We start from the raw sequence: 115,343 nt of genomic DNA, 5'->3' as shown, positions 1-115,343 counted from the left end.
GCACGAAACACCGCCGGTGCGTTCACGATGACGGCGACTCCGTGCGGTACGAGCTGCGCGCCTTCGGGATACCCCGGCATGCGGAACGAATGACGAAGCCCCGCGACCGCATAAGACATCGCATGCGGCATGTGCACGCCCGCATTGCCGAACGCGATGCCTGCAAGCGTCGCAGCCCACGCCATCGCTTCGCGCGCTTCATCGTCGGACGCATCTTTCACCGCACGCAAAAAGTACTTCCCCGCAAGCTCGAGCGCCTTCACGCATCCAATGTCGCTCCACGGATTGGCCCCTTGGCTCATGGGTCTTGCCAATGGGCTCTGCGGACGATCGCGCGATCCGAACGAGCGCGCCGTGTACGATTCGAGCGCGTGACAAATCACGTCGAAACCGCTTGCTGCAACGACTGAGCTCGGCAGCGTGCGCGTCGCGTTTGGATCGACAATCGCTCGCGTTGGCCTTAGTTGGCGCGATGCAACCGCGGTCTTCGCATGGCGCTGCGTGTCGTCGAAGACCGCAATTCCCGTGCATTCGCTGCCCGTACCGGTCGTCGTTGGACACGCAACGTGCACGGGCAGCGGCCCCGGTATGGCGAGTCCTTGCCCCATCGGCGGCGTCACGTACGCGCTGATCTCTGCGGGATACGTCGCGTACAGCAGCGCGGCTTTGCACGTGTCCATGACCGATCCGCCGCCCACCGAAACGTACCCATCGAACTTGCCGTCACATGCAAACGCCGCGGCTTCACGAAACGATGCGTCCGTCGGCTCGACGAGAACGCGATCGTAGACGACGACATCGCATCCCGCGCGCTCGAGCGACGCACGTGCTTCTGATACCGGCGACAAAACCGCGAGGCGAGCATCCGTGAAGAGCGCGATCCGTCGAGCTCCGAGCGCTCGCACTTCACTGCCGACTTCGCCGATGGCTCCTCTGCCGAACGTGACTGCGGAGGCGTCGACGGAGAACGCTGCGTCCCCCGATTCGCCTATGGAAACGCCCAAGCAACAGTGCATGGGGCGCATGGTACGCGCATCTGCGGAAGTTGCGGAGTTCGGCTTGACGCACGCGCCGATTTCGCAGCGTTACGAGGTGCTTGTAGGCACGCCGAGAAGCGCTACACTCGCGCGCCGTCGACCGACGTCGTCTGCAAAAACCAAGGGCTCGGAGATGGCATGAGCGAGGAGAGCACGCCGAAAGAACGCGCGCTGATCGTCGATGACGACATGGACATGCGGCGCATGCTGGCGTTCACGATGCGACGCGCGGGCTACGAAGTCGACGTTGCAGAAAACGGCGAGGAGGGGCTCGAAAAGGCGCGCGCTTTTCAGCCGTCCATCGTGATCACGGATCTGCACATGCCGGGCGTCGACGGTATGACGATGCTCATGGAGATTCGTCGATGGGCGCCGCACATGCCCATCGTGATGCTCACGGCGAGCGATGGAATCGGACCGGCGGTCGATGCGATGCGCGCAGGTGCCGACGACTACTTGACCAAGCCCGTGGATCCGCATGCGCTACGTTTCGCGGTCGAACGCGCGATCAGTAGGCAGAAGCAACGTGCCGAGACGGACATCATGCGGCGTACGTTGAACGAGCTTCGTGAAGCTCACGTTGCGCTGGAGGCCGAACGAGACTTCGTGTCGACCGTGCTTGGAACGATCGAGTCGCTCGTCGTGGTGATGGATCTCGAAGGGCGCATCGTGAAGTTCAACCGCGCATGCGAGAACGCGACGGGCTACATTGAGGCCGAAATGCTCGGCACAAATGCGATCGAGCTGCTCGTGGGTGCCGACGAGCTACCCGAAGTTAGGCGCGTGTTCGAGGAGCTTGCGTCGGGACGCACTCGTAGGAACACATACGAAAATCATTGGCGTACAAAGAATGGCGAGCTGCGCCGCATCACATGGACGAACACCGTGCTGCTCGACGAATCGGGGCAGGTGAAGCACGTCGTTGCTTCGGGGATGGACGTGACCGACGTTCGCAACATGGAGGCGAGGGTTCGTCGAAGCGAACACTTGGCGTCGATTGCGACATTTTCGGCGGGCGTCGCGCATGAAATCAAGAACCCTCTCAATGCGGCCACGCTGCATTTGACGCTTTTGGGCAGGCTCCTCGGCAAAGCATCACCGGATCTCGAAGGGGCGCGAGAAGCGGCGGGCATTGCGACGGGGGAAATTCGCCGCGTCGGGGGGCTGCTCGAGGAATTTTTGCAATTTGCGCGGCCAGAAACGCCTCGGCGATCCGCCACGGATTTACGTCAGATTTGCGACGATGTCGCGGCGCTCTGTCGGGTCGAAGCAGCGGCGGCGAACATCGAAATCAGCGTCACGGGTGATCCTCGCGTTGCCATTCGTGCAGATGACGCGCGGATGCGCCAAGTCGTCTTGAATCTCGTGCGCAATGCGATCGAAGCGGTGCGCCAAAATGGTCATGTGCAGCTCGACGTGGGGGTTGCGGGGAACACGGCGCATGTGCGCGTGCAAGACGACGGGCCGGGCATCATGGCCGACGATATTCGGATTTTTCAGCCGTTTTTCACGACGAAGGAAAAAGGCACAGGTCTGGGGCTCGCGATTACCCATCGAATCGTTACAGATCACGGCGGGGACATTGCGGTGGAGAGTCGTCCGGGAAAAACCGTTTTTACGGTGACACTTCCGATGGGCTGATGATAACACGACTCCGGCACTTCGTTGATTGAGCTTTGGGAGGCTTGATTTCTCGGCACATGCGGCACCCCGAGCTCGCCGCCTTCGGCGGCTCGAACAGCGGGGCCCCCGCCGCAGCGCCGAGAAATCAAGCAGCTCCCAAAGCTTTGCGTTGTACGATTTGGTAAAGTAAGACGAGGGTTTGATTGGAAGCTAAATCCACTTCTCTTTTCGATACCAATCAAACGTTCGCCGAAGTCCTTCCTCGAGCGAGACGTGGGATGTCCAGCCGAGCGACTGTCGGATGAAGTCGCTTTTGCATAGCCATGCCTCGGCTGCCCCCATTTTGGCCTTTTGACGATTGAAAAGCCGAGGCTTTTTATCAATGAGCGTGGCCAATTCGCCACCCATGGATCCAAGCGCCACGAAAAATTCCGGAAAATCTATCGTACGCACTCGTTTTCCGCTCACTTTGACAAGGGCATCCTGAAACGCTTCCCAGGTCACGGGCGAGCCGTCACAAACGAAAAACCCGTTCCCGATTGCTTTTTCGTGCGTGGTCGCAAATAAGATGGCATCCACGAGGTCATCGACGTACACGCACGAGAACCATCGCTTGCGATTCCCGAAATAGACGTTTCGACCCTTTTCGACTTCCCGAAATAGATTGAGATAATCGACATCGCCTGGGCCATACACACCCGAAGGGCGCACGATGGTCCATGGAAGCAGATCGCCAAGACTTTCGACGACGCGCTCGGATTCGAGCTTGCTTTGACCGTAAAATTCGATCGGCCTGCGAGCGGCTGTCTCCCTATGCGGTTCGGTTACGCTCGACGGGCCATAACTCGCAAGTGAGCTGATGTGAACGAATCGCTTGATCCGAGGGTGTTCCGCTCTTATTGCGTCGACCAGGTTTTGGGTCGGCATGACATTAGCCTGGCGAAAGTCGTCATATGTGACGCCTTTCGTCGCGCCTGCCACGTGAAGTACGTAATCCGGCTGTTCAGTTTTGATGATTCGAGCAAGTCCCGGCATGTCGTCGTACGCGATTTCGACGGACCGTCCCTTTTTTGCAGGAGGCGATCCGGGACGTCGCACCGCGACGACGTCCACGTTTGCAGCAAGCAATGCATCGCGCAGACGCCCTCCAATGAAGCCGCTTGCGCCCGTCAAAAGCACTTTTCCCGATACGCCCGCAATTAGCACGGGAGCTATGTGCACCATTCCGTGCACCGCGGCAAGAGGAAATGTTTCGTATCAAAGCGAGGAGAGGAGCGACGGGCTCTCAGGCGCGATTCTTGACGTATTCCGCAATGCCGGGAAGCTCGCGGAAACGTGCAACGAATGCGGTAAGGCGCGGGAAATCCTTGAGGCATTCGGGCTTCAAACCCACGTTGCCGTCAATGGTGTCGAAAACGAGGACGTCCGCAAACGTGGGGGACTTGCCGGCGAAGAAATCGTCATTGCCAAGCAGGCGATCGAAGAGCGACAGCGTCGTCGGCAGATCCGCCCAGTACTTGTCGATGACGGTCTGCTCGGTGTTCATGAATGCAGCAAACACCACCGGCGCCCACTTGGCTCGCCAATCGCTCGCGGTCTCGGCAATGAAATCGGCCCGGACCTTTTGATCTTCATCTTGGCCGTACAGATCGAATACTCGGGCGAGGTGACGCATGATCGCACCGCTTTGTGCAATCTGCTTCTCGCCCGCGTCGCCGCGCTCGATGAGCACCGGGAGCTGTCCGAGCGGCGTCTTCGGCTTGAATTCCGGCCAGTTCGTGACCCCCGTGTTCGTATAGGAAACCTTCGCCAGTGCAAAAAGCAGGCGAATCGGTTCGGCCCGGCCGCGGAGCGGAAAGTAGAGCAATTCGTAGGAAGTAGACATGGCCAAGTCTCCTACCAGATGTCGCCGCGTTCGAGAAGCCCCTCCGTCGCGGACGAGTACGATTCCAACGGAGTAACTTGAGTCACATGTGCGCGTGATGCAGCTTGCTATCGTTCCGGGCATTGGTTGTTAGAATGCTGCCCGGTATTACGATTGTTCGTTGTTCGGTCGTAGTCATGCTAACATGAACGAACTGAAATTTACGCGTCGTCTTGGGGGCACGATGGCGATGACACATTCCATTTTTTCGAGGGTCGGGGCCGCAACCATTGCATTTTCATTGGGCTGTTCGGCGCCGAGCGAGATTGCATTCACGGAGGATGTGGGTGCTGGTTCCGGAAGCGGAAGCGGCGGAGGCACCAAGTTTGCTCCGCATCGGTTTCGCGCGGGTGATAATGGCTTCTTGGTGAGCGTTCGTGGCGGCGAATTCCGCCCATTCTGGCCCATTGGCGTCGATTACGGTCACGGAATTCCCGGAACGTTACCGGGCGAATTCTTGGCGACGCGCGAGCAAATTCGCGAATTCATCCAGGCCATAGGCGATCTGGGAGCGAATGCGATACGTGTATACACCATACAACCTCCGCATTTTTACGAAGAGCTGCGGACGTACAACGAAAACCACTCGGACAAACCATTGTTTCTGCTCCAGGGTGCGCGGCTCCCGGAGCCCACGGAAGAACCAGCGTTTTTTGGGGCAGCGAGCTATCTCTCGCCGTGGGTCGAAGAACGTTTCAAGGACGAGCTCGAAAAGGCCGTCGACGTGGTGTACGGCAGGCGAAACATTCCGCCCGGCGATCCAAGCAATCCGCCCAATGATGGTCGCGCCTTCGGCAATTACACCGCAGACGTGTCACCGTGGGTATTGGGATGGCTCATCGGTCGCGACTTGGAACCGCTGACCTTGCAGCGCACGCACCAAACATATTATGCCGAGCACTGCAGCGGAGTGCCGTGCGCGGTCGACTTTTCGGGGGAGGTTTTGTCGATTGAGGAGGCGACGCCGATCGAAGCATTCATCACACGACACCTCGATTACACGATTCAATACGAGGCGAAGCATCATGGCGAAACCCATCCCGTCGGCTTTCTCGAACGTGCCATCGCTCGATCCCATCGACCATGTCGTCGACAGCGGTCTGGACGACATGGAATCGCTCGATCTGCGCAAAATCAAAACAATCCAGGGCTTCGATGCGGGCGTTTTCTTTTCGTACCACGCGTATCCGTTTGGCCCCGAATTCATCCTGCACGAGCCGACGTTCCAAGTCACCGACGAGATTGGTCCGAACGCGTACTTGGGATATTTGGAAAAGCTTCGCGCGGCATATGCCGGCCGGACGCTCATCATCGCCGAAGTCGGGTTACCGTCGAGTCACGGCCCGGCTCAATCTGCAGAATTGGGGATGCCTTATGGTGGACTCGATGAACGCGAGCAAGGGGAGGGGACCTTGCGAGCGCTCCGCACCATTACACGTGCGGGCATGAATGGGGCATTTCTGTTCGAAGTGCTCGACGAATGGTGGCGAGGCGCGCGGCTCGTCGAACGACTCGAATTGCCGGCGAATCGTAGGCACCTCTGGTACAACGCCGTGAGCCCCGAACAAAACTTCGGCCTCATTGCCGTTCGTCCCGGTCTCGAGGAAAAGCATCACGAAATAGACGGCGTCGGTTCGGATTTTCCGTCTTTGCCCAACGCCCTTCAAGATGCCAGTACGCTCGCGCCGCTCGATACGCATGATGCAACACGAACGCTCCGCGAGCTGACGATCGACAGCGACGAAGGATTTTTGCATTTGCTACTTCGTGTCGATTCGCTCGATCCGGATGGAAAGGGCGCCGTCGATTGGGAGAAAACCGATTACCTCGTTGGCATCGATACGATCGACGCAAATCGCGGCGATGGATGCTTCGATGTCGATTGCAAAATCAAGACCGAGCGACGCGTGGAGTTTCTGCTTCGCATCGATACGGAATACGATGTGACGCTTCACGTGGACGAACCTTACGATCTCGTAGGAGTTTCGCACGGACTTCGAGCGGATTGGCAGAGGTACCATACCGAGGTCAACGACAATGGCGAATTCAACTTGATGCGCATCATGACGCACGACGCATTCTCGTATGGCGGTCAAGAGCTTGCGCCGGTTCGTCATCAGGACGTGGGACGCTTCCGAACCGGCATGGAGAGCACCACGACGAATACGAATTTCTGGTATTCACGAGAGCACGGAACGCTGGAAATACGCATTCCGTGGACGCTGCTCAACGTGACCGATCCGTCCGCACGAATGGTCGTGGACGATTACGTGCCGGGGACGAAGGGCCCGGAGGCCGAGCTGCAAATTCGTCAAACGCCGGAAATTGCTGTGGTCATTGCGGCGCTCGGGGGAACGAACGAACAAGAAGTCAAGGTCGTGGATACATTGCCGCGTGCGAAAAAGAAAGGTAACTCGTGGATCATTCCGGCCGCTGGCGCTCCGACGTACACGTGGGCCACGTGGGACATGAATCCACGTTATCGAATGAAGCGGAAAACATCGTTTGGAATCGTGGAGCAGGGGCTTCGCGAAATTGTCCCGAAGAGCGCCTACATGGGGCCTTGAAGCGTCAGGTCACGGCTGACACGTTTTCGGATTCCCCGTGCAATTACCGCTGGCGCATTTCCCATTGTTGTTGCAGCTCTGCCCATTGTCGAGCAAGCACTTGCCGGCGCCATTGCAGGAATTGACGCCGGTACACATCGTCGTCGCAACGAGATCCTCCTGACCCAAAGGCACATTGACGCAGGTGCCCACGACGCCGATTACGTCGCATTCCTTGCACCTGTCGAGGCACGCTGTGCTACAGCATACGCCGTCGATGCAGAAACCGCTTGCGCATTCATTCGCCGTGCCGCACGCCGAACCATTGGCCTGCGCGTCTTCCGATCCTCCGGTGCCGCCCGTTCCGCCGTCCCCCGCGCCTCCCGCCGTCCCCAGGCTAGTCCCAGTTTGGCCGGGTCGATATTCCTGATCCAAGTCCAATAGCTGGGTGCACCCGCCAATGGTGCAGGCGATTCCAAACCAAAATGCCTTCGAGTCTTTCATTGGAATTCGCCCTCCACACCAAGGAATGCGCCCCCGACAAACGCACCGGCGCCAAGCCGCGTGACGAAAGCCGTCTTCGGTTTCGACTTGGGTGCCGTCAAGAGGAGCACCGCGCCTGCAACCGCGATGACGGTGCCCGCTGCGAGCCCAATCGTACTTGCATTGCCAAATGTCCGCCCACTGCTCACCGCATCCATGCCGACCTGATCGCAATCGAGCCCATTGCAATGCTCGTCGACGATGCCTTTTTGCCCCACCGCGAGACCTCCCATCACGCCGCCGAACGCAAGTCCGGCAGCACCGACGCCCAAGAGGACGATCCCCGCCGTCTTCCGCGGGTTGGAAGCTCGTTTGCCATCGTCGACGGGCGTTTCAATGACCAATGCCCCAGCGGACAGCTCCACGACCTTCTTGTCCCCCGCTGCAACCGTGATGCGCTCTTCGGCGTCTTGCCGCCCCGGCACTTTGACCACGATGACCTGCTCGCCCGGATCCAAAGGCACGTCCGTATCGAGCGCGGTTGGTTCAACCTCGACACCGTTGCGCGTAACCACGACGCCTTCCGGCGCTCCGCCCGGGAACGTGAGCTTCAACGTCGGAACCTTCGGTTCCAGCTCTGCGAGGTAGCCTTTGGTAAGCGTTGCGCGCTGATCGTGACGCCTCCGCACAGCGGGCTTCAAGGCGGCGTACTGGCTCAAGTATTCTTTGAAGTGCGTAACAGAGCTGGCGATCTTGTTGATGACTCGTTCACAATCTGCGAGTGCGAACAGCGTACCGGGCGTCGGGTCGAGCTTCTGACTTTCGGCAAGCAAAAGGCACGCTGCTTCGAACTTCCGCGCCTCGCTCAACTCGACCGCTTCGTTGAACAGTTTTTCCGCATTCGCTTGTGCGGTTTGTCCGTGCGCGGGCGACGAACCGATCAAGAGTGCCGTGCACAGAAGCCCCGCCAATGACCATCGTGACGAATGCATGAATTGAACCATCGTCCTTCGAATCAAGTGAATCACGCGCTAGTCACGAATCCACGGCCCCTTCTTCTTCGTCGGTACTGTCGTGTTTCTCGGTGCAGGTGCCCGTGCAGGCGCAGGTGCAGGTGCAGGTGCAGCGGTGGGCGGTGGCGGCGACGCTTCCTCTTCCGAAGCGGATGTCGTCGGCATTGCTTCTACCACCACGCTGTCGGCGATAGGTGCCGTGGGCTCCTCGGACGCGATGGGAACCACCTCGGGCAAACCCTCGGGCGGAAGCGCGGAATTGGCAGGCGCCGCATCCGAGCTTCTCGTGTCGCTTTGGGTCGGCGATGAAACCACGATGTAGAGCAGCGCAAGCATGGCGCATATCGCGAGAAATCCTCCGCCCAGCACCACGATCGGGCGCTCTTGCTTCCACGGACCTTTCGTCGTCGTGGCGGTTCCAAGCTGCGACGCCGTCGAGCTTTCAGGATGCTGACTGGCGCGATCCCGGTCGGGCTGCGGTGGCATGTCATTGCACTCCGCACCTTGCACGTACGCGCTGGCGACGATAGCCGCAGGTGGGGGCAGTCCAAGTGCTTCGGAGAGTGCGGCAACCATCGCCGTTGCCGTGGGAAAGCGATCGGTGGGTTTTTTCGCCGTCGCACGGGCAAACCATCCATCGAATGCCGGAGGCAGCGCAACGCCACAGCGATGCGCTCGCGCCGTGGCCGCCTCTTGCGGGCCGAGCGTCGCGTACGCGGCAAAAGCGAACACGTTAGCCCCTCTCTTCGATTCCTCGAACCAGTACGGTTGCCCCACGAGCATGGTGTACGCAATCATTCCCAGCGCATAAAGGTCGGTCGCGGGCGATACGGCCGAATCGATCAAGAACTGCTCGGGTGCCATGTAAAGCGGCGTTCCCACGGCTTGCGTCGCGTTCGTCGATGCGGCGTTTTCAGCGACGATCTTCGCAATGCCGAAGTCGAGCAACTTGATACGCGGAGGGCCATCCTCGCGCTCGCACAGGTACAAATTTTCCGGCTTGAGATCGCGATGCACGATGCGCGATCGGTGCGTCTTGTCGAGCGCCAGCGCCGCTTGATGCAAATAAAGCACCGTATCGTGTGGCGAAAGCCGTTCCAGGCGCTTGATTCGTTTGCTGATCTCCTCGCCCTGAAGCAGCTCCATCACGAGGTACGGCATGCGCGTCAGCTCGTCGATCCCAGCGTCGAAGACATCGACGATGTACTCGCTCTCGACCTGCGCCGTGACGCGTGCTTCGAGTCGAAACCTGTCGCGAGACTCGTCGTTCTGCACGAAGTCCGGGTGCATCACCTTCAGCGCTCGGCGCCGATTCGTCTCGAGGTGCACCACTTCGTACACCGAACCCATGCCGCCCGCGGCGATTCTTCGTGCGATGCGGTATCGACTCGCGAATGTCGCTCCAACGACGAGATCATCCGACATGGCAATGCAGGCTCAGAAGGCAACCCCGCAACGTTTTTCGCACTCCTACGACAAGCGAATGCCAGTAGACGGCGTTCATGTGTTATCGTCAAGGGTTTGGGCTGCGCTTCGGGGTGAAATGACGTCATGACATCCACACGTGCTCAGCGTCAGTCGATCGCTTCCGGCCGCAGCAATTGTCGCAGTTTCACGCTGGACGCAGACGCATACACGATCGGGGGCGTGTCCGACGGTGCTGGAGGCAGCGGCTCACGCCGTGGCGGGCGGCTCGCGGGCACAGGTTGCGGCGGAGCTTCCGGTTCTGCGATGGGCGCGCACGCAACGATGTTCAGAATCGACAAGGGCAAGTAGCAACCACGTTCTCATTCGTTGCTCCATCGACGCATCGCCGCACTAACCATGTACGGCCTTGCCAAACTCACGCATCCAGCGCGCCTCGTCGTCGGAAAGCGGGCCGCGTTCGACAGCATCGAGGTTCTGCTCGAGCTCCGCGCGGCTCTTCGGGCCCGTCAGCGCGAGATCCACGTGCGGGTTCGTCAGTTGAAACCGATAACAATCGCCCGCCGTCATGGCTGGCCCATCCCAACCTCGCGGCTTTTTCAAGAGCTTCCGCCACGACGTCGCCGTGTACGCAAGCACCGTCGGAGCGCGATCCTTCACGTGCGGAAAAATGTCACGCTCGGCGCCCGGGTGCGCCGCGTTGTAGCGGATCATGAGCAGATCGAGCGGCGAGTTTTCCGCGAGTTTTCCCGCGCGCGGACGGTCGTGCACGCTCGCGCCGATCGCCTTGACTTTGCCGCTTTCACGCAAGTGCAGCATCTCGCGTTCGGTCGAGCTCGTCCAGGCAGAGCCCGTGCCGAGCCATCCGAGCAAGTACACGTCGAGGTAGTCGGTGCCGAGCTCTTTCAGCAGGCTTTCTGCACCCGATCGAACGCTGAAGCCGAAGTAGCCAACCTTCGCAAACCCGATGATCGCAACCTTCTCGCGTTCCTTCTTGACCGCGCCGAGCACGGGGCTGCGCATGCCTTGGTTGCGCATGGTCCACAGAAACAAGTTGATGCCGCGATCCATCGCAACGCGGACGCCATCTTCGTCGATGCCGTAGTTGGCGGCGAGGCCCAATCGATGCACGGTTTTTCCGCGCAGCGCCTTCGGCGACGCATGGAGCCAGTCGTTCATGACACTCGAGTCTACTCTGGTGCGCCGTGATCAAATACGAATTTCGTCGAAGCGCGTCGGGTGGTTTGTCGACGCGTACGTCATGCAGCGCGGCGTTCTGGAAGCAACACGAGGTCCGCTTGGGCCTGTGCTAGAAGCTCGGTCATGTCTTTCGCATTGCGCACGGCATAGTCGATGTAGCAATTGTTCATGATGACGTGGACTTCGCGCGTTTCTTTGGCAAGCTTCATGATTTTCGGCACCCAGGTGCTCAGTTCTTCGCGCGAATACAAGTATTCGAATCGTTCGGCTGCCGAGCGCGCACCGCTTTCCCAGCGCATGGCGTTTTGCCCATGCATTCGCACATAGGCGAGATCGCTCGTCGCGGCGACGATGGGGGGCACTGACGAGGGAAAACCTTGGGGTTCGTCCACGCACGTGTAAACGATGTCCGCATTCGCCAGAAACTCGAGCGTTTCGTCACGGTTTTCTTCGGACATCCACGTGGCATTGCGAAATTCCACCGCCGTGCGGTAGGGCTTGAATGCTCTTCTGATGTAAACGAGTTTTTCCTTGTTTACACCTGAAATCGGGAACCAAACGGGAAATTGAAAACACACCACGCCAAGCTTGCCGGCCTGATGAAGTGGTGCGAGTGCTTCATGAAATCGCGTACGAATTTCGAGCATGAGCTCGGCGCCCAGGTCGCGCGGGTATACGTGCTCCTTTTCCAGCAATTCTTTTGGCAATTCATTACGGATGTCCTTGGGCAAGCGCTTGGGGTCCGTGTAATGGCCGGTCAAGAGCGCGTGTGCCTTCATGTTCATGGTGAAGCTCTCCGGCGTTCGCTGGGCCCAGAGCTGCACTTGCTGCGGGGTGAACACTGCCCAGTATCCAGCGTCGTTTTCGACGATTGGAAATTGCGAAGCGTAATACTTGAGCTTCGCTTCGGCGCTGCGCACGTTCGGCGGGTACCATCCGGAGGTCACGAGCAATCGGTCGGCCCAGGCAGCGGTTCCTGTTTTTATCAGCGCTGTCATTTTTGCATCCCACGGGCGATATAGTGCCGCGTCGCTGGTCGTCGAGGACGACGTTCAGCCATCGCCTCGGGGCACGGGTGCACTCGTGCAGAATAGCGCGCGCAATCATCTTGCGTGACGAGAAGCGTCCGTGCGACCATCGCAAATCATGTCGGCACATCTTCGCGCCATCGCATTTGCCGTTCCCATGGTCCTCGCAGCGATTTCGTTTGCGCCCGATTCCCAGGCGTTTTGCGGCTTCTACGTGGGCGGAGCCGACACGAAACTCTACAACAATGCAACGCAGGTCGTGCTCTTGCGCCAAGGCATGCGCACGGTCCTTTCGATGCAAAACAATTACCAAGGGCCTCCCGAGGCCTTTGCCATGGTCGTCCCCGTACCGGTCGTCTTGCAAAAAGAAAACGTCAAGACGCTTCCGCGCAGCGTATTCGATCGCGTCGATCAACTCACCGCCCCGCGGCTCGTTCAATACTGGGAACAGGATCCCTGCTACGAAGACCATGTCGACTACAAGATGCGAGCCGAAGCCGTGGCCGCCATGCCAGCGCCTCCTGCCCTAGACGTCGGCGGCGGAGGCCGGCCGCTCGTGCGTATCGAAGCCGAATTTACCGTCGGCGAATACGATATCGTGATTCTATCGGCCGATGATTCGTCAGCGCTCGATACGTGGCTTCGATCGAATGGTTACCGCATTCCCGACGGGGCCGAGCCTGTACTTCGGCCCTATGTGCAAATGGGCTCCAAGTTTTTCGTGGCCAAGGTCGATCCTTCGAAGGTCACCTTCGAAAAGGGTATGGCGACGCTCTCGCCATTGCGCTTTCATTACGACGACGATTCGTTTCGGCTCCCCGTGCGCCTCGGGCTGCTCAATTCGAGCGGCACGCAGGACTTGATCGTCAACATCATCGCCAAGAATCAGCGCTACGAAGCGGCGAACTATCCCAATATCACGATTCCGACGAACATCGAGCTCGACGAGGCGGCGATTCCCGCATTCGGCGCATTCTACGTCGCGCTTTTCGACAAGGCCATTGAAAAAACGAAAACCCCCGTCGTCACTGAATATGCCTGGAGCGCCGGGACGTGCGATCCATGTCCAGGACCAACCCTGGATCCGAGCGACATCGCAACGCTCGGAGGTGACACGCTGCTCACTGCACGCGATACGGATCTCCCACCGGGATCGCCCCCACCGAGCGGCATTTCACCGTGGGAAGCAACGATTACACGATTGCACGTACGTTACACGAAAGAAGCGCTCGGCGAAGATTTGGTTTTTCGTGCCGCAGCTCCCATCCAAGGCGGAAACGGATGGGGAAATGGCCCGGACAAACATGCTGCGAAGGTCGTGCCGAATGGGCAAAACATGTTTCAAGGTCGTTACATCGTGAGGCATCGATGGAAAGGGGAAATCACGTGTGACAACCCCGTATTCGACCGCTGGGATGGATCTCCGCGCAACGTCGAGGGCGCCAAAGATCTCGCATTCGTCCCGCGCGAGGGCGTGTCTCTCGCGTCGCTCGTCGCGGAAAACGTGGATTCCCTTGGCTTGAAACCCACGGCCATCAAACCCATCACCAGGCAGTACAACACGCTGCGCATTTGGATGTCCCGCGTCAGTTCATTCAACTTGGCGCTGATTCTAGGTTTCCTCGCGGGTGTTGCCGGCATTCTCGTAGCAAAACGCAATCGCGCGCCGAGGTCGTCATGACGAACGAACACGAAACGGACGAACAGTCCGCCGACGAGAATACTGCGGCGGAGCCGGACAAACCGGTCGATAAGCAATCCACTGCGGCAGGTGACATCGACCTGCGTAGCGAACAAGATCGCCGTGTGATCATTTTTGCGTCGGCGCTGCTCATGCTGCTTGCGGCCCCCGTGTTTCTTCCCGTCGAACGTGACCACTCGTTTTGGTACATGGCGCGCCACGATGCGACCGGGAGGGTCATGTTGATCGGCATTTTCGGTTGGCCCGTGTGTCTCGGCCTGTTCGGCATCGTCCGGGGATTGAAACGCGCCGTTCCCGGAAAAATCCTCATTGGCACGAGCACGGCCATCACGTTGATTCAAGCGCTCGGAACAGGAGCGCTCGTCGCAATGATTTTGAAGTCGGAATATCGCGATGCGCATGCGGTCTACGTATGGGCAGGCGTCGCTGCGTTGACGCTGGCGCTTGGCGCCATCGCGCGTTCGTTTTTCGTTTCCGGATGGCGGCGTTTTCAGCACATCTTGGCGACCATGGCGCTGCTCGCCATGACGATCGTCCTCGAGCTTGCGGCAACCGAACCGCGAGCGTTTGTGCGAGTTGCCATGGGCGGCTGGCTTTTCTTCTTCGCCACGGCCGCGTTGGTGCCGTTTGCCGCCATTACGTTGACGTCACGGGAAGCTTAATCGAGCGCGCGCTGGTGCGCGTGACGCGCCCCGTCGAGCCTTCCTGCGTCAATGCACGACTACAGCATCTCGAACGAACGCCACCATTTCGTGGTATCGAGCTCGTGAGGGAACGTCGTCGTTTCGTAGCGAAAGCCTTGGATTGGCGCAATCGGCACGTCCATCGTCGGGTTTTCACATCCGTACGTGAACGACCAGCTTTCAATGACTCCGCCGTTCAATGCATCCGATCGCTCGACATACGTCAAACCTTTGTCCGACCAATCGATGACCGTGACGAATTCGAGGTGCCCCTGGTCGTACACGAACCAATGCTTTTTGATGACTCTGCCGGCCGCATCGTATTCGTACGCATACTTCTGATCCACCGCACCGTCTGCGCCGTCGTCGAATTCGACGCGCTCCAGCCGATCATTGGCATCCCAGAAATAATGATCCGAATATTCGATGATTCCGTCGGCCGGGAGATCGAGATCGCGACGTGACACGATGCCTTTGTTCATGTCTTGATACGTGTACGTCTCTACCGACTGAATGATTTCAACATTGAAAATTTCTGTGCGCGTCAGCCATTTGCCATCGGCGACGATGTACCGAAATCCATACTCGAGCGATCCATCTGTGACGTCGATGTTTCGCTGTTCCATGATGGCGGGCTCGCCTTCGATGTACACGTAGTTCACGCGATCGGACAGCACCTCATTCTCATACGTCTCCGTGTGCTCGCGCCGCCCCATTGCATCATAATAGATTCGCGTCTCCCGCTTTTTCTCGTCCGCTCCCCAACCATCGTACGTCGTGCGCGTCACGCGGTCTTGCTCGTCGTACTCCCACGACATTTCGCGGTGACCCGGGTCGAGACGTGTCGTGTCCACCACTTGCCCAATGCGCCGACCTTTTGCGTCGTACGTTCTCGACAAACGAAATACTTGGTCTCCCGAAGCGTTCGTCTCGACGTACTCCGTCAATTCGCCATCATCCCCGTCGTAACGGTGCGTGGCTGTGAGGTTGGGCTTGCCAGAAAGCTCGTACGCAATCACATTTTTGCACCGCGTGTCTGGCAATTCCGACACGTTTGGCATCGGATCCGAACAGCCGCCAAGTAGTATCACTCCAAATGAAAAACCTACGAATCGCATCATCACGCATGCTCCGGTAAGGTGCTCGTCTGCGGTTTCGTTCCCGTTCCCGGTTTGAGCAAAATGGCGAAGAGCACGAGAAGCGCGGCGCCAACTGCACCGGCGCCGCCGTCGACCCACAACATGGCCGTTCGGCCATGATGATCCGACACGTAACCATCGAATCGTCCCATGGCGTAAATTGGAATGTTCGCAAGCGAGGCAAAAATATTGTATTTCGTCGCCGCCGCACCCTTGCCGATGATCTCCAGGACGAACGCGCAAAACGTCGAGTAACAAAGACCAATGCCAAAATTATAGAGCAGCACGAAGAAAGCGTAGGAGAGGGGAGTTCGAGGTCCCATGGCCATGCCAAACGTGAAAACGGCCAGCGCCACTCCTGCAACGGCATAGGCGCTCTTGCGGTTTATCGCATCGGAGATCCGTCCTCCGACGAGGCATCCGGCAATGGCCCCAATTCCGGAACCAAATCCATTCGAAAAGCCGACGACTTCAACGGATGCTTTCCAATCGCTCGCCATCGCGGCAAAAAGATTCGCCGCACCTCCGGCACCGATGGGCATGAAACAGAGCACGACGGCAAAAATCCCGCTCCGTGATGCAAGCACGGACCAAATATCGTCGAAAACATCTCGAAATGCTTTGCGTAGTCCCTCGGGTTTGGTCTTCGGGGGCGCAGGCATCGTGAGCAGCGCACCGGAACACGCGAGAAGCGCGGCACCAACGACGAATGCGGGCACGTACGCACGCTGCGTGTGCTCTGCAATCGTAAGAGCTATCCCTCCAACGAGCGATCCGCCGACGTTACCCGCCTGCGAAAAACTCGCCGCTCGTCCGCGATCCGAAAGAGGCGTCAAGTGAGCCATGAGCGATTCGGTGCACATGCCCACGAACGTCGTCGCAAGACCATTGACGAAAATGATGGCCGTCAGAAGTTCCAAGTTTTCTTGCGTAATGGGCACGAGTCCCATCGCCATGATTGCGACGGAGCTCAAAAGGTTTGCGCTGATATACCATCCGCGGCCATTCCATAATGTGTCGACAATCGGTGCCCACAAGAATTTCCACGTGTGCGGGAGCGTATTCATGGCGACCATCGCCGCAATCGCCCCATCGCTGAATCCCGCGCGAGCCGCAAAATGACCGATGGTCACCGCGACGAACCCCGACGTCGCACCGAACGGCAAAAACAAGATGAAGTATATGAATGGGTGCGGCGTCTTCTTTGCGTCCGTTGGGCTCACCCTCACACGTTACCGCACCTCAGTGCAGCTCGTGAAGCGTTCGCTCAGCGTCTCGCCCGACGACTCGAATGATTGAGTCCACGTTTTCCGCGCGAAGCCGCGACGCGAGCCCCTCGTGCACGCGACGAGCGAACAGCGGACCTTCGTACACGAACGCCGTATACGCCTGCACGAGCGTCGCTCCGGCGGCCATGCGCTCCCATGCGTCCTCCGCCGACGCGATGCCTCCTGCCGCGACCAGCACGAGTTTGTCCCCGACTCGCGCACGCAGGCGACGCAGCACTTCGAGCGATCGCGCGCGCAAGGGTGCCCCGGACAAACCCCCTGCGCCTATCGCGGAAATCACCGCCGGATCCGTGGACAAACCCGTCCGCCCGATCGTCGTGTTCGTCGCGATGATCCCATCGAGCTTCCGCTCCATCGCCATGTCCGCTATCGCATCGATGTCCGCATCCGCCAAGTCCGGCGCGATCTTCACGAGCAGCGGTACGCGCCGCGAAGGCGACCTTCGATCGAGCGCCTCGCGCACGGCATCGAGCAGCGGCCCAAGTCGCTCCACGGACTGCAAGTCCCGCAGGCCCGGCGTGTTCGGACTGCTCACGTTCACCACCATGTAGTCCGCGTGTAGCGCGAGCCGTTCGGCGCTCGCGACGTAGTCTTCCGCCGCGAGTTCGTCAGGAACAACCTTCGTCTTGCCGATGTTCACGCCTACGATCACTCCACCGGGCTTGCGTTTGGCCAGACGAACCGCAGCGGCGTTCGATCCTTCGTTGTTGAACCCCATGCGGTTGACGAGCGCTCGGTCGGCCTCGAGCCGAAAAAGACGCGGTTTTGGGTTGCCCGGTTGCGGCTGCCCCGTGACGGTTCCCACTTCGACAAACGCAAAGCCGAGCGCACCGAGCGCTTCGAAGCCGCGCGCGTCTTTGTCGAAGCCAGCGGCCAGACCGAGCGGTCCAGGCATGTCGAGGTCCCACACGCGCACGCGCAAAGCAGGATTCGCCGGAGCCATCAGCTTTCGAGCGATGAGCCGCACACCTGGCAACGCCATCACGAAACGCAGGAGTGCAAACCCAACATGATGGGCCGTTTCTGCCGGAAGGCGCCGAAGCAGCAGGTGGAACAGCAGTCGATACATGGCTCTAGAAATCGGGCGCCCGTCAGATACGACGCTTTGCGGTAACGTCAAGCGCCACCGGTTGTGGCACAAAAATGACGCGAGCGGAGGGCGCTGGGCGCTATCGGTTTTCGGGCTGGTATGCGGTGGGGACGTGATCCGGCATTTCGACCATCGTGGAAAGTGACCTTCGCATGTCCAAAAAAAGCTCCGCTCCGGGACCGACGTTTCTCGCGACGATTTCATCCGGCGTACGTTTCGTCGTGGGGTTTCTTTTGGTGGCGATTGCTTCGACCATCACCATGGCCATCGCCATCGTGCTTTTGCCGTGGAGAATACTACGCATCAAACTCTGCAATTATTATGGGAAGATCATCGGATATTCCATTGTGAGAATTGCCGGCGTCAATCCGGTCGTGCGCAGCATTGCGAAAATCAACCAAGCTCATCCAGCCATTTTCGTCGCCAATCACGCGTCGACGCTCGATGCGTTTTTGTCGATTTGGCTTTGCCCCGTCGGCGGATCCGGCGTGATGAAGCGGCAGGTCTACAAAATTCCCTTTTTCGGGCAGCTTTACATGTTGTCCGGCCATTTGGCGCTCAATCGGGAAGACAAGACCAAAGCGATTGCTGGAGTCGAAGACATCGTTCAGGTCGTGCGCCGTCATCGCATATCGATTTGGATCATGCCCGAGGGCACTCGAAGTCGTGACGGTCGTCTGCAGCCGTTCAAGCTTGGATTCGTGCACATGGCCGTTGCGACGGGTTTGCCCATCGTGCCCGTCATCATTCACGGCGCTCATAAGACGTGGGTGAAAGGGACGACCTACGTCGAACCCACACCCATCGAAGTCGATGTGCTCGATCCCATTTCGACGGCGGATTGGCGAGTCGAGACGGCTAGGCAACACGCCGAAGAAATCCATCAAATATTCGTCCAGCATCTGCGGGATGATCAAAAACCGCTTGCAAAGGATCCGGTTTTGACGGAAAAAGCCGCTTGAGGAAGTGATCCGTGTTTGCCATCGTTGCCAAGCGTCTCGTCACGTGTGATCCGAATTGGGCTACTGCGGAAAATCCGCTCGGCGTCATCGAACATGGCGCCGTCGTCGTCGATGGAGAACGAATCGTCGATGTTCTTCCGCGAGAAGAATTGTTTGCGCGTTTTCCGCATATCGAAGTATCCGCTGACTTGGATCGACATGAAATCGGCACGCCGGCGCTCGTGACGCCCGGGCTCGTCGACGCGCATACGCATGCGCCCTGGATGGGTTCTCGCGATGGCGAATATGCGATGCGTATGGCGGGCGCTGGGTACGAGGAAATCGCGGCAGCGGGCGGTGGTATCGTTTCGAGCATGCGGGCGATTCGCACGGCGGATGTTTCGGACATCGAACGGACGCTCTTGGCGCGGGTTCGTCGCATGATGTCGCTCGGCGTGACCACCATCGAGTGTAAAAGCGGGTATGGGCTCGATTTGGAATCCGAACGAAAACAGCTCGATGCGGTGAAACGCGTGTCGGTTTGTCCCGATGTACCGAGGCTCGTCCCGACGTACCTTGCGCTTCACGCGGTGCCGCCCGAAGCACGGGCGGATCGCGCAGCCTACGTGCGCGACGTCGAATCCATTTCGGTGCCGACGATTGCCGCCGAAAACCTAGCGCGTTATGTGGACGTGTACGTCGATCGCGCGGCATTTTCCGTAAGCGAAGCGCGTCCCGTCCTTCGTTGCGCCCTTGACGCGGGCCTCGGCGTGCGGCTGCACGTCGGGCAATTCGCGGATGTCGGGGGGGCAGAATTGGCGGCCGAGCTGGGGGCCGCGTCGGTCGATCACGTCGAGCATATCGGTGCGGCAGGCATTGATGCTTTGGCGCGGGCTTCCGTGAGCGTCGTGCTTCTCCCGACGGCGAGCCTTACGCTTGGACAAACCCCGCCTCCGGTCGATGCATTTCGCAAAGCAGGCATTCCGCTCGTCGTCGCGAGTGATGCGAATCCCGGCACCGCACCGACCGAAAGTTTGCCGCTCGCTATGGCGATTGCAGTGCGAACATATGGATTGTCCGTTGCTGAAACAATCTTGGGCGTCACGTCACGCGCTGCGGCAAGTTTGGGCCTTGGTGCGGAATGCGGCATGATTCGCAAGGGATTTCGCGCGGATATGGTTTTATGGGATCTGCCGCACGAAAATGCGATCGTACAACCTTGGGGTGTGTCGCGTGCCGTCAGCGTTTATCGGGACGGACGATCGATTCATTCTTGTTGAATGGCGCAAAACTTCCGTGTAGCGTGCGGAAGCATGAGCACTGAAGATCCCAAGCCCGAAGCAGCTCCCGCGGGTGGTCCCGGATGGGTCGACCCTGAAATACAAAAGCAAGTCGAATGGCGCGATGGCGACATCATTTGTTCGGTGCCCGGAAAGAGCGGCACGACGTGGACGATGAACATCGTGCATCAGCTTCGAAGCGGGGGCGATCCCGATTTCAAGGACGTTTACATCGAGGTTCCGTGGCTCGAGTTCGTTCACGGGCCCAATGACACGCGCGAGCATCGATTGGAGCGTTTTCGGTCCATGACGACGTCGCGCCGTCGAGCTTTCAAGACGCATTCGGCGCCTCCCATGATACCGTACGTCGAGCCTGGGCCGAACGTGCCGGATGTCAAGTATGTCGTCGTGCTGCGCAATCCGGAAGAAGCCGCCGTATCGCTGAAGCCGTTCATCGAGGGGCACAGCCAAGCGTTCTTCGATCACTGGAATTTTCCGAAGAGCAACCTGACGCGCGCGACTTTTGCCGAGTTTTACCGCGAAGTGCTGGGCAACATGCCGGTGTCGGACATGTTTTTTGGATTCCTCGCCAATTGGTGGCCCTTGCGAAACAAGCCCAACGTTCGAATCATTCATTTTTCGGAGCTCAAAAAGAACCCGCACAAGATCATTCCTCAATTGGCCAAGTTCTTGGGCTTTTCGCCCACGGAAGAACAATGGCCACGAATACTCGAATACTGCTCGTTCGAGTGGATGAAAAAGCACCAGGAGAAATTCGAGATACAACATGTCCTTGGATTTCCAGCGCTCGACAGCGGAGCGATGGTGCGCAAGGGCGCCGTTGGAGCCGCAAAAGAGGACGGAATGACGGAAGAGATCTCGCGTGAGATTCGGGCGATGGGTGAGAAGGTCATCAAGAATCCGCGCCTACTGCAATGGTTTTACGAAGGTGGACCTCTGCCCGAGGAATGACGAGTTCCATAGCTACGCGGTAACGTTTTTTCTCGCGTTGCCGGCTGCCATTCTGTTAAGATGGGCCCATGCCGCGCTTTTCCCCCCTTGGGCCCATCGACGCGTTTCCCCCCGGCGGCCACACGGCCAAAATCGAAAAGCATCAGCTCGCCGTGCTTCGTACGCAGCACGGCGACGTTCATGTCGTCGACAATCGCTGCCCGCACGAAGGCTATCCGCTCGCGCAGGGTAAGCTCGACGGTTGCGTCCTGACGTGCGCTTGGCACAATTGGAAATTCGACGTCACCGATGGCCATTCGGTGCTCGGCGGCGAGGGAGTGCGGGTGTTTCCTTGTCGAATTCGGGAAGGCATTCTCGAAGTGGACCTCGAAGAACCCGATCCGAAAAAGCTGATTGCGGGCTACGAGCAAAGCTTGCGCGAGGGCTTTTTCAAGCGCGACAACGGGCGCATCTTTCGCGACGGTTTGCGCCTGCTGCAAGTCGGCGTGTCGCCTCGCGAATTGCTGCTCCAGGCGATTCGGTACGACGCAATTCATGCGGAATACGGTACGACGCATGTGCTGCCGATGGCTGCCGATGCGTGCAGGCAATTCGAGTGGTTTTCCGGGCTCGACGTCATGCATCCGATAGCCCATGTCCTCGATTTGTGCGGCGAATCCAACGTGCAAATGCCGCCCCGCTCGATTCCGCAGCCCATTTCGACGGGTACGGGAGAAGATGTCGTTCGGGCGATCGAAGCCGAGGACCTCGAACGGGCGGAAGGCATCGTGCGGGGAGCGATATTGTCCGGGGTTTCTCGTGCCGATATCGAAGACTGGCTTTATGATGCATGTGGCGATCACTTCTTGGATTTTGGCCACCCGCTGATTTACATCGTCAAAGCGCAAGAGTTTTTCGCGGAACTACCCAATGTCGATCGCGAAGTGCTCGCCGACATCTACGGAGCAATGGTGTATTCGATCGGCGTTGGCACGCGCGAAGATACGCTGCCGTACATGCGATCGTACTTCAAGCGTTTCGATGCAATCGAAGCCGAGCTTCGTTCCGCATTCGACAAACCACGCCATGACGCACCTTTTGATGCCGAACGATTTCGCAAAGCTGCTTTGGAAGGTTCGGTCGACGAAGCGTGTGAGGCATTGTTTTCAGCGCTCTTGGCTGGTGTTTCACCCGAGCGTGTTGCCGTGGCATTGGTTGGCGCAGCATCGGAACGTCTCTTCCGATTCGACTTGGACGTCGAACGCAGCTTGACCGTTGCGGAGAATTGGCTTTGGGCGACGCATCGATTCACATTTGCCAGCGCCGTGCGAAATGGGATTCTTCGGTGGCGAAAGCCAAAGTCGCTACGTTTGTTGATGCAAACCCTTGCGTTTACGCATTCTGGGCGAAAAATGGATGCACCGCCCGAGCGTCGACCGGATACCGCAGCCGAAATGGCCACCATCGACGAAATCGCAGCGTCGCTCGAAAGCAAAGATGGCGACCGAGCCGTGCGGCGCGTCGTGGGTTATTTGTCGACGAACGCGCCCATTGCAGACTTGCGTCGCGCCGTGTTTCGATACTGCACTCGCGATCCATTCGTGCGTCCGATTTACGTTGCGCATGCGGTCAAGGTTGCTGCTGCGGCTTTCGAGGAATACGAAGCGAACGGTGATCGCACGTCATTGCTCGGTGCCGTGCGATTTCTGGCGTCGCCCGTGGTGCGTGAGCGGCGGGTAGATCGTAGCGTTGCGCAATCCATTCGTTGGGTCGCGGAAGGGATCACTCCGAAAAAGCTGACCCAGTGAACCACCATTTCACCGCTGTAGACAACCGGTTGGCGCGCCCAAATCAACACCTCCACATTCCCTTGGCCCCGCCGTTCGCTGCCTTTGCTTTGCCGAGGTGCCACCAGTTGCCGCCTTTGCGTTCATTCGGTGCCGTCCACCGCCACCGTTTCATTCCGCAGGCCGTGCCATTCGCTACCTCGACGCTTTTCCGGTGCCGCACGTCGTCGCCTTTCCATGCCATCGGTGCCGCACGTCGTCGCCTTTGTATGCATGAGGCACCGACTGCTGCCAGCGTTCCGTTCATGAGGCGCCAACCGCCGCCACCATGACGTTACAAAGGCCCCGCCCGTCGCCGCCTTCACCTCCTTGCGGCCAGGCGCGTCGTTGCCGTTCCAGTCGTCGGGCGTCGTTCGATGCCGCCTCCAAAAATTTTGCGTGCACCTTGAACATCTTTGACGTCGCTGCAACTCATACCATTGCTACCCAGGCACGGAGCCGGGCAGGAAAAAGGAGCGACGTCATGAGTCAGCTATCATTTGCCTACGTTCCACAAGCGGGCTTTTCCTCATTCGGTGCCACACTGTCCTCGAATCCATGGGCGCTCGTGGATGCCTCCGCATATGACGACCCGGCCAAACCTTTGTGGGATGCGCCCATGCTCGTCGTCATCAAAGTTCGTATGAAACGCTCCGTGCACGGGTTGCTCGTCGCAATCGCAGGAGCCGGCGGTGCCAAAGGCTGCGATCGCGTGTGGGATGGTTGTCAAAAGCAACTCAATGGCATGCTCGGAGTATTCGCAGCTTCCAATGACTCGGTGAAACGAGATGCAGCAACGCGGCTTCAAAAAACATTGCTCCTCGGCGCGGGTGAAGGCCAAACGCAATTACGTTATCAAGAGGAAGTCGACTTCGGTCGCAAACAGGTGGCTCTGGTCAGTCACGGTCAAGGTGCAGCGGACGTCGCGCTGCTGGGATTGTCGCCCATGATGACCGAAATTGCCGCCGCCACCGAAGCGCTCGCCGCGGTGATTGGTCACGGCACGACGACGGCTCCGCCGCATATGCGGCGGGCCAAAGCGACGGCCGCATGCTCCATGACGTTTGGCTGGGCCGCCGAATCGCTCGAATGGATCATTGAACACGGAGGCAATGCGCCCGAACGAGAAATCGCTATGGCAATGCATGCGTCGCTGAAAGATTTGGTCGAGCGGTACGCGGTCCTGGCAAAACCCACGCAATCGACCGAAGCGCCCCCGCCAAGCGTCCATTGAGGCCTGCCCCGTTCCAAAAAGTGGTTGATACCTCTTCTAACACCTTTCCTGCTGACAAGAACTAAACTCGCGTCGACTTCATGCTTTATGATGCCAACGTCGACGGTCAGCGCGAAAATCCTGCGGACACGCTCACCTGACTCCATACAGCGAACCGAATGCCCTCTCGCCGTGGCACATGTGCCAGGAATGGCGAACCGAATGCACCATTGTCATGGTTCGTCAGCGCGGAGCGCCAATTCCAACGCCACTTTTCCGCTAATGGCACAATTTTGTCGGGCACGAACGGCGTCGGCGCGCCCCTTGCAATGGGCGGCGCCGAGTCTGCAACGGTGACGATATAGCGGAGTTCCATACTCCACACACCGTTTGCAGTCGCAATGGCGCGCTTTGTTACGCTCTCCGTCGAGACGTCGCGAATGCGTGCACGAACATCCACACCCGTGAGCTTTTACAAGCTTGAACACGAGGTTTTCACAATGAAAAGCAAATACATCGTCGCAACAGTAACGTCCGTGATGGCCCTCCTTGCGGGCTGCTCCGACAAACCCCCGCGCCCGCCGAACGACAATACCGGCGGCTCGGGCGGCAATGGCGGCTGCACCACGCTCGATCTCTCGCTTACCCAAATCTATCGCTACACCGACGCACATTTTGCCATTCAAGCCAATGCGGCACCCGGTGCAGAAGATGCCTACCAAACGCTCGCCGTCCTCGAGCTCTACAATGAATGGTCTTCGCCCAGCTTGCCTCCGCTCGCCACGGGCAATTTCGATTTGACCGCAGCCCCGAACGACAATTACGGGACGTGCCAGCATTGCGTCACGGTCATTACGCCGGATTCGAGCGAAATACCCACACGTACGTTCTTCCAAACCGGCGGATCCATCGATCTTACCAAGCTCGATCCGGACGATTCGGCCGTCGCGGCGGGCAAACTGACCGATGTCACGCTTTCCGAGGTGCAAAGAAAGGCGGATGGAACGTGGGAGGCCGTGCCGGGCGGCAGTTGTTACGTGATTCCTTCATGGTCCTTCGATACGACGCCCGTCGATGGCATTCCTTGCGAAAAGGCCGAAGACTGCGGCAATACGGCGCGCCAGGTTTGCTCGCCAAAAACGAAGACGTGCACACCCTACGAATGCCTCTTCACATTCGATGTGTTGTGCCCGGAAGGCGAAATGTGCGTGGCTCAAGTGCCCAGCGAAAACTCGATTGGTGCGTGTTACAAAGCCTGCACGCCGCTCGCTTCGGGCGAATGTGATGCGGGCTCCGAATGCATTGCGATCGATCCCGTGCAGAAATATGGTGTTTGTCGACCCGTGGGCGAAGGCAAACTCGGTGAAACGTGCGACGAGCCGGATATCTCCACCGGATGCGAAGCCGGCAATTTGTGCACGGGTGTGCCCGCCGAATGCCAAAAGACGTGCGCGTTTCTCACGCCAAACCCAGGATGCCCCGACGGAAGCGTTTGCAGCTTGTCCAATGTGTGCCTTCCGCCCGAGAGCGGCGATCCTGCCCCCATTGGCGGCGAATGTCAACCAAGCTGGGTGCCTTATCGCGGCTGCGGTGCCGACGGCGATGCATTCCGCGGCCTGTGCTTGGCGCTTTATCCGGAAGACACCGTCGAGCAATGCCATCGCATGTGTCGCATGGCCGATGCCGATTGCCCGACGGGTGAATATTGCGCCGGCATTTTCTCGAATACCAACGTCGGCATGTGCTGGAAAATTCCCGTTTGCGGCGACGGCGTGCTCGACCCGCTCAACGAGGTATGTGACGATGGCAATGCCGTCTCCGGCGATGGCTGCGGAGGCGACTGCAAAGTGGCCGAATTCGACGTACTCTGCAAAGCCGCCGAACCGCTCCCGCTCGATAAGGACATCCAAAGCACGACGGAAGGCGCACCCACGGGTTATGGGGGTAGCTGCGAGACCTATATCGTCGTGCCTTCGAAGACCTTCAACGTCGACGTGCCAGGACCCGGGCGATTGTCGCTCGACCTGGCATCGAATTCGAGTGCCGACTTGGATTTGCTCGTCGTTGGCGATTGCGCCGATCCGAACGGCAGCGAGCTTGCTTGCAAGAGCAGTGGTATATCTCCCGAAAAGCTGGACCTCGATTTTGCCGAAAAGCCGAACGGTCCCGTAATGGTCGTCGTTCGAGGAAACACGATTCCGGACGTCGGTCCATTCACGCTGCGTGCGTCATTCACGCCTGCGATTTGCGGTGATGGCATTGCCGTCGGTCCCGAGGTTTGTGACGATGGCAATACGATGCAGGGCGACGGATTTTGCTCGGCAGATTGCCTCAGCCCCGATTGGCCTGCCGTTTGCGGAAACCGCGAAGTGCTTTCGACGTCATCGCCCAATGTTGGCAACACCGCGAGCGCTCCGAATGTGAACAATGCCGACGGGTATTGCACGTACGAAACCGGTGGCGAGGTCATGTATCGGTTTGTCGCGCCAAAGGACGGCACGTTGAAGCTGCACGTGAAAGAGACGGATGCGAATTTTGCGCTCTACGTGCTCGATGCTTGTGGAGCAGCGACCGAAGGGACGCTTTTGTCGTGCGCAAATACGGGCTGGCCCCCGGAAAGTACCGAAAACCTCGAGGTGTCTCTCGTTGCGGGCAAAGAGGTGACGGTCGTCGTCGACACGGTTGTGCCGAGCTCGGGCGGTGCATTCAGCCTCGATGCGACGTTCGAATAAGCGTCGAGTACGCGGCCGCCGGGTGGATCGCGGCGTTGCGTCATCCATCCGGCGGGTAGCGGCAGGTATATCTCCGGGAGCCGACCGAATGAGCGGTCACGTCGCAGCGTCGCCAATCCATTGCGAAGCGACCGAGAGCAATCTCGCATTGTCGGGAGCATTCGACAGGAACGTATTCTGCCAGTGTTTGTCGCCCAATCGTCGAGCCATTTCGTACAGCCGCTTTCGCGCTTCTGCAATTCGTTTCCGACCTTCGGCTTCTTGCCCCGCCGCCCGCAGCGCGAGTGCGTACACGAGACGAATGAGCGGTTCGCCTTCTTCGATTCCACCGAGTCGATCCAGGGTCGTAAAGGATTCCGTGGCGGACTTCAGGGCGGCCTCGAATTGACCGCGGTTGATTTGCAGGCTCGCGTAAAATGCAAGCGCATGCGCGTGACGCCCCGGCAAGTCCACGCTTGCGTCAACCGCCCTTTTCGTAAGGGAAAGCGCGGTGTCCGTATCCGATTGAAGCTTGCGCACACGTGCCACCGCGAGCAAGCACGCGCTCTCGATGTCGGGGTTGGGATGCATTTTCGTTTTTTCACCCGCGACCGCCAATTCGATACCTTCTTTCAATCGACCGAGCAGTGCAAATGTATATCCGAGCGATGCTTTGACGGCGGGAACGAAATCGAGCGCCATGGGTTCGGCCACGCCGAGCACCGTTTGCAAAATGGATGCAGCGTTTTCCGTGGCCCCGAGCGCCAGGTACGCGAGTCCCAAATCGAATTGCGTCTGACAAACCAAACGCATGTCTCTCGCAGCCGTGAATCCATCGATGGCCGTTTCGAGCCGCCGCACGTGCGTCACCGGATCTCCTTCGTGCAGCGCGATTTCCGCACGCACGACGTCGAGCCACGCACCAGCTTCCGGCGCGAGGTTCTTTTGGCGCTCGGCATACCGGCGCGCGCCGCGAGCCAATTGCACGGCCAATCGAGGAACCCCGGCGCGCAGCACGTAACGCGCCAAGCGACTGGCGCTTGCCACGAATGCGCCGGGTAGCGATATGTCGCCCTCTTCCTCGAGCGATTTCAGCTCGTCGGCCCGCGCGAGCAAGCGTTCTTTTCGCCCGAATTGACCCTGCGCCACGACCACGCAATCGAATGCCAGGTGCCATTCTTGACTTCCACGAGCAAGCCTGGCGAGTGCTTCCTGCGCGGCTTTCATCGAATTGGTCAAGTCGCCTTGCCAACGCGAAGCAATGGCGCACGTCAAATAAAGCTTTCCTTGCAAGTCCGGCGCTACGCTCGGCAGTGCAAGTGCTTGCTCGGCGTTACGGAGAGCGTCGGCCAACGCATTGACTTCGAGAGCTCGTTCGGCTTTTGCCAAGAGGTCCAATGCCGGTGCGGCGCCAGCTATGGCACGCGACGAATTGAGGATGTTTTGACGAGACCCGATGGAATTCACGTCATCGTCATCGTCGTCGTTTGCGACGCTGTCCATTTCGTCGCCATCGTCGCTGAACTCGTCATTGACGACGGGCAATTGCGTGAACGGGTTCAGTGGAATGATTTTGCTCTCCGGCTCTCCAAATAGTTCGATGGCCGGCACGGGTTGTGGGTGTCCGCCGGCGATTTGGAGGAGCGCGTCTCGCAATGCCAAAATCGTCGGAAAGCGATCGTCGATGTTTCGAGCGAGCGCTTTTTTGAAAATCGGCGCATATTGCTTGACGTTTTTCGGAGCGACCGCCTCGAATGGAATCGGCGAGCTCGTTGCGATGTTCGTCATGATCATGATGGGAACATCGTCGGCAAACGGCCTGGATCCAGAGAGCATTTCATAAAGGACGACCGCGATTGCCCAAACATCCACTCGAATGTCGGACGTGTGTCCTCGAACCTGCTCCGGAGACATGTAATGCGGCGTTCCGATGACCGCACCGAAATGCGTAATGGATTGCCCGTCCTTTACTGCCTTCGCGATGCCAAAATCAATCAATTTGGGCATGATTTCGCCGGACGTAGCCGTCGTGAGAATGATGTTGTCGGGTTTGACGTCGCGATGAACGATGCCGAGGGCATGTGCGGCGGACAAACCACCCATGATGGGAATGGCAAGACTGAGCGCCCGTTCGGGAGAAAGTGGCTTTCGTATTGTCAAAAGCTCGTTCAGGGTTTTTCCTGTGAGCAGCTCTTGCACCATGTAAAACGTGCCGTCGCGCCTGATGCCCATTTCGAGCACGTCGACCACGTTCGGGTGCCTCACGCGTGCCGTTGCTTGAGCTTCGCGTCGAAATCGCGCCACCGCAGTTTGATCCGCCACCAGATGCGGATGCAGCAACTTGAGCGCCACGGGCCTTTCGATGAGCATGTCCCAGGCTTCGAAAACCGTCGCCGTACCGCCCGTCGCGATGATGCTCTTCAGCGTGAACTTTCCCGCAACAACGGTGCCGGGTTGAAATTGTCCCGCGACAGGTCCGGGTGGCGGAAAGCTGTCGTTGACCCGCGGAAGACCGCTTGGGTGAATGATTTGCGGAGACGTCCCCAAGCCGCCGATTCGATCCTTGTCACTCACCGGGATGCCTCCTCCTCGCGCACGTCCCAGGCATCGTATCAGGCTCTCGTGTTCGTGGCGTAATTTTGGTCAACTCACGAGATACTCCGCCCACGTGGATGCGAGGCCCATGATCGTGTGCTGCGGATTCACGCCCAGGTTCGTCGGAATGGCCGAAGCATCGACCACGTAGAGCCCCTCCATGCCGTGCACTTTGCCGCGAGCATCGACGACGCCCTGACGCGGATCGGCACTCATGGGGCAACCGCCGAACAGATGCGACAAAATGCCGACATACGCGCGCGGATCGAGCGGGCCTTCTTCGATGAGTCGAATGTCGTCCGGACCGATCTTGAAGGGCAAACCATGCACGCCACATATGACGGCACGCGCACCTGCCTCGAAATGCATGCGCACGACGAAGGACAAACCTTTACGTAGTTTCCGCATGTCGGCTTCGTCGAGAATGTACTTGACGACAGGACCGCCAAAGAGCCCTGGTTTGACCGTACCAATCGATTCGGCACGAACGGCCGCGACCCACATGGTCAAGTGTCGGAATTCGCGAAAACGTCGCACGAGCTCGGTCCCACCACCGGGCATACGTCCTGCGACCATTTCGGGTGGAAGGGAAAGTGTTTCGAGCTTCAGCCCAGGGTCCGTTCGAAATGCAGTCGATGCCCAACCTTGTGTGGCGCCCAGGTTCTGATCGACGATATGGTCGTACACGCCAAACGCACCCGTTCCAGGATGCGCGCGGAAGAGCGTTCCGAGTGCTTTGCTACGAATGCCGCTATTGGCGAGCAGCACGGGTGATTGCGTCGCGGAAGCACCAATGAGAACGGCGCGGCGCGCTCGCACGGTGAAGCGAGCTCCAAACCTGCGGGTTTCGGGATCTCGAAAACGCCCCGTGACGCCGAATGCATGAGCGCCGTCGTGAAGAATGCGTTTCACGGGTGCGCAGGAAAGGACATACCCACCGCGTTCGAGCACCTCGGGCACGTAATTGAGGTTCGTGCTTTGTTTGCGTCCGCGGCGACAACCCTGCAAACACTGCCCCGACCCCTCGCAATCCTTCACATAACGCACCATGTAATGCGAGGACCAACCGAGTTTGTCCGCGGCGTCCATGGCCATGACGTTGGACAAGCCGCGCGCATCGGGGGGCACTTCGGTCGCGTAAAGCTCGCTCTCAATGCGATCCTGGTGTTGCCACACGCGTTTTTCGAGCTCGCGCGCTTCAATGCCGTACTCGCGCTCCCACCTTTCGAAGCAATCACCGGGCGTGCGCACCACGATTGCGCTGTTGGCGACCGTGCTGCCACCAACGCCGGACGTTTGCACGATCGGCCAAAGCGCGCGGCTCTGCGTAACGAGCGTGCCCCAATCGGGGAAGATGTCGCGCATCGTTCCGTACGTCGAATACGGGTAGTCCTCGGGCGCGCGCCATGGTCCGGATTCCACGATCGCAACGCGATATCCCGCTCGCGCAAGCACGACCGCTGCCGCAGCTCCACCCGCTCCACTGCCCACGACCACGAAGTCGACCTCCACGTCGAGCCCGCTTTGGTCGAGCGACGTGAACGTGACGTGGCGACCGTTTGACGTCGAACGATCGGTTGTCATGGCAAACTGCTTCGGAATCGTAGGATCGTTCGCGCTCATGCCCGCAGACCCTTCTTCACGGTGCCGTCACGCCCTCGCGCCCGCTCCTTTTGGCCGAGCTCGATGAGTTTGTCCGAAGAAACGACTCGCGGCGGGGCGACGAATCGCGGGATGAACGCTTCTGTCCGTCGCGTACCGGGATCCGGCGGGTAGGGCGGAAGGTTTACGAATGAACGAATTTCAGGGGACTGCGCCCAGAAGATTCCACCGATGAGCTTCAACATCATCGGCATCTGACGCACGAGGTACCACGGGTGCGACGTGAGCGCGTGTGCGTGTTGGTCGAGCTCCTCGGGCGTGAGTTGCGTCGCGAGCCACGGCCGTTTCAACGTGAACACGGGAGCGATTTGAAAGAAGAACGCCGCGGCGACGATCCCCATCCAAAACACCCACGTCGTTTCGCGCCGAAACGTGGCGATTTTCTCGTCCACGCCGAGGTCCGAAAGGCCCGGGAGATCATCGGTACGAGGGTAGTACGCGGTGAGGGCGAAGCGCACGAGCTCGTTCACGCGGTGCACCGTAGGGGGAGCGAGGGTCGGTAGGCAAGACAAAGAATGGTTCCCTTCGTGCACTTGCGCTACGCCTCCGCGCATGTCGCCGCTCGTCGAACCCTTCACGCGTCCTCGTGCTGCAAACGAACCTCCGCGCCTCGCCGTAGGCACGATGAATTTCGGTAAACGCACGAGTGAAGCGGAAAGCCTGAACATCGTGCACCGTGCGCTCGATCGCGGCGTCGTCCTGTTCGACACGGCCAACGCGTACGTCGATGGAGAGGCGGAGCGCGTCTTGGGTCGCGCACTTCGCGACAGGCGCGATCGAGCACTCGTCGCGACGAAGGTGGGCTTCGGTCGAATCGGCGGCAAACCCGAGGGACTGTCCAAGGCGCGGATCCTCGCCGCGATCGACGAGAGTTTGTCTCGGCTAGCCATGGATGTGGTCGACGTCTACTACCTGCACGTGCCCGATCATGCGACGCCGATCGAAGAATCTCTGCAAGCGATCGAGACGCTTCTCGCGTCGGGCAAGATTCGTTCGTGGGCCGTTTCGAACTACGCCTCGTGGCAGATCCTCGAGATGCTGCAGCTCGCCGAGCGCCACGGAATGCCGCGACCCGTGATGTCCCAAGTGCTCTACAACGTGCTCATTCGGCAGCTCGACATCGAGTACTTCCGCTTCGCGCGTTCGCACGGAGTTCATACGACCGTGTACAATCCGCTCGCGGGAGGGCTCCTCGCGGGCAAGTTCGCTTCGCCCGACGTGTCGCAGAAAGGTTCGCGTTTCGAGAAGAACACGCTCTACCAGAAGCGCTACTGGACGGCGCCGTTCTTCGAGCGCGTCGAAGCGTATCGACAAGTTGCCGTGACGGAGGGCATGTCGATCGTGGAGCTCGCGTATGCGTTCGTTGCGGGCACGGTTGGTGTCGACTCGATCCTCGTAGGGCCTGGATCGGTCGCGCAGCTCGATGGTGCGATCGACGCGTGCGCCAAGGTGATTTCGCCTGAAGGCCGCAAGCGGATCGACGAGCTGCACGTGGAGTTTCAGGGGACGAACGCGAGCTACGCGCGATGACGTCGCTCGTGCTGGATGACGCGGCGATCGATGTTCAGGCTGTGCTTGCCGAGCTTCGTGCAACTGGGTATGCGCGTCTCGGACGAGTGCTTTCGGACGAGGGCATCGAAGCGCTCAGGGGTCGAGCCGACGACATCATGCTCGGCCGCGTTTCCCACGAAGGTTTGTTCTTCCAGCACGACTCGGTCACGGGCAAGTACGAAGATCTCGTTCGCCGTCAGGGGTTTGTCGGACCATCACTTCAGTATCGGAAAATAGAAAAACTCGAAAAGGATCCGCTTTTTCGAGCCTATATTGGTAATGGCATATTCGAGCGTATTTTACGGGAGCTCGCGCCCGGGCCGATTACGCTTTATCGCGCGGTGCTTTTCAACAAGGCAGCGCGTGGTGGAACGGATTTGCCGTGGCATCAGGACGGGGGAATTTTTTGGGGGCTCGATCGTCCGCCGCTCGTGCAAATATGGACGACGCTCGATGATGCAACCGAGGCATCGGGGTGCGTCGAAGTGATCCCGGGTTCGCATTTGAAAGGTCTCGTCACGCCGCTCGGAGGCGTCGTTCAGCCGGAGTATGTAGCGGCTGCGTCGGTGGACGAGCATCGAATTTTCGTGCCTGCGCGCGCGGGCGAGGCGCTCCTGATAAACAACGAGCTGTGGCATCGTTCGGGGACGAATCGTACGGACGTACCTCGACGAGCGTTGACGGTTTGTTATTTGCGCGGCGAAACGCGTTGTGTGCGAACGAAGAGAAAGCCACGCGTGTTCGAACGGATTTTTTGATCTTGTGACGCTATGATCTTCCCATGAAAAAACTTCTTGGCTTGATGGGGTGTGCAAGTCTGCTCGTCGCGTGTGCGAACGAGGTGATCATCGAACCGAACGACGACAATGGTGGATCGAGCTCGAGTTCGTCCGGTACGAGCTCCTCCAGTTCGTCCAGTGGAAATACGGCGACATGCGTCCCGCAAGACGACGCGCCTGTTTCCTCCGAGCCCACGTGCGACGATCTCGACCGGCTGGTGGTCGTCAATCCATCCATCAGCAACGACACCGATGGCGACGGGAAGCTCGAATCAGGGGAGTCGGCGACGTTGACCGTGATGATGAAGGATGTTTCCGGTTTGGGATTCAATTGGTATCCGGGCGTGGAATTCGAATCGTCGCATCCTTCGATCGAGGTGGAACCGGATACTTGGTTTTACGCGATATTGCCTTGTACGGAGCAAGCTGCCACGGCCACGATCAAGGTGGGGCCGGATGTCTTTACATCGACGGAATACGCCATTTTTGCCCGCATTGCGATGCTCAATCACGAATGCCCGGGCACGTCTGCGCTCGGCATTCCGATGGTCGTGCATTGAAGCGTTGCGTCAGTGAAACCATTGCCCTGCGCCGCGATAGGTCTTGACGCGGGATTCGATTCGGTCGTTGCGCACGAGCAAGTATTCGCGAAAATGCGCCGCGAGCTCACCGGATTTTGCATGGCGAAATATCACGGGATGCCCGAGCGGTAGGTCGACTCCATCGGGTACGGACAGAGGTGTTTGTACTTCGCCTGCGCCTTCGAGGCTCAATAGAGACAATCCATCGGGCAGGTAAGGTACTGGCAGGCGGTCGGAGCCCGCTGCGCCCGATGCGATGAAGCCGCCTCCATGGCACGTGACGAAGCTTTTGGCGGGTTTGCGTGTGACTTGCAACGCGAAAAAAGCGCCCGGAGAAAGCGACAAGCCGTCGTAATGATCGAAAAGATGGCTATCGAGAAAGCCCGAACCCGCGGTGACTTCTGTGAGGGATGGGTCTGCCACGGAAAAGGAAACGCTGCCCGTGCCGCCGCCATTGAAAAGCGAAACCGACATCCCGCGCTTTTCCAGCTCGTGCAAAATGGAACTTCGCAGCGCAATGACGGTTTCACCCGCCATACGCTTGACCGCACGTTTCGCGGATCCTCCGAGGGGGCCGAGCGGCGCTTGATCCGGCACGCCCGCAATGTGCGCTTCATAGCCCAATAAGCCGGCGAACGCGAGGTGCCGGAATTGCGCAAGGGATTCGATGAAGTCGCCCACGGCTCGAGCGTCGTGGATGGGACTTCGCCGCACGCCCACGTGCAGGCGCCCACTCAAGGGCCTGAGCGATACGTCGATGTCCACGATGACGGGAATTACGGAACCAGCAGCTCGCGCTGCGGCATCGAGAACTTCGAGGTGTTCGGTTGCGTCCACGGAAATGGAGACGCGGGCTCCATCGCGATTGATCTCGGCCATCGTTCGTGCATCATTGGGATGCGCCGTTGGATACGCGACGAGAATGTCCCGAAAACCATGCTCGACAAGGTATTTCGCTTCCGCAGGACAATAGGCCATGAGCCCTCGAACGGCGCTTCCACCGCGTTCGACGATGTAACGAATGAGCTCGACGCAGCGAATCGACTTCGTTGCAACTCGTAACGTTTTTCCGGAACGTCGAACGGGGGCCAGGAGCGTGTCGACATTTTCGTCGACGGCATCGAGGTCCACGAATGCGAGCGGCAGCGACTCGTAGCGCAAAGCAGCTCGATAACGCTGGTAGCGGTTTTGAAGGTTTTCCATGCGTCTTTGGGGCGACCGACGGACCGAATGTCCCCTGAGTTGCTTGCCGTGTCCAGGTCCTTTTTGAACACGGGTCTGGGTTCGTACCCTCGCTTCGCGCGCGTGAGACGCGCGCTGCGCGAGCCTAGTTTACGATGGGGGGGCCGAGAGCTGCCCTCCCGGTGCTTTTGCTTCGCAAAAGCACGGGCAGGTCTCGGCCCCCCCATACCCCCCCAAAATCTCTTTCCAGCCTCGTCGAGCACCTGCTGTACGCCCTTGCCAGATGCGTGCTAACGTGCCTTCATGTCTTCTCCGCCTCGTGAAACCGACCTCGACGCCGTCCAAGTATTGGATCACATGGTCCGTCGCGCTGCCACGATGGGGGCGAGCGACATTCATATCGAGCCGAAACGAAATGGATTGAAGGTTCGTTTTCGAATTGATGGGGTCATGGTCAATCAGGCCGTGCTGCCAATCGAGCTTGGTTCGCCCGTCACGAACCGCATCAAAGTGCTGTCGCGTATGGACCTCACCGAACGGCGACTCCCGCAGGATGGCCAATTGTCGCTCGATTTGCAAGGAAGCCCCACGATTCACCTGCGCGTCTCGACATTTCCCGCGCTTTATGGAGAAAACGTGGTGCTGCGGCTCATGCTCGCGCATCAACTCATCGCAATCGACCGGCTCGGTATGGAACCCGCGGACGTCGTGCGAATCAAGCGATTGTCGAAGCGCCCCGCGGGGCTCATTCTGGTCGCAGGTCCCACGGGATCGGGCAAAACATCCACGCTATACGCCATTTTGCGCAACATCGACACGACGGAGCTGAGCGTCGTGACGCTCGAAGATCCCATCGAAGTCGAATTGCCGGAAATCGTGCAGGGACAAACCAACAACAAGCAAAACTTCACCTTTGCGACCGGGCTTCGAGCCATTCTGCGCCAAGATCCGGACGTCATTCTGGTGGGCGAAATGCGCGATCAGGAAACGGCTCACATCGCGCTCCAAGCAAGCTTGACCGGGCATCTGGTGCTCTCCACACTGCATACCGCCGATGCCGCCGATACCGTGACACGCCTCGTGGATCTCGGGGTCGAATCGTGGATCATGGCAAACGTGCTCCTCGCCGTGATCGCTCAACGCCTCGTGCGGCGAATTTGCGAGCATTGCGTCGAATCGTACCAGCTCGACGACCCCGTGCTCGATGATTCGGGGAAAACGCTTTTGGCGAAAGGTACGCTACTCAAACGTGGTGTAGGGTGCGTCAGGTGTCACCAAACGGGTTTTCTAGGACGCACGGGCATTTTTGAAGTGCTCGAGGTCGATGACGACCTGCGCGATATGCTGAAAACGCGACCTTCGAAGCGCGAGCTGCGCGAGCTCGCCATCTCGCGAGGTCTCGTGCCGCTTCGTCTGGCCGGCTTGAAACGCGTGATGGCGGGTGTGACCACGTTGGAGGAGGTCATGCGAGTGACCTAATCGAAGCGGATTATTGCTTTGAGCTGCAACTATCGTCGTGGGAAACGGCGCATCGATCCACGGACGAGCCCGATGCGCATCACGCAGCGGCGCGTGAGGTCGCGCTCGGTTGCGGCGCTCGAGGTCCGATGAACACGACGCGCACGCCCGTGGCGGGACCGAGCACGATGTTGCGACGGCTCGGTTTGACTTCGTCCTTTTCGGCGAGAACCAACCGATATCGAGAGAGTAAGGTCCCGAGGACGATCTTCATTTCGTAGGTGGCAAACGCGGCACCGAGGCACCGTCTCGCGCCGCCCCCAAAAGGCGTGTATTCGAAGGGGGAAAACTTTCGTTCGAGAAATCGTTCGGGCCTGAATCGTTCGGGCTCCGGGTAAATATCGGGTCGCGTGTGCAAGAGTGTGGTCGCGACGGCAATGCCCGTGCCCGCCGGCAATCGATACCCTTCGACTTCGAGCGGTCGGGCCAGTTGCCGCGGAACGTCGGGCACGATCGGATGCAGACGCAAAGTTTCGTGTACGACCGCGTCGAGATAGGGCAAACGCGCCAATGCGTCGGGTTCGGGATGAGCACCCAGCGCATCGATTTCAGCCATGGCTCGAGCCATGCAATCGGGGTTGCGCAGGAGCCAATATATGGCCCACGCCAGCGCAATTCCCGTCGTCTCGTGACCCGCAAAAAGCAATGTGAGCAGCTCGTCGTGCAGTTCATCGCTCGACATGGACGATCCGTCTTCATGCCGAGCGGCCAGCATGAGACTCAAAATGTCGGCCCCGGGCTCCTTCGAAAGGCGACGCGTTTCGATCTCGGCATGGAGCATTGCGCCGATTTCGTCTTTCGTTCGTTGAAATCGCGTCCACGGGCCATAGCCGAAAAAGGACCTTTGCAAGAACGGAAAGAAAAAGAGGACGGGATTGGAATCTTTCGCGAATTGGATGATTTGCTCGCGCACGGTCTTCACGCGAGCAGAACCCTGGATTCCAAATACGGCCCGAATGATGACCTCGAGCGAAATCGCCTGCGAGGTATCTTGAAATGCCATGGTTTTGCCAGGGGTCCAGCGAGCCGCGACGTCAAGCGCCGTATCGCGAATGATCTCGCCATAAGCACGCATGCGATCGCCATGGAACGGAGGCATGAGCAATTTTCGTTCGCGACGGTGGCGAGCGCCGGTGAGAAACAGCATCGAATTGGGGCCCATCATGGGCCTTACCGCATCTACCGCGAAAGGGACGAACGTGTCCGGATCGGCGCCGAAAATCGCTTGCGCGCCCGAGGGATTTCCAATCACCACGACCGTGCCGTTGACGACTCGGACCGTGAAGACGTCACCGTACGTTTCGCGCATGCGCGTGAGCCATCCGTAGGGATCGCGTGTGTAGTTGAAGGTTTGCAGAAGCGCGTTGCTAGGCCCGGGCGGAAGAGTGTCTCGTGAAAGCACGGCGGCATGGTGGGGGCCAATGAGAACGGAGTCAATGGGTGACGAAGTGTGATTGTGTACATTTTGCGTGCGAAGGGTTGGGACGGGTAGATTTGAATTACGTGCCTATGAAAACATTACGCTTTGTGGAGATCGCGCGTTTGGGGCTCGATCTTGACCACTGAGTTGATGTATGGGAGGAGGGGCCGAGCACTTCGCGAAGTTGTGATGGAGTAGTTGGGTCGCGAACGCGATGAGGACTGACAAATTGTTAGAAAAATGTGATTTGCATTTCTCTTTCTGGCTCTTGGGTGAAATGTGCATCCGGTGTTCGATTTTTTTTCGTGATGCGGGGCCGCTCGTGCCCCTACCTCATTGAGCCCAATTCATCGTGGAAGGGGCGCCTGTGCGAGACATGTACCAAAAAGCTGCCAAGGAACTTCTGGGGACGGACTGCGCGAAGGAGCTTCAGGTAAATCGCGCTGTGCTCATGCGTTACCGGGATGCGATGGCGGGGGTCGTCCGCTCGATGGGGGTCAACGGCGCGACCGTCGAAGATGTCGTTCACGACGCCTTCGAGACGGCATGTCGCAAGGCAGAGACGGATAGGCCGGATCCCAGGGATGAGGTTCGGTTTGGAGGGTGGCTATGCGCGCTCGCGAAGTATGCCGCCATGACGACGCGCAACGACAACGCGCGCAGTCGTGAGGTTTCTTCACCGACGGAAGAGCTCGAGGATGTAGCCGATTCGCATCGCGCTTACATTGGTCATTACGATGACAAGGTGGCGGCTTCGGTGGTTTTTGCCGGCCTGAGCGCCGATGACCGAGCGCTTCTCCATCAGCATTTTTATGAGGACAAGACGGTCCAGGAGCTTGCGATCGAGCAAGGCGTCCCATGGTCGACGATGAAGTCGCGCCTGGATGGTGTGCTTCATCGCGCGCGAACCATCATGGTCGACGACAGGACGCATCGTCGGCGTGGCGCTGGCGCTGTCATTCTCGCAGCGTTGGCGTTGTGTTTCCGGGAAACGTATGTCAAATTGCGGTCCTCGTGGACGTCCAAGCGCGCGGCTTTGCCGCTCGTCGCGGGCTTTGCGACGGGCGCGATGGTAGCGGCGGTGCTGGTCCACAAGCAGGTGGATTCGGTCAGATCCACGTACATCACCCAAAACATTGAGACGGGCGACAAGCGCTGCAGAACATGCTTCTTTCAGCGCAGCAGTTCGAGCCCCCGCAGCATGCAAGGGGTGCTTGAAATCGGCAGCAATGCCGATCCGTAAACCCGCCGCCAACACCGGTATTCACTATCGTTCTCGACCCATAACTCAATGGGCGGTCGCCAACTCGCTTTCGTCCACGGGTAAATCGAAAAAATCGATTCCGTAAGTCATTCGTCGTTCGCAGTGGTTCCGTATGGCGTGGTCCTCCTCGCTTGGGCAGCAGTTTTGCTACGCCATGCGGGCCCACTGGGAACGACGAAGATGTTTTACACTTCCAAACTCACGATTGCGGTGGCGTGTAAAGCAGCGAGCGTGGGTCGAGCGTCGCTGGACCGACGACTGCTTCGGGTCGCGGCTTGAATTCGAGCGTCACGGACTTGGACAATCGCACGACTGAGCCTGGCGAAATCGGCGCCTCGTAACCAGTTTCCACCACCTGACCGTCGACTTCCACTTGCTGCCGCGAAAGTGGACGCAATACGTAAGCGTCTCCCTTGCGCCGCAATTCGAAATGCCAACGACTCAAACGCTGTTCGAGCTGTTTGTCTCGAAGCGAAAGCACCACGTCGTTCGTCGGCATGCCTTCTTCGCCGCGAAATCGACCAAAACTGATGATGTCCTGCCGAGGCAATCGAAATGTATCGCCCGTTTCGCGTACCACCGCGAGCCCTGGCAACGAGAATTCGTCACGCCAATCGAAGCGAAACATGTGAATGGGATCGATGTACCCGCGAACCTGTACCGGCGGCAGCGGTGAAGCTCGAACGCGCACGTCATTCGGCGCCTCGCGCAGTGCCATCGCTGATATTCGCAATTCACCAGGCTCTGCCGTCGTCGCAATGCGCGCACAAAAGTTCACCGCATCGCCAGATACGATGACGCCATCGGTGAGCACTCCGCCGAAATGCACGCCAAGCCGCACGACGAGCTGATTTTCTCGATTGCGACTCTCGTTTTCACGTGACGCACGCTGAAGAAACGCGACAAACCCTCCAAGCGCTTTTTGCACGTCCGGGAAACACGTGAACGCCCCGTCTCCCGCCGTATCGACGACGCGCCCCTCGAACGGCCCAATCGCTTCGCTGAGCAAGTCGTGATGCAACTGCTGAAGTGCTCGACCCGCTTCATCGCCGAACCGCGCGAAATATGCCGTCGATCCCACGATGTCCGTAAACCCGAGCGCAAGCGGGCGCTCGAACCGCCGCGTGAGCACTTGCGAAATCTGCGTCTGCAGACGGATCATCTCCGTCAGGCTCATCGTCTCGAGGTCGACTTTCATCACTGTTGCCGAAGCACGTTACACCAAAATCTTTCAACCGTACAAGCTATCCGCCCACTTCCATCTCGCCAATTGAGTAATGTGAATCACGTTTGCCGTCCCCTTCGAGAAAACTACGCCAAGGCACCTTCGTGCGCTACTCTTTCTGCATGTCCGGCGGTTTGATGCTTTCTGATGGCAGCGGCGGCCCCGTTGCTCGTTGCAAGCACTGCGGTGTGCAGGCCGTTGGGCCTTGCGCTCAGTGCCGCGGGCCCGTTTGCGGCGACTGCTGCGTGCTCACGCAAGGCGGCGTAAAAGTATGGGCCATCTGCCTTTCTTGCAGCGATCGCAGCGGCACGTCGCTTCGTTCGGGCTGGTGGATGGTCATCCGATGGATTGCCGTGCCCATCGTGCTTCTTGCGCTCGTCGTCGTGCTGCTCGAAGTGTGGTCGCGGCGCTAGCGGTGCTGCATTTTCCATGATCCGGGTGCAGAACGAAGTTTGGCACGTGCGAGTTCGGCACACGAAAAATCACACTTGCATCGATCGAGCATGCCGAAGTATCATCGTAATCCTGCATGCGTGTCGCGTCGGATCCTTACTTTCGTTTGCCAGATCGAATTCCCATCGCTCCAGGGACGAGTCCGTTTCGTATGAAGGGCGATAGCTACAATGCGGCCATGTTGTTTTTGAACAGCCGCGTTCCTGGGGGATTTCCTGCGGTCGTCGGAGCCATGCCTCCCGACCTTCAGGCGTTCTTCAACCAGAGTTTTCGGCCGTCGGAATGGTACGATGTCGTGCCCAATCCATACATGCACACCATTGCGGCGAAGCTTCGCGGCATTGCCTTTCGCGAGCACATTCTGGACAACGGCTCGTGGCACGCCGATCACGCCATGCGCGGGCCGCTTCGAGCGTTGCTACGAGTCTTGTCGCACGAGAGTGTGGCGCTTTGGTTGCCTCGCATTTCGGCGACGTACCACGATTTTGGCAAGTGCGAAACGAAGCCCATTGGTGCGGGAAAAATTCGCGGCGTTCGCACCGGGATGCCCAGGCCGCTGGTCCCTTGGTACACCGTGCTTTCCTCTGCATTTTGCGAAAAAGCTCTCACGCTTGGCGGCGCGAAGAGTCCAAAAATGCTCTTCGGCAATGCCCAACCGGAAGGAACGCGCGGCGGACAAGATATTTATTCGCTACATTTCGAGATTAGTTGGGCGTGATCTCTCGAGCGACCGCCGGTGCTTGCATTTCTTCCACGATGGCGAGCGTCAGGCGTGCAGCGCGGGCGAGTTGTTCGAAGTCGAGTTTTTCGGGCGTATCAGTGGGACGATGGTAATCAGCGTGATCGCCTGTCGACAAGAAAATCGTCGGCACGTGAGGGCTGAAGGGAACGCTGTCGGACGCAAATCCAAGGCGCGTGAGCACGATTTCGGGAATACCAATGAGCGGCCTGTCTTCGCGTGCCGCGGCGCGATGCAAGAGCTCGTCGGTCTTGGGTTTGTCCCTGTTTCCAATGACGTACCCGATCGTTTCATCGGCTCGAGGGATGAAGAAACGCATCGGTGAGCCGTCGAGCATGGGGCGCCCGACCATGTCGAGGTTGATCATGAGCATGATCCTCGACAAGGGGACACTTGGCGCTTCGACATACGCTTTGGCCCCCAAAAGACCATTTTCTTCGGCGCCGAATGCCACGAATACCATGTCTGGCCCCGATTTGCGCATGGCAGAAAGTCGTGCGATTTCGAGCAGCGCGGCAACTCCCGAAGCATTGTCGTCGGCACCGGGAAAAACATCCGCGTCTTTTTCTCCTTGAGCATCGTAATGAGCTCCCACCAGCACCACGGGAGCGTTTGGATCTCCACTCCGTACAAGATGCGCAACGACGTTCTGATCGCGGATTTGATCGCGCTCGAATGGCAAACAATGGTCTGCCTCGGGAGGAGAAGACAAACCATACGAAGCGAAACGACCTGCGATCCAATTGGCGACTCGACGATTGCTTGGCGTTCCGGCTCCGCGTCCACCGAGCGCAGGATTGGCGAGGACATGCACGGACGCTTGCAGATTATTTCGAGAAACCTGCGCCGATAGCCTATCGAAATGGGCTGCTTGGAGTGGTGGCAAATCCCCCGCGAGCGCGCAAAGAGTGGGCTCTCGTTGTGGTAACGACGCAGATTCGTTCGTGGGCGATGGCGGCTTCGGCGGTCGAGGAGCCGCCGCGGGCACGCTCGGTCCACATCCGGACACGAGGATCCCGACGAGCATTGGCGCAATGAAGCCGCGGGCGAGTTGGAGACCCATCGGCGCAACCCTATCAACAAAACGCCTCCGCGGAAACGGGAATTTGATTCTCACTGCGGCGATATGGCCGCCGCAAGCGCTTTGGCGCTCGGTTCGACGATGGAAAGCACGGGTCCGGGATTCACACCGATCGCGAGAATGCAGATCGCCAGGCAAACGAGTATGCCCCATTCTGCCGTATCGAGATCCTTCATGGATGTGACGCGCGGCCGAGTCACCGGACCGAGAAACGCCTTCTCGAAGACCGTAAGCACGTAGGCTGCGCCGAGCACCGTCCCCAAAAGCGCCAGACCCAAAAGTACGAGATCCTTGCGGTACGCGGAGAGCAAGATGAGATGTTCTCCGACAAACCCGCTCGTACCGGGGAGCCCGATGCTCGCCAAACCAAAAAGAATGAACATGACGGCGGCTCGTGGGGCATGTCGCGCCACACCTCCAAGCGCGGACGTTTCCGACGAACCTACGCGCGTTTGCAAAAATCCGGTCAAGAAAAAAAGCCCCGTCGCGGACAAACCAAGGTTCAGCATGGCGAGCGCCGCGCCCGAAATGCCCTCCACGGAGCCCGTCGAAATTCCGAGAAGAATATAACCCACGTGACTCAAACACGAAAATGACAATAACCGCCGCAGGTTTGGCTGGACGAGCGCGATGAGGGCGCCGTAGACGATGCCCGTCGCGCCGATTGCGCCGAGAAGCCATGCGTATCGACCCGTCGCTTCGGGTACGAGCGGCACGATGAGTCGAATGACTCCATAAGATCCAAACTTCAGCCCTGTCATGACGACGCCGAGAGCAGCGGGGCATTCTCGGAGCATCGTGGGCATCCACGTGTGCAGAGGGACGAAGGGTCCTTTGACGGCCAACCCAATGAGAATGAGAAAAAATACCGTCGGACCCACCGCGGGTGGAACGTGCCTTTCACGCAGCACCATCCAATCGAATGTCAGCGAATCCGCGCTGCTTTCGCGACCGAGGACGGCGAGAAGCACGATGCCCAAAAGAAGCGGCCCGGAGGAGGCGAGCATCGTCAAGACAAACTTCATGGCGGCATATCGGCGCTCGGGTCCCACGCCCCAAAGGCTCACGACGAAAAATACGGGAACCAGGCTCGTTTCCCAAAAAATGAAGAATAGAATCAAATCGAGCGATGTAAAAATGCCCATCGCCGCAGCGGACAAACCCAAAATGCCGGCGAAAAATCCGCGTCCACTCGAATTTGAATCAAGAGGGGACACGACGAGGATGAGCAGCGTGAGCAGCGCCGTCACGCCCACGAAGAGCACGCTCACGCCATCGATTCCAAGGTGATAACTTGCTCCCAGCGTCGGAATCCACGGTTGTCTTTCGACGAGTTGCATGTCGGCCGTGCCCGGAATGAATCGGCTGAACACGAAAAGTGTGACGAGCAATTCCACGAGCGCGCCGGTCAACGCAGCTCTCCGCGCCGCGCGTGGATCACGGAGGAAGAGGACCACGAGCGCTGTGACGAGCGGAACGAACACGAGCGTCGAGAGCACGGGAAACCCGGCTTGGTCGATGGCAAAAATTTCACGAATTGGCGAGGGAGTCATCTTTATTGCGATCAGTGAACGTAGCCCTCCATGATGGAAACGGACGTAGGAGGTTTGGCATGGTCGAGTGCATTCGACACGCCACGAACGGACCCTTCGACGATGTCGAGTAATGGGTGCGAAAAGAGACCGAAGCCGACGATGATGGCGGTCATCGTGGCGGCTATGACCAATTCGGTTTTGTCGAGGTCGCGGATCGAGCGCACGGGTGTGAGGTTTGCCGGCGACGCCGTGGGGTTCGATGAAATGAACGTTCGCTGAAAGTAGCGCAGAAGGTACGCTGCACCCAAGAGGCCGCCAAATCCAATGGCCACGCCCATGATTGCTTGGTGTGCGCCGAGCGCGCCGATGACGACGAGATGCATCGGCTCGAATCCGCTCGTCCCCGGCATGCCAATCGTGGACAAACCAACGAGCAAAAAAGTGAGCGAAAGAAGGGGAGCATGTTGTGACAATCGGCCCGCTCCTGCCGTCCGTTCGATGGTTGTCGTGCCAAACCGCACATGCAAAAAACCTGCAACGAAGTAAAGCCCTGCCGAGCTGAAACCAATCGCCGTTGCAGCAAGAAGCGCTCCCATGAGCCCTTCGACATTGAGCGTCGATAGCCCCACGAGGACGATTCCAGCTTGCGCAAGACACGCAAAAGCGACCAATTGACGGAGGTTTGTCTGGACGAGCGCGAGCAGTCCGCCATAAACCATCGCGAGCACGCCCACGATGGCAAATGCTTCGTGGTAGCGATGCGCCGCCATGGGCAATAGCGGAAGGACGAACCGCAACAATGCGTAAACGCCGATTTTCGCGCCCACCAAAAAGACGCTCACGCCCACGACCGGGCCTTCTGCAACCACCGGAGGAAACCACCCGTGAAAAGGAAAAAGCGGAATGCGAATGGCAAATCCCAACGTGAACAACCAAAATGCAAGATATTGGCCCTCGGCGGGAATCGATGCGGACATGAGCGCATCGAGCGAAAATGAATGCACTCCGGCAGCTCGGACCAGCACGAGGGTTCCTGCGAGCACGAGCAGGATGCCCATGAGATTGATCGCCGCATATCGCAGCGCGACTTGATTCCGCCGCGCGCCGGGCGCGGTGCCCCATCGGCGTACCAAGAGCGTTCCGGGGATGAGCTCGAGCGCGATGAAGATCCAAAACAGAACCAAGTCGACAGCGACAAACCCGCCCATGAGCGTACCTTCGAGGCACAAAATGGCGGCAAGATAACGTTCGGGATTTTTTTTGGCTGCGACCAGCGAATGAAGAATGACGAGCGGTGCGAGTACCGCAGTGAGCGGTAGAAAAAGCACGCTGATTCCATCGACGCCCAAATGGTATGACAAACCCAAAAACAAAGGAATGCGTTCGACGAATTGCAGCGCCATCGTATGCCGTTCGAATTGCAGGAGGACGAGCAGCGTGAGGCTGAGCTCGATCGCGGCAATCGCGAGCGCCGTGCCATAGGCGTGCCGCGTCCGGTTCATGGTGCTCACGAGAAAAGCGCCGAAAAAGGGCAGCAGCACCAGAGCACTCAGAATGGGAAACGGTACCGCGTGTATGTACGGGAGCTCAATCATGGTCAAATGGCCCAGCGAACGACGACGAGAAGCGAGAGTACGATGAGGATCCCAACGACGATGGGCCGTTCGAGAAGTGATTCGACATGGTTCATCGTGCGACCGAGGAGATCCCCGGTGATTGGAATGCCGCGCCCGACTGCGCGCCCAAAAATGTGTTTTTCGACCAGGTACGCGATGGATGCAACGAACGAGAGAATTCTGCCGGGAATACCTCGACCACGGGCATATTCATCATCCGCTGCGCTCGTATGGTTTTGTTCGGTCGCCGGATCTCGAGCAAGCGCTGTGCGAACGGCGGCAAATGGGTCCGCATCGTCGATTTCGCCCGTGAGCAGTCGTTCCTGAAAAACCGCCAGCGGTGCAGGTTCGTCTTCACGCACGAGCGGACGGCCGAATGCGCGGTCGATCACGGAACTGTCGATTCGGTCGAGCGCGCGTCCGAGCCGGAGAATTGGATTGATGATGAAGTGTTGATAGATTGGTTCGAGCCAGAATCGAGCGAGCGCTGTGACGTAGATGCCGCGTAGGCGCGACGGAAGAATTCCTGGACGTTCGGGCGCGGCGCGGTGGAAATAAAGCGCCGTTGCCCATCCGGCCACCAGCAAGCTGCCGAGGAGCAGCATCAAGCCGAATGCCCAAAAAGGATGTGCTGCCCGGCCAAACCCGCCTCGTACGAGAAGCGGCTCGAGAATGACTTGAAAAAGCCCTTGTGGTTTGTTACCCCGAGCCATTCCCAGCGAAAGTGCGACGGCCCCTACGACGACGGGAGCGATCCACGCCGGCCCATGCTCGACGAAAGACGTGACCGCTTTCATTTCCGCTTTCGGCGCGGTATTGGCCAAGGCGCGCTGTGCAAATCGAAGCAAATAATGACCGCCGCAAAAAAGAGCCATGCCCGCTCCCGCAGCCGAAAGAAACGCTCCAGGCGAGAATGGCGCATTTTCACCAGCCCAAATTTCGGCCATGAACGGCAATGCCAGCGTGCCGAGCAGCCCTGCCAGCAATAGCCAAAATGCCGGATCGACTTCCCCGGCGACGGGGCGTTCCTCGCGCGTTGGTTCGTCACGCGTCACGAGCAAGAGCGTGCTGGGAGATTGCAAGAATTGGGCTCCGCGCAGGAGCGCATGTGCAAAAAGATGAAATAGAGCGATATTGCGGGCGCCGAGACCAATCGCCAAAAACATCAGCCCGAGCTGACTCACCGTGGAAAAAATGAGCCCGCTTTTGACGTCGGTTTGCACGAGGCTCACGAGACCGCCATAAAGAGCGGTTGCGGCACCCATGGCCGCCATGGCTCGAAGAACGTCCGGCGCAAGGAGCAAAACGGGATTCATGCGCAGCGCCAAGAAAAGCCCTGCGGTAACCATGATCGAGCCATAAAAAAGCGCGCTCGATGGAGTCGGGCCTTCCATTGCGCGAGCGACCCAAGGCGAAAACGGTAGCTGCGCCGATTTCGCCGCAGCGGCAACGAGCAAACAAAAACCGATGATCGCAAGTGTTTCGTGATTGGCTTCGCCCGCGCGACGAAACATTTCGGCGTAATTCAGCGTGCCAAATTCGCCATACGCTGCAAATATCGCGCACAAAAATGCGCCATCACCAATGCGGTTCGTCACGAATGCATAGGTGCCTGCGCGCGCCGGAGCTTTGCGCTCGTAATGATACCCAATGAGCAAATACGATGCGAGCCCGACGCCCTCCCAGCCCAAAAACGTCATCAAGAGATTGCCGCCCATGACGAGCAACAGCATCGCGGCAAGAAAGAAGCCCATCAATCCGAAAAAACGATGAAAACCGCTCTCGCGATGCATGTAATTCGCGGAAAACCAGGTGACGATCGCGCCGACGCCCGTGACGAGCAGCGCGAGCGACGTCGATAACGGATCCACGAGGAGCTCGACGGGCACACGATACGACCCGCTTTCGAGCCACGGAGCGACGAGGATCGTCTTCGGCCCATGGCCCATGACGACATTGGCGAAAAGCACCAAGGCACACATGAATGCCAAGATTGCGGCGCCAATCGTCAAGCGACTCGACAAACGCTCCGAGAGCGGCCGTCCACCGATTGCTGCAATTCCAACGATGGCTGATGCTGCAAGTGGGAGCAGCGGCAAGAGCATGGCAATGCGATCAAGCACGGGCCACCTCGGGTCGAATGAGCGCGGGGTCCAGAAAATCCATTTTGCCTGCGTACCATTGTTTGGAATTCGCGACCGTAGGCACGTCTTCGCCGCGCGGTTTCCACGGAAAGAACCCCTTATCTGGGACGAACAGCGAAAATGCGCTCGTCTCGGGATCCATCGCCACGAGCTGCACCCATGCATTGCCGACGAGCTGCTTGATGCTGGGCTGACGATCGTAAACGCTCGCGAGAATCTCCGTCTTAGCGGCGACGATCATCAATAGGCGCATCGGTTCGTGAATTTCGATCATTTGTCGAGGCAAACCCGTGCGTAGGTCGCCAGACGCTCCCTCCATGACCCCGATGAGTCCCGCGACGTTGTGCGGAACTTTTGTGCCGCAACCATATTTCGCATTGTCCACGGTCGAGAAGTAATACTCGAGGCTGATGCCTGCGCCGACGGGGCCGACGGCAAGCAAAATCCCTTCGAGAATCGTGCCATCGGGATCACTGCTCGGATCGTACGAAATCAAAAAGGATCGTCTGTCGAGAAAAACGCCTTCGGAGATCGTTCGTGGTCCAACGATGGCCATCGCGTTGGTCGCGTGGCCGAGCTCCGGACGAGCTTGAGAGAGGTCGGACGAGCGGCCGATGACGTGGGCGAGCGCGCGTGCGGGCGTGGGATTTTTCGGAGCAGATTCGAACTTGCGACATCGCTCGTGCGCCGACAATTCGCTCGCACGGTGCATCTCCTTGCGAACAGTCTCGAAGGCATCTTGAAACCGTTCGGGCATGTCCAAGAGGTCGAAGTAGCTGAAGATGTCGGTTGCCGTGTTGTGTTCTGCTCCGAGAAACCAGGTGTCATCGGGGATGTCGATGTTACGAGCTCGTAGGATCTCGCGCACCTCGGGACGGTTCGCCATGCGGGCGAAGACGCGAGCGTTCGGGCCTCCATGTTTGCCGCCGCAAGCGCCGCAGTCATATGCGGAAAGATGCGGGTTGTTGCGGCTTTCCGACCCGTGCCCGACGAGCACGACGAGCGGCGCGAAGTGACGAACGAGGCCGATGTTTCGCAAAAGGTTCGCGACCCGCTCGGCTTGTTCGTCGTCGGTGAAGTGGGACTTTCTCGGAGGATGACGATGCGTGTCTGGCTGGCGCGGGTCGCCTATCGGGATCGTCGTCTCGACGTGAGGCAAGACGCTGCTTTTGGTTTGGCGCGACGCACGTTCGTACGTGCGTGGAGCGAGCAATCGGCCAACGACGGGCAGCATGGCGAAGAGGCCGACGATGTCGATGAGAAAGTAGGACGATACGGGGTTTCTGAGCACTTCGCGCACGACGTCGCGCAATGCGGCCAGCAGGCGCTGCCTTGTCGAACGCTGCTGCCACGCCTCGAGCGATTCGGCGCGCGGCGTTTCTTCCATTCGATGCGCCGGGGTCACGACGAGCGGGCAAAGCGGGACCGGGTCCTTTTCCCCGAGTGCGACGTAATCGATTGCAACACCAAAGAATCCCGCCGCGCCAAACGTCTCGTAATCGGCGTGCAATTCTTCGGTATGTCGCCGGACGCTTTCTTCACGATCGTCGATGCAGAAGACGAGCTGCGCCTTGGCTCGACCTTTGCGCCGCCGTTTCCACGGCGATTTTGCGTTGCGCGTGAGAGCTTCGAGGATCGCGTCACGATAATGTACTTCATACGCGGCCTGCCAAATGGGCAGTGTCGCGCTCGCCTTGCCATTGCGTGACGAATCGGGATCGGCCTTGCCGTGCGCGGTGCTTTGTTGGTGCTGGAAAATCATGTCGGCGAGGCGCAGGATGGCCATTTCGTCATCCGGTGTTTCATCCGATGCCGACACAGCAAGTTGCGATCGAGCGCGTTCGGCGAGAAAGTCCGGCAATTCGCCGCTGTAAAGCGCGTGACGAACGAGCAGCTCCGGCAGGTGATGCGTGAAATGATGTCGAAAACTCTCGATGTCGCCGTCGTGGCCGAAAACATGCCGCGACACTTGCCGTACGTACAAGACTTCGTGAAACATACGCACGGCCAAAAATTGAATCAAATCGATGGGATGCGCGCGCTGCGCAGCGTAGTCCGGGTGGCTTGCCCGCCAGGAAACCATACCGGACAAACCCGGCAATGCGACGGCAATTCGCCGTAAATAGGGGCCCCAGTGGTCGTGATGCACCCCCAATTTTTCCAAGCTTTGAATGATTGCATCGATCGCGAGCGGCGGAAGGTCTTTCAATGCGGCGCGGGCTCCGGGCAACGATTCGAGGTCGAAGAAAAGATCGTGCTCGGCCATTTTCCGAAATGCATCGTAGAACCCGAGCGATCGACCGGCAACGTGCCACGCCGCCAAACCCTCGTCGAGAAATGCCATCGAAAGACGCACCATCCCCGGGTGAATCTGCTCGTGAATGTCTTCTCCCGTGAGCGCCAACAATAAATCGCGATGACACGTCTCGGATCCCAATCGTCCGATGTGGTATTCGAGCTGCCGCTCGCAGAATTCTTTCATTTGATGGCGCGGGTCTCGCGCAGAAAGTTCGGCAATCAGCGATTCGCTCGTTCCCGGCTGCGAAAACGCCGATTCGAGCGCGCAGAGAGCATCGAAGCCGCGGCGGCGCAAAGAATCCGGACCAAGATCGTGCACGACCGTGAGACACAAGCGGGCGACCTCGGTGGTCGCAGCTTGACCGCTCGAATGGGTGCTGGGGGTTTGATCTACGTGATTGCGTACGGCCGCGCGAACTCTGGCGACCAAGTGATTATCGAGTGGGATTGCGGGCCCGCCCCATGCGGCGACGTCTTCCATGTGCTCGAAAAGCGCCTCGAGCTCGGGGCCTTCGAGCAAATCGGGCATCTCCGGATGCGCCGATCGCAATAATTCGGCTTCGTCGAAGGGGTCGTGTCCACGCTCGCGACATGCTCGTTCGATGTCTCGGCGAGTGATTCTTCCGGTGGCGTAGAATCGGAGATAGTCTTCGATGGGCAAGTAGCCCCGTGCGCCGAAAATGCGCTCCGCTTCCACGACGGCTCGTTCGAACGGAAAGTGTTCGAATCCGTGGAGCGTATTGTGATGAATGAAGGTATCGATGGGGCCTTGGCTGGGCAATACGTGGGCGACTTCCTCGATGACGTGTTCGAGGTGTTTTCGCATTTCCATGGTGATGTTGTCTTCCATGTCGATCACCCAGGAAAAAGCGTCGCCATGTGCGAGACCGTGGCGGCGACGAGGTCGATGGCCGTTCGCGGCATGACACCGACGAGAATGATGAGGAGTGCGAGAGGCAGAGCGGCGAATATCTCGTGCGGCTTCAAGTCATCGAGTTTTTGCCAGCGAGGATTGGAGGGGCCAAAAAATAATCGGCTCATTGCGCGCAAAGAATAGCCGGCCGTGATGAGGATACCGATCGTGGCAATGCCCGACCAGTAACCATAACGCTCGAACGTGCCAATCAATGTGTGCAGCTCGCTCGTGAAGCCGGCAAGTCCCGGAAGTCCCATGGATCCGAGCAAAGCGAGCGACATGAATACGGAAAACCGAGGCATCGTCGAGGCAAGGCCGCCGAAGTCACGGACGTCGCGCGTACTCGTGCGATCCTGGAGCGCGCCCACGAGCAAAAAGAGCGCGCTGCTCGTGAGGCCATGCGTGAACATCTGCAGCGTCGCCCCCGAAATACCGGCCATGTTGAGCGACGAGACGCCAATCAAGACAAACCCCATGTGGCTCATGGATGCATACGCCACCATGAGCTTGAGATCGGTTTGTCGAAACGCAAGCAGGGCACCGTAAATAATGTTGACGAAACCCAATAAAAGCAAGAGCGGCACCATCGACGACGCGCCTACGGGCAAGAGCACGAAGAGTCGCAGGAGCCCGTACGCACCCATTTTGGCGAGCACCGCCGAAAACACCATGCTCACCGGCGTCTTCGATTCCACGTACGCGAGCGGCTGCCATCCGTGCAGAGGAAATACCGGGATTTTTACGGCGATTCCTGCGAAAAAACCCAAAAATAACAAAATTTGCGTCGGCTGGCCAATGCCAGCACTCGTACGCGCCATCTCCTCCATGCCGAAACTATGCTCGGGAAGCGCCAGATGCAGCGCAAGAATGGCCACGAGCATGAACACGGAGCCCGCGAGCGTATACAAAAAGAAACTCATGCTCGCACTGCTGCGGTTTTTTCCGCCCCAAATGCTGACCAGGAAGAACAGCGGCACGAGCGTCAATTCCCAAAAAACATAAAACAGTGACCAGGATAATGAAGTAAATACCCCGAGCACCGCGAATTCGAGGAACAAAAACCACGCAAAATAACTCTTCACCCGATGCGTGACGTGCAGCGATGCCAATAAAGCGACGAGGACGACGAGCGTCGTGAGCAGCACCATTGGATACGACAAACCGTCGACTCCAAGCGCCGCCGAGGCGTGCGGATCCGGTGACCACGGAAATGGAGTGATGAATTGCAGCGCCGAGGTCGTGCGGTCGAATCGGGGAAGCAGGCCCCACGAGAAAAGGGCCGCGAGACTCGCATGAAAAAGCGCCACGCGGGGAACGATTCGAGCGTGTCGCGCAGGAACGAAGACGATGACGATGGCGCCGAGGAGCGGAACGAGCGTCGTCAGCAACAGCAAACTTGGACTTGGACTTGGACTTGGCATCAGTCTCTCGCTCTCGCGCGGACGGGCGTGACGGCCAGGTTTACCCACGTCAGCACATCATGTGCAAGGAACTTTTCCGTGTCATCCTCGAGTTCACGGAGGACATTACGAAACGTCACTTTTATTTTCAGCGCGCACGGAGAAAACTGTGGTATGCGACGGTTGGAGCGTGACATGAAGGCCCCTTCTCGCAATGTTCTCGGTGGACCGCTGGCAATTTGTTCTCAGCGGCCAATGACTGGGTTTTTCCGCAACGGATGTTGCGATACGGGAACCGAAGATGTTGGTTCTCATACGGTATGTGCGGTAATGACGGCGGACTTTTTGGCGTACTCGAAGAGCCGCGGGAACGATTTGTCGACGCCAATGCCGCAATATGGTTTTCCGGGCCTGAAACCGGGCGACAAGTGGTGCTTGTGCGCTGCGCGCTGGAAGGAAGCGAAGGCTGCGGGGCGTGCGCCGCTCGTCGTACTCACGGCAACGCATGAACGAGCGCTCGAAGTGTGCGACTTGGCGGACTTGAAAAAACACGCGATCGACATGAACTGACGCGACATTCGTGCTCGGCAGTTGAATGAAAGGAGAATGCCATGACCACCCATTCGAGTGTCGGTGGCGAGCTCCGCGAGGGGTTGACGGTGGAGCGGTTTGCCGAGGTCATGGCATATCGGAAGTTTTTTCCGGCATGGCAGTCTGACGAAGTGCTTTTGCGCCTCGGTATTCGTCCGACCCGTTGGGCGAGGGCCGCGGCGGCGTGGGGCGAGGCATTGGATTGGGCCGCGAAGACCGAAGATCCAGAGCTCTTCTTGCGGTTTGCGCACGCTTTCGGGGCAATGACACGCAAGCTTCACGAGCGGCCGACACGCATCGAATCGCTCGGCGAAAAGCTTGATCCGAATGTGCCGGACCCCGACGAAAGACCAGCGCCTGCGCCTTCGGGCTCCGTCCCGACGCAATATGCTCGAAGTGCAGTGACCATTCCAGCGCCGCCGATGCCGCCGGGCGGCGCGCCTGCGCCGGCTGTGCCGCCATTGTCGCCTGCGGCGCGCCGGCGACGAGCCTTCGAAACGACGGCGGACATCAGCGAGTTTGTCCCGCGGAACCCAGCCCCGGGCGTCAAGCCAGGCGGTTCAGGCTCGAAAAAGGGTGGGGCTTGACGACGGCGAGCGAGTGCGCATGTTCAGCAATTCTCGAGTGTGACCTTGATTCCTCATGGAATGAGGAAATTTACGAGAATAGAGCAAAACCATGGCCGAAAACAAACCGACCGAGCAGACCACGATGGGAACGTTGGGCAACATCTTGTGGGTGGTGCTCGGTGGTGGATTTCCGCTTTTTCTGGGGTATCTGGTGGCGGGAGCGGCACTGGCCATCACGATTGTGGGTTTTCCATTTGCCGTGGCGACTTGGCGGCTTGGACGTTATGCCTTGCTGCCGTTCAATAATCGCGTGGAAGACCGAAAAGACAGCCTTGGCTCGGGGTGCCTCGGCTTTTTGTTCAATGTGATTTGGCTCGTCGTTTTCGGGTGGGGCTTTGCGATTGCACACCTAGGCTCGGCGCTTTTGTGTGCCATCACGATCATCGGAATTCCGTTTGCCGTGGCGCACTTCAAGCTAGCGATTCTCGCGCTGTGGCCGTTCGGCAAAGAAATCGTCTGACGCGCGATTACAGATACGCGAACGATCCGTCGTCGAGTTTACAGACGCCTTCCTCGGGATTGCCGACCGATCGCACGATTTCGGCCGGATCGGCAGGAATGCGATAGCCGCTCAATTCCGACGCAATGACGCGGTAGACGAGGTTGTTCAGTTTTTGGACTTGATAACATGGAATCGTGGGCTCCATGTGCGAGTTGCCGACGCCGGAGTCGTCGGTGAGGAACAAGTGGCGGCCGAGCGTGGCTTGTGCTCCCATACGCATCAAAAATTCGGCTTCGGAATCGACACCGCTGGCCGCGATCGGGAACAATTTTACGCCCATGGGACGCATCACGTCGACCGCTCCGAGAAATGCCGCGCGATTCTCTTTGTGCGGCGGAGCATCCGCCATGAGGAAACTCATGCGGACGGCGTTGTTCGTGCTCCAGGACAATTCTGGAACGATTTTCATGGCAGCGTCCATCGCTTCCGGGAAGTCTCCGCCACCGCCCGCCGATTGCTCGTTGAGCTTGGCCTTGAACGTCGCCAAATCGGGTGTGAAGTCGAAATGGCGCGTGACGTACTGATCGTTGATGTCGCGGTAAACGACGAGCCCGTACCGAATGGAAACGCCGTCGAATTCTGCCTTGATGCGGTCGGCAATGCCTTGAACTTCGACCTGGAGGTATCCCATTTCGTCGCCCATGCTGCCGGTGGCGTCGATGACGAAAGCAAGATCGAGGTTACGAGGGAGGTTTTTCTGTGCGCCAGGTAAAACGATGGTCCAATCCGTGGCCGAATCGGGCGCAGGAACCGAAATGGGATCGACCCCGGATGCTCCCGGCGGAGGTTCGACGCTTACCGTAAATGCCGTTTCCTGAGCTGCTCCGTCGTGCGTCGGGAAAAACAGAACGCGGCCATCGGATGCCGTGGGAGCCGTAAGGAACGTTTGGTCTGCTCCGGCGACCTTGACGAGCGCGTTGGAAATGGGATCGCCTGCATCGGAGACGACTTTGATGACGATGCGATCTTCGGTCGGAATGCTGGGAACAGATGCATCGCCGGCCTTGTATTTGGCGACGTATTCTTGGTAAATGTCGAAATTGAGGTTGTCGTCCCAATCGCCCGCGGTCAGTGTTCCCGCTTGAATGCCTCCCCCTTGATCAGAAGGCACTCCGCCGCCACTGTCGAATCCACCACCATAACCGACGCCTGCATCAGAAGAGTCGGCACCACAAGCAGCGAGCAGCGACAACGAACAGAGGCTAACGAGCGATAGAAGTTGATTGCGCGACATGGGGAAGACCTCCAAGTTGGTTGTTTTCGCCAAAGGCAAAGATGATGCCGATTGCGAATTTCGCGATTATCGCCGCCCGTGGAAAGCGACGGGTATGACATCGCTGTCCATTGGTCGAAAATAAAGTGGTGTGTACTACGAATGTTGGCAGGTTCGTCACGCAAAAATCTTGGGTGTCATCGTTCTTGACAACAAACTTGTCCGTCGACGCAAAACTTTGTTAGGCGCGTGGACAGGACGAGGAACGCATGCAATCGCTCAAACACTGGCTCGCGTTGGGGCTGCTAGGTGCATTTGGTGTGATCATTGTTACCAGCTCGAAGCAGCCCGCGGCGCGCGTGAATGCTAGCGCACCTCCACCCATCGAACGCCAACATACTGCACGCGTTGCGGCGTATGTCACGGCAGCGTCGGATGTTTGTATGCGTCTCAACGCTCCCGACCCGAACGCGATGGATGCTGTGTCATTGAAGGCGCTTCGAGATGCGTGCACGCGTGCGGCGGAAGACCAGGCACGAGAACTCGATTGGGGCGCGGGCGAATGGGTCGTCGAGGAGCCCGCTGGCGATACGGCAGCTCCGGCGCGGCGTCCTCCGCGGGTGGCGAAGCGAGCGGCTCCGGGAGCCGTCGAAGAAGTGTCGACGGGTCGCAATCGATAGCAGCAATTCGGCACGCGGGCTAGCTCGCATATGGCGAAATGACACGCCGGTACATGACGTCCGTCCGCAATACGTATTTTTTGCCGGCGCGCACCGGTGCGCCTCGATGATAAAATGGGTGCGAGAAAACGAGGCCCATACCCATTTGAGGCACCACGTGAATCTCGTCGTCCGCGACGAACATGAAATCGGTCGTTCCTCCTTCGCAATCGTCGTTCAAGTAAAAGAGCAGCGTTAGAAAACTTTGCTCGTCGTCGGAACGCACGAATGCACCGTCCCTGTGCCAATCGAATTGCTGGCCCGGCTCGTATCGATAATACCGAAATCGTTCGTTCAGCCCTACCGGCGAATACGCTCCCATTCGCGCCGGCACGAATGGTTCGATCCGAGGCCAAAGCGCTTCGGCCAAATCGGGGTCGTCGATCATGACCCGCGTGTTGTTCCGCAGATCCGGAATCATCATGAATCGATTCACACCCACGGTCACGGGTGCCTCGTGAAATCCGTGTGATTCAGCCCACGCAATCATTCGGGCGCATTCTGTGGGCGAGAGAGCATGTGCGAGGGTGAACAGTTCTTTGTCGTTCGAGAGAAGTTGTTTGGTGATCGTGTTCATGCAAAGCATCATGATGCTTTGGCTTGTGCAGCGACAGGACAGGACCGGGCAGAACCGGGCACGGAGGGGCGTGATGGATCCAGTAGAAGCGGATTTACGCGCGGACAAACGCGAAATCGACATCGGTGGGCGTCGTGAAACGGCTGCGCTCTTGCCCCACCGACGACGGCCTGAAAAGTTCTCGGGTTCTCAGCAACCACGAGCGAAATCAACATGACCGTCGATATGCATTCAAGTGCCTCACATTCGTCCTCGGAGCCATCACTCGGCAAGAACGCCCCGCGTGATCGGAGCGTAACACCCATCGACATGGCGCTCAATCATGGGACATATTGCTCCGCCCGGTGCCTGGACGTGCTCCGTCGTTACGATTCCAATCGAGCGCTGCGGCTTTATCCTGCGGCGGACAACGGCGATCTCAAGGCGGCCATTGCCAAAGATGCTGGCGTCCAGCCGCGCAACGTTCTCGTTGCCAATGGCAGCGGCCCGCTTTTGAAAACCTGCATTCCATACCTCATTGAAACGAAAATCAAACGTTCTCCGGGGCGGATGCTCCGTTATCTGCTGAAGCGTGTTGCGTATCCCATCATCACCACGCGCTTGACGTATTCGAAAGTGCCCGCGTCCGGTGTGAAGCAGGGCTTGCGCTGCGTCCTGCTTCCATTGGGTCCCGAAAGTGGCTTCGCGCTCGACGTCGGCCTGCTCGAAGCACAGCTCGCCGAGCACGATGGCGTGGTGTATCTGGCAAATCCAAACAATCCCACAGGAAACATTCTCATTACCAGAAGCCAGCTCGAGCCGCTGCTCACTCGCTACCCGGATTCGATTTTTTTCGTGGACGAAGCATATCTGGGTTACGTCCCGGAGAGCCCGGAAACCTGCCTGAGCGATCTCGTGCTTCGTCATTCGAATCTGGTGGTGCTTCGCAGCTTTTCATTTGCTCACGGCCTTGCATCGATCCGCGTGGGGTATGCTCTTGCAGGAGCCGAATGGATTGCACGATTCGAGACGAAGTTGACACCTCATCGCGTGGGCCAATTGGCCGCCGAGCTGGTCATGGCTTCGCTCGAAGACCCCCGACACCTCGATTTCGTACGCGAAGAAACGGCCAAAGAACGCTTGCGTATCAGCACGAGCATGGGCCGGCATTCAAGCATCGAGGTATATCCTTCTCAAACCAATTTCATCTTGTGTCGAGTCAAGAAACCGTGGACCGGCCAGAAGATTCATGATGGGTTGCTTTCACGGGGCATCCGAGTGAAGTGTTTCGAGCCGTTCGGCGACGAGCGATACGATGAATATTTCCGCGTGACCATTGGACTCCCCGAAGAAAACACGCAGTTCCTCGCGCAGCTCGACGACCTCATGCGCACGGACGTTTCCATCAACTGAGTCGGCGCCAATGAAGCAAGCCCAATGGATTGATCAAGGCATTCGTCTCGGCAATCGATTCCATTACCGGAAAAAGAATCCTTGGCGACATAATGCGCTGAACTTGAGCATATTCTCGGCGATGCTGGCGGGCATTGGAACGACGATCGCGGCGGGACGTCACGTACAGCATTGGCTCTACGTACCTATCGCGGCAGCGGTGCTGGGGATCATGTTTTTCGCAATGATCATCCTCGTGGTTCACGAAGCGTCGCACGACATGTTCGTCATTTCGTACGATCGGGATCGGGCACGACGTTGGAATCGTCGTTTTGGGTGGCTCGTGTCGATTCCATTTGGCATCAATTATCGGCGGCATTGGGAGGAAGGTCATCACACGCATCACATCCATCCGCTCGAACCTGACGATCCTCAAACGGCCAATCTGTGGACGGGTCGTCGGCTCGTTCGCGAAATTGTCTTGATGCTGGTCGTGCCGGGATATGTCCTTTTGTGGAATCCCAGCCGAAAATACAAAACGGAGCGGTGGGTTGGTCCAGTCAATGTCGTATTTTGGTCGAGCCTGCTCGCGGCGCTTTGCATGCACGACGCGTGGATGTCCGCCGTGGCGATCGTGTTTGGTTTTGGCGTGCTCGGCGCGCTCAATCAGATCAAAGGATCGCTGGAACATGGGGGGCCGGTGGGATTCGAAAGCAACCGCAATCTCCGTTCGCGGACGTCGCTGTTTGCGCTGCGTCATCTGCTGATGCCGTTCAACATTTCGCTGCACTTCGAGCATCATCTCAATTATTGCGTCCCCTGGTACGACCTCGGGCGTTATCACCACTCGTTGGTCGAGGCGACGCCCGAGCCGCTACGCGCCTACATTTACAATACACGCATCATCGATCAGCTCATGGGCCGCGTGGGGACGTTTCCGGAGGATATGCGGCACTTGGTGGTCGTGGACCGGGATGAATCAGCGAGAGTTGCGCATGTGATTGGCCATTGATTCCAACAAACAACCTATTGCAAAAGGGACACGGATGGCGTCGGAAGAGAGGAGACACTGGGCCGCGAACAGCTTCGAGGCTGCCGTCGAGCGCTTTTATGAGGCTGGCATTGGTGCTGATGAGGACTGGCACGGCGGCTACCGCAACTTTGGTTGGTGGGAGGGGGACAATCGGGATTATTTGCGTGCAGCCGACGCATTGGTCGGGCAAGTCAATCGGCTGTTGTGCCTTTCGTCGACGAGTCGTCTTTTGGACGTCGCGTGTGGCGGCGCGACCCAGGACATCTACCTTCACCGGCTGACTGGCGCGGAGATCGATGGGGTCGATGCGACCTGGGCGCAGGTGAAGGAAGGGCGCAAGCGCATCGCTGCTGCAGGCATCGTCGACAAGGTGCGGTTGCACCACGGCACGGCGACGGACCTGTCTGCTTTTGCGCCGGAGAGCTTTTCCCACGTAACCTGCATCGAGGGCGGGCCGCACTTCGATACACGGGAGCTGTTTCTGCAGCAGGCGTTCTCGCGCCTGCGGTCCGGCGGCATCATTGTCCTCGCCGACCTTTTGGTCTTGTCGCCAGCGCGGCTGCCTTGGGAACGGTTCGCCCTGAAACGTGCACAGCGCATGTGGAACGTCCCTGACGCCAACGTCTTGGATCGGGACGGGTTCCGCGCGTCGCTCGAGCGCGTGGGGTTTACGCAAATCACCATGGAGGAGGTTGGTCGGCACATCATGCCCGGCTACTACCGTGACCAATGCTCCGCGGAGACCGTGGACGCCCAGCGGCGTTTCAAGGGACGCATGTGGCGCTTAAGGCATGCCTTCGCGAACTTCTTCCTGTTCAAATCCTGGCAACTCGGCGTCATCGAGTACGTGCTCGTCCGGGCCGTGAAACCTCGAGCCAGCGCCACTGAGCCCTGACAAACCATCTCGATGCCAACGATCGGGCACCCTAGAGACCGTCGAGCGTGACAAGCTGCCCGCTTTCGGCGATGATGCGCATCGGCTCATGACGCAGCGATTCAACCACGAAGCTTTGCTGCGCGCGCGCCTCGAATTGGGGCTCACGCAAGAAGGATTGGCAGCGTCGGTCGGTGTCGATGTGCGCACCTATCGTCGATACGAATCCGGCGAAGTGAACGAAGGCGGTTTCGTCGTGCGTGCTCCGGCCAGGCGCAAGCTGCTCGAAAAGCTCTCCGACGAGCTTGGGCTTGCCATGACCGAGCTCGTGGTCGAATCGTCCGAGCCTGCTACTTTCGAAAAACTCATGCGTCCGGAGTATGCGTCGATTCTACAACGCGCTCCGCATTTCCTTGGTCGAGACGACATTCTCGAAGAGCTTTTTGCATGGGCCACACATGTCGCTGCAATGCCAGGCGTCGTGGCGCTCGTGGGCGTGGGTGGTGCCGGAAAAACCGCGATTGCAGAACGACTTCTCGGGCGGCTCGGCACCGAAGCTCGACCCGCGGGCATTTTCGTTTGGAGTTTTTATGAAGATGAGCGAACCGAGGCATTTCTCGCGCATGCAGTAAAATATTTTGCAGGTTGTGATGCTCTGCCCGGCGAGCGTCTGGACAAACTTGAAAAGTCCATCGCAGGTGGTCTGCCCCATTTGCTCGTGCTGGATGGTCTCGAAGTCGTGCAGGCGCAGGGCGATGGCAATCGGGCGCATGGCGAATTGTCCGATCCGCTGCTTCGTAGGCTGCTCATTTCGCTCGCGCGCGGGCTTGGGGCTGCACGAGCTCTCGTGACGTCGAGGTTTGTCCTGGGCGACTTGACACCGTGGGCAGATGCTGGAGCGCGTACCATCAAGCTTGGTCCGCTCGCGACGTCCGACGCGGAAAAACTCTTGCGCGCGTGGGGCGCGTCGGGTGATGCCGACACGATGGCGCAGGTGATCGCCGCGTCGGGCGGGCACGCCTTGTCGCTTGCCGTCACGGGTTCGTATGTCGGAGCGTTTCTCGGTGGTGATCCTCGTCCGCTCGATCCGGCTGACTTGGCTGAAGCCGCGCGAGACGATCCGCTTGCTCGGCGTTTGTCGCGCGTACTTGCGGCGTACGCGCGCGCGCTCTCGGATGCAGAACGCGATTTGCTCGCGCGACTGTCCGTGCTTTCCGCGGGAGCCGATGAATCCGCATTGCATGCGCTGACGCGCGGGGCACCTCGAGTTGCCGCGGCGCTTGCAGGTTTGTCCCTCACGGATTTGCGTCGAGCGCTTGCGCGTTTGGAGCGGCTTGGGCTCGTGTTTCGAGCAGGTACGGATCCGCCGCGGTGGTCGTCGCATCCGTTTGTCCGGGACCACTTTCGCTCGCTCTTGGGCGTGGCTCCTTCGGCGGTGCAGGCTGCGCTTCACCCGCCTCCGGAAGGAACGCTCATCTTTGCGCCAAGGCAAAAGCCGTCAGGCCATGACAAACTCGATGCTTTCGAAGACTTGCTGAAGCAGCTCATCGAAATGGGACAAACCCTCGAAGCGTGTCGCACGTATTTGCAGACGCTCGGTGGGTTTTCTCATTTGGGTCTCGTGCTGGGTGAAATGAGCCGAGGGGCTCGTTTGTTGCGTTTGTTTGGCGAGACAACCGATCCGCAGTCGCCCATGTCTTCGCTCGGGGTATCTTGGCGCGCGGCGCTTCTATATGAACGAGGGCTCTACGCAGGGGCGCTCGGGGATCTCGCGTATGCTTTGCGCGCGTACGAGGAGCACAATGCTCTCGTCGAAGGACAGCTCGAACCATCGCATCTCGTGACGGGATTGCGAACATTGGCGTATACCGAGCGGCTTGCGGGGCATTTTTCTGCGGCGCGGGCGCATGCTTCACGTTCGGTCGAGCTTGCCGAATCACTTGGGCTTTCGGCGCACGTGGCTCGAGGCGTTGCACTTTTGGCAGCGATTATGCATGACCTCGGCGACCTGCAAGCTGCACGTGCCGGATTCGCGCGCCTCGAGGCGATGGGCGATGCTCGAATTGCTCGACGTGGATTATGGGAGGCAGAGCATCTTTTGGCGTTGGGCGAGCGAGATGCTGCAATTGAAATGATCTCGGCGAACGTTGCCGCGTGCGAGCGGTTCGGATGGGCGGGGCATGTCGCGCACGGGCAAGTGTTATGGGGTTTGGCGATTGCCGAGCGTGATCCTGTGGCTGCCGAGCGGCTGCTTGCGGCTGCGCGAGGGTGGGTCGTCGTATCGGGTGAAGTTGAAATGGCGACGCGCGTGCACGAGCTTGCTGCGCGAATAGCGCTTCAGCGAGGTGCGTATTTTGAAGCATCACGCGAAGCGCTTTCGGGGGAAAGGCTTGCCGAGGCGTGTGGTATGGGGCCATTTCGCGCTCGACTTTTTGCGCTGGGGCTGTCGATTGCGTACGCGCGAGGCGACGAAGAGGGTATGGCGCGCGCACAGGAAGCCTCTCGCTTGATGCTAGAGGAAGATTATTGGGGCAGGGCTGAAGTCGTGAAGTGGGCCCGAGTTTGTGCGGGGAGTCTCGGGGCAGCAGCCAATTGAGGTTTTGCTTGTGGAATTTTTTCGAGGCGCGTACCATCGCGCACTCTTCTGGGTACAGCGAAACAAGGATGATGCGAGACCGCAAATGAGGGCCAAATCGAGTTCCGAGCCGACGTGGATTGTCCGACGACGTCGATTTCCTGCGCTTGGCAAATTGCTTGCAGTCGTGATGATGCTTGGAGCTCAAACGAGCGCGTATGCACAGACGCCGCCCGCTCCGCCCGCGCCGCCTGCTCCGCCAGCTCCGTCGGATTCGGTGATTACTCCGCCGAAGCTCGTCGAAAGGTTCGAAGCGACGTACCCTCCGGCGGCGCTCGAAGTTCGCGTCGAAGGCACCGTTGGTCTTCGTTTGACCATCTCGAAATTGGGCGAGGTGACGAAAGTCGAGGTCATCGAGTCTGCGGGGAACGGCTTTGACGAAGCAGCAATGGAAGCGGCCGTCAAGTTTCGTTTCGAGCCTGCGCGTAAAGGGACGACGCCCATCGCATCGCGGATATTGTATCGTTACGAGTTCAAATTACCGCCCCCTCCAGCGCCGCCCACTTCACCGTCGGATGGGACGCCGCCGCCCCCTCCGCCGCCGCCTCCACCGCCTCCGCCGCCGCCTCCGCCGCGGTTGGATCCGGTGCCGCCTCCACCTCCGCTCGTCGTTGCGTCGAAAGACCCGAATGCCGCGGCGGACACGGAGGAACCCGTCGACATTTTGGTGCCGATTGACGTTTCGGTGCAAGGTGATCAGTCGGAACCGAAGAGGCTGCGAGAATCGGCGGAGGCGGTCAAAGTCATAGACACGCATCAAGCCAAGCAGCAATCGCGCGATTTGGGTCAAGTGCTCGGAGCGGTCGAAGGTGTTGCGGTTCGTCGTTCGGGCGGATTGGGATCGTTCACGCGATTTTCGCTCAATGGTCTGTACGACAATCAGATCCGGTTTTTCATGGACGGCGTGCCGCTCGACATAGCGGGTTTTCCCGAAGGCATTGCGAACGTGCCCGTGAATCTCGTGGATCGTATCGAGCTGTACCGGGGTGTTTTGCCGGTGCGGTTTGGCGCGGATGCACTTGGAGGCGCGGTGAACCTCGTGCCGCAGCAGCTCACGGGAACCAATGCGTACGTATCGTATCAGCGAGGTTCGTATGGTACGTATCGCGTCGCGGCGACGGCTGGGTATCACCACAAGCCGAGCGGGTTTGTCGTAGGAGGGGCTGCGTGGCTCGATGACACGCGCAACGATTACCTCATCGACGTCGAGGTCGCTGACAAGTCGGGGCAGGTTTTTCCGGCGATCGTGCGTCGATTTCATGATCGATACCGTTCGTATGGCGGAGTCGTGCAATTGGCGGTCGTGGGCAAACCGTGGGCCGAGCGTTTGTCATTGCAACTGTTTGGCTTGACGTACGATAAGGAAGTTCAGCACGACGCCATCATGAAGCGTGCGATTGGCGAGGCGACGTACGGAGCGAGCACGATGGGCGCCACGGCCCGTTACGAACAATCGATACGCAAGGACTTGCGTATTTCTGCATTGGCGAGCGTTGGGCGGCGTACCATTCGATTCGTAGACATGGGCGAATGGGTTTACGATTGGCTTGGCAATCAGGTCGCGCGGCGGAACGTGCGTGGCGAGCTTTTCCGCGAGCCGCACGACGCGACGATTTGGCAAGACAGCATCTTTGCGCGCCCGTCGATAGAATGGCATATCGAGCCCGAGCACGTCGTGCGCGCATCCACGACGGCTCGTTTTACCGGACGAACGGGCACGGACAAAGGAACGAAGACGCAGGGCGGCAACGATCCGCTCGCGGGTGAACGGAACATCGCCACGTTGATGTCGGGCATCGAATACGAGCTCAATGCGTTTAGAATGCCCGACGCGTCGAGCGACAAGAAGTACAATCCAGCGTCCGACAATCGCTTGCAAAACCTCGTCGTGCTCAAGCACTACTTCTACGATGCGGAAGCCCAAGGAGTACCAGTAGGTTTGACCGTGCAGGACCTCGATGCTTCCGGATTTCGTTTCGGCGTCGGGGACAGTTTGCGTTTTCGCTTCTCGAAGCACATCGCGGCGAAGGCTTCTTACGAGCTCGCGACGCGCATTCCGAGCGTGGACGAATTCTTCGGCGATTCGCTCTACGTCATTCCGAACTTGCGCGTGAGGCCCGAATACAGCCACAATGCCAATGCGGGGATATCGCTCGAGACGCGTCGCACTCGATTGGGTAATTTTTCCATCGAAGGCGATTGGTTTTTGCGCAACATCAGCAACCTGATCGTGGGGCTTGCCGAATCGCTGGGGACCATTCAATACCAGAACGTCGAAGGTGCGAAGATTTGGGGTGTCGAAGGGTCGGTCAAGTGGATTTCGCCTGGCAATTGGATCGTGCTCGATGGAAACGCGACGTGGCAGGATGCGAGGAACGTGTCGACCAAGGGAGCATTCCAAGAATTCGACGGTCAGCGCATCCCGAATCGACCGTGGCTTTTCGCGAATTGGTCAGCGCGATTTCAATGGCGCAAGCTGCTCACGTCCGACGACGGCATTTCGCCATTCTACAATGGCCGGTACGTGCATGAATTCTTCCGTAATTGGGAAAGTGTTGGAGACAAGGACTTCAAGCTCGTGGTGCCGACGCAAGTCGCGCATACGGCGGGCATTTCGTACTTCAACAACGTTCCATCGCGTACGAGCGTCACGTTCGAGGTCGACAACTTGACCAATGCGAATTTGTTCGACTTTTTTGGGGTGCAAAAACCCGGTCGAGTGTATTCCGTCAAGGTGACGGGAGAGCTCTGAGAGGCAATACGGAGGTAGAGTAAGATGAGCTTTGCAAAACGAGGAACTTGGCTTTTGGCTGCACCGGCACTCGCTGCGCTCGCGCTCGTTGCCGTTGGTTGCGAGGAAGAAAAGGAATGCGTGGGGGCCGAATGCCTCACCGGCGGTTCGTCGAGCAGCAGCAGCTCGGGTGGTGGTTCTGGCGGTGGCGGCGGATCCGGCGGCGGTGCGGCATGTCCGCCGCCCGCAGATGTTCCTGGGGTCGGGCCGCTTGTTGCGGTTAGTACCATTACGTTCTCTCCCGATTTGTCGATGCGCACGGATACGATTCAATTCGCCGACAAACTCACGGTCGATGGCAAAGTCGATGGGGCGCGCACCATCGAGCTTGCCGGGACGAACTCGACCTTGTGGCAGTCGAAGAACAAGGGTGAGATGTTCCTGGCCGAAGCGGACACGGGAACCGTCATCAAATACGGTCTCGGAATGGACGGGACGATTGAAGAAAAGGGCAAGATTGGTTTTGCGGCGTATGGCGTGACGTCGTTCTATTGGACTCTTGTTGCCATGGATACATCGTCGCACGCGTTTTTGTTCGACGAAAAGACATTGCAAGGGTTCATTTGGAATCCGGACTGCATGACGATTACGAGCAACGTCGACCTGACGAGCAAGTTCAATACGATGGACGGTGGAAAGGCTTATACGATTTGGCGTGAGATCCAGACCCTTCAGGTGGGTGGCAAGTTCTTCGCCTCGTTCCATTACTTCGATCCGGCGACGGCGGCGATTTTGCCGCGTTCGGGCATGCTCATCATGGATCCTGCGAAGGACAGCTTCGACGTCGTCGAAATTCAAAATTGCGCAGGTTTGCACAATTCGGTGCTCGGGGAAGACGGCAAGATTTACAGCGGTTCGGGCGTGATTGCCGCGGGCGCGAATTTCCTTGGCGTCCCGGGTTCGATGTGCCTTGCGCGCTTCGATCCGGCGACGATGACGTGGGACGAGACGTACAAGCCCAATGTGCCGCAGCTCGTCGATGGCATGGCCGTGCAATACGTGGGCGGTTTGTTCAAGAATGCAAGTGATCCCAAGGCGCCTACGTATGTTCGTGTCCTCTTGAAGGACCTCGTGCCAGCCAGCATCAAGAACCCGCTCAACGTTGCGGCCGCACCGCTCTGGAAGACGTACAAGCTCGACGATATCGCGAATCCGATGGCGGCGACCGACACGATGATTGCGCCTGCCGGTGGCATCATCTATCCCATCGAAATGGACGGTAAGACGTACGTATCCGATGCGGCGATTCAACAGGGTAAATCGTGGATGATCGATCTTTCCACGGATCCGCCCTCGAAAGCGCTCGAACTGTCCGGCTGGGGGTACTACGCCGTGAAATTCCATTGAGGTGTTCCACAGGCTGCTGCGCGGCGGGCTGCGTCGGTCGGACTTGCTCAGCGTGCGAAGTACGCTTCCGCCGTCCTCCCTAGCATCCCGCCGCTCGCGACGCCTGTGAAACACCTCAGAGAGTCGCTTGTCGAACGCGAATGGGGAGCAGGGGACGGCGAGCCCGGAAAGGCTTCCCCCGAAATTTCATACGCGATATACCCTTGCAGCGGAATCCTTGTTGCATTACGGGGGTTGCCGTGCTGATCCCGAACCTCGATGCGCTTTTCGCGCCGCTCGGCGCGTCCACGTTTTTCGCAGAGTATTACGAAAACCGCCCGTTGCACTTGCGCGCGGAGCATGACGAGCGCCAAGGTTTGCTCTCGCATGACGAACTGCTTCAGGCGCTTGCGGTAGCAAATGCGCTGCCCGCGGACATCGTGTGTTTTCCCGAGCATATGGGCACGACGAAGGCCGAGCTATCAGCGAATCCCGCTCTATTGGCGGAATATCTCGATGCGGGGCATCCTCTCGTATGGAATCGGGCTCGTGGGGTTTCAGCACGCATCGACGCACTGTCGGCGCTTCTAGCGAATGCGTTCGGCGGGCACGTGTGGCCGAACGTGTATGCAACGGGGGCAGCCGGAACACCCTTCGACATGCATTTCGACGCGCATGAAGTGATTGCGATCCACTGTGCAGGTGAAAAAACATGGGACATTTCCAATGTGCGTGTGAATCGACCGATCGAAGCTGTCGAGATGGAATCTGCGATTGCTCGGACATTGCGCACGCGACGGGACGAAGCGGCGCGAAACATTTCGAATACTTTCACGGTTTGTCCTGGGGACCTCGTGTACATTCCACGCGGGCAATTCCATAATGCAAGGACGCTATCCGGGCGATCGCTGCACGTGACATTTGGCATCGAATTGCCGAGCGGGTTCGACTTGGTCAAACGAATTGTTTTGGAAGTCCTGGCGAATCCAGTATTCCGAGAATATGCACCGCCTGTTGCAATGGATCCAGGAGGTCAACGGGCGCTTGCTTGGTATGAGGACGTCGCTTCGCAATTGAAAAAGGTAGGCTCATCCGAGGCGCTGGCATCGACGCGGGAAGAATTGCGGCGCGTGTGGGAGCGCAAATCGAGGGGAGAAGATACGTAGACGTCATGATGCTCGTTACAGGCCCTGTAAAAAATGGCGGGCTTGTTCGAGCACGACCTTGATTTTCGGTACTTCGGCAAGCGCTTTCGGGACGCTCATTCGCAGCGTGCGGTCCCGTCCGACGAGGTCTGGCATTACGGGGACGAGTGTATCTTGGACGAGACTTGGATCCGTTACTTTGGCGTCGGGGACGAGGCCAATGCCCAGGTGCTCCATGCAGCAACGTCGAAGGAAATGAATGTCCGTTGCAATGAGCGCTGGCTGGACGACGAATGTGGCACCTTGGAGCGTTGGCCACACGCACGGATCTTCGAATGGAGCCTGCCAAGCGAGCAATTCGTGGCGACGAAGCTCTTCGAGCGACGTTGGGGTACCGCGCTTGTCGAGGTATTCTTTGCTTGCCACGAGCCATTGCCTGACGCGGAAAACAGCGTAAGAAATATACGGACCCGTTGGCGCGTCGTCGGCGAAATGCACGACGATGTCCACGTCGACGATGGATTCGGACAATGGGTCGCTGCTGAACCTCAAATGAGTTCCCAAACGAGGAAATCGTTCGCGGAATAGTGCCAAAAGAGGTGTCAAGAGATGCGGGGGCAAACCTACCGGCATGATGACGCGCAATGTCCCCGCAGGTTCATTTCCCACTTCGCGCACCGATGCAATGAGTGCGCTCGCTTCCTCGATCATCGTTTTCCCACGATTGCGAAGCACTCGGCCCGCTTCCGTGAGCACCACGCCGGTCGACGTGCTTTCGAGCAGCGGAACGCCTGCGCGCGCTTCGAGCGCACCGACGCGCCTGCGTAGCGTACTGCGAGAAACGCCGAGAGAATCAGCGGCGGCAAGAAAAGAACCGGCGTCCACGACTTTGAGAAATGCCGACAACTCTTCGAGGTCCATGCGTCACTCCAGGCGGTGTTCACAACTTGCGCAGCGGCTGTCCATCTCTGGTCAACGCACGGCACCAAAATAGGCTACAAGATGTCCCGCGCCTCGCGAAAGAAGAAAGCTTACGACAGAGCCGCTTGGGAGACGGAACATGACGCAAAGATGGGGAGATGGTTTCGTAATGAATGGCCGCGCACGTGCGCTACAAATCCTCTTGTGCGTAGCGGCGATTGCTGCATCTGGTTGTACCGAGGAAACACCGACGCCAGGTAGCACCGAGCCGTCCATTTTCGAGAATCCGCCCGAATTAATGCCCAATGCAAGCGGGGCCTACGAGCTGAATTTTGGACCGAGCGAAGTGCTGTTCGAGAGCAAGCGATATTGCTTGCGTGTTTACAATGGCGCCATACCCGGCCCAACGATTCGTGTGCCTGCTGGGAACGATCGCAAAGTGCGCATCGACCTGCACAACAAATTTACGAAATCGGACTATCGGATGGTTGCAGGAGCTTTCAATACATCGAAGCTCGCATGTCACGATTTCAACTTGACGAACCTGCACGGACATGGGCTGCATATTCAGCCGAATCATGCGTCTGCTGATGCCGCCGATCCGTGCACGGGTGAAGGATGTGCGCCCGATTCGCGATACTTCGGAGACAATGTGCTGCACGAAGTCGAGCCCGGAGAATCGGCCAAGTATCGCTGGGATCTCGACGAAGATGGCCATCATCACCCGGGGCTCGATTGGTATCATCCGCACATTCACGGATCGACGGCCATCCAAGTGACCAATGGAGCCGCCGGCGCATTCGTCATCGAGGGCGATATCGACGAGGTTCCTGGAATTGCGAAGGCAAAAGAACGCATCATGATTCTGAGCCAAGTGGCATTCGGGTCGGAGACGACGCGGCCGCTCGCGGATGGTGAATCGTGCAGTGAAGACACGTTATCGATAAACAATTTCGGGGCCACCGAGGAAGAAGGAAAGCCCACGCTCATCAACGGCAAGCTTCGGCCACACGTAAAAACGTCACCGAATCAAATCGAGCGGTTGCGCTTTGTTTATGCCGGAACGCCGGACGAGATCGGAATGAAATTGCATGTGGCGAAAGATGCAAATTGCAATGCCTTCGATCTCGAGCCCATAGAAATCACTCAAATTGCGCGTGATGGTTTGACCTTGCCGCAATTTTACAAGAGCGATACGATGTGGATATCGCCGGGGTATCGTATCGAGGCTGTCGTGAAAATGCCTGCTGAAAAGCAGACGTTGTGCCTCGTCGGGCGGCGCGTTTCGGATCCTTTGGGATCGGTCTTCGCGATATTCGACGTGGATGCGGCGAATGGCGAAGCCACCGAAGTGAACATGCCCGAGGAATCGGCGATTGCGGCGATTGCGAAGCCCACGACGTGGATGGGCATGGTGGACGGGCAGATGCAGCAGGTGAGTTGCGAATCCGTAAAGACGATACATCAAAAAACCGTGTTGCTCGTGCCGACGCCAGGCGAAGAGCCCATGCCTGGCAGTCATGATGGGCTGGGTTCGTGCGATCCTGCGGATCACATGCATGCGCCGGATCCCAATGGTCCTGTTTGCATCTGCCCTGCGCCGAACATCAATTGCCGGTCGTTCGAGGATAGGCGCGCGCGCAAGTATCGCAGCGATCGCGTCATGGAGGTTGGCGCGACGGAGAAGTGGGACGTGCGAGCATTCGATGGGCATCCGTTCCACATTCACATCAATCCGTTCTTGGTTTGTCCGAACACATCGAACAAGGAGCCCAATTTCGCGCATTGGCGTGATACGTTGTGGGTACAGATTGAAGACGGGCCGCAGGAGCTCCTCACGTCGTACAGCAAATTCACCGGGCAATTCGTGCTTCATTGCCACAAGCTCAACCACGAGGACATGGGGATGATGGAGCTCGTCGAGATATGTCCGGCGGGAGATACGGCGTGTTTGTGTCAAGGAACCGATGGGCAGGGCAATTGCATCAGTCAAGCGGGTTGCCAAGCCGACGATTTGCAATGTCAGTTTGCGAAAACGGCGACGGATGCGTTCCCCTTGCCGCCTGCGCCAAATCCGGCGCTGTGCGGGCCCTGAACCATCTCGTGGGGATGACGATTTCACTTGATCCGGCCCAAAGCGGCGCGTAAGCTGCCGTGAAATGAGCACGGCACAATCCAAAACCATCGAATTCTACTTCGACTTCTCGTCTCCCTACAGTTATCTCGCGGCGACCCAACTGCCCGAGATAGCGGCGCGCACGGGCGCAAAAATCGCGTATCGCCCGTTTGTCCTGGCCGCAGTCTTCAAAGCAAGCAGCAATGACATGCCGGCAAAAGTGCCTGCCAAAGGCGCGTACATGCTGAAGGACCTGGAACGCTGGGCCGAGTTTTACGGAGTACGATTCAAGTTTTCGAGCCATTTCCCGGCAAATACCATCAAGGCCATGCGCCTCGTATTGGTGGCGGACGAACAAGGAAAGGCCGAATCCGTGGCGCTCGGAGCATTCCGAGCAATGTGGGCCGAAGATCGCGACCTCAATGACCCCGTGGTGCTCGGAGACATCGCCGAAAAAGCGGGGCTCGATCCGCAGGCAGCGCTTTCTGCAATCGAATCGCAACCCATCAAGGATCGTCTGCGTGCGAATGGCGACGCTGCGATTGCTCGAGGTGCGTTCGGAGCGCCGGCGATGTTCGTTGGTGACGAGCTCTTTTGGGGCAATGATCGACTGAATTTCGTCGAACGAGCGCTGCAGGGGTGAGCTGAGCCCATAGCGATTGGGCGTGCGCGAATGGATCGATTATGAATCCCATTCACGAAAGCGGATTTGCCAGTCTGGTCGTTCTGTTCTTCGCTACCGCGCCTTCGCTGCTCGCGTCCGTCATTGCGCTCGTTCTCGCCAAATATCGACCGAAGGGCGCAGCCATTGCTGCCGGCATTGCCGTCATGCTCGCGGGGCTCGTTTGCGCCTTGGCAGCCGTGACGACTTCCAAGCTGCATGCTCGCGTAGACTACTGGATCAATACCGGTGGTTATGGTCCGCCAGCGGAGATCATGGCCAAGTATGGTCCTGACTGGCACGCGTCTGCTCGATTCACGGCCATGGCTGGCCTTTTGTTTACCGCGTTCCCCTTTGGTCTTTCGGCGCTCGCATATCGCATTGCGCGCGGCAAGGCCGCGTGGAGTCCTCCCGCGCTCGGCATCGTCGTTTTTGCGTCGGTTGCGTGGTTCTGGTGTCTCATCATGAGTATTCTCTGACAGAAGCCAACGCGAGCGGCGCGACGCGTGTTGAATTCCTTTCCTCGATGAGTGGATCGTCGTATATTCTTGGGTCATGCGTTCCCTCGGTTTCGCTTCGCGCGCGTCGATCTTCATGCTTCTTGCGGCTTCCGTGCCCGCTTGCGACGGTTCGGAAAAACAAACCTCGACGGGCAACTCGAGCGGCGGCACGGTCCTCGATCCTTCCGATTTCATCGTCGTGCCGAGGTCGTGTGTCTATTCGTGTCCAGCGGGTACGTGCCCCGAGCATTCGGGGGCGTACGAGTGTCCATCGATTGGAGCTTGGAACGAGATAGGACACGAAGATACTTGCGAAGTGTGGGATGGAAAGTATCCCGCGGCATTGTCTGGTAAATGCGTGGCGACGGCTCCGTCGGGCGAAGCATTGAAGTATGCGGGGCCCGATCCCAGCGATCCAACCCTCACGATCATGCCTGGCGGGCGTCGTCAACGCCCATTCGGCCAATCGTGGGCATTTCGCGAAGCCGACCTTTACGCGGGCATGACGTCCAATGTCTTGGCCATTTCGGGGACGACGTTCGTGGCGACCGTCGATTCCGGGTATGGCGATCATGCCATTCGACTGGTCGATACGGCAAAAATGGGGCAGGGCGATCCTGTCGTGTCGCTCGTGAAGTATCCCAAGCCGAACACGCTTAATTGGGGAATGGCATTTGCTGCGCCCGATCGCGTGTATGTTGCATCGGCGGACGGCAAAGTCATTGCACTCACGGTGGATACGGTGAGCGGCACGATTCTGCCTTCCGATACATTGGCGGTTGCATTGCCGCCCAGCACCAATTCCACGGGCAAACCCGTTGGTTGGTATACTTCGGGTGTTGCCGTATCGCCGGATGGAAAGCGCCTCGCGGTATCGCCCGTATGGGAAAAGAATTTGCTCATTTACGACGTGGATCCTGCGAGTCCCGCATATGGCAGCAAGCTCGGTGAAGTGGTGCTTCCCGACAACGAGACATTTGGTGTCTATTTCGATCCGCTCGATACGATGGGCGAACGTGCGTATGTTTCGATGTGGGCCAATCGTGAAGTGGTCGAAGTCGATCTTACGACGGTAACGTCTCCGGTCATCAAACGGACGTTTGCGACGGGCAAGGATCCGCAGGGCATTGCGTTCCTCGACGAACGCTGGATGGTCGTTGCCGATGATCTTGCTGATACTCTGTCCATCGTCGATCGAATATCTGGAACCGTGACGGGCGTGCCCATTGAAACGGAAAATTCCGCGCACGGACATGAACCATCGATGCTTGCGTACGACAAGCAAGCGAAACGTTTGTACGTTACGCTGTCCGGCGTTGGCGCCATTGCAGCATATGCAGTCGATTTGACAAAAGCTCCACCATCGCTTATGGCCGAAGGCAAGCTGCCTACGCAGTGGTGGCCGAGCGGTATCGTCGTTCTTGGTGATGGGACGGTGGCGGTTTCGAGCTTGCGAGGTGAAGGACGGGGCGCATTGGACACTCCGTATTCGCTCGACGCGGGAACGCATGGAGATGCTTACATCGGATTGCATGGTGGCATTCAAGTTTTTCCAAAGCCATCGATTGCCGATCTTTCCGCGGGTGACAATGATGTGCGTCTGAAAACCGACGTAGGGTCATTGCCGGGGTATCCCAAAGTCGATTGTCCGGCGGGCGTCATGGACTTTCCCGTGCCGCCGACGAATACGGCGGGCCCATCACCCGTCATTGATCACGTATTCGTGATCGTGCGAGAAAACAAGTCTTATGACGCGGTATTTGGTGACATGCCCAATACGAATGCTAAAGCCGAGCTCACGTTGAAGGCATCTTCGGCGGACATGGACAGCATTTGGCAAAATCTGCGTAAGCTTGCGAAAGATTTTGCATTTTCCGACAATTATTATACGGCCGCCGAGATCTCGAGCGTCGGGCACGTATGGACCACCTACGGCCGAAGCAATGATTACACCGAGCGCATTTGGGCCATGGCGGCATATGGTCGATCGGCGCGGCCCGGTGATGTGCAAAATGGCGGCGTCGTGGATGTGGGACGTCCCGAGGAAGGGTCGATGTTCGATTGGCTCGGCACTGCGGGTCTCACGTATGACGTTCTCGGTGAAGGCGTTGGAGTTCCCACGGTGTACGTCGATGGGCATCCGCCGAATGATTTGAAATATCCCGGGGGATTCCTCGTGGACATCGGATATCCGGACATTGAAAAAGCGTGCTACACGGCGGCTCGATTGCGCGTTCGTTGTGATTTGGGGCAAGTCGTATACATGACGTTGCCGAATGATCACACGCTTGGTTTGTCGCCGACGAAGCCGGATCCGGAGACCATGTGCGCCGTCAATGATGAAGCAACGGGGCTCATCGTTTCAGCCATAACGAAGAGCCCGATATGGAAGCGGTCGCTCATCATCATTACCGAAGATGATCCGGCGCAGGGTGGAGATCACGTGGATGCGCATCGCACGGTATTCGTCGTCGTTTCACCGTGGGTTCGTCGCGGGTACGTGAGTAAAACCCATATCGATGTCCCATCGATCCACAAGCTGATGGCTCACGTATTTGGTTTGCCCTATCCAAACGTGCAGGTGCAGAATGCAGGTTTACCGCTCGACATGTTCACGTCGACGCCGGACTATACGCCATTCGAATACATGCCGCGAACGTGGCCGGCGGCTTGCGGCGAGGCTGCGACGAAAATGGAGCAGAAGCTCACGGAGCAGTGGAACATTGAGGATGTAGATCAGTCTCCGGGGCTGGATCAGCAGGTGATGCGTTGGATGCGGGGCAAGCAGCTCACGGAATTGCCAAAGGAAAAGGGAGCGGAAAAGTCGCAGGACCCGTAAACGGTGTTTTTTTGTCGTGTTCACGCGCCGCGAAGGCGCCTCGTTGCCGCGCTCTGTTTCGAAGACCCAGTCGCGTTCGTGAGCGCAGAACTGTGCCAAATCTTTGCCTCCACACGTGCGTCATGGCATCTTCGCTCGTTCCCAAAGCGCCCCGCGCCTCCTTATGACCTCTTCGTCAAGCATTTCTGCGAAAATTGCGCGATTCGTGCCGGCTTTCGCCTCATTACGGTCGTACGGGTGGAGCTCCGCGCGGCAGGATATCGTCGCAGGACTCACGGTTGCCACGGTCGCGGTTCCGCAAGCCATGGCTTACGCGTTGATTGCCGGCTTACCTCCAGAGTACGGTTTGTATACGGCAATCGTGATGACTGCGGTCGGCGCGCTCTTCGATTCGTCGAAACAATTGATCAATGGTCCCACGAACGCCATTTCCATTGCCCTGCTCAGCGCCATCGGGACGATAGCCGACCCACAAATGAAACTGCAAGCGGCCGTTTTGCTAGCGTTTCTCGTCGGATCCATTCAAATCATCATTTCACTGCTCCGCCTTGGAGACCTCACACGCTACATCTCGAGCTCCGTCATCGTCGGTTTTACCGCGGGCGCCAGCGTGCTGCTCGTTTTGGATCAGCTCAAAAATCTGTTTGGTTTCGCGGCAGTTGGTGCTGCCCATGACCACTTTCTGGAGCGCGTCTACGGAAGCCTCACGCGCGGTGGTTCAATCCATTGGCCTACCGTATACGTCGGTTTTGGCACCATCGCATTGATGCTCATCCTGGGTTACATCAAGCGAAAAATCAATTGGAAGTTGTTCCCCGAATTGCTTTTTGGGGTCGTCATCGCTGCCGGGCTTTCATTTTGGCTTGATTTGCAATCGTCCGGAGTGGCGATCATCGGCGCCATTCCTGCCAAGCTTCCGTCCCTTCACGCGCCAAACTTCAATCCTGAAATGATGCGCGATTTGTCTTCGAGCGCCTTGGCCATTGCGCTCCTGGGATTGCTCGAAGCCGTTGCCATGGCAAAAGCCATTGCCGCAGAAACGCACCAAAAGCTCGACCTCAATCAACAATGCCTCAGTGAAGGCGTCGCAAACGTCGCCGGCAGCTTGTTTTCGTGTTTCCCAGGCTCGGGATCGCTCACGCGATCGGCCATCAACCAACAAGCAGGCGCAGCTTCGCAATGGTCGGGGGTGATCTCCGCCTTCGCGGTCGCCGTCATCATGCTCGTATTCGCGCCGTATGCGATGTTCATTCCCCGCGCAGCACTTGCCGGGATTCTCATCGTCACCGCGGCGCGGATGATTAAAATCGACACGATTGCGCGTCACGCCCGCGCGACTCGATTCGATGCCGTGCTCGTCGCCGTCACGGCTCTTGCCGCGATCGTCGTGTCCGTCGAGTTCTGCGTGCTCATTGGGGTCATCCTGTCATTTTTGCTCGTGGTTCCTCGCATTGGAAAAATGCATCTGACCGAATTCGTGGTTGCTCCACAAGGGCACGTGCACGAGCGGCTGCCCCACGATGAAGTCGTTTGTCCGGGTATTCTCATTTTTGGCTTGGAGGGCGAGATGTTTTTCGGCTCGTCCACGAGCCTGGAAGAGCATTTGCAAACCATCGAAGGCCGGATCGACGCGCAAACGGAAGTCGTCATCCTGCGGTTGAAACGGGCACGCAATCCCGATGCGGTGGGTCTCGGTATTCTGGATGCCTTCATCAAACGAATTCGTGCGCGTAACGTTCACGTGCTCGTTTGCGGCGTACGCAGCGATTTCGCCACGGCGCTCGAAAAGACAGGTATCGATGAACATCTCGAAAGCGACGCGATTTTCCTCGAACAACCCGTGCGACAAACGAGCACCATGCTTGCGCTGGAACACGCGCATCGTTTGCTCGTAGCGTCGCGGCACGAGTGCCCTTTCCGGATGCAACCGGTACGACCGTCGGAGCCAGCTCAATTGCCGGAGCATTCGCTCGACTTCGAGGTTTGAAGAGCGGCAAACGTTTAGGGTTGGAATTCGCCAGAGCACAGCACGACGAGCGTTGCATCCTTCGCAGGTTCGGCTTTACCTACGAGGCGAATGCGGCGTCGTTCGTTCTCGGGGCACGTCGCGACGTGGATCGGATTGCCAATGGCCGGCTCGGTGGTCGCGTCGATATAACAATATCCATCGACACTTTCTCCGGACGGCGTGACCGGTGTGTCCGAAATGTCGTTTTGGCAAATGGCCAGGTCCTCTCCGACGAGCTGCGGGATTTCGCAAAAACAATCCCAATTGGATCCGGGTGAGCGCTGTTTGGCGAGCTCGATGGCACTCTGATGCGAAGGATCGACGGGCAAACGCGCATTGGTCGGATCACACGGCGGACAAGCTCCGCCCGTCTGCTTCGCCTCGATGAGCAAGCAACTCACGTTGCCTTTGTCATCACGGTCGAGCGTTCTCGGCAAGCATGGGCCACTGATTTTCGTCTTGAGCTGGTCAATGAGCGCCCCGATGGCCGCACGATAACCATAGTTTGCCAAGTCGCGATCGGCCACTTGTTGGGGACAAACCGACGCCACGATTCCCTGATCGCCGAGACCTCGCAAGACACTCAATTGACGTAAACCGGGATATGCTTTGGCCTTGACGAGCTGCTGCGGCACGTTGGGATCGCATAGCGGATTGTCCGAACCGCTCGAAAAGCATTCGCACGTCGTATCGCCGGCGCACGATGTCGGCTGGGGCAAGTCGAAAATGCAGGCGTATTGCAAATCATCGCCCTGCGTCGTCCATTCGTGCCCATTGATGGAATTACCGAGCGGCGTTCCGGGAGTCACGTCCGTTTGTTCACCCGTAATCGGGTTGGTCCCTGTGCGCGGATCCGTCGATTCGCGCATCAATGGATCGAGCGGAGGCTGGTTCTCCGCAGGAATGCCCAAAATCACGTCCCACGTTCCGTCGTTTTCCATGTCGGTGGATGTTTTGAAGCCTTTGCCCAAATCTTTGGGATCTCGGGCAACGTCTTGCCACGGCACGCCGACGATGCCGGCGAGAAATACCATGCCGGACGTTCGCGGCGACACGAGGCCTGCTTTGGGATTTGCCTCGGGAAAGAGCGGATTGTTGACGAGGTTCCCGCTGCGATCGGCAATCTTCGGCTCCGAAAACGCCTTGACGTAGCGATCCGTGGGCTGAAGAAAATCGATTCCGAATCGGCGCTTTTGATCGAAGCAGCGCAGATTGACCGGATCCTCCTCGTCATTGAGCAAGATGAGGCTTCCTTGGCCATCGACGCATGTTGGATCGGTAGGACAACCCGCGGGCGCATTCACACCGCAGCTCGTGCAACAAGGATCGTTTGGGTTTTCAGCACATATCGCGCGCGGCCGCGGCAATCTGTCCGAATGGGCCGCGCGGTAATACGACCCGCCGTCGCGAATGGAGCAATCATTCTCGTCGGAGAGCATGAGAATCGCCACGAGCGAATCCGGCCGCAAAAATGCCGCCCTTTGCGCCAAGAGATCGTCGTCCACGCCAATCCGCTTCGCGACGTTGTTCACGACCTCGATCGTTGCATGAGGCTCGGGGTCGACGAGAAAGCGATAAATGCTCTCCAATTGCGATTCATAACCGCAACCCTTCTGTCCGGCACCTTGAACCATCTCCGCAAGCGCGGGGACGAGACCCGGCATTGCACCATCGAGCGTTCCGAGCTGACTTTCCCCGGGCGGGTCGAGCTCTTGCATGGGATCCCACGCCAAAAAGCCCTTGTTTTGATAGGTTGAAGCCGAGTTTTCCGGGGAGCACGTATCTTCGCGCGCAACGAGCCTGCCGTGATCGTTTTTTGAAATCGGCCCGCCGCACGTCGGATCCTGCACGACATCCGGACATCGATTACCACCATGCCCGCCGAGACTCGACGAAACGATGCCAATATGAATGTCGAGCACCGGAGCGAATTCCCTCCGAGAACCGACTGGGCAATTTTGCTCGGGACCTGCCGGCTGCTTGTTATTCGGAAGAGCATTGCCTTGCTCGTCGATGCAACGTGGATTGACCAAGCTTTCGACGAGATCCGGCACCGCGAGCGCGAGGATTTGCTGTTTGTCCGCCATGGATGCCGAATTGTCGATTGCCAACAGAAGATCGATTTTGCTGATTCCGCTGTTGGGAACGATTTCAGCAATGGTCGCCGTTATGCGCGGCTCATTGAGTCCAATGGGCCGATCGAGACATCCAACGACGGTTATTCCGGATACAGTTATTGCAGAAGCTGCGGCGAACGCGCCCGGAAGACCTAGACGAAAATTTCGGCTTCTCATGTGAGCTCCTTTTCAATTGCGGAAGGTTCAAGACACAACGTATCAGTGACGTTGTGAAATTCCTCCGTGGCAAGAACGTTGCCAATCCGTTATGCGTGTGAATTTCCAAATTTGTCGAAATTTTGCGCCAACTCGGTTGGCAAAGTTACGCCACGTCAGGCAATTCTGGTGGCGACGGGCGGTTGCGCAAAAATCCTCCAAACCAGTGTCGATTTGGTTTACCGTCTTGGGCGATGGCCAAATCCAGGGTGGGACTCTGCGCGGCGTGCGGCGAGATATTCGATGCTACGCAGCGGTGTCCGAAGTGCGGGGCAGCTTTTGCGAAAACGACGGCGGATATCGAGGCTTGGGAGACCAAGCGAATCGTGCGTCGTGTCGATGCGTGGAAAAGTGAAGGGCTGATTGACGCGCGGGTTGCCGAGCGGATTGTGCAACGCATTGAAAAGGGCAGTCCGCTCGATGCCGAGGCGCCGGAAGCGGCGGCTCCTACGCAAGACGACGTGGCAAAGGAGCGTGCTCATCCGGTCGAGCAAGGCGCGGATGCGCTCATTGGAGGCGTATCAGGATTTTGGCGGGAAGCAGGGGCGCGTTATGCGGCAATGGTCGGGGCAATCGATGCCAAAGGGGCGCACGTGGAGCACGAAGCGGCGCCGATTTCATCGCGTAGGGCCGATGAAGGCATTGATGCAGGGCGAGCCGTGTTTGCGCGAGGGCAGGGGGTGATAACGCCGGGAATCGAATCGCTCGGAGAGCTCGATGCCGACGAAGCGCCGGGGGTTACCAAACCGCTTGGTGCATTGCAAGTGTTTTGGTTCATCGGAACGTTGCTCGTATTGAGCGGCTCGCTCATGGGCGTGCGTGAGGCGTGGCGCACGCTCGAGGGTGCGTGGAGGCCGCTTGCGATTGCGGGAGCGCTTTTTGGGTATCACGCGGCATTCGTGGTGCTGGCGCGTTTTCTGGCTCGACGCTCGGCCGTGACGGGCAGGGTTTTGGGGGGCATTGCGGCGGGGCTTTTGCCCGTGGTGATGGTGGCGGCGGCCGTTGCGCGAGGAATGTCGCCCGATTTGGGGTTTGTCGCGGGCGCTGCATTGATTGTCGCGTCGACGATTTCGCTCGTATTCACGGGGCCGGTTTTCGCCAAAGGCGCAGGTCTCGGGCTCGCGGCGGGGCTCGTGCCGAGTTTCGCGGTCGAGTTATTGCTTGGGGGGCCGAACGTATCCGAGGGGCAGCGCCTCGAGTGGCCTCTATTGACGCTCGTTCCCGTATTCGCAGCGGCGATCCTTTCGCGCGGGGCTTCGAGCGCCGCCGGGCAATCGCGCGGGGCGGCGGCGGTTGCTGCTTCCGTTTATGGCGCCATTTCCGTCGGCATATTCGCATTTTTCGGCGGCCCAGGACAACCGGTCATCGACGTATCCACATTCGGCGCTCCCGCGCTCGGGGCGATTGCGTGGACGACCGGAATGGGCACCGCCATTTGGCTTGCAACGCGGAGCGCGGGTGAACCTCGAGGTTTGGTGGCGCTCGTTCCGCGCGCAACGTCGGTGCTATCGATTGTTGCGCTGGCGCTCGTCTTGGGAGCTGCGCTTGCCGGCACCGTGGCCGCGTTTTCCGTCACGCGATCATTCCTATTGACGACGGATGCATTTGCGTGGATTCCGACCATTGCCGCATCGGTCGCCGTGCTGCTGCTCTGCTACGAAGCTTCGCATCGTCCTAGCGCAATCCATCTCGCCGTGCCTCTTGGGTTTGTCGCGGTGGCGCTTGGCGTGCATGTGTGGTTCGGAAGTGAACCACCATTCTCCATTGCAATGACGGCTGTCGTGCCTGGAGCGCTCTTCGTGTTCGCTCCATTCACCAAAGCGCCGCGGCGTGTATTGGTCGGTTGGGCGACCGTGACGAGCCTGGGCGTGACGCTGATGACGCTCATCAGCGAATATGCGCGTCAAAATTCACTGGGTTTGGCGGGAATTGCTCCGTGCATGGTGACGGTGACGGTCGCTTCTGGACTCGCGCTTGCGGCGCATTTCGGCGGACGACCCACGCGGCCGTTTCCACACTACATTGGAGCGCTCTTGGCGCTCGTTGCGGTGCTCGCGTATTTCGCGGCGAGTCAGCCGGAGCCATTTCTGCATTGGTTGTGCTTTGGTCTCATTGCATTGGCGATCGTGTATGGCGTTCTGGCGCTTCCGTATGGGTGGCTTGCGGCTCGCACGGACGCTCGACCTTTCGATGACATTTCCTTACTTTCGGCCATATGCTTGGCGTGGTTGTCGATTCTTTTCGTTCCAGCCGTGCCGACGATGCCGGCAGTCCGCTCGGACTTTCACAATGCGCTCTTTCAAGCGATTCCGGCGCTTGCAGCAGTGGCGATATTGATGCTGCGCTCGATGCGTGATGAAAGTTTGGTTCTCACGCTTCACGCCGGGCTTGCATTCGCGGCGGCGGTCGACATCGTTGCGGGGCAAGATGCACCTCCGGCGTTTTTTGCGGGCCTCGTGGCGCTCGTGCTGCTCATTCCAGCGGCGCTACGTGCACCCAAACCGGAGGGATCATCGAATTTCGGTCGATCCGTTTTCGGGTTCATTCCGTTGCCGTTTGGCGCGCGCGGCCGAACGCTGCTCGATGGATTTGCGCTTGCAGGGCTTTTGCTCGCCTTTCGCTCTGTATCCGGGGCCATTTTGTGGATTTTGTCCATTGCAGATGGCGAAATCGACACGAATCGCCCATTCGTGTTGTTCGGGCTCTTTGCGGTGATTGCGGTGGCATTTCATGCGTTTTCGACGCGTGCGCTGAACGTGATCGGAGCTCGAGGCAATGTCGTGACGCTGGGCCTCATGGGGCTCGTCATTGTTTGCACGGCGCTGGCGAATCGAATAGGCAGGCCGCTGCCCCCGGCGATTGTTGCGCGAAACCTGACCATCGTCGCAATCGTCGTGTGGATCGTCGCGCGACTTCTGGTGCGGTTCGGACCTCGATTGTCGCGAGCACTCGAAAGGCCATCGCACGGCGACCGATACCATTACGTAGCGCATGCGGGCGTCGTGGCGCTCGCGCTGCTTTTGTCGATTGATGCGTACGTCGTCGGGGTGCCTCTCATTTCGCGAGCCTTGGCCATCGTTCCCCCGCTCTTTCTGCTCGGCTCCGCCATTGCCTTTTTCCTGCTCTACCGGTCATCGAAATGGGCACCGTTCGTTCATGCGGCATTCGCTTCGGTCCTCGGTTTTTCGGCGCTCGTCGGAGCGCAGCGGGCCATTCTCGGACCTGATCTCACCCCGCTCGTTCCACCCGGAAGTCGCTGGGTGCTCAGCGCAGTGGCGGATCGAGCTCGTTTCGGGTGGATGGAGCCGACACTGTTTCTCTTGCCAAACGACAGCGAAGTTCTGCAACGCATTCGCGCGCTCGTTGGGGCATCGCTGTTCGTACTCGCTTGCGCCGGCTTGCTCGTTGCATTGACGCGATCGGCCGCGGTCAACCAATTCGTCACGGGTCGTCTCTTGGACGCGAGCGACGAAGCGGATGCGAAGGAGGTCAAGACGGCCATCGAGGTATGGGCGGGCATTGGTGCGGTCCTCTTGGCATTGCAATTGACGACATGGCCTGCAATGCTTCCGTCGCTCGTATTGGTCGCGGCAGGAGCGCTCGCGGTGCTTGCGCGAAGTGTGCTTTTGAGGACGGCGCTGCCCGCAATTGGGGCGTCGCTTCTCGTGCATGCGGCGGCGCATATGGGGCAGGCGATTCCCAATTGGGGCGGGCCCTCGATGGCAGTATTGTCACTGTGCGCCATTGTGTGGGGAATTCATCTGTCGCGACGTCGCAACTACGACGTCAACGTCCTCATGGGCACGCAAGCAATCGCGCTGTCGCTCGCGGGCGTTTCCGTCGCCTATTCGCTCGCCGTGGGATCGCCCGCGAGTCAATCCGATGCGGGCGTGATGCTGCTCGTCAATGCCCTTTCGGCGCTCGATGGATCATGGGCGCAATCGTTTTCGCTCGCCGTTTCGCTTTCTATCATTGCGGTCGGCACATCGCTCGGCGCGTGGAGCTATCGCTCGGGATTGGCGACCATCTCGTCGGTCGTCCCGCCGCTCGTCCTGGCGGCTGCGGCAATTTGTGGAGCCTCGGCGCTCGTATACACCACGCCGACCGACCTCTTCCCGCGTATCGTCACGCGAGACGGAGCGCTCGCGGGCGCATTTATTGCCATTGCAATGCTTGCGGCGCATGCAGCGGCCGTCGGTCTCTCGATTCGAAAACATGAACACGCGCGGCAAGGGACGGTCGTCGGGCGCGATATCGCCCTCGTCATGGGCGTGTGCATCCTGATGCTGTACGTTCTTTCGCCCGAACCGGGAGGACTCTCGCCCTCGAAGTGGGGCCTCGTGGCCATTGTTTTGCCGCTCGTCGTATGTATCGATTCGATTGCTCGATTCGGCACGGCGCGGCACGTATATCTAGCGCAATCGCTCGTCGTGGCAATGTATGCATTTTTGACGCAATCGATGGATCTGCGCCCTGAAGTCGATGCGCTCTTGGGATTGGCGTACGGTTTTACGCTGCTTGGCGTTGCGGTCGTCGCTCGCCGGAAAAAGCTCACGACGGTGGCGGATGCGACGCGTCGATTCGTCATGATTCTGCCCGTTTTCGTGGCGCTTTTCACCATGGAGGACTCGACGAACACGGCGGCGCTTTTTGCCCTGGGATCGAGTTTTCTTTATGGAACGATTGCAGTTGCCGAACGAAGTCGCATCTTTGGTTCTTTGGCAGCCATCGCGTGCAATGTCGCGCTGGTCGTCTTTGCATTGGCGCAAGGGCTCGACGGGATTGAAGTTTATGTGGGGCCGCTCGGGCTCCTCGTGATGGCATTGGCGCAGATTTTTGCGTCGAAGCTCGATCCCGCCGTACGAACGGCCTTGCGCGTCGTCGGAGGCGTGCTGCTCTACGTGCCGTCGGGGCTCAAACTCGCGCTCCGGCTCGGAGCTGCGGAAGAGCCGACGTATTCGGTCATTTTCGGCGTCGTGTGTTTGCTTGGCGTGGGGGTCGGGGTGGTGCTTCGTGTTCGGGCCTATTTGGCGCTCGCAACGCTGGCGCTCACGCTCGATGTGGTCGCCAACTTGGTTCATGCAGGCTTGCGCGATCATCGTCTGGGGTTTGTCCTGCTATCGGTCTCGGGACTTTTGATTTTGGGCCTCATGATCGCCATCACGTTATTCAAGGATCGAGCGTGGGCGCTCGTTGCACGATTCCGCGGAAGGCTTCGAGGCTGGGAGTGATCATCCCCGGCCTCTCGTATGCGCATACCATCTGCACAATTCGATTGCATCGCGCGCGCTGCTCGTGTAAGTGAGCAAATCATGACGCTTCGTTTCCTTGGCCTTTCGAGCTACGCCATTGTGTTGGGCATCGCGCTTACCGCGTGCGGAATGGCAACTCCGCCGACGGACACGAAGACCGCCGCTATCCCGCCGCCGGATCCGACCGCCAGCACGAACGCGACCGATAACCCGCTTCCACCCCCAGATGTCGTCGATGAAAAGGCGAAAGACAAAGCGCCGCCTGTCGAATCCCCCATCGCCGAACGCAAGGATGCGATGCGCGACGAGGCGAAAGAAGAGATCGCCGCCGATGTTGTCCTGGGTCTGCTGGGGGCTCCCATTACAACCGCCGAAGGTGGAGCTCCACCGCCGCCACATGGTTTCGGTGTCGCTGGCCCTGCCAATTCCTCGAGCCGCTCCGCCGCCGGCACGACGAGCACCGGAACGGTCAACGCCGCAACCGAAGTGCGCGGATCGCTCGACAAGGAAGAAATCCGCCGCGTCGTCCGGCGTCACCTCAACGAAATCAAGTTCTGCTACGAGCAGGGGTTGACTCGAAGACCCGACCTCGAAGGCAGACTCGTCGTCAAATTCACCATTGGCAAGACCGGCTCCGTGGTGAGTGCAATCATCCAAGATTCCACGCTGGGCGACCGCCAAGTGGAGCAATGCATTGCGAGTGCAGTAATGCGATGGGTCTTCCCAAAACCTGCCGGAGAAGGCCTGGTCGTCATTTCGTACCCGTTCGTGCTCAAGCCCGGGAGCTGACACGTCCACGCCGACGCGTACATCGTCACCACCGCAATCTCCGTTTTTCGTATCGTTCATGCGTCGAGCGGTGGTAAATGTCCCGATCGCGCCATTCGTTCGCGCTCATAGGATTGCCATGACCACCTTCATCTTCACGCAAGCCGACGGTTCGTCTCGGACCGTCCACGGTTACAAGTACGTTCCTCCCAAAGCCGCCGCCAAACGCTACACTGTCGGTAGCGCTCGAGTTTCGCGGCTCCCCGCCAAGGTCGACCTGCGCCCTTTCATGACGCCCGTCGAGAACCAAGGCGACACCAATAGCTGCGCCGCCAACGCCACCGCGGGTGCTTACGAGTTCCTCGTCAAACGGCACCTTGGCGAAGACGCGTACGACGTCAGCCGCCTGTTCATCTATTACAACGCGCGCAGCGTCGAGGATCCTGACAACATCGAGGACGAAGGCACCGTCCTCCAAGCCGTCATCGAAAGCTTGAAGATGCACGGCGCTTGTTCCGAGGAAACCTGGGCGTTCGATCCCGAAGCCGTCAACGAAGAGCCGTCCGAAGAGGCATACGACGAAGCCCGGCAGTTTCTCATCGAGGACACCGAGCTCGTCCCGACCGACCTTCATGCGTGGAAAACGGCGCTCGCCGAGGGCCACCCGATCATCTTCGGCGTAAAACTTTTCGGCTCCTTCGACAAACACAAGAAAGCAGGACTCGTCCCCGTGCCGTCGGTCTCGGAAGCCGGGCGCGAAAGTCACGGCGGACACGCGATGCTCTGTGTCGGTTATTCGGACCCGGACCAAGTCTTCATCGTCCGAAATTCCTGGGGACCCGAATGGGGCGACAAAGGTTACTGCTACATCCCCTATAGGTACTTAATGAACCACGAATATAACTTTGGCGATTCGTGGATCATCAAGCGCATTGACGTGCTTCCGCCTGACGAGGAGACGTGGGCGGACGATGAGGAGTCGCTGCTCGAGGACGTATCGGGAGTGCTTGCGAGCATGGACGATGAAACGTACATGGAGCTGCTCGATCGTATGGGAGACGTGCCGCTCGAGGTGCGTTTGGCGTTGCTTTTCTTATGCGCGGCGGGGGCGGACGGGGAGATTTCGGATGAGGAGCTGAGTTCGGCGGCGGAGCATTTGGCGCCGGTGCTCGAACAGCTTGGGTCGAATCAGCGTCCGGAGCGCGTATTGCGCAATGCACTGCGACAGCTCGACAACGACGGCATCATCGACGAGACGGTTGACATATTGGGCGAGACGTTTTCGCAGGAAGTGCTCGCGTCGATTGCCGGGGAGCTCGAGGACATCGCGGGGGCGGACGACGTTGCGGAGGAAGAAGTAGCGTTCGTGGATGCGATCATCGAGCGGTGGCAGATTGAGCCGAGCGAGGGCGACGAGGAAGACGCGGAGGACGAGGAGGAAGAGGAAGAGGAGGACGAATAGAAGGTGCCGAAGCGACTGAGCGGATCGCTTGGATCGAGTCGCACCACATGCAGTGCCTTTCTACCTCTTTGGCGGCAGTTTATGGGTGTCGACACGTGACATTCCGAAGCTGCCAACGTTGAAGTCGCTGGCCCCCGCCACCGCTGACTTGTGCAAATTCGATGCGCCGGTCATTGATGCCATGACATCCTGTTCAACCCGGATACCCAGAGGTCCAAACTCTGGTAATCCCTGCTGGTTGCGGAATGCGCTCATGCAGTCCACTCTGCCATAGGAGCGAGCAATAATGAATTTCTCGATGTCGTTGATGCGCTTTTGCTCATCAGGGCCATGATCGCCGATTGCGATAATGAATCCGATGTCGTCAGGAGGAATGCTAACATCGATGCGACCGAGCGCCTTTTCGTACTTTCCGATGATATCCCTTTCTTTAACATTTGTCAGATTGAGAGGAAAGCTGTGGTGCCATCGCCCATTCATCCACGACAAAGGGGATTCGTATTCCCGAAGGCCGGCAACCGTATAGCGGATCCGCACTCTACTACTGGCGGCACTTCCCATTGTGGAGATGAGTTGTTCGCCGAAAATTGATAGTTGATGAGCGAGCTTTGGGACCTGATGAGAGAGCTCGTCCAATTTTTGGACGCCAGGAACCCGCAAATTGAGAACATTGATAAGCTCGGCAAAGTGAGCTTGTGGGTCGCTGGTTACGCCTACTCTCAACGGGGCCCACATCAGCAAGCTTCCGTATCCCTCGGGGACGGGAAAGATATGGTCCAGACCAAATGAAAGATGTAACGTTTGGGCGCGTGAGTGAGTGCTTTGACGAATCGAACCCAAAACGGCGTTAATATCGCTGCGTACATGAGCGAGAAAATTTGGTACTTTTCTAGGATTCCATGCGAACCGGATTTGACGGCCATCCCAGTGGATCAGCGCAACAGTCACTCTTTCATCCCCCACGGGATTGCAGAGTAGCTGCAACAATCTGAATTCAACCCTTTGCGACTGCACGGCGCGCCTCCTCGAGTATACTTACCGCGTTCATGCGACGTGTCGCAATAAATCTAATAAAATCGTCCTTCCACCCGACACGCTCGCCTGCCCAATTTCGGTCCAACTCGTCGGGCCACTTGGCCACCATGGCCTGAATCTCTTGGTCTGTTAACCTCTCGATCGCCTGCAAAACCTCCTGCCAGGCTGGCGAGTCCAAGTGCTGTCCAGCGAGGTTTGCGGCGATATGCTGCGCCATGTCATCCTGGTCGGCTGATAGCGTATAATCCGGCGCGCATCCACTTTCGTCGGGCACGTTTATCTTGAAGAAGGCACGCTCGTGGTCGATTGGCACAACTCTTTGGCAGTAGAGTAGCGCATTGGGATTATCGGGCTTTCTGTCATGATGCCAAATAAGAGCATCAATGGCGAAGAGTGCAATTGCGTCTCGTATCGTTTGGCGCGTTTGCTTTTGCGACGGGGCAAGTGTCTGTCCGTCCACACGCGGAGCGCTGACGTACGCGGAACAGAATGCCAGCTTGCCACGGTCTTTGTCGTAAATGTTGGCCACGCGCTGACCAAGGTGCGAATCGTCGGTAGAAGGCGGGTCAACCGGTATCCTCACAAGTCCTACTGCTGGCGTGGAAAGCCCGACGAGTGCACACAGGTCTGTTCCGGCAAGCTCTCGTAAAATATCGATTCCGCCGTGGCGCATCTTGCATTGGGCCTTCATGACCCAAAGACCTGCAGGTCTACCGTCATGCTCTAACTGAAATAGGATTGGGTTGGTCGAACCCTGGTCAAGAATGCTGTGTGGTGTCCCGACGGATAGCGATAGCGGCATCGCGCCAACTACATGAAAACTCGGAGACTGCGGGTTGTTTGCTACCATCGACAGGTCCGCTCGTCGCAGGGAGCGGTAATGTACGCACAGTTTGACCAGCGCCGCAAGAGCGAAAAGTCTGGTGGTCATTGAGGGAGGAACGGTGCTTCCTTTGATGATAGCTTCAAAGTGCCCCGATCCCCACCTGCACCGCGCAGCCCACCATGCCTAGACACCCGCAACCTCAACTGCGCCGCGCAGAACCCCAGCAATGTAAGCTTGATCTTGTTCTGCACCGATCAGTCGACCCTCGACACCTCCTCCGAGGCGCTCCGCACGACGCAGCTCCACAATTTTCTTGCCCCCGCTCCCACCCATCGTGTACCGTCCACCACGTACGCCAACTTTCCGCCGAATCATCGGCCGGCACTCCATAGCGCCCGTCGAGCGAACTCACCCCCCATACACGTCGTCCTGCTCGATTCGCGACAACACCCAATCAAATACGCTCGCCTCGACCAGCGCCCCGCAATGCCCGCATTTCTCCGTCATCTCCACCGGAAGCGGCGCTCCGCACGCAAGACACCCCGCCTTCCCATCCGCGTGCCTCCGCGACGCGCTGCGCACCAGCGTCCAATACTCCGTATACGCCCGCTCCTTCTTCCGATTGCCGCCCACCACTTCGCCACTACCTTGGCGAATCGTGTAATCGAGACCCGTGGCGTGCACGCGCACCGTAATGGCCTGATACCACTTGTCATGACTGACCCGCACCAGCTCGATGTTCGTGATGCGCGCGTTTTCCGTAATGTTGCGTAAACCCTGCTGCCGATACGCCTCGATCCAATAAATCTGCGCGTTCCAAAGCCTATCCGTCAAGCACGGGCGCGCCCTTTGCCATTCGAGCGAGCTCCATGCGTGCTGCATCGTATTGAAAATCAGTTGCACGCGGCGGTCGACGACTTCACGTGTAAACGTCGGATCTACCCGCAAAAGCTCTTCCTGCCGCTGTCGCAATTCAGGATCGAAGACCGTGGGGCTCGACGTCCCCTGTTCCTCCGTCGTGCCCGTCAGCATCGGCCCGCGCGTTTCACGCGACACGATTCGAATGCTCTCCACCACCCAATCGAATTGACCCGAATCGACCGCTTGTGAGCAATACATGCAGCGACCGTGCACCGTCCTTTCGAGCGGCGCACCGCAATTCGGACAAACCAATGTGCGAGCCTTCGCCGGGGGCCTCGAACGCGTCCCCATCGCCCGCGCGAGCGTCCAGCGCTCGCATGCGTAATACGCCTGCGACTGACCGCTCGGCACCATCTCCGTGTAATTGCTCTCGATCTCCACGGTGATGCGATGCATTCGCGCATGGTTGTCCCATTGAAAAGAATACGGTCGCATGGCGCCCACGATCACGGACGATACGGGCGTACGCGCCAATGACGCGAGCGTTTGGCGCGCACCCGGTCGAAGATACGGCGAATATCGCTCGAGCACCTGCGAGCCCCGCGCGACGTGCGCTTCGGTATAGAGCGCCGCGAGAAAGTCCTCGAAGATGACGACGGAGAAATCGGGATCCGCGCGGCGAATCGATTCCATTTGCTTTCGCACGACGGCAGGATTGGGCGCGTCTTCCTCGGGCGTTGCAATGGTTTGGGATCCGGAGGACGACCACGCTTGATCCGCCCCCGACTTCTTTGTCACGCGCGATATCACAAACCCGACGAGCGCCAATGGTGCAGCGAAAATCGTTGCCACCGTCGCAAACATTCCAGCGCCGAAAATGAAACCGAAAGCCTTCGATCCAGCAGATTCGACGTCCTTTCCCATGGGAATGGCGGGACGTGGATCCGGCGCCGGGTATACCGATTCGGCAGGCGACGCAGCCACGCGAGCATGCCTTTTCCCGCTGGTTTCGCGCACGGCCCATACGGGCTCGTAATGGGTTGCGGCAACGGACGAACCCGAGCTGGAACGCGTGGAGCTGCTCGAGGAGCTCGAACGACTGCTGCTCGACGAGCTCGAAGACCGGTAGCTACTGCCGCTCGATGAACGGCTGCTTCCGCTGCTCGACGAGCGAAAACTGCTTCCCCCGCTCGGGCGCGAGCTGCTTTTGAAGGAGCTTCCGCCGCCGGGGCGCGCGGAGGATTCGCTCTCCGAGAGAATGCATGCCGAGGATGCAAGCAGGCCGAGACACCAAGTTCGTCGTTTCATGACACGTTCACCTCGTCAGCAAGCTCGTTGGTATCGTCGATGCGAGGGGGTAGGGTGCTGGCAAGCCATTGTCCGAATTCACGAACGGCTTTTTCGAAGGCGTCGATGTCGCCGCCTTCGGCGATGGCGCGTTCGATGTTTGCGATTGCGGCGGCGGGTTGTCCATCGCCTTCGCGGCGTACGATGCCGATGTCGACGACGACTTCGGCGCGTTTTTCGAATGTGCTCACGTAAATGAGAATGCCGGTGCGATCGCGCGTGCAGGATATGTTTTGATCGACGAAAACTTCGCGCGCGGCGGATCGAACGGCAGCGGCGCGCGTCGTTTTGGGCGTGAAAAGTCGCCTGATCGCGGGAACTCGAGCGCAGAATGCCAACCCTGCGAAAAAGAGAAGGGCAATGGAGGGCGGCGCGAGGTCATCGGTGAATTCGATGGGTGCATACACATACGTGCACAAGCCCAGGAGGGCCATGATGGCGCCGAAGATCAAATCGGCTGCGCGGTAGTTGCCCGATTGAGGGCGCATGGTCACGACGATTTCGGCCGAGCTTTTGGATTCGACGTCGCGCACGAGCGCTTCGATTCGGCGCTTGGTCGATTCTTCGTGCCACTTGATCGTTGCCATTCAGTTCCCCACCGTGAACGAAGGGACCCATTTATGGGCGGCCGTAGTGAATGCGAATCGTATTTTGTTGGCGAAGTCGTTGGCGAGCGTCGCTGAATTGTCGGAAGCCGTGCCGACATCGATGGTCGGGCTGCTCTCCGCGACAAATCGGAAACCTCCGAGATGGCTGGCATTCTTCATATCGAATACGAGGACTTCCGCGCTGAGATAACCGCCGTCGAACACTTTGCATGGCTTGGCCGCGCTCGCGCCGGCATCGGCTGGTGGCGGTGCACCTGCGTCGCGTGTTTCGTCGGACGATGGTTTGGGGCAGCCACCGAACGAATTACGCGTGACCGATGGCCCGCTATACTCGATGGATCGAATGACGAATACGTACCGAACGACTTCGCAATGTTTGAGGTGGTTATCGGCGGAGTACCAGGGCACTTCATCGGGTACGGTTCCGAGGATGGGATTGTACGGTGCGCGGCGGTTGGCGAGAAGCGCGGCGCAGCGATTCATGGATCCGCTGCCGGCGATGCGATAGGGAATATTGCCCAAAGCGATTGGGTCTTCGAGGTCTTCGAGGTATTCGATGGCCACGTTGGCGTGTTCGTCGACATCGAAGACACCTATTTTGGGTGCGGGGCCGTTGATGGTGACACCGTCGACGGTAACTCGCGGGGCCGCTTTGGCTGCCGTGCGGATGGCTGCGAACTTGGCGAGCTGAGGTTCCACGGCGGCTTTGTGTTCGGTGAGGACATCGCGGAGGTCTTTGGAGCAGCCGAAGGCAGGTAAAAGCGCAAGGATCCACGAGTAGCGGCGCGCCGTGCGAAGCGACATGGGGCCATGATATGGCGCATGGCGCTCGGAGAGCAAGGAAATTCCTGGGTCGGGCAAGGGGAATGCCCCTCTCAGGGAAAGGAGAGGGGCATTGGAGGCGAGACGGTTAGAACGGGCTCACGGTGGGCAAATTGTCGCCCATTTCGCTGGGGCCGTCCCCGCGCGTGACAGCGTCGCCGAGGCCGAGCTGACCCACGTCGCTCTTGCCCCAGCACTTGATGGTCGCGTCGTCGAGGATGACGCACGTATGCGTATTGCCACAACGCACGGTGGTCGCGGTTTTGCCAGTGCCGAGGTCGATTGCGGCGAGGTTGTCGCCCATTTCATTGGAGCTATCGCCGCGACGATTGACGTCGCCGAGGCCGAGCTGACCCAGCGCATTTTCGCCCCAGCACTTGAGGCTTCCGTCGTTCAACAGGGCGCAGGTGTGGTCGCCGCCTGCGGCAATGCTGACGGCGGTTTTGCCAACGCCCAGATCGACGGCGGGTAGAGCGTCGCCCATTTCGCCCATGTCGTTGCCGCGAGCGCTGGTGTCGCCGAGGCCGAGCTGGCCCGCGGTATTGTTACCCCAGCACTTGACGGAGCTGTCGTTGAGCAGTGCGCAGGTATGGTTGGAACCTGCTGCAATCGCAATCGCCGTCTTGCCCGTGCCGAGATCGACCACCGGGAGCGCATCACCCAATTCGCCTGCATTGTCGCCGCGGTGGTTGACGTCGCCAATGCCGAGGTTGCCGCTCGAATTGGAGCCCCAGCATTTCACCGTGCTGTCATCGAGGATGGCGCACATGTGATTGGACCCTCCAACGATTGCAGCGGCGGTTCTTCCAATGCCGAGGTCCACGGCCAGCAGATTGTCGCCCATGTCGTTTGCGCCGTGGCCTTTGTTGAACGTGTGTCCCTGACCAAGCTGGCCGAATTGGTTTTGGCCCCAGCACTTGACGCTACCATCGTTGAGGATGGCGCATACATTGAAGACGCCAACGCCGATAGCCGTGACCGTTTTACCGGTCCCGAGGTTCACGACCGGCAGGTTGTCGCCCATTTCGCCTGGATTGTCGCCAATGATAGTGGGAAAGCCCATGCCGAGCTGCCCCCAGAAGCTACTGCCCCAGCACTTGAGGCTCGCGTCTTCGAGCACTGCGCATGCAGCATCGGTCATGATGCCGATGCGCGTCGCCATTTTGCCGGTACCCAGATCGAGGAGTGGCAGGTTGCTGCCCATTTCGCCGGGGTTGACGCCTCGGGGGTTTTGATCGCCAATTCCGAGGACGCCGGCTGCATTGCTGCCCCAGCACTTGGCATTGCCGCTATCGGCTTGGGCACAAGCGTTGTTGTACCCGACCCACAGTTTCGTCATTTGTCCGTCGAACGTGCAGGTTTCGCCGTCGCCGGTATACCCCGCATTGCACGCGCAGGTCCTCGAGCCAGGCGTATTGGTGCACGTCGCATTGGGATCGCAACCGCCATTGTTCGTCTGGCATTCGTCGATGTCGGTGCACGTGACGCCGTCACCCGTATAGCCCATGTTGCATGCGCAGGTCCGCGAGCCAGGCGTATTGGTGCACGTCGCATGGATGTCGCAGCCGCCGTTGTTCGTCTGGCATTCGTCGATGTCGGTGCAATTGTATCCATCGCCCGTGTAGCCCGTGTCGCATTCGCACGTGCTGTTGTTGCACGATGCGTTCGCTCCACAATCGGCGCTCGTGCTGCACGTTGGCGTGGTGCATACGCCCGCGCCATTGCAAACGCCCGAGCATTCATCGTCGGGGTCGGTGTTGCTCTTGATGAACGAGCAGACGCCGTCGAAGCCGGTGCCTTTCTTCGCGCCCGTGCAGGCATAACACAATCCGCCGCAATGGTTGTTGCAGCAGACGCCGTCGACGCAATACGTCGACAAGCATTGATCACCCATCGAGCACGGCACGCCGTTGTAGTATCCGCAGGCTCCGCTGCCATTGCAGCCGCCGCCGTAACATTCATCGTCCGGATCGGTGTCGTACTTGATGGGACCGCACGTGCCGTCGGTTCCCTGGCCTTTTTTCGTTGCCGAACACGCGACGCAGATGCCGTTACACGCGGTATCGCAACAAATGCCGTCGACGCAATGCAGCGATGCGCATTGATCGCCCGCCGTACACGTCGTGCCATTGGGCAGATTTATGGGCGAGGTACAGCCGGCATTTCCATTGCATTCGCTGTTCATGCATTCGTTGTCGGGATCGGTGCCGGTGATGATGTTGCCGCACGTGCCATTGAGCCCCTGGCCCTTCTTGGCGGCCGTGCAGGCTTGGCAGAGGAGCGGACAAGCGCTGTCGCAACAGACGCCGTCGACGCAGAAGCCCGATTGGCATTGCGTTGCGAGCGTGCAGGCTGCTCCGTTGGGTTGCGGCGATTGAGGTTGGTTGCACGCGCCGCCGCCATTGCATTCGCCCGGATTGCATTCGTTGTCGGGGTCGGTGCTGGCTGCGACGTTGCCGCAGACGCCGTCGAAACCGCCGCCTTTTTTCGCACTGGAACATGCTTGGCAAGCGCCAATGCAGATGTTACCACAGCAGAACCCGTCGACGCAGTAGTGCGAGAAGCATTGGTCCTTGTTGGAGCATGGCGCGCCGTTGTAGTAGCGACACGCGCCCTTGTTGTCGCACCGACCACCATTGCATTCCAAGTCTGGATCGAGCTCGGAGCCGATGTTGCCGCAAACGCCGTCGACACCTTGGCCCTTTTTGGCCGCGGTGCACGCCATGCACGTCGAAGCGCACGCCGTGTCGCAACAGACGCCGTCGACGCAATTGCCGGAAGCGCATTGTCCGCCGGACACGCACGTCGTCCCATTCGCTTGCGGCGTTTGAGGTTGATTGCAGGCGCCAGAACCGTTGCATTCGCCTGGATTGCATTCGCTGTCGGGATCGTGGCCCGACTTCATCGGACCGCACACGCCGTCGTAGCCTTGGCCCTTTCGAGCTTCGGAGCAGGCGTAACACATCTGCGTGCAGAGGTTGCCGCAGCAGAATCCGTCGACGCAATACCCGGACAAACACTGCGACTTGTTGGCGCAGGGAACGCCGTTGTATTGCTTGCAGACGCCCGAGCCATTACACGCGCCGCCCCAGCATTCCTCGTCCGGGTCCTTGTCGTTGGCAATGGGGCCGCATACCCCGTCCACGCCGCTGAACTTCTTCGCGGCGGTACAAGCTTGGCATGATCCGAGACACCAGCTATCGCAACACACGCCATCGGCGCAATATCCCGATTCGCATTGTGCCGAACCCGTGCACGCCGTTCCGTTGGCTTGTTTCGTTTGCGCGGCGCTACATGCGCCGGAGCCGTTGCATTCGCCAGGATTGCACTCGTTATCGGGATCGGTCGCCGCTGCAATGAGGCCGCATTGGCCATTGTTACCGCTGCCCTTTTTCGCAGCCGAGCACGCCGAGCATCCGCCCATGCAAATGTTGTTGCAGCAATACCCGTCCACGCAATAGTTGGACAAACACTGCGCAGCGGCCGTGCAAGCGACGCCATTGTAATTCTTGCACATGTTCTTGCCGTCGCACGCGCCGAGCGGGCAGTCGTTGTCGGGATCGGTATCGTATTTGACCGAGCCGCACACGCCGTCGACGCCGCTGCCCTTTTTGGCTGCGCTGCACGCCATGCATTTGTTGTCGCACTTGTTGTCGCAACAGAACCCGTCGACACAATACCCCGTTGGGCATTGGCTACCGAGCGTACACGCAATGGCCGTCGAAGGTGGCGGCAGCGCCAGCGCCTCGTCGAGCGATTCTCGAATGGCGACGCCTTCGCCTTCTTCGACGACCGCATCCGCGTTTGCTCGACCACCGTATCCGCCATATCCACCGGTCGAACCGCCACCGCCCGAGTTTCCGTCCAGGTCTCCGTACGCCCCGGAACTACATCCTGTCGCCACCGCTAGGCCAATGGCGACCCATAAACGAGTGGCAAAGCCCCAGGCCGTGCCACGAAAAGCAGAATTCATGTTCATGAGCTCCTCGACATGAATATCACCGAACTGCCGCTCGACTGTCAAGCGCGACGTCCTCCGTTGTCATGAGCACTGGAAAAATTCACGCTTGTCTTCAGATTGTGCGTTTGCGCGGCAAACGCCATTGTCGCAACGTCAACTCGACATTCGCTCGAACCACCCATATCCATGACTGACGGAGCGACCCAGTGCGAGGCCATCGGGCAATTCGAGGTTCGTGACGAAGGTGCCTTCGAAGCCGATGAGCGACACGTTTTTTACGGTCGTTGGCACTTCGCGTGTTGGCTCGAATGCGGCAAAAACGGTTTCGCTTGGCTCGAAAAACCAACCGAATGCTTGGCTCATCGTGAGGATATTTCCGACGAGGATTCGGTCGAGCTCCTGACGCCGCGCGGCCCGGTCCAAATTGCGAAAGCGCGCGTGGTTTTCCTGATTCAGAGCAATCCACGGGGCTTGGAATTCATAGCGCACGAGTTTTCGTGAAAAGGCCCGAGTCATGGCGAGCGAAGTCCAGTCGACTTGGGCAATCTGCACGTCATGTTCTCCGATTCGCAAGGACGTGCCTGGCCACGGGAACGTCATGGCTCGTCCAGCGGCGGTGCCAATGGCAAACATCGCAGGAGCTTGATTGACCCAGCGATATTGCACGAGCGGATAACGCGGCACGGTGCGGTCTCCTTCGTGGCCGTGAAAGGCGGTATCGCTCGTGAAAATGGTCCCTACGGCGCCACGAAAGCGGGCGGCGAGCACGTGAGGGTTCGCCTGCGGCAGTGGAGTCGAAAATCGAAAGCGGCCAAATGCAGCATGGGTGGGTGCCGGAGAAGATGTCGTCACGGTCGAGCGAGGTACAGCGTTTGCGAGCGTTCGTCAAGCGCATGCGCGAACGGCGCGGCTCGTCGTCGGCTTTTTCATGCGAGGGGTCGGGGATCATAGCTTTTTTCTGACGATGCGCGGGTGACCTTCGGCTTTTCTCGTCGCGGTGCTGGCCACGTTGGACGATTTCCCGAGGGGCCCTGCGCAGCGACGACATTTTGGTTTGGAGTGGCAACGTGTCACGCCGGTCGCGATTCCGGTCGTGGAGCATGTCGACTTCTTCTGAGGCGCTTTGGCTTCTCGTTACCGTTTGTCACCGAGCCGCTTCGACGGGAGACGTTGTCGCACCAGGGCGCGGCTGGTCTTCCCCGGCGCACGATCTCGTCGATACTGTTCTACAAAAAGTTTGAAAATCTGCCGTGGGGCTGCAACGAAACCGGACAGAACCTGCTGAGGCGGGTGGAGAGGAGGCGGGTATGGAGCATCTTGTATTTACGCATGTGCCGGCGGCTGGATTTTCTGCATTCGATGTGGAGCTTTCGGTGGGAGCGTGGGGGCTCGTCGACGTGTCGGGATATGAAGGGACGAATCAGTATGCGCTGAAGCCGCTTGGGGAGGCGCCGGTGGTGGTGGTATTGAAGCTTCGATTGAAGTGGGGGATAGCATCGTTGGCTCGCGCGATCGAGGGTGCGTGGAGTGCGAAGGAATGTGATCGCAAGTGGGATGGTTGTCAAAAATTGCTCAATGCGGAGCTTGGTGTGGCGGGGATGTCGAACGATGTGGCGAAGCGCGAGGCTGCGGCGCGTTTGCAAAAGTTATTGTTGATTGGGGCGGGTGAGGGGCAGACGCGATTGCGGTATCAGCAGGAGGTGGATTTTGGTCGCAAGCAGCAGCTACTCATTTCGCAGGGGCAAGCGGCGTCGGACGTGGCATTGCTGGGGCTTGGTTCCGTGATGCTGGACATTGCGCAGGCGACGGACCAATTGGCATTGGCGATTGGTCATGGTGAGAGTGCGCATGCGCCGTATTTGCGCAAGGCGAAGGCGACGATGGCATGTGCGTCGGCATTTGGGGTGGTTGCGGACATGCTTGGATTCATGGCGGAGCATGGGAGTGCTGGAGCGGATCGGGAGCAGGCATTGGCATTGCGCGGGCCGCTCGAGGAATTGGTGGCGCGGTATCCGGCGCGCGCTGCGGGGAGATTGGTGGAGGCGCCGCAAGCCGAGGCAGTGACGCCACCGGTGACGTGATGGTGAGCGATCGATCGCGTTGACGTGCGCAAGCAGCCCCGTCGGAGTACCGGCGGGGCTGCGGCGTTATTAGCGAGTCACACGGGAGTCGATTCCGCGAACCCGGTGATACTGCCCCGGCAAGAGCTCGTGCCAAACCCCAATTCGTCCGATCGTCTGTGTAGCGAGCGAATCGAAGACCCTCTGCGATACGGTCACCACGTGACGTGCCATTCGAGGTGCCAGCGCACGGAGCGCGCGTCGCCGTTCCCAATGGTCACGAATGTCGAGAGCCGTCAGGAGCGCTGGTTTCAATGTTGGGTCCTGTTCCGTCACGAAAACCTGTTGCCGTTTGGTTTCGTCCCCGCGCAACAGGCCGCGCACATCGAGCGGTGCTTCGATTCTGGCCCACTTGTCGAGGAGATGCCGACCTGTGACCTTTCTCGCCGCAACGCGAGCATAATAATCGCGGCACAGCGATAACACATCGGCTTCTGGAACGAGGCCTTTTCCATGAAGCGTGTCGCGTGTGCATTGCAGCAGGATTGGATCGTAAATGCACTCGGCGTCCAGCTTTCCTTTCTGAAATGGATTGCGCACCTGCGCGACGGTGACCGTGCCCGGAGTCGTCCGTCGAGCATGGCGATTGCATCGCCCAGCAATTTGTACGAGCGCATCGAGCGGTGCGAAATCACGGATGACACGATGCATGTCCAAGTCGACGCCCGCCTCGACGCATTGTGTGCTCACGACGATATGTGAGGGGTCGTGCTTGAGTGTCTCTATCACCGAAAGCCGATGGAATGGCGTCATGTCGCCGCTCAGGAGCAAAGGATCGAATCCTGCTGCAATCAGTCCTTCGAGAGTCTCTTGCGCAGTCGCCCGCAGGTTGACCGTGACGAGCATACCTTCATTACGCGACAGTGCTTCGTGACAAAAGCGCACCGTATTCGTCATGAAAGTATTGAAATCGATGGCGGTTTCATGCTCGAGGTGTAACTCGTAACGTGTCAGTCCTGCATATAGCGAATCTGGATCGTCGAGTACTTCCGTGGCACCAGACAAACAAGGTGACGGTGTGGCACTCATCGCGAGTATGCGCGTACGACCGAGTTTGTTGAGCGCATCGAGAGCTTCCGACATGGCTGCCCACAACGCGGGCGGAACACACTGCACCTCGTCGATGATGATAAGCGCATTGAGAAGGCGATGGTAGCGCATCGCGTGTTTTGCGCGATCGGAATATAGCGCAAGGAGTATTTGGTCGAACGTCGTGATGACCACTTCGCTGCGCCATGTATCGATGAAAAAGTCTGCGGTGCCGGCGTCGAGCTCGCAGTCGTATGCTCGATCGGAAAGCGAATGAAATGGTAATAAGGTGTCGCCGTCGTCGGCGTCTACATCCAAAAGTTCGCGCCATACCTTCTCGGTTTGGTCGACGATGGACAACATGGGCAAAGCAATGACGATGGTCGGTGTCTCGTTCGCCCCTGCCAGCCGGGCACGCTCGTCGAGTGCCCATTGGGCAGCGAGTAACGTTTTTCCCGCTCCTGTCGGCAGCGTAAGCGTCAAAATTCCTTCTTCGCGATGCTTGGCAAAACTCGCCAAGCTTGCACTACGCGCACGCTCGCGTAACGCATCCATGGGCGTTTGATCGAGCGAATTGAGCATCGATGCCACACGAGCAGCCGGAAGATTGCGGCGATCGCGGTGCAGGTAGCTACGCACTTCGGACCGCTCCACGGCAAGAAATGCTTTGTCCGCCTCCAGCAGCACAGAATAGCCCGCGCGCGCGATGAACCGCGCTCGACGCATTTCGTCGGACGGAAGCACGCGCCACGCATCGAGCGCTTGCATGAGAATCCGATTGACCTGCCGTATAACCACGACCGGATCTTGCACGACGATGGCTGGTGCGAGATCCGTTTCGGCGACCAGCGCCCCCATGTCGATTGTAGGAATCTCTGCGCACAGCGCATCGCGCCATTCGGTTTCGGTCAGCGGTCCACGTAGCGAAGCGTCGTCGAACGGGAGCCCTCCATGATGGCCCTTGACCGCGAGCGCTCGTTCGATCATTTCCTTGTCATTACATTGCGCACCCTTTGCCCACGAAGTCGCCAGTACCAACGACAAGAGCGTGTGCGCTTTGCGTCGCGCGTCTCCGCTCCAGTGTTTGGGATCGGCAATGTACTCTTGAAATGAGCGACTTGCTTTTCCCAAGTCGTGAAGTCGTGCGAGGTCTATTGCGAGGCGTTCGCCGCCGAGTGTTCGCCATGCGAGCTGCCCGTGCTGTTCGAGAATCGCGTTCGTGGCGGCAATGATTTCCGCAACGTGTTGCTTTAAAAAGCGCCGCGGATCGTGATGGCTTTGGATGCGGGACTTTTCGATCACAGGAACATCACCGGTCCCGCCGAGGATTGCCAGGCGCCGTTGGTGTGCACCGGCAGTCCGTTGCCGTCGGGGGCGATGAAATAAGTGGCATGCGTGAACCGACGTTCCACGGTGACCTCGCGCGGGAGCGCAATGGACAACACGCGGAGTTTTTCCTTCAAAATCGCATCGACGTCAATGTACGTGGTTGCATCGTGCGGTACGACGGATCGAACGCGGTACGTGCCCTGCGCGAGCGGGACGAGGGTCTCGTCGCTCGTGTATTCGACGGACGCAATCATCTCCGAAAGGCCCATGCAAGGCGTGAAGTGCGTTCGTGCTTCACGCATGCGTGCGGCAAATGCGTCGTGCCATCGAGCGGGCAGCGACGCAATCACTTCAAAATTCGGCTCGATGAGCCATTCTTGCCGCGACTGCGTGTTGCTCTCTTCGGACATGAACAAGTCGGGTGGCTTCTTGGCCGAATAGGTTGCTGGCAAGAAACGCATTTGCTTGATTTTTCGAAGGTTGCATGCGTGCCAATGCGTACGTGGACACGCACCGAGCAGCGCTACGTGGGACGCAGCCAGCTCCGTCGCAAGCTCGTCCTTTGCCAAACCCAACACGTTCGCAATGAGCCCCAATACCGCCGTGCGTGGAGGTAGCGGATATCCAAGACCCACGACCGGGGCTTCTGCGCGCAAGAAGAATCCGAAACGCGCATGCCACCGAAAGCGGACGGCCGTCAGTGGTCGAGCGATTGCTTCGTCCACCACGATGGCAGCTCCCCCGTGAACGCAACGTCGGAGTCTACGGTTACGTTGACGCTTGCAATACGTCCTGCCGCATGTGCGGTTTCCAGCTTGCCGGCGAGCCGCGCGGCATCGAGATTGAAATCATCACAGCTCGACCAATGGCGCGGATCCACCTTGTCTCCTCGAGAAATCGGTTTTACGTACGTAATGAGGTTGCCCACTTGATATTCGACCCCCGGCTTGTATCGAACATCGACCAGCAGTCGTGGTGATTGCTGCGTTTTCGTGCGCGTATTCGCGGCGACGCGCACGCCGTTCCACAACGCGCCGAGCAATTGGTCGTAGTCGTTCTCGGTCATGCGCGACAACACCGCCGAATGCTCGTTCGCGATACCTGAAAATCCAATGAGCCCATAACGCAAACAGGCGTAATCCGTGAACGTCCCTTGTTCGCGATCTCCTCCGTCCTTCTTTTCGCCAGACGTGAATGTGGACGTGCCTCGAATGAGCAATTCTTCGGCCGGATGCAGGACCTCGCCGTGGTTGAATTGCACCGCGCCCGTCAAGGTTTTCGGTCTTGGTGACGGGTCCCAATTCTTTGCATTCGACGGTGGTTTCATGGCCAAGGACGAGCCGAACATGCGCGCGTCGATGAAGCCGTCGAGAATGGCGCCAACCAGTTCCGATCCAGTAAGTTGCCCCTTCTTTTTCGCCTCCATCCACCCGAGCACACGTTTGGCCAAGTCGACCGCCTGCCCATCGAGTTGATCGACGAGAATGTCCTCGCCACGCATTTTCAGGTAGTCGCGAGCAAACCGCTTGAGTCTTACGTCGGTCACGTAAAACGTCCCGTCGGGAAGTTGTCGCGGGCGATTCTCATCCGGATCCCCATTGGGATTGCCCATGCGAATGTCATACAAGAATAGGATTTCGCGTCGCGATTGGAGTAGCTTCGTGTCCGTGCTCATGGTGCACCCTCGGCAGTCATCGGTGTTTCCTTGGGATTGAAGACGTCTCCTGCGAGCGCTTGCCCGAGGAAAATGAAATACATGGCGGTGTCCGCATCGAGCGAGATGTTCGTTCCCAGGCGCCGGCCAAGCTCGCTCGCGTCGGTGACGACGTCGCGCAACACCGACCATCGCTCGCTCTCGTATTCGCTGAATTTTTCTCGGATCTTGACGTAAAGCCCAGGTAGATCACGACCCGTCAGCGTGCCTCGGCGAAGCCACGTGAGGGCATTCGAACGGACGTTGACACCTTTTTTCGATTGCTCGACGAGCACTCGTCCAAAAAGAATTCCCGTGACGAATGCGAACATCTTTTCGTCCGTATCGATGCCACTCGGCGGGGTCACCAATTTCTGAAGCCGCTCGGAACGCGGCACGTATCGCTCTGCGTTTGTCATCGGGGGTAAAACCTCCAAGTCCCTCAGATAATGGAGCAACAAGGCAGCATGACGAATCCATGAAGCAGCATTCATGCGAACCTCCGCTCCCGCTTTTTTCGGTGGCGGAGGTTCGAAGGTGAAATTGGAAGCAACGTAGCGTTCCTCGACCGTAGGATCGACCAGGTAATCCGCAATGATGTCACGCAATTCGTGCATCAACGGCCCCACCGCCATCGGTGCGGCAAGATAGACGCTTCGCGCAATTTGTTTGCGAACTGCTGCCAGTCGAAGGCCATTTCGTCGCTCCGTGCGCTTTCCGCCTGGATGCGCGAATACGTCGGCAACGAGCGAGAGCCGGAGGTCGAAGGGGCGCGCTCGTCGCATCGGCAATACTCCTCCCGTCCATGCATTGGCGATCTTGTTGCGTGCGGAAAGAATGCCAAGCCGGGTGCACGGCACGTCCGTAATGAATCCAGTGACGTCATCCAGAGAATCACCAGTTGTCGCCCATAAAATGTGGAAACTCGCGAGTGACGACTCTTCGGCAAGGTCGCTCAAAAGATCGCCTTCCGCAGCATCGGTGCCTTTTCCAGTACGGATCTTGTCCAGGATGTCCGCGGCAGTTCGTGCTGCATATCCACCGGCAGCCGGGGCCACGATATAGGGGAGTACCAGCGCGGAAGCTCCAGCGATGTATGCTCGCAGCTTCGCCCTTTGATGGATGTATGTGCTCGCGATGGCACTTGCGCACGCTGCACACACGGCAAATCGATCGCTCGCTCGGTCGACGTCGAATCCAGCGAAAAAGCCGTGATTGTCCATGTTGAGAAAGTTCAACTTGGCGCCCCGAAGCGCGTTCGCCCCCAACCGTGCATTTCGTTGGCAAATCGGACACCTTGCCAAGGGTGTGGCTTCATCAATGCCGTAAAGCTCACTGCTGACGACTTCGAGCACGTGCGCCGCATAGTCGGCGTCGTCCCCTGGTGGCGTGCCGAGCGACACGTAGACGGTCTTTTTTTCTGGTATCGCCGCAAGCGCTTCGCCTACACGTGCGGTTCTTTCCACGGCAGTTCCGGCGCCCAACGAATCGAGTACGGCACGGTATACTCTGGACGCTGGTGCGCCCGCATTTGCGAGTGATTCGAAGTGGGCAAGCGTCGCCGCAATGGTTGTCGCATTGGGGCCGACACCCTTTTTCGGATCCATGGTTCTCTTCAGAATTGGACCGATTTGTGGCGATCGAGGCCCCGGCGGACGCCGAAACGGAAACCGAAATCGCGAGCTCTCGTCCACCTCGATGGCCGTTGCGCGCAGCGTTCCCCCGGGGCCAGGTTCAATGATGTACGCGCGCTCGCCCGCCGCAGGAAACTCGGCCACCACCTGCAGCTCGCGCACCGCCAGCGGCACGTCCGATGCCGTGGTCACCTTGGGAGCAAGCTGAATCAACGCGCGCAACATGTTCGTGCAAGTCCTCGGTGCGGTCTGCTGACACGTTCCAGCCGTACCCGCGCGTACTCCTGTCGAACACCGGACACAAGAAAAATCGTACGTCGGGGACACGTTTCTCGAAACCACGCTCCTTCGCCGCTACCGAGTACCGCCTCCTCGCCCCGCAGCCCCACCCGCCATCGCCGTTGCTCTCCACGCCCCCACTCCCAACCGCGTCCCCTCGACACGCCGTGACCCGTCATCCCTCTTTTCTGCAGCGGCGTCGCATAGCATCGGCTCGTCGTTGCCGAGCAGCCTTCATCATCGCCCTATTGATGCAATGCGCTGGTCTCGCTCGCCTGCGTCGCGCAACCGTGATGCCGGTCGTCGGTCGTTCAATCCGAGGACCACAGGCCCAGCGCCAATTGGCATGCGCGCGCAAAGCGAGGAATCATTGCGTTCATGCCGAGCGCTGTCATCGTTGCTCGGCCCGTCGCTGTCAATCCATCGATGGCCCCATCGGCGTTCAAGCGGAAGTGCTCCGACCACCTCTGGTCCAGGGGGTGAAAAAGACGTACGGATTCGCCGCCTTCTGGGTCTGCCGCAGCGATCTTGTTGGCCTTGTGAAGGCTGCAATTGGGACATTGAAGTGCCAAATTTGCCAGCGATGTCGCTCCACCTTTGCTTCGCGGTATGATGTGATCGATATGAAAAGTTGCGCCATGCCCGAATTGTGCCAATCGGCAATAGCAGCATCGCCCGGCATCACGCGCGAATACGGCGTCTCGTAGCTTTCGAGGGATCGCCGAACGACTCAAGTTCCGAGCGCCCTGTGCGCAGCCATCGCCAAGAGCTGCGCAAACTGCGACATCTGCACCAGCGTCTCCAGCTCCTCACGCTCGGTGGCGGTGAGCACTCCATCGGTGTTCCGTTCCAAGAGCCCGTGCATGCGCTCCGTCAAGCTCTTCGATAGGGTAGGCAATTCAGGAACAATCGCGCGCGGGAACGAGAGAACGACCGTATCCGTACTCGAACTCATCGCATGAGCTTACCACCTTGGGAGCAGCCCGCCAAACGTTTTCCCTCGCATTCCTGCGCCGCCGGTTCCAACCGCCCAATAGCCACGCCACCACATCCTTGTGCATTACCAAGGCATCGACCTGGTGTACAATCACGTACGCGAAGCTCTGAAACAGGCCATCGAGGCGATGATCATGGAACACAACGTCCAAGGAAAGCCGTACAAGTTTCCCCCCTTCGCGCAAGCCCTCGTCGACCGCGGGATACGTGAGGGCAAGCTCGACGGCACGCGCGGCACGCTGCTGCGGCTCTTGAAGCGCGCTGGCATCGAGCTGACCGACGCACAACGCGCACGGATCGAAACGTGTAACGACCTCGCGACGCTCGAGCGCTGGTCCGACAACGTCATCGGCGCCAAGTCCGCGGCGGACGTGTTCGGCAACGACTGACCGCGCCCCAAAACATCGAGTCCACGACATATTCATCATTGTCCACAGTTCGTCTCGTACGCACCCCACACCATAACTTCGTTTCCCCTCCGTCGTTCGTCCCGGAACGCGACCATTCGTGTACGCTCGCCCCTTCCAAAGGGGGCACCAAATGGACACGAACGAATCGACACAAACGAAACCTCTGCCGCTCCGCATGATCGTCGAATGGATCTATTGCCCGCGGCTCTTTCATTACATGCACGTCGAAGGCTCGATGGTCGCCAACGAACACGTTTGGCGCGGCCGTCATGCCCACGAAAAAATCGACGCCAAAGGCTCGTCCCGCGCACGACGCGATGTGAAAGTCGATACACCCGAAGAAGACGCCGCGAACGACGCACCCGTCGAATGGCAACAAGCGCGCGCCATCGACTTGGGTGACTCGGCCCTCGGTATCGTCGCGAAACTCGATGGCGTGCTGCTGGATGGCGCAGGTACCGCCATTCCCACCGAAATGAAAAGCGGTTCGGGGCCGGCCGACGACTCGCCTCACGTGACGCTCGCCAAAGGCGTGTGGGACGCCGACGCCATCCACGTCGCCATTCAAGCCATGGCGCTCGAACAAGCCGGATACGCCGTGCCCCACGCCGAGCTGTATTATCGCAAAAGTCGCGCTCGATCGCGCGTGACGCTCACGCCCGAGCTACGCCACGCGGCGCTCGATGCCATCGCAAACGCGCGCGCGGCCCAGCACCTCGCCGAACGACCTCCGCCGCTCGTGGATAGCCCCAAGTGCAAAGGCTGCTCGCTCGTCGAAGTGTGTTTGCCCGACGAGTCACTCGTGCTGCGTCGAGGCATAGCGCCGGAAGATGGGTTTGCCGACACGAACGACGACGAACCTCCGCCGCCCGCGGGGCCTTTGGCAAAAGCTCGGCGGCTCGTCGCGTCGTCCATGGAGACGCGCACGGTGACGGTCTCGACCTTGGGCGCTTCCGTGCGCAAAGAAGGCGAAGCGCTCGTCGTCGCACCTCCGCCCGATGCCGATGGAAAGCCCCAGGGCAAACCATTGCGAATCGCGATGGATTCGATCGACGCGCTGGTCGTCATGGGCGCGGTCCAAGTGTCGACGGCGGCGATCATGGGGTGCCTCGAGCGATCGATTCCCGTCTCGTTTCATCAAGCGCATGGGCGGCTGCTCGGGAGCGTGACGACGGGTTTGTCGAGCAACGTGGCGCTTCGAGCGGCGCAGCACGCGTGGGCGACGGATGCGGGAAAAACGCTCTCCTTGTCGCGCGAGATCGTGCGCGGGAAAATCAAGAATCAGCGGGTCTTTCTGCGGCGACACGGCATGCTCACCGATGCGATGGCGAGCGAGTGGGAGTCGCTCGGGCGCACGCTGAATGGAGCGATGACGGGGGACGAAGTGCGTGGTGTGGAAGGGCGCGCGGCGCGGCTCTACTTCGATGGTTTGGCGCGGCTCTTTCGAGATCGCGGAGGTGCGGCGTTCGAGATGGATGGTCGCAATCGAAGGCCGCCTCGGGATCCCGTCAATGCCATGTTGTCGTTCGGGTATGCGATCTTGACGCGCGAATGTGCGGACGTGCTTCGGCGCGTCGGATTCGACCCGATGCGCGGTTTTTTGCATGGAATGGGCTGGGGCAGGCCTGCGCTGGGCCTCGACTTGGTGGAGGAATTTCGAGTGCTGATCGTGGACTCGACGGTGCTGCGCGTCGTCGCGGAGAAGCGGGTCTTGGCCGATGATTTTCATCGTGAGCTGCAAGGTGTGACGATGAAGCCCGGTGCGCGTCGAGCGTTTTTGCAGGCGCTCGATCAGCGGCGCGAGGAGGAGATCACGCATCCGGTGTTTGGGTATCGGGTGACGTATCGGCGGGCGATCGAGCTGCAGGCGCGAGTGCTTGCGCGGGTGATCGAAGGGGAAACGGACAGGTACGTGGCGCTGACGACGCGCTGAGGGGGCGACATGGTGACGAGGTATTTGGTTTCGTACGACATTGCGGATCCCGAGCGGCTGCGGCGTGTGCATGGAGTGGTGAAGGCGGTGGCCGTGCGAGTGCAGGATTCGGTGTACGAGGCGCTTTTGACGGAGAAGGAGTTGGTGCTTTTGGAGAAGCGGATCGTCGATGTGATGAACCAGAAGGAGGATCAGGTGATGTTCATCGACTTGGGTGCGGCGGAGCGGAGGGAGCTGGAGCAAGTCAAGACGATTGGTTTGCCTTGGCGACTTCAGCAGCGTGGATCGATAGTGATTTGACGTGGGCGTCGAGGTTGACTGAAAAAATTGTCGTGGGCGGTGCGAAAGGGGGTTGAAGAGGGCGAGTGATTGGCGGAAGATGGCTGCGTGCTGTCTTTTGTGGTTGACGAGCGCTCGAGCGGTCACTTGCGGAGTGATGCTTGGTGCATGTCGGTGCAGGAGGCGGCCGAGGTCCTTGACAATGGGGAGCGATCTTTCGGGGCGTCGAGCGCGGGCCGGCGCTCCGAGGGATCGGCATTGCGCCGGGGTGGGGGATGGGTAAGGCGTGAGGTTTGTCAAGGGGCAAAGGGGGAGGGGCTTGTTCGATTTTTTGATGATGGTGGGGGTGTTGCGAGCGGGTTCGATGTAACGGGGTGCCGGGGGCTGCTCGCGGTGGGCGAACGTACGAGGATTCGTGGGTGGGGTGGGACTTGCCAACGGAGGAGGATCCGTCTACGATGTGTATTGCGGGCGTCGCGTGGCCCGCCGCTCGCAGGAGGCTTGAAAGCGCGAACGAGTTCCACGACTTACGAAGGCGGGCCGCGAAAAGCTCATTCACCAGAACAGGAATTGAGACGCGTCGAATTCGACCTGGAAAAGATCGGGCTTGGCACGCCGCGAAAAGCTCATTCACCAGAACAGGAATTGAGACTTCAAAGCCGAGGTGCGGTTGAATAACGAGGTCCTCGCCGCGAAAAGCTCATTCACCAGAACAGGAATTGGGGGGGCTTCTTCTGAGGTGTTCCATGGCTGACGGTCCGCGAAAAGCTCATTCACCAGAACAGGAATTGAGACGCTTGCCCAAACGAACCGCGAGGGCGGGTATGCCGCCGCGAAAAGCTCATTCACCAGAACAGGAATTGAGACCCATTCCGGGCACAGGGCGCGCGTTGTCGTTGGCGGTGCCGCGAAAAGCTCATTCACCAGAACAGGAATTGAGACGCCGATGATCATCGCCGAATGCGAGGAACGTGCGGCTGCACCGCGAAAAGCTCATTCACCAGAACAGGAATTGAGACGCGCAGTTCGAGATCGTCGTGGACCAAGCCAAGGCCGTGCCGCGAAAAGCTCATTCACCAGAACAGGAATTGAGACCTTCGATGGGCTTGGCCCTTCAGCAAAAGAACGAAGTCCGCGAAAAGCTCATTCACCAGAACAGGAATTGAGACGTGAATGTCCTCGCTCACGCTACACCTCGCAAAACACCCGCGAAAAGCTCATTCACCAGAACAGGAATTGAGACCGCCTTTCGGGAATGCAACCACTTCCGACGTTGCTGCCCGCGAAAAGCTCATTCACCAGAACAGGAATTGAGACCGCGCCGGTAGCCCGAAGCACAGCGCGAACGAATGCGCCGCGAAAAGCTCATTCACCAGAACAGGAATTGAGACCTTCGTTGGCGATAACCGATTTGAAGGCGCGCCCGTCGTCCGCGAAAAGCTCATTCACCAGAACAGGAATTGAGACTTGGGGTACTGCCGTCGGAGATGTGTGACCACGGCGGGCCGCGAAAAGCTCATTCACCAGAACAGGAATTGAGACGTGCGCTCATGTTGGTTTCGAATGTTGTGCTCGCCGCGGACCGCGAAAAGCTCATTCACCAGAACAGGAATTGAGACTCACCGGCGCCTTTGACACAAAAATGGAGATTCATTCCCGCGAAAAGCTCATTCACCAGAACAGGAATTGAGACGTTCTTCTCGGGTCCGGTCCACTTCTCGCGCCCATTCCGCGAAAAGCTCATTCACCAGAACAGGAATTGAGACTGCCAGCGGCTTGTACGGCCACATCAATTCGATATCCGCGAAAAGCTCATTCACCAGAACAGGAATTGAGACCCTTTGTTGGAATGGGCGGACTGGAATGGGCGGACTGGCGGGCGGTGACATTCCGCGAAAAGCTCATTCACCAGAACAGGAATTGAGACTGATGATGGCACTTTTTGCTGAATTGAGTGCAGCGTTTCCGCGAAAAGCTCATTCACCAGAACAGGAATTGAGACCAACGCTTCACGCAGCACATCGGCGCGCTTGCGGCCCGCGAAAAGCTCATTCACCAGAACAGGAATTGAGACTCGAGACGGTGACCGACGGTGTGAGGTCCCTGCGCATTCCGCGAAAAGCTCATTCACCAGAACAGGAATTGAGACGATCTCGCCCTTGGCGCACGTGATGATACGCTGCACGCCGCGAAAAGCTCATTCACCAGAACAGGAATTGAGACTTGGCGCAAGATCAGGTTGAGCGAGAGGTGGACAGTCCCGCGAAAAGCTCATTCACCAGAACAGGAATTGAGACCTCTTGATCGAAATGGTGAATCGCACCGCGTGCTGCTCGCGCGAAAAGCTCATTCACCAGAACAGGAATTGAGACTCGATGTGCGTGATCTTGCCCCACGCTGGCCCCTTCTCCGCGAAAAGCTCATGCACCAGAACAGGAATTGAGACTCGTCTTTCGTGAGTGGATCGTCGTAGAAGTACTGCCAACCGCGAAAAGCTCATTCACCAGAACAGGAATTGAGACTATGACTGTCCGTGTGTGCACCGACGGCGCAAGCAGCCGCGAAAAGCTCATTCACCAGAACAGGAATTGAGACCTCGCGCGCCTTTCGCGCACAAATGGAGAATCGCACCAACCGCGAAAAGCTCATTCACCAGAACAGGAATTGAGACGCTTGAGGATCGAGCTGCGATACGCGGGCGCCGTTCCCGCGAAAAGCTCATTCACCAGAACAGGAATTGAGACCTTTCTAACTTCTGATGGTTGTAATGGTTGATTGAGTTCCGCGAAAAGCTCATTCACCAGAACAGGAATTGAGACTGTGCACCTTTCCGATTTGGTGGATGTTGGCGGAATACCGCGAAAAGCTCATTCACCAGAACAGGAATTGAGACTTTGTCAGAAAATCTACAAAGGATATCTTTTGTGACCGCGAAAAGCTCATTCACCAGAACAGGAATTGAGACTAATTCTCTCCTTGCAGCCAAAAATGGATTGATCGGCCCGCGAAAAGCTCATTCACCAGAACAGGAATTGAGACCAACCAATGATTCAATACTTTGTTTATCTTGCCCGACCCGCGAAAAGCTCATTCACCAGAACAGGAATTGAGACTAGTTTTTCAGGCGGAAGCATTTTTTGTTCGGTCATCCGCGAAAAGCTCATTCACCAGAACAGGAATTGAGACGGGCTCAATTCCAACGCGGAGTTTGATTGATATTCGGGCCGCGAAAAGCTCATTCACCAGAACAGGAATTGAGACTTCCGCGCAATCGCAAGCCGCCAGAACGATTAGTTTTCGTCCGCGAAAAGCTCATTCACCAGAACAGGAATTGAGACCTGCCGTAAAATTGCACGAATTGGCCATGCGCCATGGCCCGCGAAAAGCTCATTCACCAGAACAGGAATTGAGACATCGTGATTTCATTCGATCCGGTTTTCAGTTGCACGAGCCGCGAAAAGCTCATTCACCAGAACAGGAATTGAGACCGCGCTCTGCTTCGCGCGTGGCCCGCGCTTCCGCAATCGCCGCGAAAAGCTCATTCACCAGAACAGGAATTGAGACCGCTCACTCCGGCAGCAGGAAAAACAACCGTCTACCGCACCGCGAAAAGCTCATTCACCAGAACAGGAATTGAGACCCACCGTATCCGTTTCCTCTTCAGGTTGCCCACACGGTCCGCGAAAAGCTCATTCACCAGAACAGGAATTGAGACTCGTCCTTCGACTCGTGCTTCCACACCCTACGCCGTTGCACCGCGAAAAGCTCATTCACCAGAACAGGAATTGAGACTGCGAGGGTACGACGTTGGGTGATGTGGACTGGTCACCGCGAAAAGCTCATTCACCAGAACAGGAATTGAGACCTCATTGCGCACCTCCACACGGGCTTGCAACCGTGCCCGCGAAAAGCTCATTCACCAGAACAGGAATTGAGACATCCCTTTGCCTTTCACAACCGAGAGCACCGGCTCCAGTTCCGCGAAAAGCTCATTCACCAGAACAGGAATTGAGACCGTTCCGAATTGCGCCGCCTTTTCTTGGGCGGACACGCACCGCGAAAAGCTCATTCACCAGAACAGGAATTGAGACGTGATGAGGTGGTACGCCACGGCACCAGAGAGGGCACCGCGAAAAGCTCATTCACCAGAACAGGAATTGAGACTCCACATTCGCCTCATTGTTGGTTTTTATTGGCATTGCTGCCCGCGAAAAGCTCATTCACCAGAACAGGAATTGAGACCGGCGTGAGGGTGAACTGCCCGAGCTTCCGGACGTTTGGCCCGCGAAAAGCTCATTCACCAGAACAGGAATTGAGACCGGATAGCTCGCCACGTACACGGGTCTTCACCTCTTGGACCGCGAAAAGCTCATTCACCAGAACAGGAATTGAGACCGCCTCCACTTCGGCCGCGACTTCGACGGGCGGCTCTTCACCGCGAAAAGCTCATTCACCAGAACAGGAATTGAGACCGCATTGGTTTCTTTCTGCGGCGCCGGCCGCTGGTTTCCGCGAAAAGCTCATTCACCAGAACAGGAATTGAGACTTCGTCGTGTCGTCATCGACGTATGCGTTGACGTCGAGCCGCGAAAAGCTCATTCACCAGAACAGGAATTGAGACGGCCTTCTTTTCCGCGGATACGCAATCGGCGCGATATCCGCGAAAAGCTCATTCACCAGAACAGGAATTGAGACACCAGCCCACCATTTCCGCACCTCCTTCTCGTTGGTCGCGAAAAGCTCATTCACCAGAACAGGAATTGAGACATCGTCCTCGCATTTCTTCTCGTCCTCCTTCGTCCAGCGCGAAAAGCTCATTCACCAGAACAGGAATTGAGAACGCACGTTCTCGTAGTCCTCGAGGACATCTTCAGGAATGGCCGCGAAAAGCTCATTCACCAGAACAGGAATTGAGAACTTGCCTTGCCCGTATCCAAAAGCTCTCGCAAATTCCCGCGAGCTCATTCACCAGAACAGGAATTGAGACGATCCGTCCGGCGTCTCGCGGATGTTCGCGCCGAGCTCCGCGAAAAGCTCATTCACCAGAACAGGAATTGAGACTAAAAGGATCGTGTGGTGCGCCGTTCCGTATTTCCATAAAGCTCATTCACCAGAACAGGAATTGAGACTAAAAGGAGTCGTGTGGTGCAGCCATTCCGTATTTCCGCGAAAAGCTCATTCACCAGAACAGGAATTGAGACCTCGGGGTTTCTCCGCTGAAAAACATTTTGCCAATCCCCGCGAAAAGCTCATTCACGGACTTTGCCCACGGCCTTACGCACGGCCTCGTTCAAGGATTGGCACCTGTTGGCCGCGGCTACTCCGGTATCTCCGGCGACCCGGGCCACGTAATGCCCACTTTCCGAAGCATGCGTTGTGCTTCGAGCAATCGCTCGGCATCCGGCGCCGTGGGAAGCAGCGTCGCGAGCTCGTCCGGCAATAGCTCCGTGGGGCCAGCGAGCGCGCGGTCGACCACCGCGTCCACGAGGATCGTGGATTGCCTCGGCTTTATCGAAGATGGCCTGGTTCAACTGCAAAACGTTGTTCGGGTCATACACCGGCAGGAGCCTTATGCCGTTCCCAGTCCGGCCCCACGCGGCCAGCCGCCGCGCACCGGGAACCGTGCATCGACCTCAAAGAACGTACCCTCGACGCTTCGCCGCCGAGCAGCAAAGCCGAGGCTCGCGAGCTTCTCCCCATGCGCCCCACCTCAGAGCAGGCCAACAGCGAGCTCGAACGCGGGCAAAAGCTCCTCGGGAAGCCCCGGCAAGGCAGCGCGCACGTGCTCGGGGCCACCTTTGACCGCGTCGACCGAGAGGCCAAGCTGCTCGAGCGGCCCAAAGCCGCGCTCGTGAAATGCAATCTATTGCGAAATCGTCGGAGATTTTCGATAACGATCCGAGATCGCACAACGCCAGTCCCGAACGGAAGTGAGGGACTTTTGAATGTGTAGCGCGGGGTTTTAACCCCGCGCGAGCGTGCATTGAGGACGGGGATTTCGAGTTTTGAGACAGCCGGAGCTTGTGATCACGATTTTGGACTTGCGCGAGCGTGCATTGAGGACGGGGATTTCGAGTTTTGAGACAGCCACTTCAACCCGGGGCGGCGCTTCCCCGGTAAAACCTTGGACGGCTACTTGGCGCGCAACGCCGGGTTCATGGTGTCTCCCAAGAACTGGATCCGATACATCCCTTTTTCGATGTGCGATGCCACTGTTCGACGACTGCTCGAATGACGAAGTCGCGCGATTGGCTGGAAAGGTATTTGATGTCCTCCAGTGGAAAGAAGCCATGAATGCCATGAGATCACTTGGCCAGGAGGATTCGGACGGCGCGCTTGATACCCGCGGGTTCTCTTCCGACAAACCTCAAACACGCATCAGCATCGAAGACGACCGTCGTAGGGGAGGAAGCCAACGCCGTACGCAGACAGAAGAACTTGGCTTGGATCATGTACGACCGGAAAATGTCATTCCAAGCCGACGCGCCGCATCGCGTGCTTGCTCGGCGTCCGCGTCCACGCTCACACCGACGACCATGAGCCCATCGCGACGGTTATCGCGATAGAGCCGTTCGAGAGCCGGCATCCCAACCTTGCACGCCTCACACCATGAGGCCCAGAAATCAACCACGACGACCTTCGCTGTTCCGTGACTCGGCACACTCAACGTCTGATTGTCGAGTGAAACACATTCGAACGACGGGCCCACTTCACCAAGCAGCGGATGCTGCATCGATCCCGGCAATGGTGGCCGCATGGGGATCGCACAGCCGGCGAAAACGCTCGCGGAAATAATGGCGAATATGGATTCACGACGTGTGAAGTGGCGAGTCGACAGGCACATGTGAATGC

At 58.6% G+C, this 115,343-nt stretch carries 84 protein-coding genes and 1 CRISPR repeat array (1 of these 85 running past the window's edge); of the genes, 41 read left to right on the top strand and 43 right to left on the bottom strand.

Annotated features, from left to right (window positions below; all coding sequences use genetic code 11):
* Positions 1-1,016, bottom strand: partial view of an iron-containing alcohol dehydrogenase gene (locus IPM54_07000; protein MBK9259572.1) — the 5' portion only. The gene continues 292 nt to the left of window position 1, outside the view; the window shows 1,016 of its 1,308 coding nt (coding positions 1-1,016); it begins with the start codon at positions 1,014-1,016; its stop codon lies off the left edge, out of view.
* 159 nt (positions 1,017-1,175) lie between these two features.
* Here IPM54_07000 and IPM54_06995 point away from each other — a divergent pair, with 159 nt between their 5' ends.
* Complete coding sequence (locus IPM54_06995) at positions 1,176-2,678, top strand: response regulator (GenBank protein ID MBK9259571.1); 1,503 nt, start codon at positions 1,176-1,178, stop codon at positions 2,676-2,678.
* Between the two features lie 192 nt (positions 2,679-2,870).
* Here the strand turns inward: IPM54_06995 and IPM54_06990 are convergent, their stop codons facing one another.
* Positions 2,871-3,884: an NAD(P)-dependent oxidoreductase gene (locus tag IPM54_06990; protein MBK9259570.1), complete on the bottom strand. Its 1,014-nt coding sequence runs from the start codon at positions 3,882-3,884 to the stop codon at positions 2,871-2,873.
* A gap of 61 nt (positions 3,885-3,945) precedes the next feature.
* Positions 3,946-4,545, bottom strand: coding sequence for a glutathione S-transferase family protein (locus IPM54_06985; protein ID MBK9259569.1), 600 nt, complete (start codon positions 4,543-4,545; stop codon positions 3,946-3,948).
* A gap of 1,064 nt (positions 4,546-5,609) precedes the next feature.
* Between IPM54_06985 and IPM54_06980 the strand changes: the two genes are divergently transcribed.
* The gene (locus IPM54_06980; GenBank protein MBK9259568.1) at positions 5,610-7,151 is read left to right on the top strand and encodes a hypothetical protein; all 1,542 of its coding nucleotides are present in this window, start codon (positions 5,610-5,612) and stop codon (positions 7,149-7,151) included.
* Between the two features lie 9 nt (positions 7,152-7,160).
* Here the strand turns inward: IPM54_06980 and IPM54_06975 are convergent, their stop codons facing one another.
* From IPM54_06975 to IPM54_06965, 3 genes are read right to left on the bottom strand one after another with little or no spacing between them, the layout of a single operon-like run.
* Positions 7,161-7,634, bottom strand: coding sequence for a hypothetical protein (locus IPM54_06975; protein ID MBK9259567.1), 474 nt, complete (start codon positions 7,632-7,634; stop codon positions 7,161-7,163).
* Positions 7,631-8,605, bottom strand: coding sequence for a hypothetical protein (locus tag IPM54_06970; protein MBK9259566.1), 975 nt, complete (start codon positions 8,603-8,605; stop codon positions 7,631-7,633). Before IPM54_06970 ends, IPM54_06975 begins: the two co-directional genes overlap by 4 nt.
* Positions 8,606-8,644: 39 nt before the next feature.
* The gene (locus IPM54_06965) at positions 8,645-10,051 is read right to left on the bottom strand and encodes a protein kinase (protein MBK9259565.1); all 1,407 of its coding nucleotides are present in this window, start codon (positions 10,049-10,051) and stop codon (positions 8,645-8,647) included.
* A gap of 126 nt (positions 10,052-10,177) precedes the next feature.
* Between IPM54_06965 and IPM54_06960 the strand changes: the two genes are divergently transcribed.
* Entirely contained in the window at positions 10,178-10,402 is a 225-nt protein-coding gene (locus IPM54_06960) for a hypothetical protein (GenBank protein ID MBK9259564.1), read from the top strand.
* 42 nt (positions 10,403-10,444) lie between these two features.
* On the opposite strand, the gene IPM54_06955 is transcribed toward IPM54_06960, so the two are convergent.
* Positions 10,445-11,230: an aldo/keto reductase gene (locus IPM54_06955; GenBank protein ID MBK9259563.1), complete on the bottom strand. Its 786-nt coding sequence runs from the start codon at positions 11,228-11,230 to the stop codon at positions 10,445-10,447.
* Positions 11,231-11,310: 80 nt separating this feature from the next.
* Complete coding sequence (locus tag IPM54_06950; protein MBK9259562.1) at positions 11,311-12,249, bottom strand: DUF72 domain-containing protein; 939 nt, start codon at positions 12,247-12,249, stop codon at positions 11,311-11,313.
* Positions 12,250-12,397: 148 nt separating this feature from the next.
* Between IPM54_06950 and IPM54_06945 the strand changes: the two genes are divergently transcribed.
* Positions 12,398-13,960 carry a DUF2330 domain-containing protein gene (locus IPM54_06945; protein MBK9259561.1) on the top strand — a complete coding sequence of 521 codons (1,563 nt, stop codon included), beginning with the start codon at positions 12,398-12,400 and terminating at the stop codon, positions 13,958-13,960.
* Complete coding sequence (locus IPM54_06940) at positions 13,957-14,643, top strand: hypothetical protein (GenBank protein MBK9259560.1); 687 nt, start codon at positions 13,957-13,959, stop codon at positions 14,641-14,643. Before IPM54_06945 ends, IPM54_06940 begins: the two co-directional genes overlap by 4 nt.
* Positions 14,644-14,702: 59 nt before the next feature.
* On the opposite strand, the gene IPM54_06935 is transcribed toward IPM54_06940, so the two are convergent.
* The 3 genes from IPM54_06935 to IPM54_06925 are packed head-to-tail and all read right to left on the bottom strand — an operon-like array spanning position 14,703 to position 18,161.
* On the bottom strand, positions 14,703-15,785 hold the full coding sequence (locus IPM54_06935) for a hypothetical protein (GenBank protein ID MBK9259559.1): 1,083 nt from the start codon (positions 15,783-15,785) through the stop codon (positions 14,703-14,705).
* Positions 15,785-17,026 (bottom strand): MFS transporter, encoded by a 1,242-nt coding sequence (locus IPM54_06930; protein MBK9259558.1) that lies wholly within the window; start codon positions 17,024-17,026, stop codon positions 15,785-15,787. The genes IPM54_06935 and IPM54_06930 overlap by 1 nt, the downstream gene beginning before the upstream one ends.
* Before the next feature lie 19 nt (positions 17,027-17,045).
* Complete coding sequence (locus IPM54_06925) at positions 17,046-18,161, bottom strand: quinone-dependent dihydroorotate dehydrogenase (GenBank protein MBK9259557.1); 1,116 nt, start codon at positions 18,159-18,161, stop codon at positions 17,046-17,048.
* A gap of 173 nt (positions 18,162-18,334) precedes the next feature.
* Between IPM54_06925 and IPM54_06920 the strand changes: the two genes are divergently transcribed.
* From IPM54_06920 to IPM54_06895, 6 genes are all read left to right on the top strand, one after another.
* Positions 18,335-19,144, top strand: coding sequence for a 1-acyl-sn-glycerol-3-phosphate acyltransferase (locus IPM54_06920; protein ID MBK9259556.1), 810 nt, complete (start codon positions 18,335-18,337; stop codon positions 19,142-19,144).
* A gap of 11 nt (positions 19,145-19,155) precedes the next feature.
* Positions 19,156-20,403, top strand: coding sequence for an imidazolonepropionase (gene hutI, locus IPM54_06915; GenBank protein MBK9259555.1), 1,248 nt, complete (start codon positions 19,156-19,158; stop codon positions 20,401-20,403).
* A gap of 33 nt (positions 20,404-20,436) precedes the next feature.
* A complete protein-coding gene (locus IPM54_06910) occupies positions 20,437-21,375 on the top strand; it encodes a sulfotransferase domain-containing protein (protein MBK9259554.1) in 939 nt (312 codons plus the stop codon).
* A 68-nt stretch (positions 21,376-21,443) separates the two neighbouring features.
* The gene (locus tag IPM54_06905) at positions 21,444-23,162 is read left to right on the top strand and encodes a Rieske (2Fe-2S) protein (GenBank protein MBK9259553.1); all 1,719 of its coding nucleotides are present in this window, start codon (positions 21,444-21,446) and stop codon (positions 23,160-23,162) included.
* Between the two features lie 502 nt (positions 23,163-23,664).
* Positions 23,665-24,414: a hypothetical protein gene (locus tag IPM54_06900; GenBank protein ID MBK9259552.1), complete on the top strand. Its 750-nt coding sequence runs from the start codon at positions 23,665-23,667 to the stop codon at positions 24,412-24,414.
* A gap of 479 nt (positions 24,415-24,893) precedes the next feature.
* Entirely contained in the window at positions 24,894-27,125 is a 2,232-nt protein-coding gene (locus IPM54_06895; protein ID MBK9259551.1) for a hypothetical protein, read from the top strand.
* Between the two features lie 96 nt (positions 27,126-27,221).
* Here IPM54_06895 and IPM54_06890 read toward each other — a convergent pair whose 3' ends face one another.
* The 3 genes from IPM54_06890 to IPM54_06880 all read right to left on the bottom strand — a co-directional run bounded on the left by IPM54_06890 (position 27,222) and on the right by IPM54_06880 (position 31,939).
* Complete coding sequence (locus tag IPM54_06890; protein MBK9259550.1) at positions 27,222-29,678, bottom strand: protein kinase; 2,457 nt, start codon at positions 29,676-29,678, stop codon at positions 27,222-27,224.
* 69 nt (positions 29,679-29,747) lie between these two features.
* Positions 29,748-31,322: a GMC family oxidoreductase gene (locus IPM54_06885; protein ID MBK9259549.1), complete on the bottom strand. Its 1,575-nt coding sequence runs from the start codon at positions 31,320-31,322 to the stop codon at positions 29,748-29,750.
* Positions 31,319-31,939, bottom strand: a complete 621-nt coding sequence (locus IPM54_06880; protein MBK9259548.1) for a hypothetical protein — start codon at positions 31,937-31,939, stop codon at positions 31,319-31,321. Before IPM54_06880 ends, IPM54_06885 begins: the two co-directional genes overlap by 4 nt.
* On the opposite strand from IPM54_06880, the gene IPM54_06875 reads away from it, so the two are divergent.
* From IPM54_06875 to IPM54_06865, 3 genes are read left to right on the top strand one after another with little or no spacing between them, the layout of a single operon-like run.
* Positions 31,914-32,891 (top strand): aldo/keto reductase, encoded by a 978-nt coding sequence (locus IPM54_06875; GenBank protein MBK9259547.1) that lies wholly within the window; start codon positions 31,914-31,916, stop codon positions 32,889-32,891. The two genes, IPM54_06880 and IPM54_06875, sit on opposite strands and share 26 nt — an antisense overlap.
* Entirely contained in the window at positions 32,888-33,670 is a 783-nt protein-coding gene (locus IPM54_06870) for a phytanoyl-CoA dioxygenase family protein (GenBank protein MBK9259546.1), read from the top strand. Before IPM54_06875 ends, IPM54_06870 begins: the two co-directional genes overlap by 4 nt.
* Positions 33,671-33,693: 23 nt before the next feature.
* Positions 33,694-34,251, top strand: coding sequence for a hypothetical protein (locus tag IPM54_06865; protein ID MBK9259545.1), 558 nt, complete (start codon positions 33,694-33,696; stop codon positions 34,249-34,251).
* 9 nt (positions 34,252-34,260) lie between these two features.
* On the opposite strand, the gene IPM54_06860 is transcribed toward IPM54_06865, so the two are convergent.
* Complete coding sequence (locus tag IPM54_06860) at positions 34,261-35,475, bottom strand: alanine racemase (protein ID MBK9259544.1); 1,215 nt, start codon at positions 35,473-35,475, stop codon at positions 34,261-34,263.
* A 282-nt stretch (positions 35,476-35,757) separates the two neighbouring features.
* On the opposite strand from IPM54_06860, the gene IPM54_06855 reads away from it, so the two are divergent.
* Positions 35,758-36,933 (top strand): type II/IV secretion system protein, encoded by a 1,176-nt coding sequence (locus IPM54_06855; protein MBK9259543.1) that lies wholly within the window; start codon positions 35,758-35,760, stop codon positions 36,931-36,933.
* A gap of 79 nt (positions 36,934-37,012) precedes the next feature.
* Here IPM54_06855 and IPM54_06850 read toward each other — a convergent pair whose 3' ends face one another.
* Complete coding sequence (locus IPM54_06850) at positions 37,013-38,374, bottom strand: cytochrome P450 (protein MBK9259542.1); 1,362 nt, start codon at positions 38,372-38,374, stop codon at positions 37,013-37,015.
* A 394-nt stretch (positions 38,375-38,768) separates the two neighbouring features.
* On the opposite strand from IPM54_06850, the gene IPM54_06845 reads away from it, so the two are divergent.
* Positions 38,769-39,635 (top strand): sigma-70 family RNA polymerase sigma factor, encoded by an 867-nt coding sequence (locus IPM54_06845; protein MBK9259541.1) that lies wholly within the window; start codon positions 38,769-38,771, stop codon positions 39,633-39,635.
* 220 nt (positions 39,636-39,855) lie between these two features.
* On the opposite strand, the gene IPM54_06840 is transcribed toward IPM54_06845, so the two are convergent.
* Entirely contained in the window at positions 39,856-40,854 is a 999-nt protein-coding gene (locus IPM54_06840) for an adenylate/guanylate cyclase domain-containing protein (GenBank protein ID MBK9259540.1), read from the bottom strand.
* A 149-nt stretch (positions 40,855-41,003) separates the two neighbouring features.
* Between IPM54_06840 and IPM54_06835 the strand changes: the two genes are divergently transcribed.
* Positions 41,004-41,294, top strand: coding sequence for a hypothetical protein (locus tag IPM54_06835; GenBank protein ID MBK9259539.1), 291 nt, complete (start codon positions 41,004-41,006; stop codon positions 41,292-41,294).
* 116 nt (positions 41,295-41,410) lie between these two features.
* Entirely contained in the window at positions 41,411-42,052 is a 642-nt protein-coding gene (locus IPM54_06830; protein ID MBK9259538.1) for a hypothetical protein, read from the top strand.
* Here the strand turns inward: IPM54_06830 and IPM54_06825 are convergent.
* The 6 genes from IPM54_06825 to IPM54_06800 are packed head-to-tail and all read right to left on the bottom strand — an operon-like array spanning position 42,039 to position 53,084.
* On the bottom strand, positions 42,039-43,136 hold the full coding sequence (locus IPM54_06825; protein MBK9259537.1) for a M28 family peptidase: 1,098 nt from the start codon (positions 43,134-43,136) through the stop codon (positions 42,039-42,041). The two genes, IPM54_06830 and IPM54_06825, sit on opposite strands and share 14 nt — an antisense overlap.
* Before the next feature lie 50 nt (positions 43,137-43,186).
* Positions 43,187-44,707, bottom strand: coding sequence for an NADH-quinone oxidoreductase subunit M (locus tag IPM54_06820; GenBank protein MBK9259536.1), 1,521 nt, complete (start codon positions 44,705-44,707; stop codon positions 43,187-43,189).
* A gap of 11 nt (positions 44,708-44,718) precedes the next feature.
* Entirely contained in the window at positions 44,719-46,284 is a 1,566-nt protein-coding gene (locus IPM54_06815; protein ID MBK9259535.1) for an NADH-quinone oxidoreductase subunit M, read from the bottom strand.
* 2 nt (positions 46,285-46,286) lie between these two features.
* Complete coding sequence (locus tag IPM54_06810) at positions 46,287-48,428, bottom strand: hypothetical protein (GenBank protein MBK9259534.1); 2,142 nt, start codon at positions 48,426-48,428, stop codon at positions 46,287-46,289.
* The gene (locus IPM54_06805) at positions 48,421-51,597 is read right to left on the bottom strand and encodes a DUF2309 domain-containing protein (GenBank protein ID MBK9259533.1); all 3,177 of its coding nucleotides are present in this window, start codon (positions 51,595-51,597) and stop codon (positions 48,421-48,423) included. Before IPM54_06805 ends, IPM54_06810 begins: the two co-directional genes overlap by 8 nt.
* Before the next feature lie 5 nt (positions 51,598-51,602).
* Complete coding sequence (locus tag IPM54_06800) at positions 51,603-53,084, bottom strand: NADH-quinone oxidoreductase subunit M (GenBank protein MBK9259532.1); 1,482 nt, start codon at positions 53,082-53,084, stop codon at positions 51,603-51,605.
* Positions 53,085-53,237: 153 nt separating this feature from the next.
* Here IPM54_06800 and IPM54_06795 point away from each other — a divergent pair, with 153 nt between their 5' ends.
* The 3 genes from IPM54_06795 to IPM54_06785 all read left to right on the top strand — a co-directional run bounded on the left by IPM54_06795 (position 53,238) and on the right by IPM54_06785 (position 54,743).
* A complete protein-coding gene (locus IPM54_06795) occupies positions 53,238-53,633 on the top strand; it encodes a DUF2237 domain-containing protein (GenBank protein MBK9259531.1) in 396 nt (131 codons plus the stop codon).
* Between the two features lie 41 nt (positions 53,634-53,674).
* On the top strand, positions 53,675-54,241 hold the full coding sequence (locus tag IPM54_06790; GenBank protein MBK9259530.1) for a hypothetical protein: 567 nt from the start codon (positions 53,675-53,677) through the stop codon (positions 54,239-54,241).
* Between the two features lie 124 nt (positions 54,242-54,365).
* On the top strand, positions 54,366-54,743 hold the full coding sequence (locus IPM54_06785) for a YccF domain-containing protein (protein MBK9259529.1): 378 nt from the start codon (positions 54,366-54,368) through the stop codon (positions 54,741-54,743).
* Positions 54,744-54,750: 7 nt separating this feature from the next.
* Here the strand turns inward: IPM54_06785 and IPM54_06780 are convergent, their stop codons facing one another.
* Entirely contained in the window at positions 54,751-56,019 is a 1,269-nt protein-coding gene (locus tag IPM54_06780; protein ID MBK9259528.1) for a VWA domain-containing protein, read from the bottom strand.
* Between the two features lie 248 nt (positions 56,020-56,267).
* Here IPM54_06780 and IPM54_06775 point away from each other — a divergent pair, with 248 nt between their 5' ends.
* A complete protein-coding gene (locus tag IPM54_06775; GenBank protein MBK9259527.1) occupies positions 56,268-56,678 on the top strand; it encodes a hypothetical protein in 411 nt (136 codons plus the stop codon).
* A gap of 19 nt (positions 56,679-56,697) precedes the next feature.
* Here the strand turns inward: IPM54_06775 and IPM54_06770 are convergent, their stop codons facing one another.
* The gene (locus tag IPM54_06770) at positions 56,698-57,294 is read right to left on the bottom strand and encodes a 2OG-Fe(II) oxygenase (GenBank protein MBK9259526.1); all 597 of its coding nucleotides are present in this window, start codon (positions 57,292-57,294) and stop codon (positions 56,698-56,700) included.
* A gap of 354 nt (positions 57,295-57,648) precedes the next feature.
* Between IPM54_06770 and IPM54_06765 the strand changes: the two genes are divergently transcribed.
* From IPM54_06765 to IPM54_06735, 7 genes are all read left to right on the top strand, one after another.
* Positions 57,649-58,686, top strand: coding sequence for a histidinol-phosphate aminotransferase family protein (locus IPM54_06765; protein MBK9259525.1), 1,038 nt, complete (start codon positions 57,649-57,651; stop codon positions 58,684-58,686).
* Between the two features lie 10 nt (positions 58,687-58,696).
* Complete coding sequence (locus tag IPM54_06760; protein ID MBK9259524.1) at positions 58,697-59,677, top strand: fatty acid desaturase; 981 nt, start codon at positions 58,697-58,699, stop codon at positions 59,675-59,677.
* Positions 59,678-59,711: 34 nt separating this feature from the next.
* Positions 59,712-60,593: a methyltransferase domain-containing protein gene (locus IPM54_06755; GenBank protein ID MBK9259523.1), complete on the top strand. Its 882-nt coding sequence runs from the start codon at positions 59,712-59,714 to the stop codon at positions 60,591-60,593.
* Positions 60,594-60,681: 88 nt separating this feature from the next.
* Positions 60,682-63,168: a helix-turn-helix domain-containing protein gene (locus tag IPM54_06750; GenBank protein MBK9259522.1), complete on the top strand. Its 2,487-nt coding sequence runs from the start codon at positions 60,682-60,684 to the stop codon at positions 63,166-63,168.
* An 85-nt stretch (positions 63,169-63,253) separates the two neighbouring features.
* Positions 63,254-65,959 (top strand): TonB-dependent siderophore myxochelin receptor MxcH, encoded by a 2,706-nt coding sequence (gene mxcH, locus IPM54_06745; GenBank protein ID MBK9259521.1) that lies wholly within the window; start codon positions 63,254-63,256, stop codon positions 65,957-65,959.
* Between the two features lie 24 nt (positions 65,960-65,983).
* On the top strand, positions 65,984-67,345 hold the full coding sequence (locus tag IPM54_06740; GenBank protein ID MBK9259520.1) for a hypothetical protein: 1,362 nt from the start codon (positions 65,984-65,986) through the stop codon (positions 67,343-67,345).
* Positions 67,346-67,584: 239 nt separating this feature from the next.
* Complete coding sequence (locus tag IPM54_06735) at positions 67,585-68,490, top strand: hypothetical protein (GenBank protein MBK9259519.1); 906 nt, start codon at positions 67,585-67,587, stop codon at positions 68,488-68,490.
* A 15-nt stretch (positions 68,491-68,505) separates the two neighbouring features.
* Here the strand turns inward: IPM54_06735 and IPM54_06730 are convergent, their stop codons facing one another.
* Positions 68,506-69,390, bottom strand: coding sequence for a LysR family transcriptional regulator (locus IPM54_06730; protein ID MBK9259518.1), 885 nt, complete (start codon positions 69,388-69,390; stop codon positions 68,506-68,508).
* Between the two features lie 169 nt (positions 69,391-69,559).
* On the opposite strand from IPM54_06730, the gene IPM54_06725 reads away from it, so the two are divergent.
* The 5 genes from IPM54_06725 (at position 69,560) to IPM54_06705 (ending at position 77,493) form a co-directional block, all read left to right on the top strand.
* The gene (locus IPM54_06725; GenBank protein MBK9259517.1) at positions 69,560-71,485 is read left to right on the top strand and encodes a multicopper oxidase domain-containing protein; all 1,926 of its coding nucleotides are present in this window, start codon (positions 69,560-69,562) and stop codon (positions 71,483-71,485) included.
* 64 nt (positions 71,486-71,549) lie between these two features.
* Positions 71,550-72,149, top strand: a complete 600-nt coding sequence (locus tag IPM54_06720) for a 2-hydroxychromene-2-carboxylate isomerase (protein MBK9259516.1) — start codon at positions 71,550-71,552, stop codon at positions 72,147-72,149.
* A gap of 41 nt (positions 72,150-72,190) precedes the next feature.
* A complete protein-coding gene (locus tag IPM54_06715) occupies positions 72,191-72,646 on the top strand; it encodes a hypothetical protein (protein ID MBK9259515.1) in 456 nt (151 codons plus the stop codon).
* A 76-nt stretch (positions 72,647-72,722) separates the two neighbouring features.
* Positions 72,723-75,506, top strand: a complete 2,784-nt coding sequence (locus tag IPM54_06710) for a bifunctional YncE family protein/alkaline phosphatase family protein (protein MBK9259514.1) — start codon at positions 72,723-72,725, stop codon at positions 75,504-75,506.
* Positions 75,507-75,711: 205 nt separating this feature from the next.
* Entirely contained in the window at positions 75,712-77,493 is a 1,782-nt protein-coding gene (locus IPM54_06705) for a SulP family inorganic anion transporter (protein MBK9259513.1), read from the top strand.
* 14 nt (positions 77,494-77,507) lie between these two features.
* On the opposite strand, the gene IPM54_06700 is transcribed toward IPM54_06705, so the two are convergent.
* Entirely contained in the window at positions 77,508-79,751 is a 2,244-nt protein-coding gene (locus IPM54_06700) for a hypothetical protein (GenBank protein ID MBK9259512.1), read from the bottom strand.
* 290 nt (positions 79,752-80,041) lie between these two features.
* On the opposite strand from IPM54_06700, the gene IPM54_06695 reads away from it, so the two are divergent.
* The 3 genes from IPM54_06695 (at position 80,042) to IPM54_06685 (ending at position 87,329) form a co-directional block, all read left to right on the top strand.
* Positions 80,042-85,078 carry a hypothetical protein gene (locus IPM54_06695; GenBank protein MBK9259511.1) on the top strand — a complete coding sequence of 1,679 codons (5,037 nt, stop codon included), beginning with the start codon at positions 80,042-80,044 and terminating at the stop codon, positions 85,076-85,078.
* An 81-nt stretch (positions 85,079-85,159) separates the two neighbouring features.
* Positions 85,160-85,888, top strand: a complete 729-nt coding sequence (locus IPM54_06690; protein ID MBK9259510.1) for an AgmX/PglI C-terminal domain-containing protein — start codon at positions 85,160-85,162, stop codon at positions 85,886-85,888.
* A gap of 118 nt (positions 85,889-86,006) precedes the next feature.
* Positions 86,007-87,329, top strand: a complete 1,323-nt coding sequence (locus tag IPM54_06685) for a peptidase C1 (protein ID MBK9259509.1) — start codon at positions 86,007-86,009, stop codon at positions 87,327-87,329.
* 60 nt (positions 87,330-87,389) lie between these two features.
* On the opposite strand, the gene IPM54_06680 is transcribed toward IPM54_06685, so the two are convergent.
* The 8 genes from IPM54_06680 to IPM54_06645 form a co-directional block, all read right to left on the bottom strand.
* A complete protein-coding gene (locus tag IPM54_06680; GenBank protein ID MBK9259508.1) occupies positions 87,390-88,343 on the bottom strand; it encodes a hypothetical protein in 954 nt (317 codons plus the stop codon).
* Positions 88,324-89,295 (bottom strand): hypothetical protein, encoded by a 972-nt coding sequence (locus tag IPM54_06675; protein MBK9259507.1) that lies wholly within the window; start codon positions 89,293-89,295, stop codon positions 88,324-88,326. Before IPM54_06675 ends, IPM54_06680 begins: the two co-directional genes overlap by 20 nt.
* Before the next feature lie 78 nt (positions 89,296-89,373).
* Positions 89,374-89,565, bottom strand: a complete 192-nt coding sequence (locus IPM54_06670; GenBank protein MBK9259506.1) for a hypothetical protein — start codon at positions 89,563-89,565, stop codon at positions 89,374-89,376.
* 33 nt (positions 89,566-89,598) lie between these two features.
* Complete coding sequence (locus IPM54_06665) at positions 89,599-91,359, bottom strand: TIM44-like domain-containing protein (GenBank protein MBK9259505.1); 1,761 nt, start codon at positions 91,357-91,359, stop codon at positions 89,599-89,601.
* Positions 91,356-91,985, bottom strand: coding sequence for a hypothetical protein (locus IPM54_06660; GenBank protein ID MBK9259504.1), 630 nt, complete (start codon positions 91,983-91,985; stop codon positions 91,356-91,358). Before IPM54_06660 ends, IPM54_06665 begins: the two co-directional genes overlap by 4 nt.
* Positions 91,986-92,810, bottom strand: coding sequence for a hypothetical protein (locus IPM54_06655; protein MBK9259503.1), 825 nt, complete (start codon positions 92,808-92,810; stop codon positions 91,986-91,988). It abuts the gene before it with no gap.
* 106 nt (positions 92,811-92,916) lie between these two features.
* Positions 92,917-96,801, bottom strand: coding sequence for a hypothetical protein (locus IPM54_06650; protein ID MBK9259502.1), 3,885 nt, complete (start codon positions 96,799-96,801; stop codon positions 92,917-92,919).
* A gap of 141 nt (positions 96,802-96,942) precedes the next feature.
* Positions 96,943-97,641, bottom strand: a complete 699-nt coding sequence (locus IPM54_06645) for a hypothetical protein (GenBank protein ID MBK9259501.1) — start codon at positions 97,639-97,641, stop codon at positions 96,943-96,945.
* Positions 97,642-98,096: 455 nt separating this feature from the next.
* Between IPM54_06645 and IPM54_06640 the strand changes: the two genes are divergently transcribed.
* Complete coding sequence (locus tag IPM54_06640; GenBank protein ID MBK9259500.1) at positions 98,097-98,870, top strand: hypothetical protein; 774 nt, start codon at positions 98,097-98,099, stop codon at positions 98,868-98,870.
* 69 nt (positions 98,871-98,939) lie between these two features.
* Here IPM54_06640 and IPM54_06635 read toward each other — a convergent pair whose 3' ends face one another.
* The 6 genes from IPM54_06635 to IPM54_06610 all read right to left on the bottom strand — a co-directional run bounded on the left by IPM54_06635 (position 98,940) and on the right by IPM54_06610 (position 105,828).
* On the bottom strand, positions 98,940-101,240 hold the full coding sequence (locus IPM54_06635; protein MBK9259499.1) for a CRISPR-associated endonuclease Cas3'': 2,301 nt from the start codon (positions 101,238-101,240) through the stop codon (positions 98,940-98,942).
* Positions 101,237-101,995 (bottom strand): CRISPR-associated protein Cas5, encoded by a 759-nt coding sequence (cas5, locus tag IPM54_06630; GenBank protein ID MBK9259498.1) that lies wholly within the window; start codon positions 101,993-101,995, stop codon positions 101,237-101,239. Before cas5 ends, IPM54_06635 begins: the two co-directional genes overlap by 4 nt.
* The gene (locus IPM54_06625; GenBank protein MBK9259497.1) at positions 101,965-102,942 is read right to left on the bottom strand and encodes a type I CRISPR-associated protein Cas7; all 978 of its coding nucleotides are present in this window, start codon (positions 102,940-102,942) and stop codon (positions 101,965-101,967) included. Before IPM54_06625 ends, cas5 begins: the two co-directional genes overlap by 31 nt.
* Positions 102,939-104,819: a hypothetical protein gene (locus IPM54_06620; protein MBK9259496.1), complete on the bottom strand. Its 1,881-nt coding sequence runs from the start codon at positions 104,817-104,819 to the stop codon at positions 102,939-102,941. Before IPM54_06620 ends, IPM54_06625 begins: the two co-directional genes overlap by 4 nt.
* 365 nt (positions 104,820-105,184) lie before the next feature.
* Entirely contained in the window at positions 105,185-105,592 is a 408-nt protein-coding gene (locus tag IPM54_06615) for an HNH endonuclease (GenBank protein MBK9259495.1), read from the bottom strand.
* Between the two features lie 11 nt (positions 105,593-105,603).
* The gene (locus tag IPM54_06610) at positions 105,604-105,828 is read right to left on the bottom strand and encodes a hypothetical protein (GenBank protein ID MBK9259494.1); all 225 of its coding nucleotides are present in this window, start codon (positions 105,826-105,828) and stop codon (positions 105,604-105,606) included.
* Between the two features lie 124 nt (positions 105,829-105,952).
* Here IPM54_06610 and IPM54_06605 point away from each other — a divergent pair, with 124 nt between their 5' ends.
* From IPM54_06605 to cas2, 3 genes are all read left to right on the top strand, one after another.
* A complete protein-coding gene (locus IPM54_06605) occupies positions 105,953-106,258 on the top strand; it encodes a hypothetical protein (protein MBK9259493.1) in 306 nt (101 codons plus the stop codon).
* 151 nt (positions 106,259-106,409) lie between these two features.
* Positions 106,410-108,212, top strand: coding sequence for a CRISPR-associated endonuclease Cas1 (gene cas1, locus IPM54_06600; protein MBK9259492.1), 1,803 nt, complete (start codon positions 106,410-106,412; stop codon positions 108,210-108,212).
* Between the two features lie 9 nt (positions 108,213-108,221).
* The gene (gene cas2, locus IPM54_06595; protein ID MBK9259491.1) at positions 108,222-108,512 is read left to right on the top strand and encodes a CRISPR-associated endonuclease Cas2; all 291 of its coding nucleotides are present in this window, start codon (positions 108,222-108,224) and stop codon (positions 108,510-108,512) included.
* 519 nt (positions 108,513-109,031) lie between these two features.
* Positions 109,032-113,692: a CRISPR direct-repeat array (repeat unit 37 nt; unit sequence CCGCGAAAAGCTCATTCACCAGAACAGGAATTGAGAC).
* Between the two features lie 116 nt (positions 113,693-113,808).
* On the opposite strand, the gene IPM54_06590 is transcribed toward cas2, so the two are convergent.
* Entirely contained in the window at positions 113,809-113,976 is a 168-nt protein-coding gene (locus IPM54_06590) for a hypothetical protein (protein ID MBK9259490.1), read from the bottom strand.
* Between the two features lie 963 nt (positions 113,977-114,939).
* Entirely contained in the window at positions 114,940-115,224 is a 285-nt protein-coding gene (locus tag IPM54_06585) for a TlpA family protein disulfide reductase (GenBank protein ID MBK9259489.1), read from the bottom strand.
* Positions 115,225-115,343: the final 119 nt, after the last annotated feature.

Source organism: Polyangiaceae bacterium, from assembly GCA_016715885.1.
Classification (GTDB): Bacteria; Myxococcota_A; Polyangia; order Polyangiales; family Polyangiaceae; genus Polyangium.
Note: the sequence above shows the minus strand (reverse complement) of the source record. Positions and strands in the feature narration are given on the sequence as shown.

Excerpts from the sequence above, each read along its gene's own strand:
- IPM54_06925 (MBK9259557.1), bottom strand. The coding sequence starts at position 18,161 with ATGTATCGACTGCTGTTCCACCTGCTGCTTCGGCGCCTTCCGGCAGAA.
- IPM54_06800 (MBK9259532.1), bottom strand. The coding sequence starts at position 53,084 with ATGCCAAGTCCAAGTCCAAGTCCAAGTTTGCTGTTGCTGACGACGCTC.
- IPM54_06805 (MBK9259533.1), bottom strand. The coding sequence starts at position 51,597 with ATGGAAGACAACATCACCATGGAAATGCGAAAACACCTCGAACACGTC.
- IPM54_06865 (MBK9259545.1), top strand. The coding sequence starts at position 33,694 with ATGAAAAAACTTCTTGGCTTGATGGGGTGTGCAAGTCTGCTCGTCGCG.
- IPM54_06790 (MBK9259530.1), top strand. The coding sequence starts at position 53,675 with ATGACCACCCATTCGAGTGTCGGTGGCGAGCTCCGCGAGGGGTTGACG.
- IPM54_06640 (MBK9259500.1), top strand. The coding sequence starts at position 98,097 with ATGGAGCATCTTGTATTTACGCATGTGCCGGCGGCTGGATTTTCTGCA.
- IPM54_06960 (MBK9259564.1), top strand. The coding sequence starts at position 10,178 with ATGACATCCACACGTGCTCAGCGTCAGTCGATCGCTTCCGGCCGCAGC.
- IPM54_06980 (MBK9259568.1), top strand. The coding sequence starts at position 5,610 with ATGGCGAAACCCATCCCGTCGGCTTTCTCGAACGTGCCATCGCTCGAT.
- IPM54_06825 (MBK9259537.1), bottom strand. The coding sequence starts at position 43,136 with ATGGGTCTCCAACTCGCCCGCGGCTTCATTGCGCCAATGCTCGTCGGG.
- IPM54_06750 (MBK9259522.1), top strand. The coding sequence starts at position 60,682 with ATGACGCAGCGATTCAACCACGAAGCTTTGCTGCGCGCGCGCCTCGAA.
- IPM54_06935 (MBK9259559.1), bottom strand. The coding sequence starts at position 15,785 with ATGATGCGATTCGTAGGTTTTTCATTTGGAGTGATACTACTTGGCGGC.
- IPM54_06985 (MBK9259569.1), bottom strand. The coding sequence starts at position 4,545 with ATGTCTACTTCCTACGAATTGCTCTACTTTCCGCTCCGCGGCCGGGCC.
- IPM54_06990 (MBK9259570.1), bottom strand. The coding sequence starts at position 3,884 with ATGGTGCACATAGCTCCCGTGCTAATTGCGGGCGTATCGGGAAAAGTG.
- IPM54_06770 (MBK9259526.1), bottom strand. The coding sequence starts at position 57,294 with ATGAACACGATCACCAAACAACTTCTCTCGAACGACAAAGAACTGTTC.
- IPM54_06870 (MBK9259546.1), top strand. The coding sequence starts at position 32,888 with ATGACGTCGCTCGTGCTGGATGACGCGGCGATCGATGTTCAGGCTGTG.
- IPM54_06840 (MBK9259540.1), bottom strand. The coding sequence starts at position 40,854 with ATGAAAGTCGACCTCGAGACGATGAGCCTGACGGAGATGATCCGTCTG.
- IPM54_06690 (MBK9259510.1), top strand. The coding sequence starts at position 85,160 with ATGACGCTTCGTTTCCTTGGCCTTTCGAGCTACGCCATTGTGTTGGGC.
- IPM54_06610 (MBK9259494.1), bottom strand. The coding sequence starts at position 105,828 with ATGAGTTCGAGTACGGATACGGTCGTTCTCTCGTTCCCGCGCGCGATT.
- IPM54_06995 (MBK9259571.1), top strand. The coding sequence starts at position 1,176 with ATGAGCGAGGAGAGCACGCCGAAAGAACGCGCGCTGATCGTCGATGAC.
- IPM54_06945 (MBK9259561.1), top strand. The coding sequence starts at position 12,398 with ATGTCGGCACATCTTCGCGCCATCGCATTTGCCGTTCCCATGGTCCTC.
- IPM54_06755 (MBK9259523.1), top strand. The coding sequence starts at position 59,712 with ATGGCGTCGGAAGAGAGGAGACACTGGGCCGCGAACAGCTTCGAGGCT.
- mxcH (MBK9259521.1), top strand. The coding sequence starts at position 63,254 with ATGAGGGCCAAATCGAGTTCCGAGCCGACGTGGATTGTCCGACGACGT.
- IPM54_06900 (MBK9259552.1), top strand. The coding sequence starts at position 23,665 with ATGAGTCAGCTATCATTTGCCTACGTTCCACAAGCGGGCTTTTCCTCA.
- IPM54_06955 (MBK9259563.1), bottom strand. The coding sequence starts at position 11,230 with ATGAACGACTGGCTCCATGCGTCGCCGAAGGCGCTGCGCGGAAAAACC.
- cas2 (MBK9259491.1), top strand. The coding sequence starts at position 108,222 with ATGGTGACGAGGTATTTGGTTTCGTACGACATTGCGGATCCCGAGCGG.
- IPM54_06695 (MBK9259511.1), top strand. The coding sequence starts at position 80,042 with ATGGCCAAATCCAGGGTGGGACTCTGCGCGGCGTGCGGCGAGATATTC.
- IPM54_06950 (MBK9259562.1), bottom strand. The coding sequence starts at position 12,249 with ATGACAGCGCTGATAAAAACAGGAACCGCTGCCTGGGCCGACCGATTG.
- IPM54_06710 (MBK9259514.1), top strand. The coding sequence starts at position 72,723 with ATGCGTTCCCTCGGTTTCGCTTCGCGCGCGTCGATCTTCATGCTTCTT.
- IPM54_06885 (MBK9259549.1), bottom strand. The coding sequence starts at position 31,322 with ATGAGCGCGAACGATCCTACGATTCCGAAGCAGTTTGCCATGACAACC.
- IPM54_06795 (MBK9259531.1), top strand. The coding sequence starts at position 53,238 with ATGCGACGGTTGGAGCGTGACATGAAGGCCCCTTCTCGCAATGTTCTC.
- IPM54_06740 (MBK9259520.1), top strand. The coding sequence starts at position 65,984 with ATGAGCTTTGCAAAACGAGGAACTTGGCTTTTGGCTGCACCGGCACTC.
- cas1 (MBK9259492.1), top strand. The coding sequence starts at position 106,410 with ATGGACACGAACGAATCGACACAAACGAAACCTCTGCCGCTCCGCATG.
- IPM54_06655 (MBK9259503.1), bottom strand. The coding sequence starts at position 92,810 with ATGTCGCTTCGCACGGCGCGCCGCTACTCGTGGATCCTTGCGCTTTTA.
- IPM54_06845 (MBK9259541.1), top strand. The coding sequence starts at position 38,769 with ATGTACCAAAAAGCTGCCAAGGAACTTCTGGGGACGGACTGCGCGAAG.
- IPM54_06905 (MBK9259553.1), top strand. The coding sequence starts at position 21,444 with ATGCCGCGCTTTTCCCCCCTTGGGCCCATCGACGCGTTTCCCCCCGGC.
- IPM54_06970 (MBK9259566.1), bottom strand. The coding sequence starts at position 8,605 with ATGCATTCGTCACGATGGTCATTGGCGGGGCTTCTGTGCACGGCACTC.
- IPM54_06670 (MBK9259506.1), bottom strand. The coding sequence starts at position 89,565 with ATGATTCGGCGGAAAGTTGGCGTACGTGGTGGACGGTACACGATGGGT.
- IPM54_06620 (MBK9259496.1), bottom strand. The coding sequence starts at position 104,819 with ATGTTGCGCGCGTTGATTCAGCTTGCTCCCAAGGTGACCACGGCATCG.
- IPM54_06910 (MBK9259554.1), top strand. The coding sequence starts at position 20,437 with ATGAGCACTGAAGATCCCAAGCCCGAAGCAGCTCCCGCGGGTGGTCCC.
- IPM54_06830 (MBK9259538.1), top strand. The coding sequence starts at position 41,411 with ATGCGTGTCGCGTCGGATCCTTACTTTCGTTTGCCAGATCGAATTCCC.
- IPM54_06675 (MBK9259507.1), bottom strand. The coding sequence starts at position 89,295 with ATGACCACCAGACTTTTCGCTCTTGCGGCGCTGGTCAAACTGTGCGTA.
- IPM54_06775 (MBK9259527.1), top strand. The coding sequence starts at position 56,268 with ATGCAATCGCTCAAACACTGGCTCGCGTTGGGGCTGCTAGGTGCATTT.
- IPM54_06895 (MBK9259551.1), top strand. The coding sequence starts at position 24,894 with ATGAAAAGCAAATACATCGTCGCAACAGTAACGTCCGTGATGGCCCTC.
- IPM54_06685 (MBK9259509.1), top strand. The coding sequence starts at position 86,007 with ATGACCACCTTCATCTTCACGCAAGCCGACGGTTCGTCTCGGACCGTC.
- IPM54_06965 (MBK9259565.1), bottom strand. The coding sequence starts at position 10,051 with ATGTCGGATGATCTCGTCGTTGGAGCGACATTCGCGAGTCGATACCGC.
- IPM54_06815 (MBK9259535.1), bottom strand. The coding sequence starts at position 46,284 with ATGATTGAGCTCCCGTACATACACGCGGTACCGTTTCCCATTCTGAGT.
- IPM54_06725 (MBK9259517.1), top strand. The coding sequence starts at position 69,560 with ATGAATGGCCGCGCACGTGCGCTACAAATCCTCTTGTGCGTAGCGGCG.
- IPM54_06760 (MBK9259524.1), top strand. The coding sequence starts at position 58,697 with ATGAAGCAAGCCCAATGGATTGATCAAGGCATTCGTCTCGGCAATCGA.
- IPM54_06650 (MBK9259502.1), bottom strand. The coding sequence starts at position 96,801 with ATGAATTCTGCTTTTCGTGGCACGGCCTGGGGCTTTGCCACTCGTTTA.
- IPM54_06720 (MBK9259516.1), top strand. The coding sequence starts at position 71,550 with ATGAGCACGGCACAATCCAAAACCATCGAATTCTACTTCGACTTCTCG.
- IPM54_06975 (MBK9259567.1), bottom strand. The coding sequence starts at position 7,634 with ATGAAAGACTCGAAGGCATTTTGGTTTGGAATCGCCTGCACCATTGGC.
- IPM54_06860 (MBK9259544.1), bottom strand. The coding sequence starts at position 35,475 with ATGGAAAACCTTCAAAACCGCTACCAGCGTTATCGAGCTGCTTTGCGC.
- IPM54_06665 (MBK9259505.1), bottom strand. The coding sequence starts at position 91,359 with ATGAAACGACGAACTTGGTGTCTCGGCCTGCTTGCATCCTCGGCATGC.
- IPM54_06785 (MBK9259529.1), top strand. The coding sequence starts at position 54,366 with ATGGGAACGTTGGGCAACATCTTGTGGGTGGTGCTCGGTGGTGGATTT.
- IPM54_06625 (MBK9259497.1), bottom strand. The coding sequence starts at position 102,942 with ATGAGCACGGACACGAAGCTACTCCAATCGCGACGCGAAATCCTATTC.
- IPM54_06820 (MBK9259536.1), bottom strand. The coding sequence starts at position 44,707 with ATGACTCCCTCGCCAATTCGTGAAATTTTTGCCATCGACCAAGCCGGG.
- IPM54_06920 (MBK9259556.1), top strand. The coding sequence starts at position 18,335 with ATGTCCAAAAAAAGCTCCGCTCCGGGACCGACGTTTCTCGCGACGATT.
- IPM54_06715 (MBK9259515.1), top strand. The coding sequence starts at position 72,191 with ATGAATCCCATTCACGAAAGCGGATTTGCCAGTCTGGTCGTTCTGTTC.
- IPM54_06940 (MBK9259560.1), top strand. The coding sequence starts at position 13,957 with ATGACGAACGAACACGAAACGGACGAACAGTCCGCCGACGAGAATACT.
- IPM54_06875 (MBK9259547.1), top strand. The coding sequence starts at position 31,914 with ATGTCGCCGCTCGTCGAACCCTTCACGCGTCCTCGTGCTGCAAACGAA.
- IPM54_06835 (MBK9259539.1), top strand. The coding sequence starts at position 41,004 with ATGTCCGGCGGTTTGATGCTTTCTGATGGCAGCGGCGGCCCCGTTGCT.
- IPM54_06855 (MBK9259543.1), top strand. The coding sequence starts at position 35,758 with ATGTCTTCTCCGCCTCGTGAAACCGACCTCGACGCCGTCCAAGTATTG.
- IPM54_06660 (MBK9259504.1), bottom strand. The coding sequence starts at position 91,985 with ATGGCAACGATCAAGTGGCACGAAGAATCGACCAAGCGCCGAATCGAA.
- IPM54_06585 (MBK9259489.1), bottom strand. The coding sequence starts at position 115,224 with ATGCAGCATCCGCTGCTTGGTGAAGTGGGCCCGTCGTTCGAATGTGTT.
- IPM54_06730 (MBK9259518.1), bottom strand. The coding sequence starts at position 69,390 with ATGGACCTCGAAGAGTTGTCGGCATTTCTCAAAGTCGTGGACGCCGGT.
- IPM54_06780 (MBK9259528.1), bottom strand. The coding sequence starts at position 56,019 with ATGTCGCGCAATCAACTTCTATCGCTCGTTAGCCTCTGTTCGTTGTCG.